Origin of the sequence: Achromobacter ruhlandii (genome assembly GCF_002082135.1) — a bacterium.
Taxonomy (GTDB): domain Bacteria; phylum Pseudomonadota; class Gammaproteobacteria; order Burkholderiales; family Burkholderiaceae_B; genus Achromobacter; species Achromobacter ruhlandii.
The window spans coordinates 4,048,570-4,163,912 of the sequence record NZ_CP017433.1 but is presented as its reverse complement, the minus strand read 5'-3'; the positions used below and the strand labels follow the sequence as shown (position 1 = coordinate 4,163,912).

Here is a 115,343-nt window from a genome sequence, read left to right as displayed (position 1 = left end):
GGGCCCCTCTGGGTGGATTCAATGCGGGCCGGCTCGAAACGCCGCCCCTGAAAGCATTTGGCGAGGACCGCCGTGGGGCAATCCTCGCCAAATCGATGCGTGCGCCCGGCGCGCCGGGCGGCGACGGCTTACTTCTTCTTCATCATGTCGAAGAATTCGGCGTTGGTCTTGGTGGCGCGCATCTTGTCCAGGATGAATTCCATGGACTGGACTTCGTCCATGTCGTGGATGAACTTGCGCAGCACCCAGACCTTCTGCAGCAGGTCCGGCGCGATCAGCAGTTCTTCGCGGCGGGTGCCCGACTTGTTCAGGTTGATGGACGGATAGACGCGCTTTTCCGCCAGGCGACGTTCCAGGTGCACTTCGGAGTTGCCGGTGCCCTTGAATTCTTCGTAGATGACTTCGTCCATGCGGCTGCCGGTCTCGATCAGCGCGGTGCCCAGGATGGTCAGCGAACCGCCTTCCTCGAGGTTGCGCGCGGCGCCGAAGAAGCGCTTGGGACGTTGCAGGGCGTTGGCGTCGACACCGCCGGTCAGCACCTTGCCGGAAGCCGGCACCACGGTGTTGTAGGCGCGCGCCAGACGGGTGATCGAGTCCAGCAGGATCACCACGTCCTTCTTCATTTCGACCAGTCGCTTGGCCTTTTCGATGACCATTTCGGCGACCTGCACGTGGCGGGTGGCGGGCTCATCGAAGGTCGAGGCGACCACTTCGCCGCGCACGGTGCGCTGCATTTCGGTCACTTCCTCGGGGCGCTCGTCCACCAGCAGGACGATCATGACCGCGTCGGGGTAGTTGGTGGTGATGGCGTGCGCGATGTGCTGCATCATCACCGTCTTGCCGGACTTGGGGCTGGCGACGATCAGGCCGCGCTGGCCCTTGCCGATGGGGGCGAAGACGTCGAGGATACGGCCGGTGAGGTTCTCCTCGCTCTTGATGTCGCGTTCCAGGCGCAGCGGCTGGTTCGGATGCAGCGGCGTCAGGTTCTCGAACATGATGCGATGCTTGATCGCCTCGGGCGCCACGCCGTTGACCTTGTCCACCTTGACCAGCGCGAAGTAGCGTTCGCCATCCTTGGGCGTGCGCACTTCGCCTTCGATCGAGTCGCCGGTGTGCAGGTTGAAGCGGCGGATCTGGGACGGCGAGATGTAGATGTCGTCCGTGCTGGCCAGATACGAGGTCTCGGGCGAGCGCAGGAAACCGAAGCCGTCGGGCAGGACTTCCAGCACGCCGTCGCCAAAGATCTGCTCGCCCTGCTTGGCGCGCCGCTTCATGATGGCGAACATCAGCTCCTGCTTGCGCAGGCGGTTGGCGTTCTCGATTTCCAGGCCAGCGGCCATTTCCAGCAGCTGCGAGACATGCAGCGCCTTCAGTTCGTTGAGGTGCATCGCGGTGAGTGTTGGGGGAAAAGTAAAGGAGGGTTCTGGCGGCGCGCCACGGACGGGCTCGCGCGGTATTGAATGCGCGCCGCCCCCAGGGCGGCGCCTTCGTTCACAGCACGCAGTTTACAACGCGCCGTCCAGGAATGCGGTGAGTTGCGACTTCGACAGCGCGCCAACCTTGGTGGCGGCAGCCTGGCCGTCTTTAAAGAGCATGAGGGTGGGGATGCCACGGATGCCGTACTTGGTGGCGGTGCCCTGGTTCTCGTCCACGTTGAGCTTGGCGATCGTCAGGCGACCGGCGTATTCGGTGGCGACTTCTTCCAGGATCGGGGCGATCATCTTGCAGGGGCCGCACCAGGCAGCCCAGTAGTCCACCAGCACCGGCTGGCCGGACTTCAACACATCGGCATCGAAGCTCGCGTCACTGACGTTCTTGATTTGGTCGCTCATGATGGTGATTCTCGGGTTCGGCAGCAAAAGGCGAAAAGAGGGACGCCTTGCCGTTGTTCTTGTTTGTGGAATGGATTAAAGCATACCACTGTCAAAAACAACAGGCATACCACTGTTTATAACAACAGTATTCGCCGCTTTTGTGTAGGATATCGCGGCGCAGTTATCGCGACCCGGGGCATTGAACCCGGATCCGCTGGCTGTGTCTCTATCGTCATCCTACCGAATTCGGAGCTGGTCAGGTCGTGCGCATCCCACCCGGAGCCGCGCAGAATCTGGGCTTATCCGTAAAATGTCGGTTTTTTTCCACAGATGTTGGGGATAACTTGGCCACTCCACGTTACAACGAGGCGTCCATCCGCGTCCTGAAAGGGCTGGAGCCCGTGCGGCAGCGCCCGGGCATGTACACCCGCACCGAAAACCCCCTGCACATCGTGCAGGAAGTCATCGACAACGCCGCGGACGAGGCCTTGGCCGGCCACGGCAAGCAGATCCTGGTCACGCTGCACATCGACGGCAGCGTCTCCGTCGAGGACGACGGCCGCGGCATTCCCGTCGGCCTGCACCCCGAGGAAAACGCCCCCGTGGTCGAGCTGGTCTTCACCCGGCTGCACGCGGGCGGCAAGTTCGACAAGGCCGGCGGCGGCGCCTACGCCTTTTCCGGCGGCCTGCACGGCGTCGGCGTGTCCGTCACCAACGCCCTGGCCACCCGCCTCGAAGTGGTGGTCTGGCGCGACGGCGCCGTCAACCGCCTGGTGTTCAAGGGTGGCGACGTCGCCGAACCGCTGGCGCCCTACGACCAAGGCGGCCGCAAGAAATCCGGCACCCGCGTGCGGGTCTGGCCGGACGCCAAATATTTCGACAGCCCCAATATCCCGCTGGGCGAACTGACCCACCTGCTGCGCAGCAAGGCCGTGCTGCTGCCGGGCGTGAAGGTCTCGCTGGTCAACGAAAAGACCGGCGACACCAAGACCTGGCAGTACCAGGACGGCCTGCGCGGCTACCTGTCCGAGGCGCTGGCGGGCGCCGAACTGATGGTGCCGTTCTTCGAAGGCCAGCAATATGCCGGCGCCGACCACGAAACCTTCGCCGAAGGCGAGGGCGCCCAATGGGTGGTGGCCTGGACCGAAGATGGCAACGCGGTGCGCGAGTCGTACGTCAACCTGATCCCGACGCCGGCCGGCGGCACCCACGAGTCGGGCCTGCGCGAAGGCCTGTTCGGCGCCGTCAAGGGCTTTGCCGAGCTGCACAGCCTGCTGCCCAAGGGCGTGAAGCTGCTGCCCGAGGACGTGTTCGCCCGCGCCAGTTTCGTGCTGTCCGCCAAGGTGCTGGACCCGCAATTCCAGGGCCAGATCAAGGAACGCCTGAACAGCCGCGACGCCGTGCGCCTGGTGGGCGGGTTCGCCAAGAGCGCGCTCGACCTGTGGCTGCACAGCAATGTCGAATACGGCAAGAAGCTGGCCGAACTGGCCATCCGCCAGGCGCAGGCGCGCCAGCGTTCGGCGCAGAAGGTCGAAAAGCGCAAGAGTTCCGGCGTGGCGGTGCTGCCCGGCAAGCTGACCGACTGCGAATCCAGCGACGCCACCCGCACCGAGGTCTTCCTGGTCGAGGGCGACTCGGCCGGCGGCTCGGCCAAGATGGGCCGCGACAAGGAATTCCAGGCCATCCTGCCGCTGCGCGGCAAGGTGCTCAATTCCTGGGAGGTCGACCGCGACCGCCTGTTCGCCAACAACGAGATCCACGACATCTCCGTCGCCATCGGCGTCGATCCGCACGGCCCGGGCGATTCGCCCGACCTGTCGGGATTGCGCTACGGCCGCATCTGCATCCTGTCGGACGCCGACGTCGACGGCTCGCACATCCAGGTGCTGCTGCTGACGCTGTTCTACAAGCACTTTCCCAAGCTGGTCGAGGCCGGCCACGTCTACGTCGCCAAGCCGCCGCTGTTCCGCCTGGACGTGCCGGCGCAGGGCAAGCGCCCGGCGCGCAAGATCTACTGCCTGGACGAAGGCGAGCTGGAAGCCGCGCAGGACAAGCTGCGCAAGGAAGGCTCGCGCGAAAGCAGCTGGTCGGTCAGCCGCTTCAAGGGCCTGGGCGAAATGAACCCCGAGCAGCTGTGGGAAACCACCATGAATCCGGACACGCGCCGGCTGCTGCCGGTGGGCTATGGCGACCAGACCCCTGAAGACACCACCCGCATGTTCGACATGCTGATGGGCAAGGGCGAGTCCTCGCAACGCCGCGCCTGGATCGAAGAAAAGGGCAACCTGGCGGAGCTGGATATCTGATGACGCCGTCCGCGTCCCCGCCGCCGTCCGCCGCCATGGCGGTCGACCTGACCGCCGACGACTACGCCGAATTCGCGGCTTACGTGTACAAGCGGCCGGAACTGCGCCGCCGCCGCTACCTGTCGCACCTGCGTTTCGCGGTGTTGATGGTGGTGGTCCTGCTGGGCTACCTGGTCTGGCAGACCTGGGACGGGCACGGCCCCAACTGGGGCGCGCTGTTGCCGGTGTACGTCGAGGGGCTGGCGGTGGGCCTGGGCATCCTGGCGCTGCTGGCGCTGGCCTACGAGTTCGTGCTGCCGGGACTGGTGCGCATGAACACGCGCCGCATGCTGGCCAAGCGGCCCGACGGCTTGTTCCTGGGGCGCCACCAGCTGGTGTTCGGCGCCGACGGCATCGAGGACAGCATTGCCGACGCCTCGGGGCGCATCGACTGGGGCGACGTGCGGCGGGTCGAGGAAACGCCGCAGCATCTGTATGTCATCCTGGGGACGCTGCAAGGCGTGATCATTCCCAAGCGCGGGCAGGACGCCGCCACCCTGGACGCGGTGCGCGCCCAGTTGCGCGAGCACGTGGCCGATGCCCAGCTGCTGGGCGCCGCGCGTCCCCAATGACGCCGTTTCAATGAATTTGTCTACCTGAAACCATCATGACCGACAGCAATCAACAAGGTTTGTTCGACGCCGCGCCCGACGAGGGCGGCGATGCCGCCATCACCCTGGCGCGCTACGCCGAACAGGCCTATCTGGACTACGCAGTGTCCGTGGTGCGGGGCCGCGCCCTGCCGGACGTGGGTGACGGGCAGAAGCCCGTGCAGCGCCGCATCCTGTTCGCGATGCAGGCCATGGGACTGGGCGCGGGCGCCAAGCCCGTCAAGTCGGCCCGCGTCGTCGGCGACGTGCTGGGCAAGTACCACCCGCACGGCGACCAGGCCGCCTATGACGCCATGGTGCGCATGGCGCAGGACTTCTCCCTGCGCTATCCGCTCATCGACGGCCAGGGCAACTTCGGTTCGCGCGACGGCGACAACGCCGCCGCCATGCGCTACACCGAAGCGCGCCTGACGCCGATCGCCAAGCTGCTGCTGGACGAACTGGACGAAGGCACGGTCGATTTCGTGCCCAACTACGACGGCAGCCAGCAGGAGCCGCAGATGCTGCCGGCGCGCCTGCCGGTGATGCTGCTGAACGGCGCCTCAGGCATTGCGGTCGGCATGGCCACCGAGATCCCGCCGCACAACCTGCGCGAAGTGGCGCAGGCCTGCGTGGCGCTGATCAAGCAGCCGCAACTGCCGGACGCCGAGCTGTTCGGCATGATCCCCGGCCCGGACTTCGCCGGCGGCGGCCAGATCATCACGCCGGCCGCCGACATCGCGCAGATCTACGCCGGCGGGCGCGGCTCGCTCAAGGTGCGGGCGCGCTGGCAGTTCGAGGAAATGGCGCGCGGCCAGTGGCAATTGGTGGTCACCGAGCTGCCGCCGGGCACCTCGTGCCAGAAGGTGCTCGAAGAGATCGAGGAAATCACCAACCCCAAGGTCAAGAGCGGCAAGAAGAGCCTGACGCCGGAGCAGACGCAGGCCAAGGCCGTCATGCTGAACCTGCTGGACGCAGTGCGCGACGAATCCGGCAAGGACGCCGCCGTGCGCCTCGTGTTTGAACCCAAGACCTCGCGCGTCGACCGCGACGAGTTCGTCAACACGCTGCTGGCGCAGACCAGCATGGAAAGCAGCGCCTCGGTCAACCTGGTCTGCATCGGCACCGACGGTCGCCCGCGCCAGAAGGGCCTGCGCGACATCCTCACCGAATGGCTGGCGTTCCGCACCAACACCGTGATGCGCCGCACCCGCTTCCGCCTGGACAAGGTCATCGACCGTATCCACGTGCTGGAAGGCCGCATGGTGGTCTACCTGAATGTGGACGAGGTGATCCAGACCATCCGCGAATCGGACGAGCCGCGCGCGGCGCTGATGGAGCGCTTCAAGCTGTCCGAGCGCCAGGCCGAGGACATCCTCGAAATGCGCCTGCGTCAGCTGGCGCGGCTTGAAGGCTTCAAGATCGAGCAGGAGCTCGCGGACAAGCGCAAGGAACAGGTTGCGTTGCAGGAACTGCTGGACAATCCCAACGCGCTCAAGCGCCTGCTGGTCAAGGAAATCGAGGCCGACGCCAAGCAGTATGGCGACGATCGCCGCACCCTGATCGAGACCGCCGAACGCGCCGTGCTCGAGACCAAGGTGCTGGACGAGCCGGTTACGGTGATCGTGTCGCAGAAGGGCTGGCTGCGCGCCCGCCTGGGCCACGGCCACGACGCCTCGCAATTCGCCTTCAAGCAGGGCGACGATCTCTACGGCGCCTTCGAATGCCGCACCACCGACACGCTGATCGCCATGGGCGACAACGGCCGCGTCTATTCGGTGCCGGTGTCCGGCCTGCCGTCGGCGCGCGGCGACGGCCAGCCGGTCACCACCATGATCGACCTGGAAAGCGGCACCCGCATCGTCCACACCATCGCGGCGGCGGCCGACAGCCGCTGGTTGCTGGCCACGCGCGGCGGCTACGGCTTTGCCGCCAGGCTGTCGGATATGACCAGCCGCCAGCGCGCCGGCAAGCAGTTCATCACGCTGGAGGCGGGCGACGAACTGTTGCGTCCGGTGCCGCTGTTCGAGGGCGCCACGCAACTGGCCCTGCTGTCGCAGAAGGGCAAGTTCCTGGTGTTCGGGCTGGACGAGGTCAAATCGTTGTCCGGCGGCGGACGCGGCACCATCCTGATGGGGCTGGACGGCGCCGACAAGCTGGATCAGACCGTGCCGATCGGCGCGCTCGGCCTGCGCGCGGCGGGCATCTACCGCAACAAGCACACCGAAGACATCCTGGCGGGCGCGGCGCTGGCGGTGTACGTCGGCAAGCGCGCGCGCAAAGGGCGGGCGCTGGACGTGCGGCCCAAGCAGCCGCTGCTGTCGCCGGTATTGGGCTGATCGCGGTCCGGTTGGCGATGTCTCTCAACGGCGGACCCCGCAGGGTCCGCCGTTTTGTTTCCGGAACCGCGACTTGACGTTGTCCGGGAGCCCGATATTTAATAGATAGATCAATCAGTCTATTAATTGATCTCTGACGCAGCATGCGCAAAATCGACCCCGCCCGGCAGCAGGAGCGGCGCCGCCAGATCCTGGCCGCCGCCGCCGAGTGTTTCGCCGAAAACGGCTTCCATGCCACCTCGACCGCGCAGATCTGCGCGCGCGCGGGGATGAGTCCCGGCAACCTGTTCCATTACTACGCCAGCAAGGCCGAGATCATCGAGGCGCTGATCGCGTCCGACACCGACGCGTTGCGCGCACGCCGCCTGGCCGGCGCCGTCGCGGGCGATGCGCGCGCCGCGTTGATCGGCTGGATCGACGAGAACCTCGCGCAGTACCGCGATCCGGGTTTCGCGCGGTTGGGTATGGAGATCCTGGCCGAGGCAGTGCGCAACCCCCGTGTGCACACGTTGGTCATGGCCAACGAAGACGAGCGCAAGGCATCGCTGGCGGCGCTGCTGGCGGCGGTATGGCAGGACGCGCCGCCGGACGCCATGCCGCGCCCCGTGTCCGAAATGACCGACCTGCTGTTGCTGCTGCTGGACGGCATCTACAGCCGGTCGGTGGTGGACCCGCGGTTCGACGCGGCGGCCGGCGGGCGGCTGCTCGAGGCGGCATTGCAGGGTTGCCTGCCGCCGACGCCCGACACGGCGGGCGGGCGGTCATGACCGTCCCCCTGAACGCTCCTGTCAGCGCTGTTGCGGGCGCCGCCACGGCGGCCCCGCCGCGCCTTGCCCACGTCGACGCGCTGCGCGGCTTCGCGCTGTTCGGCATCCTGGTCGTCAACATTGGCGTGTTCGCCTCGCCGTTCTATGCCAACGGCATTACCGACCCCGCCTTCTCGCGGCCGTGGGACCTAGCGATGCGATGGCTGGTGGCATGGTTGTTCGAGACCAAGTTCTACCTGCTGTTTTCGTTCCTGTTCGGCTATAGCTTCACCTTGCAGATGAGCGCGGCCGAGCGTGGCGGCGCCGCCTTCGGGCCGCGCTTCCTGCGGCGCCTGCTCGGTCTGGCGTTGCTGGGACTGGCGCACGCCGTGCTGTTCTACCAGGGCGATATCCTGCTGACCTACGCGGCGTTGGGCGTGGTGCTGATGGCGTGCCGCCGCATGGATCCGGGGCGCGCCTTGCGCCGCGCGCTGTGGCTGATCGGGTTGGTGTCGCTGGCCTGGACGCTGCTGGGCGCGTTGAGCCTGCTCGATCCCGCCGGCACCGTCGAATTGAGCCGCGCCGCCAATGGGGTTGCGGTGGCCGATTCGCAGGCCGCCATCGAGGCCTATCGCGGCACCATCGGCAGCACTGTGGCCCGCCATTGGCATGAGCTGACCACCAGCATCTGGGGCGTCATCCTGCTGGTGCAGGGGCCTTTTGTCTTCGCCATGTTCCTGGTCGGCTACGCGCTGGGCCGGCGCCAGGCGCTGGCCGATCCGTGGCGCCAGCCGCGCGCGTTGTGGCTGTTGTGCGCGCTGGGGGCGTTGCCCGGGTTGGCCGGGTCCGCCGCCTATGCGACCACCGCCTTGCCGTCGATGTCCCCGTTGTGGGAAACCCCGGGCCTGGCCATGGACCTGTTCACGGCGCCGCTGTTGAGCATGTCGTACGCCGCGGCGCTGCTGCTGGCGATGCGCACGCGGCCGGGCGCCGCGCTGGCGCGTACGCTGGCGCCGGCCGGCCGCATGGCGCTGAGCAACTACCTGATGCAATCGGTGGTGTGCGCGTTCCTCTTCACTGGCTGGGGCCTGCGCCTGACGGGCAGCGTGTCGCCGGGCGCGGGCCTGGCGATCGCCGTGGGGATCTTCCTGGCGCAGCTGCCGCTGTCGGCGTGGTGGCTGCGCCGCCACGCCTACGGCCCGGTCGAATGGCTGCTGCGCGCGCTGACCGTCGGCGCCTGGCCCGCGTGGCGCCGCCAGCCGACGCCGCCGGCCGGCTAGGCCGCCTGCGGTTCAGCGGCCGCTGTCGGCAATGGCGGCGTCGATAGCGCCGGCCAGGCGTTCGGTCAGTTGGTCCAGCTCGTCGTCCGTGATGATGAAGGGCGGGGCCAGCAGCACGTGGTCGCCCTGGCGGCCGTCGATGGTGCCGCCCATCGGATAGACCATCAGGCCGCGCGCCATGGCTTCGCGCTTGATGCGCGCATGCAGCGACAGGGCCGGGTCGAAGGTCGCTTTGCTGGTCCGGTCCCGCACCAGTTCCACGCCCATGAACAGCCCGCGGCCGCGGATATCGCCGACGTGCGGATGGTCGCCCAGCGCCTGCCGCAGGCGCTGGCGCAGTCCCTCGCCCTGGGCGCGCACGCGCGCCAGCAGGTTGTCGCGCTTGATCACCTGCTGCACCGCCAGCGAGGCCGCGCATGCGGTGGCGTGGCCCAGGTAGGTGTGGCCGTGCTGGAAGAAGCCGCTGCCCTGCTGCATCGCCTGCACGATGCGTTCCTGCGCCATGACCGCGCCGATCGGCTGGTAGCCGCCGCCCAGGCCTTTGGCGATGGTGATCAGGTCGGGCGTGATGCCTTCCTGCTCGACGGCGTACAAGGTGCCGGTGCGGCCCATGCCGCACATGACCTCGTCGGCGATCAGCAGCACGCCGTGGCGATCGCAGACCTCGCGCATGCGGCGGAAGTAGCCCGGCACGGCGGTCACCGCGCCCGAGGTCGCGCCCACCACCGGCTCGGCAACAAAGGCCATCACGCTGTCGGGGCCGAGGCGCTGAAAGGTCTGCTCCAGCTCCTGCGCCAGCCGTTCGGCGTATTGATCATCGGTTTCGCCAGCCGCCTGGTCGCGGTAGGCATAGCATGGCGACACGTGCGCCACGTCGATCAGCAGCGGCGCGAACTGCGCCCGGCGCCAGGCGTTGCCGCCCACCGCCAGCGCGCCCAGGGTGTTGCCGTGGTAGCTCTGGCGCCGCGCCACGATGTGGCGGCGCTGCGGCTGGCCGATCTCGACGTAGTATTGGCGCGCCATCTTCAACGCGGCCTCGATCGCCTCCGAGCCGCCCGAGACGAAGTACGCATGCGAGGTGCCGGCCGGCGCGTCGGCCACCAGGGTGGCGGCCAACTGCTCGGCGACCTCGGTGGTGAAGAAGCTGGTGTGGGCATAGGCCAGCGCATCGATCTGCGCGTGCATCGCGGCCTGCACGTCGGGGTGGTTGTGCCCCAGGCACGAGACCGCGGCGCCTCCCGAACCGTCCAGATAGGCGCGGCCCTCCTGGTCATAGAGCCAGGCGCCCTGGCCGCGGACCGCGACCGGGGGCGTGCTGCGCAGGGAACGATGAAGGACTCGGGTGTGGGTCATGATGAGAAACTCCGAAGCGGGAAGGGCGGGTGACGGATGGCGAAAAGGTGGGAAGCGGCGCGCGGCGGGGTCATTCCGGAGCCGGCGCCGCGCCGCGCCCGCGCGTCGGCTCGCGCCAATAGGCGCCGTCGGCTCGCAGCCGCGCCTCGATCTCGTCCAGGCGTTGCAGCACCGCTTCGCCGCCGCGGGCCGCGAGCCGCGCGATCAGGTGTTCGGCCAGGCCCAGCAGACCCGCGGTGCTGTGGAAGAAGGACGCGGGATCCCGCGCCTCGCCGTCATCCGGCCCGGTGTCGGCGGGACGGGTGAAGCGCAACACATGGCGGGCGGCCCGCGCCACCGGGCTGGTGTCGCTGTCGGTCAGCGCCAGCACGGCGACGCCGCGGGCGGCGATCTCGCGGGTCAGGCGCACCGTCGCGGTCGGATAAGGGGCCTGCGATATCACCACGAGGGCGTCGCCGGCCTGCAGGCTGTCGGCATCCTCGGCCGCCGCGCCGCCCAAACCATCGATCAGGATGCCGTTGCGGCGCAGCAGGTGGTAGGCATAGCGCATCTGGAAGGCGACGCCGAAGGCCGAGCGCGTCCCCAGGAAGCCGACCTGGCGCGCCCGCAGCAGGGTATCGACGGCGGCGTCGAACGCCATCGCGTCGTTGGCTTGCCAGACCGAGGCCAGGGCCGCCGTCTGCCATTGCGTCAGCGCATCCTGCCCCGTGCCGCCGGCCGGGTGGGCGTGCGCGGCCTGCAGACGCGCCGCGCGCTCGCGCAAGCCGTTGTCGGCGGCGCCGGCCAAAGCGCGTTGGAAGGGCGCGCGGAAGGCCTCGTAGCTGTCATGCCCGGCAGCGCGCGCCAGGCGCAGCATGGTGGCGGGGGAGACGCCCACTGCCTGCGCCTGCCGGCGCATCGACCACAGTCCCACTTCGGCAGGATTGGCCAGCACCCAATGCGCCGCGCGCTGTAATTCGGCGGGCAGGGTGGCGCTGAGGCGGCGCAGGCGGTCTTGCAGGGGCGCGATCATGGCGGAATAAGCGAAAGCAATAAAACAAATGCTACCGCTGTCTGGATAAAAATAAAACAGATGTTTTATTTGCGAAATGTAGAACGATTCCGGCAAATCGTAACGACCGCCGTTCCCGGGAACGCCCCCGGCGACTTGACGACGGAATGCGCGGAAATGATTACAAAATGAGGGTCGATCCGGTTTGACACAGGGATAGGTCACCCATATCATTCGTATAGAAATCAATTTAGCTGAACTAATTCAGTCATGAATAAACAGACCGTAACCGACCCCGCGCAGCAATATGACCTGCGCATCCTGCGGGCGCTGCGCCGGATCACACGATCCATCGCGTTGCATTCGCGCCAGCTGTCCGCGGTGAGCCATATCACCGCGCCGCAGCTGATGTGCCTGCGCACGGTCATTGCCAATGGGCCGATGACGGCCACGGCGATCAGCCGCGAGATCCACGTCAGCCCCAGCACGGTCGTCGGCATTCTCGACCGCCTGGAAGACAAGGGCCTGATCCGCCGCGAACGCGGCCGTGAAGACCGCCGCATTGTTTTCGTGACTGCCACCGACGCCGGCCGCGAGGTCGCGCAGCAGGCGCCGTCGCCGCTGCAAAAGCACCTGGCCGACGCGCTCAACGCGTTGCCGGAGCTGGAGCAGGCCACCATCACCCTGTCGCTCGAGCGCATCGTCGCGCTCATGGAAGAAGAGAGCGGGGTGGCGACGGAACCCCAGGGCGACGCGTCGTCGCCCATCCTCGAGGTGCCCACCGGTGGCGCGCCTCCCGAATCAGGATTGGTTGTATGAGAGCAAACGAACTGCACGACCCTACGAACTCAAGTGCCGTGGCGCCGGCGGCGGGCAGCAAAACGCATCTGTTGCGTGAGCCCCGCCGCAAGGACGGCGCCGCGATCCACCAGCTCATTTCCGAGTGCCCGCCACTCGACCTCAATTCCCTATACGCGTACCTGCTCCTGTGCGAGCACAACCGCGGCACCTGCGTCCTGGCCGAAAGCGCCGGAGGACGCATCGATGGATTTATCTCCGCTTACGTGCTTGCCGACCGGCCCGACGTGTTGTTCGTCTGGCAGGTCGCCGTGCACACCCGCGCACGCGGCCAACGGTTAGGCCGCGCCATGCTTCGGGCGCTCTTGCAACGCGAGGGGCTCGCGCATGTTCGTCATCTTGAAACCACGGTGGCGCCTGACAACCAGGCCTCGCGCCGCACCTTCGCCGGCCTGGCCGGCGAACTGGGCGCCCACGTCTCCGAGCAGCCGTTCTTCGACCGGCAACTGTTCGGCGGCGCGGACCATGACGACGAGATGTTGTTGAGGATAGGCCCGTTCACCTTGCCCGCTCCCTAGGCGGCAACGCGGACCTGTCGAAAACCGGGATGGCTTTGACGCATCCGGATGCGCCTGGCGCGCATGCGGACGGGATCTGGCCGTCTGTCAACTTATGAGATGAAAGGGAGGAATAATCACATGGACTTGAAAATCTTCGACCGGATGGAGTCGGAAGTACGGGGCTATATCCGGTCTTTTCCCGTGATCTTCAGCCAGGCCAGGGGATCGACGCTGGTGGATGAGGACGGTGGCGAGTACATCGACTTCTTCAGCGGCGCCGGCACGTTGAACTACGGCCACAACAATCCCATCTTCAAGGAAAAGCTGCTCGAGTACGTGCAGGCGGACGGCGTGGTGCATGGCCTGGACATGGCCACCAGCGCCAAGAAAAGCTTCCTCGAGGCGGTCGACCGCGTGCTGCTCAAGCCGCGCAACTGGCAATACACCCTGCAGTTCACCGGCCCCACCGGCACCAATGCGGTCGAGGCGGCGCTCAAGATCGCGCGCCAGGTGAAGGGGCGTCCCAATGTGATTTCCTTCACGCACGGCTTTCACGGCGTCAGCGGCGGCTCGCTGGCGGTGACCGCGAACATGAAGTTCCGCGATGCCTCCGGCTACCCGCTGGGCAACACCACGTTCATGCCCTATGACGGCTACTTCGGCCCGGACGTGGACACCATGGCCTACCTGGAGCGCATGCTGGAAGATCCCAGCAGCGGCATGGACAAGCCCGCCGCCGTCATCGTCGAGACGGTGCAGGGCGAGGGCGGCGTCAACGTCGCCACGCTGCGCTGGCTCAAGGAACTGGACAAGCTCTGCAAGCGCCACGACATGCTGCTGATCGTGGACGACATCCAGGTCGGCTGCGGCCGCACCGGCACCTTCTTCAGCTTCGAGGCCGCCGGCATCCGCCCCGACATCATCACGTTGTCCAAGTCGCTGTCGGGCTTTGGCCTGCCGATGTCGCTGGTGCTGATGAAGCCCGAGCTGGACGTCTGGAAGCCCGGCGCCCATAGCGGCACTTTCCGCGGCAACAACCTGGCCTTCGTCACCGCCACCCAGGCGCTGGAAACCTACTGGACCAACACCGCGTTCACCGCCGAGATCCAGCGCAAGGAGCGCCTGGTGCGCGACTGGCTGGAAAACCTGGTGCACAGCTATCCCAACGCCGGCCTGTCGGTGCGTGGCCGCGGCCTGATCCAGGGCCTGGTCAGCAATGCCACCCCGGCGCTGTCCAACCGCATCGCCGCCAACGCCTTCAAGCGCGGCGTGGTCATCGAGACCTCGGGCGCGCATGACGAAGTGCTCAAGCTGCTGCCGGCGCTGACCATCGAGGAAGACCTGCTGTCCAAGGGCCTGGAAGTGATCGAGGCCAGCGTGGCCGACGCGCTGGCCGAAGAGGGGCAGTCCGCCCGCATCCTGAAATTTGGAGGAAAACGTCAATGATCGTACGCAATGTCAAAGATGTGATCGGCACCGCCGACGAAGTCCGCACCGATACCTGGGTCAGCCGCCGCGTGCTGCTCAAGAAGGACGGCATGGGCTTCTCCTTCCACGAAACCACCATCTTCCCGGGCGGGCGCACCCACATTCACTACAAGAATCACCTGGAAGCGGTGTGGTGCATCGAGGGCGACGGCTCCATCGAGACGATTGCCGACGGCAAGAAGTATGAACTCGGCCCGGGCGTGGTCTACGCGCTGAACGAGCATGACGAGCACTGGCTGTGCGGCGGCAAGGAGCCGCTGCGCGTCATCTGCGTCTTCAACCCGCCGCTGACCGGCCAGGAAGTGCACGATAAAGAGGGCGTCTACGCCCTGCCTGAAGCCGAAGCCCAAGCGGCCTGATACAAGGAGGTTCGCATGATCTCACCTGCGCAGGATCCGTACGCCTCCCGTACGGATCGCAGTTCCGCCATCATTTCCCGCCAGGATCCGGTGGTCTATGGAGAAGGCAAGTACGCCAACGCCCTGAGCGGCGAGCAGATCGGCAGCTACGAGCGCGATGGCTTCCTGCTGTTGGAAGACCTGTTCTCCGAAGCCGAAGTGCGGGCGCTGTCGGCCGAGGTCGAGCGCATGACGCGCGACCCCTCGATCATCCGCCGCGAAGAGTCGATCACCGAGCCCGGCAGCAACGCCGTGCGCTCGATTTTCATGGTGCACGTGCTGAACCCCGTGCTGGCGCGCCTGGTGCGCGATCCGCGGCTGGTCAACGTGGCGCGCCAGATCCTGGGTTCCGAGGTCTACATCCACCAGTCCCGCGCCAACATGAAGCCCGGCTTCAAGGGCAAGGAGTTCTACTGGCACTCGGACTTCGAGACCTGGCACGTGGAAGACGGCATGCCGTCGATGCGCGCGCTCAGTTGCTCGGTGCTGCTGACCGAGAACAATGATTGCAACGGCCCGCTGATGCTGGTGCCGGGCTCGCATCGGCAGTTCATCTCGTGCGTCGGCGAAACCCCCAACGACCACTACAAGCAGTCGCTCAAGAAGCAGGAGTACGGCGTGCCGGATCCGGTCAGCCTGCAGTTGCTGGTCGAGCAGGGCGGCATCCGCACGATGACGGCCAAGGCCGGCTCGGTGGTGTTCTTCGACTGCAACACCATGCACGGCTCCAACAGCAACATCTCGCCGTGGCCGCGCGCCAACGTGTTCATGGTCTACAACAGCATGGAAAACACGCTGGAGCCGCCCAAGTACGGCCTGACCCCGCGTCCCGAGCACATCGCCACCCGCAAGGCGTTCAAGGCGGTCACGCCGCTCGATACCTTGAAGCTGGTCGGCAGCTAGCGCGGCATGTTGTCCGCGGCGGATGCTTGCCGGCGCTGGTCGGGGCGTGGCCTGGCCGGCCGCGCGTGGGGGCGACCCATGCCGTTCCCGCTGCGCGCTTTCCCGTGAGGGAAAGAACGCCCGCGCCGCTTGCATGCGCCGCAGCCCAGGCCGTTCGGCCTGGGCTTTTTTTCGTCGTTCCGCTATGCTCTGCCGTCTTTCCCTGCCGGAAGTCGCATCATGTCCGCCCGCATCCTCAGCCTGCATATCTACCCGGTCAAATCCTGTGCCGGTATCGACCTGTCCGAGTCGCCCGTGGACCGCGCCGGGTTGGCCCACGACCGTCGCTGGATGCTGGTCGGGGCGGACGGCCATTTCCTGACGCAGCGCCAGTGGGCGGCCATGGCCTTGATCCGCACGGCGCTCACGGCCGACACGCTGCGGCTTTCGGCGCCCGGCATGCCCGACCTGGACGTGCCGCTGGACGGCTCGGCGCTGCAGCCCGGGGTCGAAAGCGTGGGCGTCTGGAAGGACACGCTCGACGCGCGCCGCGAAAGCGAGGCCGCGGCGCAGTGGTGTTCGGATTTCCTCAAGACGCCTTGCCGCCTGTACAAGGTCGACAGCGGCGCGACGCGGCCCGCCAAACCGGAATGGGTGGATAAGTGGGCCGAAAGCCATCCAGACCTGGCGCAGACGTTCGGGGGGGATCACTTCTTCGGCTTCGCCGATGGCTTCCCGTTGCTGGTGGCGAACCAGGCGTCGCTCGATGACCTGAACGCACGCCTGCAGGCCAAGGGCGTGGCCCCGGTGCCGATGGATCGGTTCCGTCCCAATATCGTGGTGCAGGGCGAGTGGGAGGCCTTCGAGGAAGACCATACCGCCATGATCACCACGGGCGCGGTCAGCATGGCATTGGTCAAGCCGTGCACGCGCTGCTCGATTCCCGACATCGACCAGCGCACCGCCGTGCAGCACGACGAGCCGGGCCGCACACTGGCGGGTTATCGCAACCTGGAGATCGGGGTGGTGTTTGGCCAGAATGCGATTGTCGACGCCCCGGCAGGCGCGCGCCTGAAAGTGGGCGACGCGGTCGAGATCGAATTGGATTTCTAGCGCGTCGCGTCGCGTCCCGGCGCGAGGCCGGGTCTTGCGCGATCAGGCCGACGTCAGCTTCAGGCCGATCAGGCCCAGCACAATCAGCGCGACGCTGGCGATGCGCAACCAGCTGATGGATTCACCGAACAGGATGATGCCGGCCACGAAGGCGCCGATGGTGCCGATGCCGACCCACACCGCGTAGGCGGTGCCCAGCGGCAGCGTCTTCATCGCCACGGCCAGCAGCCAGAAACTGATGAGCATGCCGCCAACGGTGACGAGCGACGGCGTCAGGCGGGTGAAGCCATGGGTGTATTTGAGGCCGACGGCCCAGACGATTTCGAACAGGCCAGCGAGGATGAGGATGATCCAGGTCATGACGACTCCTACTTGAGAGGGGTCGTCCCCGGATTGATGCGTTGCCGGCAATGGCCAATGCCGTCGTTGCCGATGGCAAATGCCGCCATGTGCGGGCGGGCGCAGCAACGGGCCGTCCCGTCGCGGCAAAAATTATAGAATACCGGCTTCCGACGGCAAAACCGGGTGCCGTTCGGTGCATGCCCGCGGATTCGCAACCGTCGCGGGTGTTTTCGCATTCATCGCATCACTTCGCGTTCCGGCACGCGAAACCAGGATATTTCCATCATGCAACGCATCATGTTGCGGGCAAAGCTGCACCGCGTCAGGGTCACCGAAGCCGACCTTCACTATGAAGGCTCTTGCGGCATCGACGAAGACCTGCTGGACGCCGCCGGCATGCGCGAGTTCGAGCGCATCGAGCTCTACAACATCAACAATGGCGAGCGCTTTGACACCTACATCATCAAGGCGGCCCGCGGCAGCGGCATCATCTCGCTCAACGGCGCGGCCGCGCGTCGCGCCCAGGTCGGCGACCTGATGATCATCTGCACCTACGGGCCGATGTCCGAAGAAGAATCCGCCACCCACAAGCCGCAGGTCGTGCTGGTGGACGACGCCAACCGCGTCAAGGAAATCCGCAAGTTCCCGGCCTGAGGCCGGGCCGGGCGGCGCCGCGTGGGGTGTGTACCATGGGCGCCGTCAACCCTGATCCCCCCTGATACGTTTCATCATGAGCTTCCAGGTCATCATCCAACCCAGCAAGCATCAATTCCCGGTCGAGCCCGGCCAGACCGTGCTCGACGGCGCCCTGGCCGCGGGCATCGTGCTGCCCTACAGCTGCCGCAACGGCGCCTGCTCCACCTGCAAGGGCAAAGTGGTGTCCGGGGAATTCGACGCCGGCCAGTACCCCGCGCAGATCCTGTCGCCCGAGGAACTGGCCGATGGCTACACCCTGTTCTGTCAGGCCCGGCCCGCCTCCGACCTGGTGGTCGAGTCGACCGAAGTGCGCCTGGCCAGCGACATCCAGATCCGCAAGCTGCCTTCGCGCGTGCAGACCATGGAGCGCGCGGCGCCGGACGTGACCGTGCTCAAGCTGCAATTGCCGGCCTCGGAGCAGTTCCGTTACTACGCCGGCCAGTACATCGAGGTCATCCTCAAGGACGGCCGTCGCCGCAGCTATTCCATGGCCGGCGCGCCGCACACCGGCAGCCCGCTGGAACTGCACATCCGCCACCTGCCGGGCGGGGTCTTCACCGACCACGTGTTCGGCGCCGGCGACACGCAGATGAAAGAGCGCGAGATCCTGCGCCTGGAAGGCCCGTTCGGTTCGTTCTTCCTGCGCGAAGACAGCGACAAGCCGATCATCCTGCTGGCCAGCGGCACCGGTTTCGCGCCGGTCAAGGCCATCGTCGAACACATGATCCACAAGAACATCCGCCGTCCGGTGTCGCTGTACTGGGGCGGCCGCCGCCCGCGCGACCTCTACATGGACGAACTGGCGCAGTCGTGGGCCCGCGACCTGCCGGATTTCCGCTACGTGCCGGTGGTGTCCAATGCGCTCGAAGAAGACGGCTGGAGCGGCCGCGACGGCTTCGTGCACGAGGCCGTGCTGCAGGACATCCCCGACATGTCCGGTCACCAGGTCTACGCCTGCGGCGCGCCGCCGATGGTCGACGCCGCGCGGCGCGAATTCAGCGCCCAGTGCGGCCTGCCGCCCGAGGAGTTTTACGCGGACGCCTTTACTTCCGAGGCCGATCTGGCCAAAGCCGCGACCTGATTGAAATCCGCTCGCCGCCCATAGCGAAGGGGAGGGATCCGGCACGGGCGGGTTCCTCCCCTTTTTTTGATGAGGGCGGGCGTAGGCGAGGGCGGGGCGCCGGGGTAAACTGCGGTGTCATCTTGGCAGCGGCTTGCCGCGGGGGGCGGACATCGTGTCCGCGGGCCCGGCGGATACGCAGGGAGCAATGCGGGCATGAAAGTAGCGGTATTGGGTAGCGGCATCATCGGAATCTCCAGCGCCTGGTGGTTGAGCCAGGCCGGCCACGACGTCGTGGTCATCGACCGCTGCACCGGACCCGCCCAGGAGACCAGCCTCGCCAACGGCGCGCAGATTTCGGTTTCCTATGCGGAGCCCTGGGCCAATCCGCAGGCTCCCCTGAAGCTGCTCAAGTGGATGTTCCAGGACAACGCGCCGCTGCTGTTCCGTCCGCAGCTGGACTGGCGCCAGTGGATGTGGGGCCTGGCCTTCCTGCGTGAATGCCTGCCCGGCCGCCTGGCGCCGAACATCCGCGCCATGGTCCGCATGGCCGAATACAGCCGCGCCACGCTGCGCGGCATGCGCGCCGAACTCGGCATCGAGTACGATCACCTCGAGCGCGGCATCCTGAATTTCTACCGCGACCAGCACGAATTCGAGAACTCGCAGCGCGCCGCCGGCCTGATGCGCGATTTCGGCGTCGAGCGCCGCGTCGTCTCGACCGACGAGGTCATCGCCATCGAACCGGCCCTGGCGCCGCATCGCAACACCATCGTCGGGGGCGACTACACCCCCGAGGACGAAAGCGGCGACGTGCATCTGTTCACCGTCGCGCTGGCCGAGCGCTGCGCGCGCGCCGGGGTCGAATTCCGCTACAGTACCCGCGTCACCCGGCTCATCACCCAGGCCGGCGCCGTCAGCGGCGTCGAACTGATCGAGCCCGACGGCCGCTACGGCGCCCTGGCGGCCGACGCCTACGTGGTGGCCATGGGCAGCTTCAGCCCGTCGCTGCTGCGCCCGCTCGGCATCCCGTGCAATGTCTACCCGGCCAAGGGCTACTCGGCGACCTTCCCGGTCCTGAAACCCGACGGCGCGCCCACGGTCAGCCTGACCGACAGCAGCCACAAGGTGGTGTTCTCCCGCCTGGGCGACCGCCTGCGCATGGCCGGCACGGCCGAGCTGTCCGGCTATTCGCGCGGCCTGAACACCGGCCGCTGCGAAGCCATGACGCGGCTGGCCCGCGAACTCTTTCCCGACGCGCTCGATTTCGAGCGTGTCAGCTATTGGTCGGGCCTGCGCCCGTCCACTCCCTCGAACGTGCCCATCATCGGCCGCAGTCACATCCCGAATTTGTATATCAATACCGGACACGGTACTCTCGGCTGGACGATGGGCGTTGGCTCGGGCCGGGCACTGGCCGACCTGCTGAGCGGACGTCGTCCAGAACCGGAATTCCCTTTTCTTGGTCTATGAACCTATGAAGAAATTGCAATTGGCGGGCATTGCCCGCGCGATGTTCGCCAGCCGGCGCACATGGGTCTTTGGCGCCGCCATGGCGGTCGCGGGCGCGGTCCATGCCGCTCCCGTGGAAATCCAGGTCTGGCACACGCTGCCGGACGCCAACAAGGCTGAGTTCGAAAAGCTCGCCAAGCAGTACAACAAGGAGCAGGACCAGGTCAAAGTGACCCTGCGCGCCTTCCCGACGCAGGCGCAACTGCAACAGGAGGCCGCCGCCGCGGTCAAGGCCAAGAAGGCCCCCAACCTGGTGCAACTGAACGACAATCACTCGCCGGAAGTCGTGGCCGAACACAAGGCCATCCTGCCGATGTACGAATTGCTGGCCAAGTATCCGATCAAGGACCTGAACTGGTTCGTGCCGGCCACCAGCAGCTTCATCCGCGACGGCAAGGGCCGCCTGCTGGCCTTCCCGTGGATGGCCGAAGTGCCGGTGATGTTCTACAACACCGCCGCCTACAAGAAGGCCGGCCTCGACCCCAACAAGCCCGCCCGCACCTGGACCGACCTGCAGGCCGAGTTGCTGAAGCTGCGTGACGTGGCTGACCTCGACTGTCCCTACGCCTCCAGCGACCAGGTTTCGATTCACCTGGAAAACCTGGCGCCGGTGAACAACCAGCAATACACCAGCAACAACAACGGCCTGGATGCGGTCACCAAGAAGAGCGCGGCGCCGGCGATGCAGTTCGACACGCTCTACATGCGTCACATTTCGCTGATGGTCAGCTGGAAGCGTTCGCTGCTGTTCATGGCGCACACCGCCGACAACAGCGCCGACAAGCTGTTCGCCAAGGGCGAATGCGCGGTGCTGACCGGCAACTCGGGTTCGTTCGGCCAGTTCCTGAACACCAAGTCGCTGTCGTTCGGCGTGGCGCCGCTGCCTTACTACGACCAGGTCACCCAGAACGGCGGCCAGCCGTTCGTGAGCGGCTCGGCCCTGTGGGCGCTCGAAGGCCGTCCCAAGGATGAGGAAAAGGCCACGGCGCAGTTCCTGGCCTGGCTGTCCAAGCCCGTCATCGCGGCGGAATGGCACCAGCGCACTGGCTACCTGCCGCTGACCGAAGCCGCGTTCCGCGCCTCGGATGTGTCGTTCTACAAGAGCATCCCCGGCGCGCAAGCCGTGGTGGCCTCGATGAGCGCTCGCCCGGTCGCCAACAGCCGCGGTTTCCGCATGGCCAACTACGACCGCATCGAGCCGGTGTTCAACCAGCAGCTCAACGACGCGCTGGAAGGCAAGACGCCGCCGGTGTCGGCGCTGAACAACGCCGCCAACCAGGCGCGTTCCATCGCCACGCAGCGTTAAGACAGTCCGTCGGCGGCGCCCGCGCGCCGCCTGGCAGCCGTCCGCAAGCCCGGTTTCCGAACCGGGCTTTTTTTCGGGCCACGCCCATGCCATCGGACGGGATATATCGGTCCATGCGTACATGCCGGTCTGTCGTTGCCGCCGGCTTGGGCTCACCATGCCTGGCGTGATGCGATCCGCTCCCGGGTCGCCGTTTCAGGCAGGGTGGAGCATGTTCAGAATCCTTTTTTTCGCCGGCGCGCTGTCGAGCCTGGCCGCTTGCGCGTGGTCGCCCGCCGGGACTCCGATGGCGCGGCCGGGCTGGCGGGCATCGGCCATCGCCGCGCCCGGGTTCCACTTCGATTGGCTGCTGTCCGGCGATCCCGCCGTGGCGCCGATGCAGGTGTTCGACGACGGCCGCGAGACCTGGCTGCAGTTCGCGCCCGGCCAGGCGCTGCCCGCCATCCTGGGCGTGGCGGCCGACGGCGAGCGCGTCCTGCCCCTTGCGCACCGCGATCCGTACGTGGTGGTGGCGGGGCGCTGGCAGGCCTTGGTTTTCCGTGGCGGCAGGCTGGCGGCCCAGGCGCGCCGGGCCTCGCCAGGGGACGGTTCGGACGAGGCGGGACGCGCTGGGGTGGCCCCCAGGGTGCAAGCGGGCGACAACCCTCTATAATCAATGATTCGCCTAAATCCTGCTTCATCCACGATGAAATCCTCCGAGATTCGCCAGCAGTTCCTGCAATTCTTCAAGTCCAAGGGACACACCATCGTTCCTTCGTCGTCGCTCGTGCCGGGCAACGATCCGACCCTGCTTTTCACCAATTCGGGCATGGTCCAGTTCAAGGACGTTTTCACGGGCAAGGAATCGCGGTCGTACACGCGTGCCACGTCGTCGCAGCGCAGCGTGCGCGCCGGCGGCAAGCACAACGACCTGGAGAACGTGGGCTACACCGCCCGCCACCACACGTTCTTCGAAATGCTGGGCAATTTCAGCTTCGGCGACTACTTCAAGCGCGACGCCATCCAGTACGCCTGGGAACTGCTGACGCAGGTCTACAAGCTGCCGGCCGAGAAGCTCTGGGTCACCGTCTACCAGGAAGACGACGAGGCCTATGACATCTGGGCCAAGGAAGTCGGCGTGCCGGCCGAGCGCATCATCCGCATCGGCGACAACAAGGGCGCGCGCTACGCGTCGGACAACTTCTGGCAGATGGCCGACACCGGTCCCTGCGGCCCGTGCTCGGAAATCTTCTACGACCACGGCCCCGAGATCTGGGGCGGCCCCCCGGGATCGCCCGAGGAAGACGGCGACCGCTACATCGAGATCTGGAACCTGGTGTTCATGCAGTTCGAGCGCGACGCCGCCGGCAACATGCCGCGCCTGCCGCGTCCCTGTGTCGATACCGGCATGGGCCTGGAGCGCATCGCGGCCGTGCTGCAGCACGTCCACTCCAACTACGAGATCGACCTGTTCCAGAACCTGATCGCCGCCGCCGCGCGCGAAACCGGCGTCAAGGACCTTGCGAACAATTCGCTCAAGGTCATCGCCGACCACATCCGCGCCTGCTCGTTCCTGATCGTCGACGGCGTCATCCCTAGCAACGAAGGCCGTGGCTACGTGCTGCGCCGCATCGTCCGCCGCGCGCTGCGCCACGGCTACAAGCTGGGCCAGACCAAGCCGTTCTTCCACCGCCTGGTGCCCGACCTGGTCGCCGAGATGGGCGAAGCCTATCCCGAGCTGGCCGCCACCGCCGAGCGCGTGGCCCAGGTGCTCAAGCAGGAAGAAGAGCGCTTCGGCGAAACGCTGGAACACGGCATGCGCATCCTTGACGGCGCGCTGGCCAACGTGCCCAAGGGCGGCCAGCTGGATGGCACCACGCTGTTCACGCTGTACGACACCTACGGCTTCCCGGTAGACCTGACCGCCGACATCTGCCGCGAACGCGAAGTCGACGTCGACATGGCCGGCTTCGAGGTCGCCATGGAACGCCAGCGCGATCAGGCGCGCGCCGCCGGCAAGTTCAAGATGGCCGAAGGCCTGAGCTACGAAGGCGCGGAAACGCGTTTCGAAGGCTACGAAAAGCTCGAACTCGACAACGTCAAGGTCACGGCCCTGTACGTCGACGGCACCCAGGTGCAGCAGGTGCAGGCCGGCCAGAGCGCCGTGGTGGTGCTGGATGCCACCCCGTTCTACGCCGAGTCCGGCGGCCAGGTCGGTGACACCGGCCTGCTCGAAGCGGTCGGCGTGCGTTTCGCCGTGGGCGACACGCTCAAGATCCAGTCCGGCGTGTTCGGCCATCACGGTACGCTGGAAGAGGGCAAGCTGGCGGTGGGCGACACCGTGCTGGCGCGCGTGGACGCGGTGCGCCGCGCCCGCACCGTGCGCAACCACTCGGCCACCCATTTGATGCACAAGGCCCTGCGCCAGGTGCTGGGCGCGCATGTGCAGCAGCGCGGCTCGCTGGTCGACCCCGACAAGACCCGTTTCGACTTCGCGCAGGACGCGCCCCTGACGGCCGAGCAGATCGCCCGTGTCGAGGCCATCGTCAACGCCGAGATCCTCGCCAACCAGCCCACCGTTGCCCAGGTCATGGCCTACGACGACGCCGTCAAGGGCGGCGCCATGGCGCTGTTCGGCGAAAAATACGGCGACACCGTGCGCGTGCTCGACATCGGTTTCTCGCGCGAACTGTGCGGCGGCACCCACGTCAGCCGCACCGGCGACATCGGCCTGTTCAAGATCGTGTCCGAAGGCGGCGTGGCTGCCGGCGTGCGCCGTATCGAGGCCATCACGGGCGACAACGCCCTGGCCTGGGTGCAGAACCAGAGCGCCTTGCTGGCCCAGGTGGCCGGCATGCTGCGCAGCACGCCGGCCGACCTGCCGGCCCGCATCGCGCAGGTGCAGGACCAGGTCAAGCAGCTCGAGAAAGACCTGGAACAATCGCGCAGCAAGCTCGCCGCCAGCGCCGGCAATGACCTGGCCAGCTCCGCGGCCGTCGAGGTCAAGGGCATCAAGCTGCTGGCCGCCAGCATCGGCGACGTCGATCCCAAGGCCCTGCGCGGCATGGTCGACAACCTGAAGGACCGCCTCAAGCCCGCCGTGGTGCTGCTGGCCACCGGCTCGGCCGACGGCAAGATCAGCGTCGTCGGCGGCGTCACGGCCGACCTGACCAACCGCATCAAGGCCGGCGACCTGGTGGGCTTCGTCGCCAGCCAGGTGGGCGGCAAGGGCGGCGGCCGTCCGGACATGGCCATGGGTGGCGGCACCGATCTGGCGGCGCTGCCCGCCGCGATCGCCAGCGTGCAGAAGTGGGTCGATGAGCGCCTCTGACATGGACAACGCGTCCGGCGCGCCGGCGCCGTCGTTCGACCAGGAAGTGGATGCCAGCGGCCTGACCTGCCCCTTGCCCATCCTGCGCGCCAAGAAAGCCCTGGCGCAGATGGAAAGCGGGCAGGTGCTGCGCGTCGTCACCACCGACCGCAACGCCATTCGTGACTTCCAGGCCTTCTCGCGCCAGACCGGCAACGTGCTGGTCGCGCAACACGAGGCCGATGGCCGCGGCGTGCATTTCCTGCGTCGCCGCTGATCCGGCGTTCCATGACAAAGGCCAGCCTTTACGGGCTGGCCTTTTTGTTTGGCGTGCCGTGGCGCGCGTCTGCGCGTCGCGCCGTCTATTTATGGATGGCCGCCGCCACCGCCTGCGTGATGGTGAAGTCCACCAGGTCGCCTTCCTTCAGTTGCGCCAGGCGCGCCTGCATTGCCGGGTCCTGCACCTGGATCGTGCGCAGCGCGCCCTGCGGGCCCTTCAGAGTGACAAGATTGGCGCTCTTGTTGATGTGCCAGATCTCGGCGGTGATGGTGGTCTGCCGGCCGACCGCGCCGCCTGGCTTGGCTCCCTTGGCGCTGCGCGTGCCGGCGGTCTGGGTGACCACTTCGGGAGCGCCGGAGCCGGCCGGGCGCACGTCGACGGCCACCGACTCGTAATAGTCCAGCGTCAACGAATCGCCTGGTTTGATCTGGTTGAAATTGCGCACTTCCGGGCCCGCCTGGATATCCACCACATTGCCATTGGCGCCCTGCAGCGTGATGGTGCGGGTGGCGGGATCCACCGCCGTGACCTTGCCGGTGGCGGTGGTCAGTGCCGCGCCGACCACGCGGGCCTGGGCCACCATCGGCAACGCCAGCAAGCCCGCCAGCAAACCTGTTGCCGCCAGGCGCGCGACAGGGGTGAAGACAGTTTTACGGTTCTTCATGGTGCAGCACCCTCCGGTAGAGGAAGTTGTGGGAAAACGCTGGGGAGAAACAGGGCGCGATCAGCCCCTGCGAAAACGGGGACGTTCGCGCGGGCATGCGGTGCGTGAGAGCAGGGAAGGGCGACGCCGTTGCGGCGCGGCCGGGGGGAGCGGGCTTGAGGATGTGGCGTAGGGTGACATTCCGATCTCTCCAATCGGGGAAATGCTTCACACGCACTTGCCAAGGGCGCCGGTCCGGCGGCGCGTTCCGGATGGAAACGCCGCCAGGCGATCTTCCTGCGCCTCGGCGCGGCACAGGGGGCCGTGACGGGCTACACTCTGTCTGCGGCGGGCTCCGGCCCGGATTTTGTAGAATACCCGTACGCGGTGCATATGTGGTGTTTTCGCGTATAAATCGCGCCGCGACTTCCGATGTTCAGCACCTGCATTTGCCAGCTGGCTTGTTTAAGTGCTAGAATTTCCCGTTTTTCACAACTAATTCAAGGGATTACCTATGGTGGTGATTCGCCTGGCCCGCGGTGGGTCCAAGAAGCGTCCGTTCTACAACCTGGTGGCCACCGATTCGCGTAACCGTCGCGACGGCCGTTTCATCGAGCGCGTGGGTTTCTACAACCCCGTCGGCAACGAAGGCGCGGAAAACCTGCGCATCGCGCTGGATCGCGTGCAACACTGGACCAGCAACGGCGCCCAGCTGTCGCCGGCCGTCGAGCGTCTGGTCAAGGACTACTCGGCCAAGGTTTCCGCCGCGGCTTAATGCCCGCGTCGCACGCCTGAACCCTGCTAGTTTCTAGCTACGCTGTACGAAACCGATAGCCCGATACATGTCTGATGCCGCACATTCCAACGCGGCGCCTGCGGACTTGATCGAGTTGGGCCGCATCAGTGCGGCCTACGGTGTGAAAGGCTGGGTCAAGGTGCAGCCGCATTCGGCCAATGCCGAAGTGCTGCTCTCAGCTTCTCAATGGTGGTTGACTCGCCCTGTGCCTGAATTGGCGCGGGGCGCTGTCGCGTCTGCGCCTGTCGCATACAAGGTCGTGCAAGTCCGTTCGCAGGGCGCCACCGTGGTGGCCCAGCTGGCCGGCATCGCCGACCGTGACCAGGCCGAAGCGCTGCGCGGTTATTCCGTGCAGGCGCCGCGGGGTTCCTTCCCCGCGCCCGAAGAAGACGAATACTACTGGGTCGATCTCATTGGCTGTTCGCTGTATACCACGGCGGACGGCGATGCCGCGCTCATCGGCGTGGTGGACGAGGTCCTGGATAACGGCGCTCACGCCGTCTTGAAGGTCTTGCGCCAGAAGGTCGGAGCCGACGGCCCCGAAACCTTGCTGAACGCCAAGGGAAAGCCCGCCGAAATGCTCGTTCCGTTCGTGCGCGCGCACATCCAAGCCGTCGATCTGGCCGCGCGCCGCATCGACAGCGACTGGCCCGCGGATCTCTGATGCGCATCGATGTCGTGACACTCTTTCCCGAGATGTTCGGGGTGGTGCGCGACCTGGGCGTCACCGGCCGGGCCCATGCCCAGGGCCGGTGGGCCCTGCATGCCTGGAATCCGCGAGATTTCACCAGTGATCCCCACCGTACCGTGGACGACCGTCCCTATGGCGGCGGCCCCGGCATGGTGATGATGGCGGCGCCGCTGGAGGCCGCCGTCAATGCCGCCCAGGCGGCGCGCGCGGCCCAAGGCCTGGGGCCGGCCCCGGTGGCGCTGCTCGCGCCCGTGGGCAAGCGCTACGACCAGGCCGGCGCCGAGGCGCTGGCGGCCAGCGACGGCCTGATCCTCATCTGCGGTCGCTACGAAGGGGTCGACCAGCGCTTCATCGAGCGCTGCGTCACGCATGAAATCTCGCTGGGCGACTTCGTCTTGTCCGGCGGCGAGATCGCGGCGCTGGCCGTGATCGACGCCGCGGTGCGCCTGTTGCCGGGCGTGCTGAACGACGGCGACTCCGCGCTGCAGGACTCCTTCAATGACACGCTGTCCGGCCTGCTGGACAGCCCGCATTACACGCGCCCCGAAGTCTACGAGGGCGCGCCCGTGCCGGCGCCGCTGCTCAGCGGCCACCATGCCAACATCTCGCGCTGGCGCCGGGAACGTTCGCTGGCGCTGACCGTCGCGCGGCGCCCCGAGCTGATCGAATCGGCCCGCGCCCAGGGCTGGCTGTCGCTGGCCGACGAGCGCTTCCTGGCCGAGCTGGCCGGCGAGCCGTTGCCGCCGCTGCCCGCCAAGCGCCGCCGCGGATCCAAGTCCAAGGCTTCCTGAGTCGGCAGGCGCATTCCCAGACCTTGCGCCAGGACGCGCTCCTGTCGGTTTCGTGACGCGCGCATCCCTCCCGATTCTGGGTCGAGGCGCATCTTTCTGAGGCGCGCCAGGATGCGGGCATCCTGGTTTCATGCGGACGCTCCGGCCTTCATTCGTCCTCGTTCCTGCAGCCCGGCCGGCTGGCCGCCGTTCATCGCGCGGGATTCGTCCGCAAGCCTTTTCCCCTTTTCCAAGACCCGATCAGCCTAGGGATGCTCCTAGGTTGTAGTGACCCGGCTCGCTCCTTAGTATTGAAAATTACATAAAAATGAAATTTTCATATGAGCCGATCCTCTCCCGTGCCGCGTGATGCCGCCGCGCTGTCCAGGCCAGCGCTGGCGGCGGGTCGCCCTGAGTCCGCCGTCGACATGTGGCTGGGCCAGCAGTTGCGCCAATTGCGCAAGCAGCACGGCCGCTCGCTGGCGGACGTGGCGCAGGCCTGCGGCATGTCGCTGGGCCTGCTCAGCCAGATCGAGCGCGGCCTGAGCTCGGCATCGGTCAAGACGCTGCACCAGCTGGCGCGCGAGTTCGGCGTGTCGGTCAATGCCTTGCTGCGCAACGCCGAGCACACCGAAGGCGAGGACGGCGGCCGCGTCGCCCGCGCCGGCACGCACCGCTATATCGACCTGCGCGAGAAAGGCATCGTCAAGGAGATGTACACGCCGCCCGCGTGCCGCAGCATGGACCTGTGCCGCGCCACCATCGAGCCCGGCGGCTCGACCGGCAACGAACTGTTCGTGACCGGGCAGGGCGAGCAGATCGGCGTGGTGCTCAAGGGCACGCTCGAACTCTGGGTGGGTGACCGCGTCGTGCTGCTCAAGGAGGGCGACAGCTTCTGCTATGCCAGCAGCACGCCGCGGCGCTGGCGCAATCCCGGCTCGCAGGTGACCGAAGTCATCTGGGCCATCTCGAATATCAATCAAGCCGCGGGGGATGTGACGTAACCGCCGCCTTGAGCGCGCGGGCAGTGAATCGGCGCGATGACACTGGGGATCATCCGCCTCCGGGCACGCTCCGGAACGCTTTGCCTAGATGAGGAAATGTCATGAAATTCAAGACTCTGGTTGTCTCTGTATTCGCAGCATTGTCCACGGCCACGGCCGCGCAGGCCCAGACGGTGTTGAAGGTGGGGTCCACGCCCACCGGCAGTCCGTTCACTTTTCTTGACACCAAGACCAACTCCATCGAGGGGGTGATGGTCGATATTGTGAAAGCGGTCGGCAAGGAGGCTGGCTTCGAGGTGCAGATCGAGCCCATGGCGTTTTCGGCGCTGATCGGTTCGTTGACTTCCAAGCGTATCGACATCGTCTCGGCAGCCATGTTCATCACGCCGCAGCGCCAGCAGGTGGTGAGTTTCTCGGAGCCGGTCTATCGCTATGGCGAAGGCCTGATGGTGCTCAAGAGCGACAACAAGGAATACAAGTCCTTCGCCGACATGCAAGGCATGACGGTCGGCGTGCAGGTCGGCACCGCCTTCGTCGAGCCGATCCAGAAGAGCGGCGTGTTCAAGGAGGTGAAGCTCTACGACAACCCGCCGGACATGATGCGCGACGCCAACGCCGGCCGCATCCAGGGCGGGTTCATGGACTATCCCATAGCCGCCTACATCCTGACCCAGGGCAACTATCCCAACCTGAAGATGGCGCAGTCCTACCAGCCCACCGTCATGGGCAGCCTGGGCCTGGCCACGCGCAAGGACGACACCGCCTTGCTCGAACGCATCAACAAGGCGCTGGCCAAGCTCAAGGCCGATGGCGCCATCGACCAGATCCTGAAGAAGTGGGGGCTGGGCGGCTGACGCCCGTTTGATGGCGGGCGTGGCGCCACGGCAGGTGTCCGCCCGGACTGCGCGCCCTGGCGCGCGGACCGGCCGCGACCGGGCTTCCCGGATGCGGCCCAGTTGGGGTGAATCGAGTCATGACGGAATTCTTCAAAGACGCGGCGGAATATCTGCCGATCCTGTTGCAGGGCGCCAAGCTCACCATCCTGGTGACGCTCGGGTCGCTGGTCCTGTCCACGCTGCTGGGACTGGTGTGGGCGCTGATGCGGGTCTCCGGCAACAAGTACCTGTCCAAGTTCAGCGCGGGCGTGATCAACCTGCTGCGCGGCATCCCGATCATCGTGCTGCTGTTCTACATCTACTTCGTGATGCCGGACATGGGCATCGCGCTGACGGCGGTGCAGGCGGCCATCATCGGGCTGGGCATTGCCTACTCGGCCTACCAGGCCGAGAACTTCCGCGCGGGGATCGAAGCCATCGACCGCGGCCAGATCGAAGCGGCCATGGCGATGGGCATGAGCTGGAGCATGACCATGCGCCGCGTGGTGCTGCCGCAGGCCGTCAAGATCGTGCTGCCGCCCTACGGCAACATCATGATCATGATGCTCAAGGACTCGTCGCAGGCGTCCACCATCACGGTGGCCGAGCTCGCCCTGCAGGGCAAGCTGATCGCCGTGTCGACGTTCAAGAATGCCACCGTGTTCTCGCTGGTGGCGCTGATGTACCTGGTGATGTGCGTGCCGCTGATCCTGCTGGTGCGGCATCTGGAAAAGAGGAGTGCCGCCAAATGATCGAACTCAAGGGCGTGCGCAAGAGCTTTGGGTCGCTGGAAGTGCTCAAGGGCATCGATGCCGAGGTCAGCAAGGGGGAAGTCGTGTGCGTGATCGGGCCGTCCGGCTCGGGCAAGTCCACCATCCTGCGCTGCATCAACGGGCTGGAGCGCTACAACGCCGGCCGCATCACCGTGGATGGCGAGCTGGTGGACTGCGATGCGGCGTCCATTGTTTCCATCCGCACACAGGTGGCGATGGTGTTCCAGCGCTTCAACCTGTTTCCCCATCGCACCGCGCTGGAGAACGTGGTGGAAGGGCCGATCTACGTGAAGGGCGAGCCGCGCGCGCAGGCGCTGGAGCGCGGCCGCGAACTGCTCGCCAGCGTCGGCCTGGCCGACAAGGCCGACGCCCATCCACCGCAGCTGTCCGGCGGCCAGCAGCAGCGCGTGGCGATCGCGCGGGCCCTGGCCATGCAGCCCAAGGCGATCCTGTTCGACGAACCGACCTCGGCGCTCGATCCCGAACTGGTGGGCGACGTGCTGGGCGTGATGCGCAAGCTGGCCGAGGCCGGCATGACCATGGTCGTCGTGACGCACGAGATGAGCTTCGCGCGCGAGGTTGCCGACCGCGTCATGTTCTTTGACGGCGGCGTGATGGTGGAGCAGGGCGCCGCCCGTGAAGTGCTGAATCACCCGCGGCACCCGCGCACGCAGGATTTCCTGCGCCGCGTGCTGCATCCCATGTGAGGAACCATCATGTCGCAGACGCCGTTTCCGCTTTCCCCGTCGCTCTGGGCCGCCACCGCGGCGCCGCCGCCGGACACGCAGCCGCTGACGCAGTCCGCGCAGGCCGACGTGCTGGTAGTGGGCGGTGGCTATGCCGGCCTGAGCACCGCGCTGCACCTGGCCGAGCAGGGCGTGCGGGTGGTGGTGCTGGAGGCGCGCGAGATCGGTTTCGGCGGTTCAGGGCGCAACGGGGGGCAGGTCATTCCGGGCCTCAAGTACGATCCCGATGCGCTGGTCTCGATGTTCGGCGGCGAGCGCGGTGAACGCCTGGTGCGCTTCGCCGGCGCCACCGCCGATTCGGTGTTCAACCTGATCGAGCGGCACGCGATGGACGTGCCGCACGTGCGCAGCGGCTGGATCCAGGGCGCCCACACCCCCGCGGCGCTGGAACTGGCGCACGCCCGCGCCGCGCAATGGGCGCGCCACGGCGCCGACGCGCAGCCGCTGGACAAGGCGCAGGTGGCGCGCCTGATCGGCACCGATCGTTATCTGGGCGGCTGGATCGACCGGCGCGCGGGCGCGGTGCAGCCGCTGAGCTATGCGCGCGGCCTGGCGCGGGCCGCCCTGAATGCGGGGGCGGTGATTCATACCGACACGCCCGTCACCGGGCTCAAGCGCGACGGCGGCAAGTGGACCGCCACGACCGCCGGCGGCGCCGGCGTGACTGCCGACCGCGTGGTGATGTGCACCAACGCCTACGGCGCCGATCTGCTGCCGGGCCTGAAGACCTCGATCATCGACGCCAATACCTTCCAGGTCGCCACCGCGCCGCTGCCGGAGCGCCTGCGCGCAGGCATCTTTCCGGAAGGGCAGGTCACCTCCGATACCCGCAATTTGCTGCTCTATTTCCGGCTGGACCACCAGGGCCGCCTGCTGATGGGCGGGCGCGGGCCGTTCCGAGAGCCCAAGGGGCCGCAGGACTGGGCCCACCTGGAACGGGTGATGGTGAAGATGTTCCCGCAGGTGGCCGGCACGCCGTTCGAGTACCGCTGGTGCGGCCGCGTGGCCATCACCCGCGACTATCTGCCGCACCTGCACGAGCCGCAGCCCGGCCTGCTGGTGGATATCGGCTGCCAGGGGCGCGGCGTGGGCCTGCAGACCAGCATGGGTCGCGCCATGGCGCAGTACCTCGTCAGCGGCGACGCACAGGCGCTGCCGGTGCCGCTGTCGCCGGTGAAGTCGTTCCCGCTTTATGGGCTGCGGCGCCTGTACGTCAATGCGGTGGTCACGTGGTACCGCATGACGGACGGCGGCGTGTAGGCCGGCGCCCCATCCGCGGACGCGGCAGGCATCGGCAAGATACCCGCGAAAAAAAGCCCCGGGCGGGTCCGGGGCTTTGCGCGCGCGGCGGGTCAGGCGATCAGTTGCCCAGCTTGCCGCGCTGTTCGCGCACCGTCCGCAGCGTCTCGCCGAATTGCGCCACGCGGGCCCTTTCCTGCTCGACCACGGCGGCCGGAGCGCGTTCGACGAAACTGGCGTTGGACAGCTTGCCGTTGGCCTTGGCGATCTCGCCTTCCAGGCGGGCGATTTCCTTGTCCAGGCGCACGCGCTCGGCAGCCACGTCGATCTCGACGTGCAGCATCAGCCGGCTGGTGCCCACCACCTGCACCGGCGCGCCAGCGTCGGGCAGGGTGTCCAGCACATCGACCTGGCTGAGCTTGGCCAGCGCGGCCAGGTAGGGGGCGTTGCGCGTCAGCGTGGGCGCGTCGCCCTGGGCGCACAGCGGCACTTTCTGCGCCGGCGACAGATTCATCTCGCCGCGCAGGGCGCGCACGGCCTCGACCTGGGCCTTCAGTTCGGCCACGTCGGCTTCGGCGGCGGTGTCCACGGCGGCCGGGTTGGCCTGCGGGTAGGGCTGCACGCTGACGCTGTCGGCCACGCCTTGCTGGCGCTTGCCGGCGACCACCGAGACCTTCTGCCACAGTTCTTCCGTGATGAACGGAATGATCGGGTGGGCCAGGCGCAGCACGCCTTCGAGCACGCGGATCAGCGTGCGGCGCGTGCCCAGCTGCTGGGCCGGCGTGCCGGTCTGGATCTGCACCTTGGCCAGTTCCAGGTACCAGTCGCAGTATTCGTCCCAGACGTAGCGGTACAGCGCATTGGCGATGTTGTCGAAGCGGTAGTCGGCAAAGCCGCGCGCCACGTCGGCTTCCAGCGCCTGCAGCTGGCTGACGATCCAGCGGTCGACGAACGAGGTTTCGCCCGCGTCCGGACCGGTCAGGTCGTGGCCTTCGGTGTTCATCAGCACGAAACGGGTGGCGTTCCAGAGCTTGTTGCAGAAGTTGCGATAGCCCTCGCAGCGCTTCAGGTCGAAGTTGATGTTGCGGCCCAGGGTCGCGTAGGCGGCCATGGTGAAGCGCAGCGCGTCGGTGCCGAAGGCGGGGATGCCATCCGGGTACTGGCGGCGCGTGGCCTTCTCGATGGCGCCGGCCTGCTTGGGGTTCATCAGGCCGTAGGTGCGCTTGGTCACCAGGCCGTCCAGGTCGATACCGTCGATCAGGTCGACCGGGTCGAGCGTGTTGCCCTTGGACTTGCTCATCTTCTGGCCGTCGGCGTCGCGGATCAGGCCGTGCACGTAGACGTGCTTGAACGGGATCTGGCCGGTCAGGTGCGTGGTCAGCATGACCATGCGCGCGACCCAGAAGAAGATGATGTCGAAACCGGTGACCAGCACGCTGGACGGCAGGTAGCGCTCCAGGTCGGCCGTCTTGTCGGGCCAGCCGAGCGTGGTGAAGGGCACCAGGCCCGACGAGAACCACGTGTCGAGCACGTCCGGATCGCGCTTGAGTTCGCCGGTGACGCCGGCGGCGCGGGCCTGCTGGATGGCTTCGGCTTCGTCGTGCGCGACGAACACCTGGCCGTCATCCGAGTACCAGGCGGGAATCTGGTGGCCCCACCACAGCTGGCGCGAAATGCACCAGTCCTGGATGTTGTTGAGCCACTGGTTGTAGATGGTGGTCCAGTTGTCCGGGTAGAACTGGATGCGGCCGTCGGCCACGACTTCCAGCGCCACTTCGGTGATGCTCTTGCCCGGGTTGAGCGTGCCCTCGGGGGCCGGCTTGCTCATGGCGACGAACCACTGGTCGGTCAGCATGGGCTCGAGCACGACGCCGGTGCGGTCGCCCTTGGGCTGCATCATCTTGTGCGGCTCGACCTTGACCAGGTAGCCCTCGGCTTCCAGCTGGGCGACCACGGCCTTGCGGGCTTCGTAGCGCTCCATGCCCTGGAATTGCTTGGGGCCGTTCTCGTTGATGTGCGCGTCGAGCGTGAAGATCACGATCAGCGGCAGGTCGTGGCGCATCGCGCAGGCATAGTCGTTGAAGTCGTGCGCGCCGGTGATCTTGACGCAACCGGTGCCGAATTCGGGGTCGACGAAGTCATCCGCGATGATGGGGATGTTGCGGTCGCACAGCGGCAGTTCGACTTCCTTGCCGACCAGGTGCTTGTAGCGCGGGTCTTCAGGGTGCACGCACAGCGCGCCGTCGGCCAGCATGGTCTCGGGGCGGGTGGTGGCGATGGTCATGCCGCGCAGGGTGACCGTCTGGCCGTCCTTGTCGACGATGGTCTGCGGACCGTCGACGAAGGGGTAGAGGATGTGCCACATGTGGCCGTCGGTCTCTTCCGACTGGACTTCCAGGTCGGACACGGCCGTCAGCAGCTTGGGATCCCAGTTGACCAGGCGCTTGCCGCGGTAGATCAGGCCCTGTTTATGCAGGCGCACGAAGGTCTCCACCACGCCGCGCGACATGCGGTCGTCCATGGTGAAGTATTCGCGCGGCCAGTCGGCCGAGGCGCCCAGGCGGCGCACCTGGCCGGTGATGGCGTTGCCCGACTTTTCCTTCCATTCCCACACTTTCTCGACGAATTTCTCGCGGCCGAGGTCGTGGCGCGAAACCTTCTGCGCGTCGAGCTGTCTTTCAACCACGATCTGCGTGGCGATGCCGGCGTGGTCCGTCCCCGGAATGAAGACGGTGTCGTCGCCCAGCATGCGGTGGTAGCGGATCAGGCCATCCATGATGGTCTGGTTGAACGCATGGCCCATGTGCAGGGTGCCCGTCACGTTGGGCGGCGGGAACTGGATGACGTAAGGCTGGCCTTCGGTCCCCGTTTTTACGTGCGACCCCGCGGCGAAGTAGCCGCGCTTTTCCCACTCGGCGTACCAGCGGGATTCGAGTTCGGCGGGTTCGAAACTCTTGGAGAGTTCCGGGGAGTCGGTCGCGGCGGACGCGGCGTTCGGGGGAGCGGCTTGAGTCATTACAGGGTTCCGGCAGACAGGGCGCCCGGTCGATGGAAACGGGCAAGCAAACCGCTCATTTTAAGATGTAATGCGGTCGTATCGGCGTGTTAGAATACCGGGTTACTGTAAACCTTTTAGAAGTCCCTGAATTCATTGGGATTTCGCCAAAAGTTCATTGAAAAAACGCTGAGGATTTCAGCACAATGAACCGAGCGAACATTCAATGCGGGATCACTCCGAAGGGTTGTCAGTGTCGAATCCCCGCCTTGGCACAGGCGGCCGGGACGGCCCGGAACACGCTGTTGTGACGCAGCGGGTCCGAGTCGCTTGCGCGCCCATGGCGCGCTGCCGCTTGAAGGGTGACACCAACAAGCGCAGGCCACGCCAGGCAATCATAGAAACCAGTCAGTATCCGTTTTTGGAGTTCTCATGTCCGTCCAACGCACTCTCTCGATCATCAAGCCCGACGCCGTCGCCAAGAACGTCATCGGCCAGATCGTCGCCCGCTTCGAGCAAGCCGGCCTGAAGGTCATCGCCGCCCGCCTGGCCCAGCTGTCGCGCGCCGACGCCGAGCGTTTCTACGCCGTCCACAAAGAGCGCCCCTTCTTCAAGGACCTGGTTGACTTCATGGTCTCGGGCCCCGTGTTCGTGCAAGTGCTGGAAGGCGAAGATGCCATCCAGAAGAACCGCGACCTGATGGGCGCCACCGATCCCAAGAAGGCCGCCCCGGGCACCATCCGCGCCGACTTCGCCGACAGCATCGACGCCAACGCCGTGCACGGCTCGGACGCGCCGGAAACGGCCGCTGTCGAAGTGGCTTTCTTCTTCCCCGAAATCAACATCCACAGCCGTTGATTTCCCGGAAATTTCTTTAGCGTCATAGCAATACCCTGGTCATGGAATCCGTCGAACGAATCAACCTGTTGGGGCTGGATGGCTCCGCCCTGTCCGAACTTGTCGGGCAGTGGGGCGGCAAGCCGTTTCGCGCCCGCCAGTTGCAGCGCTGGATGCACCAGCGCGGCGCCGATTCGTTCGACGCCATGACCGACCTGGCTCGCGATTTCCGCGGCCAGCTGGCGTCCCGTTGCGTCATCGAGGCGCTGGCGGTCAACACCGAGCAGCGCTCGTCGGATGGCACCCGCAAGTGGCTGTTCGACGTGGGGCAGGGCAACGCCATCGAAACCGTCTTCATCCCCGAGGACGACCGCGGCACGCTGTGCATCTCCAGCCAGGCGGGCTGCGTGGTGAACTGCCGTTTCTGCTCGACCGGCCACCAGGGGTTCAACCGCAACCTCAAGACCAGCGAGATCATCGGCCAGCTGTGGTGGGCCAAGCGCGTGCTGGAAGCCGACGTCGGCACCGCGCGCCTGGAAGGCGCCCGCGCCACCGAAGACACCCGCGTCATCAGCAACGTGGTCATGATGGGCATGGGCGAGCCCCTGCTCAACTACGACCAGGTGCTGCCGGCCCTGCGCCTGATGCTCGACGACAACGCCTATGGCCTGTCGCGTCGCCGCGTCACCGTGTCCACGTCGGGCGTGGTGCCCATGATGGACCGCCTGTCTCAGGACTGTCCGGTGGCGCTGGCCGTGTCGCTGCATGCGCCCAACGATGCGCTGCGCGACGAGCTGGTGCCGCTGAACAAGAAATACCCGTTGAAGGAGTTGCTGGCCGCGTGCGAACGCTACCTGGCTTTCGCGCCGCGCGACTTCATCACGTTTGAATACTGCATGCTGGATGGCATCAACGATACCGACCAGCATGCCAAGGAATTGATACACATTGCACGCCAGATCCGCTGCAAGCTCAATCTGATCCCGTTCAATCCCTTCCCCGCGTCCGGCCTGAAGCGTTCGCCTTCGGCCCGCGTCAAGGTGTTCGCCCAGCGCCTGATGGACGCCGGCATCATCACGACGGTGCGCAAGACCCGGGGGGACGATATCGATGCCGCTTGTGGTCAACTGGCCGGAGAAGTGCGCGACCGTACCCGGATCACCGAACGGAACGCCGCGCAGCGCCAGACCATACCAATTAGACAGGTGCATGCATGACGCAGGATATCGCTTCTGCAGTTTCAGAGACGCCCGCGAGCGCGGGCGGTTCGGGCAATGTGGGCTCGGCGTTGCGCACGCTGCGCCAATCCAAGGGCTGGTCGCTCGACGAAGTGTCCAGCCGCATCAAGTTTTCGGCCAAGCAGATCGAGGCCCTCGAGAACGAACAGTGGGGCGATCTGCCCACCGGCGTCTCGCTGCGCGGCCTGATCCGCAACTACGCCCGCATGCTGGGCGCCGATTCGCAGGCGATCGTTGATTCGCTCGACCCCAAGGCCCGCGTCACCGGCCCGGTCAAGCTGAGTCCGGGAGCGCTGCATTCGGCCCATTCCATTCCCCAGTCCGGCGCCGACGATGATCGCGCGTCCTCGACCTCCTGGGGCTGGCTGATCGCCATCGTGCTGGTGCTTGCCGCCGGCGTCGCCTATGCCTTCTGGCAGGGCTGGCTGCCGCAGCAGTGGCTGGCGTTCGACTGGCTTCCCAAGCTGTCCAAGTAAATACCGGTTTCGCCGATGCAAGATTCCTCTCTGCCTTGCCAGGATGCGCCGCCGCCCGCCGTGGGCGCGGCTCCCCGCCGCGCCACGCGTTCGGTGGCGGTGAAGTGGGGCGACCGCACGGTCATGATCGGCGGCGACGCGCCGGTGGTGGTCCAGTCCATGACCAACACCGACACCGCCGATGCCATCGCCACGGCGATCCAGGTCAAGGAATTGGCGCTGGCCGGCTCCGAGATGGTGCGCATCACCGTCAACACGCCCGAAGCCGCCAAGGAAGTCATGGCGATCCGCGAGCAGCTCGACCGCATGGGCGTGGACGTGCCGCTGGTGGGCGACTTCCACTACAACGGCCACAAGCTGCTGACGCAATTCCCGGACTGCGCCCAGGCGCTGTCCAAGTACCGCATCAATCCCGGCAACATGGGCGGCGGCAAGCGCCGTGACGACAATTTCGCCCAGATGATCGAAGTGGCGTGCCGCTACGACAAGCCGGTGCGCATCGGCGTGAACTGGGGCAGCCTGGATCACGAGCTGATGGCGCGCAAGATGGACGAAAACAGCCGCCGCGCCCAGCCCTGGGAAGCGCAGGCGGTGATGCGCGACGCGCTGGTGGTGTCCGCCATCAGCAACGCCCAGCGCGCCGAGGAACTCGGCCTGCGCCGCGACGCCATCATCCTGTCGTGCAAGGTCAGCCACGTGCAGGACCTGATCGCGGTCTACCGCGACCTGTCGGCGCGTTGCGATTATCCACTGCACCTGGGCCTGACCGAAGCCGGCATGGGCAGCAAGGGCATCGTCGCCTCGACCGCCGCGCTGGCCGTGCTGCTGCAGCAGGGCATCGGCGACACCATCCGCATCTCGCTGACGCCGGAACCGGGCGGCGACCGCGGCCGCGAGGCCGTGGTGGCGCAGGAGATCCTGCAGACCATGGGCCTGCGCGCGTTCACGCCCATGGTGGTGGCCTGCCCCGGTTGCGGCCGCACCAGCAGCACGTTCTTCCAGGAACTGGCCGATAGCATCCAGTCCTACCTGCGCCGGCAGATGCCGGTGTGGCGCGCCCAGTACCCCGGCGTCGAAAGCATGAACGTCGCGGTCATGGGCTGTGTGGTCAACGGGCCTGGCGAAAGCCGCCACGCGGACATCGGCATCAGCCTGCCGGGCACCGGCGAGGTGCCGGCCGCGCCGGTGTTCGTCGACGGCGAGCGCACGGTCACCCTGAAGGGCGACCATATCGCCGAAGAATTCCAGGCCATCGTTGAAGACTACGTTGCGCGTCGCTACGGCGCGCTCGCCTCTCATTAAAAGAAAGGGTGTGGCCGCGAGGCGCGCTTGCCGGCGCGCGGGGCGGCATGATCAAGATGACTCAAGCTTTCCAGAAAGTCGCCGCCATCCGCGGCATGAATGACCTGTTGCCAGGGGCCAGCGCCCGCTGGGAGCAATTCGAGGAAATCGTGCGCGGCTGGCTGCGCGGCTACGGCTATCGCAACGTGCGTACGCCCGTGCTTGAGCATACGCGCCTGTTCACGCGCGGCATCGGCGAAGTGACCGACATCGTCGAAAAAGAGATGTACACGTTCACCGACGCGCTCAATGGCGAATCGCTGACCATGCGGCCCGAGATGACCGCCGGCATTGTGCGCGCCTCGATCGAGCACAACCTGCTGTACGACCGCCCGCAGCGCGTCTACTCGATCGGCCCGGTGTTCCGCCACGAGCGCCCGCAGCGCGGCCGCTACCGCCAGTTCCACCAGATCGACGTCGAGGCGCTGGGTTTCGCCGGTCCCGACGTGGACGCCGAACTGATCGTCATGCTGGCCCGCCTGTGGAAGCTGCTGGGCCTGACCGACGTGCGCCTCGAACTGAATTCGCTGGGCCAGCCGGCCGAGCGCGCCGCGCACCGCGCCGCCCTGATCGCGCACCTGGAAAAGCACGTCGACATCCTCGACGAGGATGGCAAGCGCCGCCTGTATACCAATCCGCTGCGCGTGCTGGACACCAAGAACCCCGCCATGCAGGAAATGGCCGACAGCGCCCCGCGCCTGTTCGACTTCCTGGGCGAGGAATCGCGCGCGCACTTCGAGGGCGTGTGCCAGCGCCTGACCGACGCCGGCATCGAATACCGCCTCAACCCGCGCCTGGTGCGCGGGCTGGACTACTACAACCTGACCGTCTTCGAATGGGTGACCGACCGCCTCGGCTCCCAGGGCACGGTGTGCGGCGGTGGCCGCTACGACGGCCTGATCGAACTGCTGGGCGGCAAGCCCGCGCCGGCCGTCGGTTTCGCTATCGGCATGGAACGCCTGCTGGACCTGTGGGAGCAGAGCGTGCAGGTCGAGGCGCCGGCCGAATGCGAGGTCTATGTCGTGCACCAGGGCGAAGCGGCGCAGCGCCTGGCCGCCCGGGTCGGCGAAGACCTGCGCGACGCCGGCCTGGCGGTGGTGGTGCATGCCGGCGCCGCCAGCTTCAAGTCCCAATTCAAGCGCGCGGACGCCAGCGGCGCCCGGGTTGCGGTTATCCTTGGCGCCGATGAAGTGGCTTCGCAGACCGCCAGCATCAAATTCCTGCGCGCCGACGCCCAAGGCGACGCCGCGCAGCAGCAAGTCCCGTTGGCGGGCTTGGCCGACGTATTGAATCTCAAGGGTTAGCATGGCATACGATCTGGAAGAACAGGAAAAACTCGACGCGATCAAGGCGTGGTGGGCCCGCTACGGCACTCTGGTGGCGGCGCTGGTGGCGGCCGTGGCGCTGGCCTGGGGCGGCTGGTGGGGCGCCAAGGCCTACCAATCGCACAAGGCGAACCAGGCCATGGGTTATTTCGAAGCGCTCGAAGACGCGGCCCGCCTGGGCGGCGCCGATTCCTCCGTGCGCATCAAGGCCGCGGCGGCGACGCTGCGCGACCAGTACGGTTCGACCGGCTACGCCGCCCGTGGCGCGCTGGTGGCGGCCCAGGCGCTGCAGGCCCAGAATGATGTCGATGGCGCCCGCCAGCAGCTCGAATGGCTGGCCGGCCAGTCCAAGAATCCCTCGATGCAGGCCGTGGCCCGGCTGCGCCTGGCGGGCCTGCTGCTCGACCAGAAGCAGTACGACGCCGCCCTGGGGCAGCTGAACAATGCGCCGGCCGCCTTCGCCGCCTTGTTCGCCGACCGCCGTGGCGATATCCTCGCGGCGCAAGGCAAGCGCGATGAGGCGCGTGCCGCATGGCAAAGCGCCATCGATGGTCTGGGCACGGCGAATCCGCTGACCCAGGTCGTGCAACTGAAACTGGATGCCCTGAGCGGAGCGTGACTGGAATGCGTAAATTTGCCTTTGGCCGTACGTGGCGTGGCGCGGTTTGCCTGACGGGCCTGCTGGCCCTGGGGGGCTGCGGCCTGTTTTCCCATGACGATGGCCGTTACGACCCCGCTCCCCTGACCGAATACAAGGCCGGCATGTCGGTGCGCCAGGTCTGGTCGACGTCGATCGGCAGCGGTTCCGGCCTGGGCTTCGCGCCCACCGTGCTGAACAACGCGGTCTACGCCGCCACGCCCGACGGTTCGGTCGGCAAGTTCGACCTGCAAAGCGGCCGTCCCATCTGGAAGTCGCAGGCGGGCGTGAAGCTGACGGCGGGCGCCGGCAGCGATGGCACCACCACCGCGGTGGCCTCGCCCGACGGCGACGTGGTCGCGTTTGACGATAGCGGCAAGGTCAAGTGGAAAGTGCGCGCCACCAGCGACGTCAATATCCCGCCGGTGGTGGGCTACGGCATCGTCGTGGTCCGCAGCGGCGACTACCGCATCCAGGCCTTCGACGCCAACAACGGCGAGCGCCTCTGGAGCGTGCAGCGTCCCGGCCCGGCGCTGGCCCTGCGCAGCGCCGCTCAAATGGTGCTGGCCGAAGGCCTTGTCATCACCGGCCTGCCGGGCGGCAAGCTGATGGCCATCGCCTCCGACAGCGGCAACGTGCAATGGGAAGGCACTGTCGCCACCCCGCGCGGCGCCAGCGACCTGGAGCGCCTGACCGACGTGGTCGGCGCCCCGCAGATCGCGGGCAACCTGCTTTGCGCGGTGGCCTACCAAGGGCGTATCGTATGCTTTGACGTCACGGCCGGCGGCCGTCCGATCTGGGCCAAGGACTTCTCCAGCGTCAGCGGCATGACCCTGGACCAGCGCTTCGCCTACTCGGCCGACCAGAACAGCGTGGTCAACGCCTTCGCGCTGGACAACGGCGGCAACGTCTGGAAGCAGGCCGCGCTGAAGAACCGCCAGCTGACCTCGCCGGCCCTGCTGGGCGGCGCGCTCGCCGTCGGCGACCTGGACGGTTACGTGCATTTCCTGTCGCGCAGCGATGGCAGCCTGATGGCGCGCCTGTCCGTGGGGGGTGGCGCTGTCGTGTCGCCGCCGCAGACGACTTCCCAAGGTGTGCTGGTCCAGACGGGCAATGGCAATCTCGTCCTGATCGGCACCAACTAAACCCTCAAGAACAAAGCCTTACACCGTGTCTTTCAAGCCTGTCGTTGCCCTGGTCGGCCGCCCCAATGTGGGGAAATCGACCCTTTTCAATCGCCTGACGCGATCGCGCGCCGCGCTGGTGGCCGATTTTTCCGGCCTGACCCGCGATCGCCACTACGGCGAGGGCAGGGTGGGCGATATCCCCTTCATCGTCATCGACACGGGCGGTTTCGAGCCGGTCGCCAAGGATGGCATCCTGCTGGAAATGGCCCGCCAGACCCGGCAGGCCATCGCCGAGGCGGACGTGGTGGTGTTCCTGGTGGACGCCCGCGCCGGCCTGAACGCGCATGACCACGAGATCGCCACGCTGCTGCGCAAGTCGGGACAGCAGCGCGTGCTGCTCGCGGTGAACAAGGCCGAAGGCATGGGGGCGGGCGCCGCCATCGCCGAATTCCACGAGCTGGGTCTGGGGCAACCCTATCCCATCTCGGCGGCGCACGGCGACGGCATCGTCGACCTGATCGAACTCGCGCTGCAGGACCTGGCCGGGCCGCCCGCCGAGGAAGAGGAACCGGCCGAAGAGGGCGAGCACGACCACCGCATCAAGCTGGCCATCGTCGGCCGCCCCAACGTCGGCAAGTCGACGCTGATCAACACGCTGATGGGCGAAGAGCGCGTGATCGCGTTCGACATGCCCGGCACCACCCGCGACGCCATCGAGATCGACTTCGAACGCGATGGCCGCCGCTACACGCTGATCGACACCGCCGGCCTGCGCAAGCGCGGCAAGGTGTTCGAGGCGGTGGAAAAGTTCTCCGTCATCAAGACGCTGCAGGCCATCGAGGCCAGCAACGTCGTGCTGCTGATGCTGGACGCGCAGACCGAAATCTCCGAACAGGACGCCCACATCGCCGGCTTCGTGCTGGAAACCGGCCGCGCCGTGGTCGTGGCCGTCAACAAGTGGGATGGCCTGGACGGCGAGGAAAAGGAACGCATCGAACGCGAATTCATGCGCAAGCTGCGCTTCCTGTCGTTCGCCCGCGTGCACACCATTTCGGCCCTGCGCGGCCAGGGCATCAAGCCGCTGCTCAAGTCGGTCAATGCCGCCCACGCCGCCGCCTTCGCCAAGCTGTCCACGCCCAAGCTGACGCGCGAGTTGCAGGCCGCCGTCGAGCAGCAGCCGCCGCCCCGCAAGGGCATCTTCCGTCCCAAGATGCGCTATGCGCACCAGGGCGGGCAGAATCCCCCCTTGGTGGTGATCCACGGCAACGCGCTGGACGCGGTGCCCGATTCGTACCGCCGCTACCTGGAAACCCGTTTCCGCAACGCTTTCGATCTGGCCGGCACGCCGCTGCGGATCGAATTCAAGTCTTCGCACAACCCCTACGCGCAGGAAAGCTGATCCATGAGCCGTTTCTGGAGTCCCGTGGTCGGGACGCTCAGTCCGTATGTGCCGGGCGAGCAGCCCAAGCTTCAGAACCTGGTCAAGCTGAACACCAACGAGCACCCCTACGGGCCGTCGCCCAAGGTGCTCGAGGCGATCCGCGCGGCGTGCGACGACACGCTCAAGCTCTATCCCGATCCGTCGTCCGACAGGCTGCGCCAGGCGGTGGCGACGGCCGTCGGCGTGGCGCCGGCCCGCGTGTTCGTGGGCAATGGCTCGGACGAAGTGCTGGCGCATGCCTTCCTGGCCCTGCTCAAGCATGAGCGTCCGCTGCGCTTTCCGGACATCACCTACAGCTTCTATCCGGTCTATTGCGGCCTGTACGGTATCGATTACGAGACCCTGCCGCTGACGGAAGATTTCCGCATCGACGTCGAAGACTACCTGCCGGGCCGTCATGGCCAGGCGGGCGCCATCATCTTCCCCAATCCGAACGCACCCACGGGCCGCGCCTTGAGCGTGGCCGAAATCGAGCGCATCGTGGCCGGCAATCCGGACACCGTGGTAGTGGTTGACGAGGCCTATGTCGACTTCGGCGCCGAATCCGTGATTGCGCTGACCGAGCGCCACGACAACCTGCTGGTCATCCAGACGCTGTCCAAGTCGCGTTCCCTGGCAGGCCTGCGGGTCGGTTTCGCGGTTGGCAGTCCGGAACTGATCGATGGCCTGGAGCGCGTCAAGAACAGCTTCAATTCCTACCCCGTGGATCGCCTGGCCTCGGCCGGCGCGGTCGCCGCGCTCGAGGACGTCGAGTATTTCGAACAGACCCGCCAGGCAGTGATCCAGACTCGCGGTCGGATGGCCGCCGGCCTGCAGGCCCTGGGCTTCGAGGTGCTGCCGTCCAGCGCCAACTTCGTGTTCGCCCGGCATCCGTCGCGCGATGCCGGCGAACTGGCGGCCGGCCTGCGCGAACGCAGCATCATCGTGCGCCATTTCCGCCTGCCGCGCATCGACCAGTTTCTGCGTATTACAGTGGGCACGGACGCGCAGTGCGACCTGCTTCTGAAAGCGCTTGGCGAGGTCGTCTGAACCCCAGCTGAAGGGCCTTTCCGGCGGAAAACTCTGGTGTCATCTTTTGCATCCGACACAAGTAGCACGGGCCGGGAAAACCCTGTAGAGTACATGTTTCGGCGTGCCCCACCTGTAAAAAGCGCGTCACCACTCAATAACAAACAAATGGAGCCTGGCCAATGAGCAATAAAGGGCAAACTCTGCAAGATCCGTTCCTGAACACGCTGCGCAAGGATCATGTGCCGGTGTCGATCTACCTGGTGAACGGTATCAAGCTTCAAGGGCAAATCGAATCTTTCGACCAATACGTGGTGCTGCTGCGTAACACGGTCACGCAAATGGTCTACAAGCACGCCATTTCCACCGTCGTTCCCGCGCGCGCCGTGAATTTCCAGGTGGAAGTCCCTGCTGAGTAATCTCGCTCCCGCAGTACCTTTTATTGCCCGCCGAACGGTCTACGTCGGCGGGCATTTTCGCTTTGGCTCCAAAATGGTGCATGTATGCGCGCACTGATCATCAGCGTGGATCTGGGTGATCCCGACTTCGCCGCCCACGCGGAGGAATTCGCCATGCTGGCCAAGGGCGCCGGCGCGGAAATCGTCGGCACGCTCACGGCCCGCCGCGACCGGCCCGACGCCAAGTTCTTCATCGGTTCCGGCAAGGCCGACGAAGGCGTGGGCATGGCGCAGGCGCTGCTGGCCGACATCGTGCTGTTCGACCAGCCGCTGTCGCCGGCCCAGCAGCGCAACCTGGAACGGGTCTTCAACCTGCGCGTGGTGGATCGCGTGGCGTTGATCCTGGACATCTTCGCGCTGCGCGCCAAGAGCCATGAAGGCAAGCTGCAAGTCGAACTGGCCCAGTTGCAGCACCTGGCCACGCGCCTGACCCGCATGTGGAGCCACCTGGAGCGTCAGCGCGGCGGCATCGGCATGCGCGGCCCCGGCGAATCGCAGCTCGAAATGGACCGCCGCATGATCGGCGCCAAGGTCAAGACGCTGCGCGAGCGGCTGGACCGGGTCGAGCGCCAGCGCGTCACGCAGCGGCGCGCGCGCGCTCGCGGCGGCGCCTTGTCGGTGTCGCTGGTGGGGTATACCAACGCCGGCAAGTCGACGCTGTTCAACGCCTTGACCCGCGCCGACACCTACGCGGCGGACCAGTTGTTCGCCACGCTTGACACCACCACCCGCCGTATCTGGATCGAAGGCGCGGGCAATGTCGTGGTGTCGGATACCGTTGGCTTCATCCGCGACCTGCCTCACGACCTGATCGCGGCGTTCCGCGCCACGCTCGAAGAGACCGTGCATGCCGACCTGCTGCTGCATGTGGTCGACGCCGCCAGTCCGCAGCGCGACGAGCAGATCTTCGAGGTCAACAAGGTGTTGGCGGAAATCGGGGCCGCCGCGATTCCCACCATTCTGGTATACAACAAGATCGACCGCGCTGGCCTGGAACCCCGGGCGGAGCGCGACGCCCATGGTACGATTGCGCGAGTATTTGTAAGCGCCACCGAGCGCGCCGGTTTGGACGCGTTGCGCGGGGCAATTGCGGAGACCGGACAGATTGTGGGAAACAATGCCGCGAATTATCAAACTCTTCAATCTGAATGACCCCGGCTGGGGTCGTGGAAACAATAATGGCTCCGAGCCGCCGCCCAAGCGGCCCCAAGGCAACGGAGACGGTCCGCCCGACCTCGACGAGGTCTGGCGCGATTTCAATAATCGCATCGGATCGTTGTTCGGCCGCAAGGGCGGGGGGGGCAACAACCGCCCCGGTGGCAATCGCGGCGGCATGACGCCGCCGTCGCCACGCGGCGCCCGCATCGGACTGGGAGTGATCGCCCTGGTCGCGGTCGGCATCTGGGCGGCCAGCGGCTTCTACATCGTCCAGGAAGGCCAGGTCGCGGTTGTCACGCAGTTCGGCAAATACAAAAGCACATCGCAAGCCGGCTTCCAGTGGCGCCTGCCGTACCCCATCCAGAGCCATGAAATGGTCAACGTGTCGCAACTGCGCACGTTCGAAGTCGGTTTCCGTGGCGGCGCCCGCAACAAGGTGCTGCCCGAGGCGCTGATGCTCACGACGGACGAGAACATCGTCGACATGCAGTTCGTCGTGCAGTACCGCCTGCGTGCCGATGGCGCGCCGGACTACCTCTTCATGACCCGCGACCCTGACGATTCCGTGCGCCAGGCATCCGAAACCGCCATGCGGGAAGTGGTGGGCAAGCAGTCCATGGACTTCGTGCTGTACGAGGGCCGTACCGCCGTCGCCAGCCAGGTCCAGACGCTGATGCAGCAGATCCTCGACCGCTACCAGACCGGTGTGCAGGTCAGTACCGTCGCCATCCAGAACGTGCAGCCGCCCGAGCAGGTGCAGGCCGCGTTCGACGATGCCGTCAAGGCGGGCCAGGATCGCGAACGCCAGATCAACGAGGGCCAGGCCTATGCCAACCAGGTCGTGCCGCTCGCCAGCGGTCAGGCCTCGCGCATGACCGAGCAGGCCGAAGGGTACCGCGCCAAGGTGGTGGGCGACGCGCAGGGTAATACGGCGCGCTTCACCAGCATCCTGGGCGAATACGAGAAGTCCCCGCAGGTGATGCGCCAGCGCATGTATCTCGAAAGCATGCAGGAGATCTTCACCCGTGCCAGCAAGGTCATGGTCGACACCAAGAGCAACAACAACATGTTGTACCTGCCCTTGGACAAGATCATGCATCTGGCCGCGCAAGACGCCAGCAAGTCCACGGCCGGCAGCGCCGGTTCGTCGACCCTGATCAATCCGCCCGCCCAGACGCCGCTCCGCGGCAACGTGGCGCCGGCCCCGCAACCCTCCGGCAGCAGCAATAGCAACGCGCTGCCCCGCGACCGCCAGTCGCGCTAACCCGGAGGATTCTTGATCATGCAACGTCTTATGCCCATCCTGGTCGGCCTGCTCATCGTGCTGGCCGCCCTTTCTTCCTGCGTGTTCGTGGTGCGCGAGCGCGACTACGCCCTGGTGTTCTCACTGGGTGAAGTGCGCAAGGTCATCAACGAGCCCGGCCTGTACTTCAAGGCGCCGCCGCCGTTCCAGAACGTGGTGACGCTGGACAAGCGCATCCTGACCATCGAAACCAACGAAGCCGAGCGCATCCAGACTTCCGAAAAGAAGAACCTGCTGATCGATTCGTACGTCAAGTGGCGCATTGCCGATCCGCGCCAGTACTACGTGTCGACCGGCGGCAATGAGCGCGTGGCGCAGGAGCGCCTGCAGGCCTTGATCCGCGATGCGCTCAACGCCTCGGTCAACGTGCGCACGGTTCGCGACGTGGTCTCGACCGAACGCGACAAGATCATGGCCGAAATCCTGACCAACGTCGCCAAGCGCGCCGAGCCGTTGGGCGTGCAGATCGTCGACGTGCGTCTGCGCCGCATCGAGTTCGCGCCCGAGATCTCGGAGTCGGTGTATCGCCGCATGGAAGCCGAACGTACCCGCGTCGCCAACGAGCTGCGCTCGATCGGTGCCGCCGAGGGCGAGAAGATCCGCGCCGAAGCCGACCGCCAACGTGAAGTGATCGTGGCCCAGGCCTATGCCAAGGCCCAGACGATCATGGGCGAGGGCGATGCCGCGGCCGCCGCGATCTATTCGCAGGCCTACGGCAAGAACCCGCAGTTCTACACGTACTACAAGAGCCTGGAGGCCTACCGCGCTTCGTTCTCGAAGCCGGGCGACGTGCTGGTGGTGGACCCCAGTTCCAGCTTCTTCCAGTTCATGAAGGACCCTACCGGTCAGGCCCTGGCCCCGGTGACCGTGCCCGCCAAATAAGGCGGCGCCGCAGGCGGTATCCCAAGCCCCTTGGCCTGCGCCAAGGGGCTTTTTCCTGGCGGCCAGGCCGGGTCGCCCGCGGTGGTTCGGCAATCGGGGACGGTGTTGCGCCGCTGGCTTTCCCGGCTGGCGCTGTCGGCTGAACCATGTACAATACCCCGTAAGCTAGAAAACATTCCGCAGCGGCTGAGCGGGCTTACGCCCCCTCAGCCGCTTTTTCGTTTGGGCGACGCCCACGCATCTCTAGGCGTTATTCAGGTAAACATTCATGGGTAACTGGTTGCTGCCCGAGAGCCTTGCCGACGTACTCCCGGCAGAGGCCCGGCGCATCGAGGAAGTGCGCCGCGAACTTCTCGATCTGTACCGCACTTACGGTTTCGAGCTGGTCGCGCCGCCGTTGGTCGAATACATCGATTCATTGCTGTCCGGCACCGGCAGCGATCTGGATCTGCGTACCTGCAAGCTGGTGGATCAATTGTCGGGCCGCACGCTGGGCGTGCGTGCCGACATGACGCCCCAGGTCACGCGCATCGACGCGCACTTGTTGAACCGCGCTGGCGTAACCCGCCTGTGTTACTGCGGCAACGTGCTGCATGCGCGCCCGGCGGACCTGCTGTCCAGCCGCGAGCTGCTGCAGATCGGCGCCGAAATCTACGGTCATGCCGGTTTCGAGGCCGACCTCGAGATCATCCAGCTGGTGCTGGAAACCGTGGCCATTGCCGGCGTGCGCAATCCGCGCCTGGTGTTGTGCCATCCGGGCGTGCTGCGCGGCATCGTCGAAGCCGATCCGGCCGCTGCCGCGGTCTCGCAGGATGTCATCCGCCTGATGCGCGAGAAAGACGTGCCTGGCCTGACCGAACTGGCCGCGCGCACCCCCGGCATGCGCGCTGAAACGCTCAAGGCGTTGCAGCTGCTGCCCAAGCTTTACGGCGGTCCCGAGGTGCTGAAGCGGGCCCGCCACGATCTGCCGCTGCTGCCTGGCGTCGTCGCCGCGCTGGATGCGCTGCAGGTGCTGGTGGACGGCCAGCCGAACGTTGACTTCGGTGTCGACCTGGCGGATGTGGACGGCTACGGCTACCACTCCGGCATCAAGTTCGCGCTGTACGCCGAAGGCTGGCGTGACGCGTTGGTGCGCGGCGGCCGCTATGACGACGTCAGCCTGGCGTTCGGGCGCGCCCGTCCGGCCACCGGCTTCAGTCTGGATTTACGCAAGCTGGCGGCGGGTTTGCCGCCGGCGGAACGGGCGCGTGCGGTTCGCGCGCCCTGGGGGCAAGCCCCCGCCCTGGTCGAGGCGGTCCGCCGCCTGCGCCGGTCAGGGGAAATCGTCGTTCAGGTATTGCCCGGTCACGAGCAGGATCAGGACGAATTCGTTTGCGATCGCGAGCTGGCGCTGCAGGATGGCGCCTGGACGGTCAGAACGCTGTGACTAACTCCCTCTCGGCAACGAGAGGGCCGCGGGGAGATTTCCGGATTTCCCGAGAAACTCGATATTGATTCGTAACATGAGCAAGAACGTAGTCGTAATCGGCACCCAGTGGGGTGACGAGGGCAAGGGTAAGATCGTCGATTGGCTGGCGGAATCCGTCCAGGGCGTGGTCCGCTTCCAGGGCGGCCACAACGCCGGCCACACGCTGTGGATCAATGGCAAGAAGACCATTCTTCGCCTGATCCCGTCGGGCATCATGCATCCCGGCGTCACCTGCTTCATCGGCAACGGCGTGGTGCTGTCGCCGGAGGCCCTGCTCAAGGAAATCGAAGAGCTCGAGGCCGCCGGCCTGGACGTGCGCTCGCGTCTGCGCATTTCCGAGATCTGCCCGCTGATCCTGCCGTACCACGTGGCCGTCGACAAGGCCCGCGAAGCGCGCAAGGGCGATGGCAAGATCGGCACGACCGGCCGCGGCATCGGCCCGGCCTACGAAGACAAGGTCGCCCGCCGCGCGCTGCGTGTGCAGGATCTGTTCAACCCCGCGTTGTTCGACGAAAAGCTCGCCGAAGTGCTGGACTACCACAACTTCGTGCTGACCCAGTACCTGGGCGCCGAAGCCGTTTCGGCCAACGAAGTGCGTGATCAGGCCATGGCGCTGGCGCCGGCGATCGCCCCGATGGTCGCGGACGTCTCCAGCACGCTGTTCACCATGCAGCAGGAAGGCAAGCGCCTGCTGTTCGAAGGCGCGCAGGGCGCGTTGCTGGACGTCGATCACGGCACCTATCCGTTCGTCACCAGCAGCAACTGCGTCGCCGGCGCCGCTTCGGCGGGCGCGGGCGTCGGTCCGCAGTCGCTGGACTACGTTCTGGGCATCACCAAGGCCTACACCACGCGCGTCGGCTCGGGCCCGTTCCCCACGGAGCTGGTCGACGAGATCGGCACCCGCCTGGCCACCATCGGCAAGGAATTCGGCTCGGTCACCGGCCGTCCGCGCCGCTGCGGCTGGTTCGACGGCGCCGCGCTCAAGCGCTCGGTCCGCCTGAACGGCATCACCGGCCTGTGCATCACCAAGCTGGACGTGCTCGACGGCCTGGAAACCATCCAGTTGGGCGTCGGCTACCGCGTCAACGGTGAATTCCGCGACGTGCTGCCCTACGGCGCCCATGCCGTGGCGCAAGCCCAGCCGGTGCTGGAAGAGCTGCCGGGCTGGAGCGAATCCACCGTCGGCATCACCGAGTACGACAAGCTGCCCGAGGCCGCCCGTCGCTACCTGGAGCGCGTGGCCGAAGTCTGCGGCGTGCCGATCGACCTGGTGTCCACCGGTCCCGACCGCAACGAAACCATTGTGCTGCGTCATCCCCTGAAGGGCTGACATCGGGTTATCATTCGCAAGGCCGCCGCCGGCTCATACCGGCGGCGGCCTTTTCGTATTTTCACGCAGGAGATCCTTGCCTATGAGCGCGCCAACCAGTGACGATAGCCATCTGTGGGTGACGTGGGACGACTACAACCGCTTGATCGAGCGCCTGGCCTTGCAGGTGCATCAGTCCGGTTGGGAGTTCGACAAGATTTTGTGCCTGGCGCGTGGCGGCATGCGCGTTGGCGACGTTATGTCCCGTATTTTTGATGTGCCGTTGGGCATTCTGGCGACCAGCAGCTACCGCGAAGCCGCGGGCACCAAGCAGGGCGATATGGATATCGCGCAGTTCATCACCATCACGCGCGGCACGCTGTCCGGGCGGGTGTTGCTGGTGGACGACATGGTGGATACCGGCAAGACGTTCATGAAGGTGTACGACCACCTCAAGAGCCAGTTCGCCGACATCACCGAATTGCGCAGCGCCGTGCTTTGGTGGAAGGGGCATTCTCAGGCGCAGCCCGATTATTACGTCGACAAGCTGCCGACCAACCCCTGGATCCATCAGCCGTTCGAGGATTACGACAGCCTGCGTCCGCACCAGCTGGAAGCCTGGATCCGCAAGGGTTCGAAGGGCTGAAATCATAGGGGGACGGATGGTCTGGCGATCCCCGCCGCCCATGCGCGGCGCGATCGTGCGAGGGCAGGGTGCCAGACTGTTCCCCCGGTAGTCAAAATAGCCATGACCATGCTAGAATCGCTGGTTATCGCTAAACCGAACTTGGCTTGTTACTCTTTAGGTAGTCTTTGGGTAACGCAACCGGCCCTGGAGACTTTTGCCAGTCAGCAGCCAGCCGGCCCTAGAGCCAGCCGATTTTAGGACTTTAGCGCTGCAAGGCTCTTGGCGCTGGCGCCTGGAAGCGAAGGGGTCGGCGGGCAGGGAATCCTGTGCGCGGGGCTCTTGAACTCTTGGTCCGGACAGCATGCGCGATTACTATTGTTGCGTGCGTAGTCTGCGGCCTGAGCTTACAGGCGGTTCGCCGTCCGGAACCACGTGGCATTGCTGGTAAGCAAGCCAGGTTTGTCATCAACTTTTGTTACCCTACAAGCAGGCCAATCACTTTATGCCTATCGTTCGACTGAAGGAAAACGAACCGTTTGAAGCCGCTCTGCGTCGCTTCAAGCGCACCATCGAAAAGACCGGTTTGCTCACCGAACTGCGCTCGCGCGAGTTCTATGAGAAGCCCACGGCCGAGCGCAAGCGCAAGCACGCCGCCGCTGTGAAGCGCCACTACAAGCGCATCCGTAGCCAGCAACTGCCCCCGCGCCTGTATTGATTTCTGATTCCCGAATCTATTGATTCCAGAATCATTCATCCAGGAACTACTCGCCCGGGTCGACGTTGTCGATGTTGTCGGGCGATACGTGCAGTTGCGAAAGGGTGGGGCCAACTTGCTTGGCCTGTGCCCCTTTCATAACGAAAAAAGTCCGTCGTTCACTGTCAGCCCCACCAAGCAGTTCTATCACTGCTTCGGTTGCGGCGCCCACGGCAGTGCCATCACCTTCCTGATGGAACATACGGGCGCCAGTTTCCCCGAGGCCGTGCGCACGCTCGCGGCTTCGGCGGGAATGACGGTCCCCGAAGAAAATCGCAGTCCCCGCCAGCAACAGGAAACCGCGCGCCGCAAGGCCGAGGAGTCCCGCCATACGCAGGTGCTGGACGCCGCTCAAGCCCATTACCTGAAGCAGTTGCGCGCATCGCCCGCCGCGATCCGCTATCTGAAGCAACGTGGCCTGACCGGCGAGATCGCGGCGCATTTCGGCCTGGGCTGGTCCGGCACGGACCGGCATGGGCTGTCGCAGGTTTTTCCGAATTACGAAGATCCGACCCTGGTGGAGTCGGGCCTGGTCATCGAGTCCGAGGACGGCCGGCGCTACGACCGCTTCCGCGAACGGATCATGTTCCCGATCCGCAATGCGCGCGGCAGCCTGATCGGCTTTGGCGGCCGCATCATCGGCAAGGGCGAGCCCAAGTACCTGAATTCGCCGGAAACCCCGCTGTTTTCCAAGGGTCAGGAGCTGTACGGGCTGTGGGAAGCGCGTCAGGCGATCCGCCAGGAAGGTCAGGTCATCGTGGTCGAAGGCTACATGGATGTGGTCGGCCTGGCGCAGCAGGGTATCGCCAATGCCGTTGCCACGCTAGGCACCGCAACCACCCCGGATCACGTCAAGAAGCTGCTGCGCACCAGCGACAAGGTGATCTTCAGCTTCGACGGTGATGGCGCCGGCCGCCGGGCCGCGTGGCGCGCGCTGCAGGCGTGCCTGCCGGTGCTGCGCGACGACATCGCCATCCGCTTCCTGTTCCTGCCAACCGAGCATGACCCGGATTCGTATGTGCGCGAACTGGGCGCCGAAGCGTTCCGTGCTTGCCTGGGCGAGGCGGTGGCGTTGTCGCGCTTCCTGCTGGACGAGCTGGCATCGCGCCATAACATGGACGAAGCCGAAGGGCGCGCCAGCTGCCTGCATGAGGCCAAGCCCCTGCTGGCGTCGATTCCGGAATGCGCGCTGCGCGTGCAGATCGAACGCGAGATGGCCAAGCTGGTGCAGCTGACGCCGGAGGAAATGGCGCAGGTGCTGGCGCAGCAACCCGCCAAGCCGTTCGGCCCGCCGGTCAGGCCGGCCGCGGGCGAGGCGGGCAACGCCGGCGCACCGGCGCCGCAGGAGGGTAGCGTGCCGCACGAAGGCGGCTACGACTTCGCTGGCCACGATTTTCACGACATTCCCGCCGACGATGGCGAGTACGTGGATTATGGCCAATTCTCGTCGCCAGGCGGCGAATCGGGCGGCGGCTGGAGTGGCGGCGGTGGCAAGCAGGACTGGAAAGGCAAGGGCGATTGGAAGGGCAAGAGCGACTGGAAGGGCAAAAGCGACTGGAAAGGCGGCAAAGGCAACTGGAAGGGCAGGCGCGATGACGTCGGCGGCTTCGAAGGGCGCCGCACCATGCCTTCGCTGGCCAAGCGCCTGTTGAGTCTGTTGCTGGCCCACCCGGAACTGGTCGACTCGATGGGCGACCAGCAGCTTGAAGTCATCGACCACGGCCCCCATCTAGGACTGGTAAGGGATCTGATCATGCTGGCCCAATCCAGCGGTGCGCGCCATGTGGGCGCCCTGCTGGAAGCGGCCGAGCCGGACTCGGATCTTGCGACAGTGCTCAAGGGGCTGCGGGTCGACATTTTGTCCCAGGAAGATCTGCCGGATCCGCAAACCGAATGGGACGATGCGCTGCGGCGCATCGAATTCGATTCGGCGAAGGCGGAAATGGCCAAGCTGGCCGCGGCCGGCTTGGCAACCGAGGAGGCGCGCAAGCGCTACCTGGAGCTGTCGAGCCGGATGCTGGTGCTCAAAGGTGCCGGCATACGCTAAATGCGGTAAAATCAAAGGTTTTCCCGCCGCGGCATTGCCGCAAACCGTTGTGTGGCGGTAGTTGTTGGCTGTATGGCGATGACCTGGCGGCGCCAGGATCCCGCGATGTTGAATGCAGACTGAAAGCCGGTTGAATGAATCGGCCTTGAATCTGTGCCGGCGGGATGCAGGGCGCGTAGGCGCGGTATTTGCAGGCGCGCAGGCGCGGTGTTGCGTGAAGGCGCGCAGGCGCGGTGTTGCGATGAATCCTTCGTTATCGCGCCAGTGTTGGGGCACGGTTGCGCGAAAACGCAAGCGGCAGGAAAAAGAACGGCGGACGGAATCTATTTCCGCTGCTGGAATCTAATAGTTTTAGGGTTTGATGGGCAGGTCGGCTGAAGCGATGCCGGGCTGGCGGGCAAGGCGGATACCGGTTGAACGGGTCGGTCTGGGGTGGATAAGCCCCAAGCGCCAGCGCGAAAAAAAGCGGACGTGCGCATCAAATTTGTTACATAGTTAATTACTATAGCTGAGTGGTGAATCACGCAGTTCGGCGGCGGTTATCTTCGCGTCGCGTCTGAGGTTTGGGTGCTGTGTCTATTTAGCTGCCAAGGGCAAGGCCCGACAGGCAAGCAACGCCTATTTATAGGCAGACAGCCCCCCTCGATGCCGGGAGTCCGCGGCTGGATGAAACCATGCACGCCAGGCGTTCAGCCGGTCACGGACCGCAATGACGCCAGGCGGGCTCGCAAGAGCTTGTGCCGCGAACAACGCAGCCGCAGGGCTTCCGCCGATTCACCAGTTTTACCCGCATGGATGCCGCGATGGGCCTTTGCCCGGCAGCGGTTTCATGCGGTGCACATGCCCGAACGGGTTGCGACGACCACGGAAGCGACTATGACCAAATCCACCGGCAAATCCTCCTCTGCAATTGATGCGACCGACACCCAGGCCACCAAGGCCAAGCGTGTCGTCAGCATGGCGGCGGAAAAAGCGCCCGCCAAGACGGCGGTGAAGGTCGCCAAGCCTGCCGCTAAGACGGCCGCCAAGAAGGCGGCTGCCAAGACGGCGGCGGCAGACAAGCCCGAGAAGGTGACCAAGGCGCGTGCCAAGAAGGCCGAGGACAAGCTGGCCGATCTGGTCGGCAGCGCGCGTCCGGCCCCCAGCGGCCGCCGCCCGGGTCGCCCGGCCAAGAACGCCAACAACGATTCCGACGGTTTCGACGACACCATGGACGGCGAAGGCGAAGTCCTGCCGGACCTGAAGCCGCCCAAGCGCGGTGGCAAGCGCGGCAAGGCGGATCCCAAGGATCTGATCGCCCGCGGCCCCGTCTCGGCCGAAGAATACGAAGCCCGCCGCAACCGCCTCAAGCAGCTGATCAAGCTGGGCAAGGATCGCGGCTACCTGACCTACGGCGAAATCAACGACCATCTGCCTGATGACCTGGTCGACGCCGAAGCCATCGACGGCATCATCAGCACGTTCAGCGACATGGGCATCGCGGTCTATGACCAGGCGCCCGATGCCGAAACGCTGCTGATGAGCGAAAACGCGCCGGTTGCCTCCAACGACGATGACGTCGAAGACGAAGCCGAAGCCGCGCTGACCACCGTGGACTCCGACTTCGGCCGCACCACCGACCCCGTGCGTATGTACATGCGCGAAATGGGCTCGGTGGAACTGCTGACGCGCGAGGGCGAAATCGAGATCGCCAAGCGCATCGAAGACGGCCTGAAGCACATGGTCATGGCCATCTCGGCCTGCCCGACCACCATTAACGAAATCCTCGCTCACGTCATGCGCGTGCGTGAAGGCCAGGCGCAGATCGACGAAGTGGTCGACGGCCTGGTCGATCCGGAAGACGGCGAAGAGTATGCCGGCGCCGGCGTCACCGCCGATGAAGACGAGAGCGATGACGGCCCCGCTGGCGGCATGTCCAGCAAGCAGCTGGAAGACCTGCGCGTGAAGGCATTGGCCAAATTCGACGAGGTCGGCAAGCAGTTCGACAAGATGCGCCTGTCGTACGAAAAGGACGGCTACAAGTCGGACGTCTACGTGCGCGCGCAGGAGTCGATCCAGAACGAACTGATGGGCATCCGCTTCACCGCCAAGATGGTCGAGAAGCTGGCCGACACGCTGCGCAACCAGGTGGAAGAAGTGCGCCAGCTCGAGCGCGCCGTCCTGCACACGTGTGTGGACCGTGCCGGCATGCCGCGCACGCATTTCATCAAGGTATTCCCGGGCAACGAAACCAATCTGCAGTGGGTCGTCGATGAAGTGGCCGCCGGCCATCCGTACGCCGAAACGCTGGAGCGCCAGATCCCCGCCGTGCAGGAACTGCAGCAGAAGCTGATCGACCTGCAGACCCGCGTGGTGCTGCCGCTCAAGGACCTCAAGGACGTCAACAAGCGCATGGCCACTGGCGAAGCCAAGGCCCGCAAGGCCAAGCGCGAAATGACCGAGGCCAACCTGCGCCTGGTGATCTCGATCGCCAAGAAGTACACGAACCGTGGCCTGCAGTTCCTGGACCTGATCCAGGAAGGCAACATCGGCCTGATGAAGGCGGTGGACAAGTTCGAGTACCGTCGCGGCTACAAGTTCTCGACCTACGCGACGTGGTGGATCCGTCAGGCCATCACCCGCTCCATCGCCGACCAGGCGCGCACCATCCGTATTCCGGTCCACATGATCGAAACGATCAACAAGATGAACCGGATCAGCCGCCAGATCCTGCAGGAAACCGGCGCCGAGCCGGATCCCGCGACCCTGGCGCAGAAGATGGACATGCCCGAGGACAAGATCCGCAAGATCCTGAAGATCGCCAAGGAGCCGATCTCCATGGAAACGCCGATCGGCGACGACGACGACTCGCACCTGGGCGATTTCATCGAAGACACCTCGACCCTGGCGCCTTCGGACGCCGCGCTGCATGGTTCCATGCGCGACGTGGTCAAGGAAGTGCTAGACTCCCTGACCCCGCGGGAAGCCAAGGTGCTGCGCATGCGTTTCGGTATCGAAATGAGCACCGACCAGACCCTGGAAGAAGTGGGCAAGCAGTTCGACGTCACGCGTGAGCGCATCCGCCAAATAGAGGCTAAAGCGCTGCGCAAGCTGCGTCACCCGAGCCGGGCCGACAAGCTGAAGAGCTTCCTGGAAGGGCAATAAGTTTCCTGGGCCTCTAGCTCATGCCTGGTTAGAGCAGCGGACTCATAATCCGTTGGTGCCGAGTTCGACTCTCGGGGGGCCTACCAAAGAAACATGCGGGTCTTGGAGCAATCCAAGACCCGTTTTCTTTTCCGCAATCCTGGGCCTTTTCCGCAAATCGGGGTAGCGAGGCGCGTCGTTTGAGACTAAAACGACGCGCCTCGCTACACGCGCGCGCACCAAGCTGTCAACGCCGGTTGAAAATTGACCCACTTTCGTCGGAATCGTCGGAGTAAAACTGACCCACCCCGGCGTTCAAAAACCTAGTTCCTGATCTTGATGTTTCCTGCTTTGCGCTTGTCCTTGAGCCGGTAGCTTTCCCCGGCAATCTGCACGATATGGGCGTGGTGCAGCAGGCGGTCGAGCAAGGCGGCGGTCAGCGTCTGATCCTCAGAGAAGCACGAGGCCCACTGGCTGAAGGGCAGATTGCTGGTGACGATGATGCTGGTACGCTCGTAGCGCTGGGCCACCACGTTGAAGAACAGGTTTGCTTCCTCGCGCCCGAAGGGCAGATAGCCAATCTCATCGATCACCAGCAGGCGCGGCCCGATGATGGCGCGGTTGAAGTACTGCTGCAGCCGGTCCTGTTTATGGGCAGTGGCCAACTGCATCATCAGGTCGGCGGCAGTCAGAAACCGGGTCTTGATGCCCGCCATGACGGCACGGTACGCCAATGCCTGCGCCAGGTGGCTCTTGCCCACGCCGCTGGGTCCCAGGAATACCACGTTCTCAGCCCGTTCGATAAAGCTCAGGGCCGCCAGTTCCTGGATCTGGGCACGCGGCGCACCACTGGCAAAGGCGAAGTCATAGTCTTCGATGGTCTTGACCGAGGGCAGCGTGGCGATCTTCATCAGGGCGGCGCGCTGGCGTTCGATCCGGGCGTCGTTCTCAATACCCAGAAGGCGCTCCAGGAAGTCGCCATGGCTGGCGTCTTCGCGGGCGCACTGCTGGGCCATGGCGGGCCACTCGCTGCCGATACGCTCCAGCTTCAGGACATCGCAGATCTGTTCGATGCGGTTGTGTTGAAGGTTCATGCTCGCACCTCCAGCAACTCGTTATAGACCGACAGCGGGTGCTGGAAGCTCTCTCGCGGCACAGGCCGGTGAGACGTGGCTGGCACCAACATGCCGTGTTGCGCAGGCAACTGCAGTAGCGCCAGGCGCTCTTCCTGCAACCGCTTAGCGGGTCTCTCCCGAGTGGTGCCATGCAGCCGCTGATCGGCCACCTCCGTGAGCCAGCGACCGACGTGCGCGTTGGCTGCCGTCACATCGAAGCGCAGGCCAGCCTGCTTGAGGGTCGCGGCCAACGGGACACAGAAACTGCCCTTCAGGTATCCGTTGAAGCGTTCGACCTTGCCCTTGGTCTTGGCGCGATAAGGCTGGCACACACGCGGGGTGAAGCCGAACTCCTGGGCGACGGCCAACAGCCCGTTGTGCCAGCGATGCTGGCCGGGGCCGTAGGCATCGCGCTCGGTGATGATGGCGCCCGCGTTGTCGAACAACACGTGCTGGGGTACGCCGCCGAAGTAGATGAAGGCCTGACGCAGACATCCGAACCAAGTGTCGGCGCGCTCATCGGTGGTGAACCGCACCCAGCTCGAACGGCTGTATCCCAGCGTGGCGACAAAGGCCATCAAGGGATCACGGCCGCGCCGGATGTGGGTGAAGTCGGCCTGCATCTGCTTGCCAGGCGGCGTCTCAAAACGAACGACCGGTTCAGGCTCCTGGTGCTTGTAGCCGCCAAGAAACTCCTTGAGCTGCGTTACACCACCGGGGTAGTCCAGCTCTTGAATCTCCCGCAGCAGCACGGCTGCTGGAATCCAGTGCGGCCGGGCCGCCTCGATGCGCCCGTGCAGATAGTCCTTGTACGGATCCAGCTTGGTGGTCCGTGCCTCGCGGGGCTTGTACTGCTGGGCATCAGCCTCACGCAGATACCGCCTGATCGTGTTGCGTGAGCAGCCCAGCTGCTTGGCCATCTCCCGAATGCTGACGCCGCGACGCGCCATTACCTTGATCTCCACTGCTTGCTCCTGAGTCAACATTGTCGGCGGCCAAAAGGCCGCCATCATTGCCCAGGTGGGTCAGATTTACTCCGACGCGGTGGGTCAGTATTACATCGGCGCTGACACCAAGCCGCGATCAGGGCAGGGCGGAATGGCGGTTGTCGTCATTCTGGTGAATTCGCGCTTGTGTTCCTACCCGTGGGTAGAATGGTCCGCGGCAGGAGATTGACCGCCTCTGCGCGGTCATCGCCTGCGGTGATGCGACTTCTTATCCCTCACGGATTCTCTTTCCATCCATGCCCTCCGCCGTACCCGCGCGCGCCGACAACCGATCGACCCTGCTCATCCTCGGGATTCTGCTTGCCGTGGCGTTGCTGTTGCTGTGGAACGACTGGTTGACGGTGGGCTGGGGCCGGTTTTTCCTGCTTATTGGGCCTTGGTGCTGGTGTGGTTCGTCAGCGTCGTGCTTGCCGTTCGCCGCCACCGGCGCTGGTGGGTGTTGCTGACGGCGGCGGTCGTGTTGTATCCGGCTGCCAGGGTGGCGCTTTTCCTGATCGAGTGTTCGCAGAAGGCCTGTCTGTTCTGAGCTGGGGCTCTTCCTGATTGCGGCGGATCGCCTGTTTGGCCGCGGGTCCTGATGTTCGACCACAGGTTCTGATATGAAGTGCCTGTCGATCCGACCAACCCTGCAGTCCGCGCCTTAGCCCTTTCCCCTTTTTTGCCATTTTGGGCCGCGTGGCCGCGCTCTGAACGCCCGCGCGCGGCGTCCGGCCGTCGTTCATCTTCATCGTTTAAGGCGCCTGTTCGGGCACATACAGATGTCGGTTGTTATGGAAATATTTTGATACAAAAATAGCAAAGAAATTAACAATGATTAAAAACTTTCCCCTAATTCAGTTATGCCGCGAGCCTATATTTCTGACTCGTAGCTAAATCTCACAAAAATGGCGTTTCAGTCGATTTCGACAATGCAACAGCCTGGCCCGGCAAGCAATTAGAACCCATCTTACCCAGCTCGCCGACCGATGTTTCCGCGTTTACGTCCATTGTCCTCGCGCCACGGCCTTCGCCTTGGTGAAGCGCTCGCCAGCAGCGCGCCGCTTGCCCGCAACCTTCTCCTTGGTAGTGCCCCCTCTGGCGCTCCTTGTAGCGAGCCTCATGCGCACGGTTCGCGCTTCCCGTACTTCTAGATTCTCATGCAAATCTTGCACACCCTCTCCGGCCCGAACCTGGGTGGACTGGAATTTCGTGTCCTGGATCAGGCGCGCTGGCTTCGCGAGCAAGGCCATGCCGTGGCGATTGCCGCCCCGCCTCAGAGCGAAACCCTGAAACTGGCGCGCAGCTGGGGCCTGGCGGCCATCGGCATGGATTTCAACTCGCCATATTCCTGGTCGGGCATGCTGAGGCTGCGGCAGATCGTGAGGGATCTGCGTATCCAGGTTATCGATGCGCATGGTACTCCCGATGCGAAGGCCAGCGCGCTGTGCCGCGATCTGTGTTCGCTGGTGCGGACCTGGCATTTTTCGCGGCCGCTGCGCACGTCATGGCGACGCCGGCTGGAATGGCGCCTGGGTTGCCATCGCGTCATCACGACAAGCGAGGGCGGGGCGCGCGACATCGTCGCGGCGGGCTTTGCCCAACGTGATCGCATCAGTGTCGTTGGCGAGTGGGCCGATCATGGCTTTTTCGTGGCGGCAGACAAACTGGCGTTGCGCCATGCCGCGCGCCAGGAGCTGGCTATCGATCCCGCCGCGTTCGTGGTGGCGACCATCGGCATGCTGCGGCCAGACAAGCGTCAGGAAGACTTGCTGCGGGTGGTGCATCTGCTGCGCCAGCGCGGCCTGCCCGCGCGCGCGTTGGTGGTGGGCGCGCCGACCCGTGCCACGGCGGCGTATTGCCAGCAACTGCACGATCTGGCCGCGGAACTGGGTATCGGCGATCACGTGACGTTCGCAGGGCATCGGGAGGATATTCGCAGCGTTATCCATGCTGCCGATGCGGTGTTGGTGCCGTCGATCAACGAGGCCTGGTCGCGCGTGGTGCCGGAAGCTTATGCTTCCCGCTGCCCCGTGGTGGCCAGCGCGGTCGGCGGGTTGCCCGAGATCGTGCATCCCGGCAGCACCGGCTGGCTGGCGCCCGCGGCAGACGTGGCGGGTTTCGCGGATCACCTGGCGTGGATCTGGTCACATCCCGGCGAAGCGGCGCGGATCGCCGAACAGGCGCGGACGTTTGCCGACCGCCACCTGATGCTGTCGCAGAAAATGGCGGAGACCCTGAGCGCCTACGAAGCCGCGATGACGCACGCGGGAGCGGTCAGGAACGTGGAGGCGACCGCCTGAGCGCGATGTTGCGACCATGGCATCGCGCCATCGCGTCCTGGTTCGGGGTTGTCGCCGCCTCACAAGAGACAAGGCTGGTTTCCGATGGCGTCGGCAACCGGCCTTGTGTTTTTGCAATCATTGCGCGCGCCGGCGCACCATGCGGCCGAAGCAGCGCATGACCGCGGCCACCGTGGTGGCTTCACGCCAGTATTTGCGGCGCAGGGAACGTAGCGGCAGCCACCACGGCCGGACAATGATGTTGTCTGCCCAGGCCGGGCGCCAGCGCGGCATGTTGCGGGGGCGGTCGACGATGGTCACGGTCGACAGCCCACAGCATGAGGCCAGGTGGCCGATGCCGGAATCGGTGCCAATGAACCAGCCGGACTCGTAGACCTCGGCGGCGACGCCCTCGATGGAGGGCGCTTCGACCAGCCCAGCGTGGGCCTGTTCCAGCAGCGGCTTCCAGAAGGCGCGTTCGGACGGCGCTAGCACGAAGGTCGGTTCGTAGCCCATGGCGCGCAGGCGCCGGGCGACGACGACATATTTGCCCGGTGTCCAGCAACGCTCGGCTTCGCTCGAGGTCGGGTGCAGGATGACGCGTTTGTCGTGGCGGCGCGCCGTCAGCCCTGCGGGTGCCCGCAAGCCATTGTCGGCGCTCCATTCTGTCAGGCCGAAGGCATCGGCCGAGAAGCGGCGGAATTCGTCCAGGATGCCGTTGGGAGAATCGTGCCGGCGCGGGGCGGCGCGGATCTTGCCCCATTCCTTGGTGCTCAGAAAGCGCTTGCAGACGCGGGTAAGCCCGTCGAATGGGCTGTCCGGATCCATTTGCACGATGGTGTCGTAGCCGGCCAGGCTGGCGCTATCCGCTGGCAGCGGCCGGATGTCGAAATCGGGAAACCATTCGCGCAGCGCATAGCCATGCACGCCATAGACGGTGATGTCGCGGCCGGCCTTGCGCAGATTATTGGCCAGGGTCATCTGGTATAGCGAGTCGCCAAGCCGATTGGAGAGGACCAGCGCCACATTGCCGGTCTGGAGGGGATGAGCGGTGCTCACGTTCGATTCATCCTCGTTGCTTTTGCTGCGGAGAATAACCTATTGTTTCTCCTGTTTTCGCCAGCCGGGTTTCCGCGGGCTTGTCAGCGGCGCGTGGGCTGGCGGGGAGTACGCTTTCCCCATGCCTACGCCATCCTCTCAGCGAGCCCTGCTCTGGGTTGTCGCCGCCTGTTTTTTTATGCAGACGCTGGACACCACCATCGTCAACACCGCCTTGCCCGCCATGGCGCGCAGCCTGGGCGAAGACGTGTTGGCGCTCAAGCCGGTGGTGGTGGCCTATACGCTGACGATGGCCATGTTGACGCCGGCATCCGGTTGGCTCGCGGACCGCTACGGCACGCGTCGGGTCTATCTGGCCGCGATCCTGGTATTCGCGTTGGGATCGATCTTCTGCGGGTTGGCGCAGAGTCTGACGCAGTTGACGATTGCACGCGTGGTGCAGGGCGTGGGGGGCTCGATGCTGCTGCCGATCGGACGCCTCGCGGTGCTGCGGCGGGTGCCGGGCGACCAGTACATTTCCGCGCTGGCGTTTGTCTCCATCGCGGGCCAGGTCGGGCCGATCTTCGGGCCGACGCTGGGCGGCCTGCTGGTACAGGCGGCCAGTTGGCATTGGATCTTCATGATCAACGTGCCGATCGGCCTGGCGGGCCTGTTTGCCGTGCGTTGCTATCTGCCCGAGGATGCGCTGGCCGATGTCGCGCCGTTCGATGTGCTCGGCTGCGGGCTGCTGTCGCTGTGCATGGTGGCGTTCTCGCTGGCGCTGGATCTGCCCGCTGGCGAGGGGCGCATGGCCTGGTCGGCCGCCTTGTTCGCGCTGAGCGGGTTGACGGTGCTGCTGTATGTTGTGCATGCGCGGCGGCGCGAGAACCCCTTGTTCCAGCTGCGGTTGTTCCGTGAACCGAATTTCAGCGTTGGCCTGGTCGGGAACCTGGTGTGCCGCGTCGGCAGCAGCGCGGTGCCGTTCCTGCTGCCGCTGTTGCTGCAACTGCAGCTGGGCTACACGCCGCTGCAATCGGGGCTGATGATGCTCCCCGCCGCGATCGCGGGCACGATCTCCAAGCCCTGGATCGCGCCGCTGGTGCGGCGGTTTGGCTACGACACGTTCCTGTTGGCCAATACGGTTCTGGTGGGTGCCGCCATCATGTCGTTCGCGGTGATCGGGCACGGTTGGCCGCTGTCTTGGCAGATCGCGCAATTGGCGGTGTTCGGCGCGGCCAACTCGATGCAGTTCGCGGCCATGAACAGCGTCACCCTCAAAGGCTTGAGCACGCGCGACGCCGGCAGCGGCAACAGCCTGTTCTCCATGGTGCAGATGCTGGCCATTGGCCTGGGCGTGACCATCGGCGGCGGGCTGGTCGGCGTGTTCGGGGGGGCCGACAACGCGCTGCCGGGCCGCGCTTTCACGCTGACCTTCCTGTGCGTCGGCGCCATTACCTTGCTGTCGGCGCTGGTGTTCCGGCGCCTGGATGCCGATCGCCTCAATGGCGCGAGCGGGCGCGCGGCGGCTGGCTGACCCGATCACCGGCGGGCTCGGCCCGGCCCCGCCAGCCAGCGCCGCATGGGCGTTGAATAATAGCGGGCCACCAGTCCGCCCAGCATGACGGACAGCAGGATCGTCAACACGCTGGCGGCGGTCAATGCCCCCGCGCGCCACCAGGTCGATATCGCGCCGCCGGAATTGCGGCAGGAGGCCGTGGCCAACAGCAGCACCGGGAACATGTGCGTCAGGTAGATTTCGTAGCTGTTGCGCCCGGCCCATCGCAATGCGGCCAGGAGCGGGGTCTGGCGTAGAGGACGCGAGCGCCGGGTCCAGCCGATCAGCAGGCAGGCCACGCCGATCTCCAGCAGCGTGACGTTCAGGCCCAATGTCGTCAGCCCCAGCATGGCAGTGGCCTTGCGCAGGAAGAACACCAGCACGAAGAGCAGTGTTCCCGCCAGCAGCAGTGGACGGCTCGGGGAGCGCGAGGGCGCGGAGCGAGCGGCATACAGCGCCGCCAGGCAGCCGATGGCGATGCCGTCCATGCCGGACAGGTAGGCGTGGTCGGCCCAGATTTCGTTGTCGCTGAAGGCGACGCGTGCGAACGGTCCGAGCACCACGAACAGCAACAAGGCCAGGACCAGGACGCGTCGGCCCGCCATCAAGGACAGCAGACAGAGCAGCGGGAACGCCAGGTAGAACGCTTCTTCGATGGACAGGGACCACAGTACGTTCCATGCCGCTGGCAGGTAGCCGACCTGCGCCTCCAGCCAGTTCAGGTGCAGCGCCAGTGCGCCGGCCACGGCGCGCCCGAGGCTGGCGTTGTCGATGACGAAGCCGGGCACCCCGGCCCAATGTAGGCAGGCCAGCAGAGACACCACTAGCAACAGGCTGGGATAGATGCGGGCGAAGCGGCGGCGCAGGAAGGCGCGCCAGGGCACGGCCTCGAGAGTGCCCCAACGCACGATGGACGCGCGCGTGACCAGAAACCCGGAAATCACGAAGAAGATGATGACGCCGTAGTAGCCGCTGCGAAACACGATATTGAAGAGGGCGGCGGGCAGCACCTTGCCCAGCAGGCTCTGTTCCTGGGGAATGTGGATCTGCACATGCAGCAGCACGACGCACACGATTGCCAGTCCTCGCAGGGCGTCGATGGCAGGGGTATGGGCAGGGCCCTGCTCGGGGCGGGCGGCCCACGGCGGTTGGGCATGGACAAGCATCGGTCGGTCAGTCCTGGCACGGAAAGACGCAATACTAGCCAGCGTGCTGTGAGGGGATTGGGCGACTCTGTATGGATTTTGTAATGCCGCCCCAGCGCCACGCCGCTGCCTGGCGGGTCGCAAAATGGAAGAGCGCCCCAGCTCTAGATGAGTCTGAGGCGCTCCTGCCCGGCTTCGCACGCGATGGGTGTCAGACAGCCCGGCAACTCCAATCTACTGCCGGTCCAGAGGGCGGGCAATAGGGAAAACCCGATAGATATTAGGGGGTTACAACATTTTTCCGTGCCGCGGGCCGGGCTTGCGGATCGTGTCGAGCCCATGCCGGGAGGCCGCCGCCAAGGTGATGTGACGCATTTATCCAGCTCGGTATCCGCGAATTGGCGCGCGGTGTGGGAGCGCGGACACTGGATCCTCGTTTCATCGTGTGGGGAGAGCGGCAGTGTCGGGATATCTGAGGCGTCAGGCCGGACAGGGCATGACGGAATATGTTGTGATCGTGGCCCTGGTGGCGGTGGCGGCGATCGCCGTTTACCAATACCTTGGCCAGGTCGTGCGTTCGCAGACCGCCGCCATGGCTCGGGAATTGGCGGGCGAAGACGGCAGCGCGCAATCGCGTGCCGCCCAAGCGGCGGTGCGCAAAGCCGCGGGACAGACGGGCGCGCGTTCGCTCAAGTCCTTCACTGGCAACGCGGTGGTCGAGCCATGACGCGGCACGTCCCCGGTCCCACGTGGCAAGCCGGACAGCACGGGCAGGTGTTGGTGCCGGGTCTGCTGTTGCTGGGCGTGCTTGCGGCCGTGCTGGCCATGCTGCATGGCCTGGGGCGGATGGTCGAGGCGCGGGCGCGACTGACCCACGCGGCGGATGCGGCGGCCTACAGCGGCGCGCTGGAACAGGCGCGCCGGCTCAATTTCCTGGCCTATGCCAATCGCGCGCAGGTCGCCCACCAGATCGCGATGGCACACCTGGTGACGCTGGGCGCGTCGATGGCCTTCACGGACACGCTCGCCGGCCAGCGGCGGCGCAACAATCCTCCTGGGAACCTGCTCGCCACCCTGTTCGGCCGTGACGTGGGGCAGGCCTATCGCGCGGCGCGTGCCGATCCCCAGGCGCAAGTTGGCTTGGCACAGGCGTATGCCGAACACGACCGGGTGGTGCACGAAGTGCTCGCGGCGGCGTCTGCCGCCGCCGTGGCCGGGCTGCCGGCCGCGCGCGAGTGGCTGATGCGGGCGGTGCTGCAAGACAACTATGGGGATGGCACGTCGGCCGCGCAACCGGTGCCGCGGGTGCTGCGCGACGCGTGGCCGGGCTACGTGCGGCGGCGCGCCGCGACACCCGGCATCGGCCTTTGGTCGGCGGTCGAACAGGCGGTGGACCGCTACGGCTTTCTTGGCCGGCGCGACGGGACGCGGCGCAATGCGCTGCCGGCCAACGCGCGGTGCCCGAAATCGCCGCATGTCTTGCGGCGCCGGGGCTCGACCTGGCTGGGCACGGACGGACGTTGGGGGGCGCTGGACACGCAGTCGTTCCATTCCTCGCGCTGGAATCGCTGGGCGGGTTGCTACTACCGCGAATACAGCATGGGCTGGGGCGCCGTGCTCGGACCCGATGGCAAGCCACCGGCCGAGGTGGAATATGCGGTGGGTCCGCCTGTCGATTTCACCGCGCTGGATTTCTGGCGTTGGGTGAAGGAGTCGACCACGTGGGACCTGGGTACCGGCATACAGACGCCACTAGCCAATTCCTACGCCCTGGCACACGCGCGGCGTTCGCCCGGAAGGGGAGTGCCAGACGATTACGAGGTGACGAACGGTGCCGTGCCGCTGCGCTTTACGCTGGCCGTGAGCCTGCAATCGCGCGCGGCGCCGCTTGCACGACGCCGCAATGTAGGGATGGCGCCTGGCGCCAGCGCCGCCGAGGGCACGGAGATCACCGTCACCAGTGCCGCCGAGACCTATTTCGCAAGACCGCTGCCGCGGCCCGATGGCCAAGACGAATTGGCCACGCTGTTTCGTCCTTACTGGCAGGCGCGGTTGTCGGCGCGGACGCAGGCATCCGCGCCGTCGGGTGGGGAAGCACCATGAGGCGTCGCATCCTTGGACAGCGCGGGCAGGCCATGGTCGAGGCGCTGCTCCTGCTGCCGATCCTGATCCTGATGCTCCTGGCGATCGCCTGGGTGGGCAAGACGCAGTACACCGCGCTGACACTGCTCCAAGACAGCCGCGCAGCTGCGATGTTGACCGCCATGGGCGCGGGCGCGGAAACGTATGACGTCCCGCGCGGGGTGCGTCTCCAGCTCGTGGCCGGTGCCGGCGATGACGAAGGGCAAGGCGAATGGTCGGCCGCGGATGCGCGCCGGGTGTCGGCCATGTCCTCCGCGGACGTATCCGGCGGGGCGGGCTGGGGCGATGTGCGCCTGGTGCGTCGCATTGCTGTCGCGGCGGGCGCGGGCAATGCGCGGGACGACGACGAGGTACAGCGGCGTATAGGCGCCGCCATGACGATGTGGAATCGGGTAGCCGCCAACTCGGTATCCCTGGCGCGTGTTGTCGCGCCGGTGATCGAGGCGGTGGACGCACCATGGCACCGGTCTTCGATGTCCCTCGATTGGCTGTCGTCCTGGGCGGACGTGGTGCCTGCCGACAAGCGCATGAACGACGACAAGCGGGGACATCCATGAACGCACGGTCGACGATGAGATGGCGCCGTCATCATCGTGCCAGGTACGGCTGGGGCCGTGCCCTGGCCGGGAGGCTGGCCGTTTGCGGATTGGCGATGACAGCCGTCGTGCGGCCGGATCCGGCGAGCGCGACCGCGCCAGCCACTTCCCAGCCGACGGCGATGACGCCGGCGGCAATGCGTTTCCCGGCTGGGTCGCGGGTTGAGCCCTTGGCGGATCGATTGTGGCTGTATGGCTTGCCGCTGCAGGCGGTGGTGTTCGATGCGCCCGTCGACGTCCCGGAATTGATCCGCACCCTGTCGCGCCAGCAACCCGCATTGCGCGATCTCATGGTGCTGCCCGGCGTGGCGATCCTGTCCGGGCGCCTGGGCGATGCCCTCTGGATGGCCGTGTTGGCAAGTCCCGTGGCGGGGCGCAGCGTGGGCAGCGTGTCATGTTTGCTGATGTCGACGACGCGCCAGGATGCGCCACTGCCGGCCTGGTTGCCGCCCGCGGCGCGCTTGAGGCTGGATGTCGTCGTGGCAGACGGCGAGGGGCGCATGTCTGAGCGCATCTGGCAACATCCACTCCCCCCGGCGCGCCTGGCGTCGGTCATACGCCAGGGATTGCGGCGCCACGGTTGGGAGGACGATGGCAAGCGTGCCGATGCCGGCGACTGGCAGTCGTGGCGCCGCCGCGGTGAGCGGTTGGACTGGCTGCTGTTGCCGTTGGATGCTGGCAGCGGTTTGTGGATCCGGCGGAGGGTCCCATGACGCGCGTCGTTTTCCCGGGCCTGCGCAAGCTGGCGGTCCCATTGTTGGCGCTGGCAGCCGGGCTGGTGTCGGCCTGGGCCGTCCGAGAGCACGTGCGGCAGCGGATAGCGCGCCTGGAGGCCGCGGCCAGCACGCCGCTGGTCAGCCGTCTGGTGGCGGCGCGCGACTTGCCGGCGGGCACCGTGCTGGAGGCGTCGCAGTTGGCGGTACGCGAAGTTCCGGCGATATGGGCGCCCGCGGCCAGCATCGATCCGCAGGCGGTTGACGGCGTACTGGGCACCCGGCTGGCGGCCGACCTGGCGGGCGGCGAACTGTTGCTCAGTGCGTGCCTGGGTGCGGCCGATCCCGCGTCATCACGTTCGCTGGCCGCGCGGATCGCGCCAGGACAGCGTGCGTTCGTGGTGGCGGCTGCCGATCTGGGGGGCCTGGCGGGCATGTTGAAGGCGGGCGATGCCATTGATATCTACGTCTCCCGGACAATCCGGGGACGAGAGGCGACCGTGCCGGTGTTGCAAGGCATGCGGGTACTGACCGCTACCGATATCGGCGACGGCGGTGGCCACGGCCAGATCACGCTGGCGGCTCGTCCCGACGAGGCCATGCGGTACCTCTCGGCCAGGCAGGCGGGAACGCTGACGGCGGTGCTGCGCAACCGGGACGACCCGGGGGACATCGACGCCGGCCCCGCGCACGATCCGCTGCCTCCGGTTGGCCCGGCGCTGACACCGCAGCGCTCTTCGGAGGTGGTCATCCTGTACGGCGACCGGCCGGACGAACGCGCCCCAACCCTTGCGCCGACCTCGGCGCTGGCGGATTTCGAATCGGAGCACCCATGAGGATCGGACGGATTGAGTCTATCGAGGTCCTGGCCGCGCTGTGCCTGGCACTGGCGTGCCCGCCGGCGTGGTCGGCGGTCGAGACGCTCGAGATGCAGGTCGGCGAGAGCCGCGTACTGGCGCAGCCCGGCGTCACACGCGTGGCCATCGGCAACAGCCAGGTGCTGAGCGCGGTGGCAACCGACGATCGCGAGGTCGTGGTGTCGGCGCGCGCCGAAGGCGTGTCCTCGATGCATGTGTGGGCGGATGCGGGCCTTGCGAGCTATGACGTGCGCGTGTTGGCGGCCGGCACGCCGCGTCTGCTGGCCGAAGTCGACTCCCTGTTGGCGCGTATTCCCGGCACGCGCAGCACCCTGGTGGGTAGCCAGGTCGTCATAGAGGGGGAGGGTCTGTCCGACGATGACCGCGCTCGGGTGGCGGCGCTGGCACAGCGGTATCCCGAGGTCGTGGACTTCACCGGACAGGTGGGCTGGGACAGCATGGTGTTGCTGGACGTGCAGGTGGTTGAAATCCCCAGTTCGCGATTGCGCGAGTTCGGCGTCCGTTGGGATGGCGTGACGCAAGGGGGGCTGAACGCGGCGCTGGCCTGGGACGCCGGCTCGCGGGGCAGGATGAGCCGGCCCGGCGAGCAACCAGTAGACACCCCCTTGCCGGTCTCGTCCGCGGCAGGCTATTTCGGCGTCAATGCGCTGCTGTCGGCCCGCATCGCGGCGCTGGCCCAGCGTGGCGAAGCCGTGATGCTGGCCCAGCCGCAATTGCTGGCGCGCAGCGGCGCCAGCGCGACCTTTCTTGCGGGCGGCGAAGTGCCTTACGTCTCGACCGATTCGCGTGGCAATCCCACGACGTTGTTCAAGCCCTATGGGGTGTCGTTGCGGATCACGCCGCGTATCGATCGCAACGGCGTCATCCGTTCGCTGATCGAGGTCGAGGCCAGCTCCGTCGACATGGCCTTGACCGCGGCTGGCGGGCCGGCGCTGCGTACCCGTCGGGCGTCGACGGAATTCAACGTGCGGTCCGGTGACACGCTGGTGATCGGCGGCTTCCTGTCGCGAGAGCGTTCCGACGAGGTCACCGGCCTGCCCGGGCTGAAGGACATCCCGATCCTCGGCGCGCTGTTTTCGTCACATCGCTACCAGTTGCGCGAGACCGAATTGGCGATCTTCGTGACGCCAAGGATCGTGTCGCGCAATGAGCCGGCCATGGCCGACCAGCTGCGGCGCGGGCGTGAGCTGGTCGATGCGGCTTTTCCGCAGGCGCCGCGGTTGGGCGGGGCCGTGCCTGCGTCGGGTTGGAGCGTCTACGCGGGAGCGGGATCGCAATGGCTCCGCGATACCGGGGCCCCCATTTCTGCTGACAAGGAGTAGTGCCATGCTTGATATCGAGATGACTTTTGAAGATGCCGTCACGCGCAGGGTCAGGGCAACCGCGCCGACGCTGATCGGTCGGGGCGTCCATTGCGACCTGCGTATCGCCAATTGGCGGGTGGGGCGCCAGCATGCGCGGCTGCGGCGCGAGGCCTCGGGAATCGTGCTCGAGGATCTTGGCGCCTTGGGCGGGACGTTCGTCAATGGCTTGCGCGTCACACGTCATGCACCCGTGCGGCCCGATGACGAGATTCTCATCGGACCTTGCCGCCTGCGGGTCGCGCCGGCGCGTCCGGAGGGGCACATCGGCATAGTGGCTCGGCTGTCGATGCCCGCGTCCGCCGACCGGCGCACGGATTCCGCGGCGGACGCACCGGTGTCGTCGTTGGCCAACCTGGACCTGCGCCGCCGCCTGCATACCGCATTGTTGGCCGCGCTGGACCTGCGCCGACGCGATGTGGCCGGAATGAGTGATGCCGTGCTGCGCGCCGAGGCGGCCCGGTTGCTGACACGCATCCTGGCCGACGACGAGGCGCTGCCGTCAGGGGCGGATCGAGCGTCGCTGTGTCGCGAGGTGCTGGATGAGGCGGTGGGGCTGGGACCGCTGGAACCGCTGCTGGCGGCGCCCGATATCACCGAGATCATGGTCAACCGGCACGACGAGATCTATGTCGAGCGCGACGGCCGGCTCTGGCGCCACGCCGCCGCGTTCACCGGCGAGCAGTCCGTGCGCCGGGTCATCGAGCGCATCGTGATGCCGTTGGGACGCCGCATCGACGAAAGTTCGCCAATGGTCGACGCGCGGTTGCCGGATGGCTCGCGGGTACATGCCGTCATCCCGCCGGTCGCGCTCAAGGGGGCCAGCCTGACGATCCGCAAGTTTCCCGCGCATCGGCCGGCCATGTCCGACCTGCTGGCGGCGGGTTCGCTCAGCGCCGCCATGGCGCAATTCCTTGCCCATTGCGTGCAGCTGCGCAAGAACCTGGTGGTTTCGGGAGGGACCGGAGCGGGCAAGACCACGTTGCTGAATGTCCTCTCCAACGAAATCCCGGAGGGGGAACGCGTCGTCACGGTCGAGGATGCGGCGGAATTGCGACTCAACCATGCGCACTTGGTGGCGCTGGAAGCGCGGCCGGCCAACCAGGAAGGACGCGGACGCATCGACATTCGCGAATTGGTGCGCAATGCGCTGCGCATGCGACCGGATCGGATCGTGGTGGGCGAGTGCCGCGGGGCGGAGGCCTTCGACATGCTGACCGCGATGAATACCGGGCACGAGGGTTCCCTGACCACGCTGCACGCCAATTCCGCGCGGGATGCCCTGTCGCGGTTGGAGTCGATGGTGCTGATGGCGGGGCTGGACTTGCCACTGGCCGCGATCCGCGAGCATATCGCGGCCAGCGTAGACATCATCGTGCAGCAAGCCCGGCTGTCCGACGGGCGGCGCGTTGTCGTGTCCATCGTGGAAGTCACCGGCATGGAAAGCGGTCGGATCCAGTTGCAGGAGTTGTTCCGGCATGAGCGCTCGGGAGGTTTCGTCGGCTGCGGCATCGTGCCTGGCTTCGCGCAGGAATGGCTGGAGGCTGGAGCGGACCTGGACATGGCGTGGTTTGGCATCGATGGGGCGACTGCCGGGGCCGGTGGCGAGGCGACGCTGCCATGACCTGGCTGGCCATGCTGGCGGCGCTGGCCTGCGCCACGCTCCTGGCTTGGCAGGCGCAGCGCTGGCTGGCGCCGATGTTGCGGCGTCATCGCGAACGCTATACGCGGGAGGCAGGCAGCCGGCTCGACGCGTTGTTCGTGTTCATCGAGCCAGCCCGGCTGTGGGTGGGCACCGTGGCGCTGGCGGGATTGGCGGCGGCGCTGGTTTTCGCGGCGACTGCCAGTGGCATTGGCGCCGCGTTGGCCAGCGCGGCGGCGTGGCGCCTGCCGCGATTCCTGGTCCACGCCATGCATCGCCGACGCGTGCGGCGCTTCGAGCAACAGTTGCCGTTGGCTTTGCTGATGCTGGCGTCGGCGCTGCGCGCGGGGGTTTCCCTGATGCCCGCCTTGAGCCAGGTCGCGGCCCTGGGCGGCGGGCCCGTGGCCCAGGAATTCGGCCTGATGCTGCGCGAGCAACGCCTGGGCGTGCCCTGGGACGAGGCGCTGGAGCGCCTGAATGTCCGGATGGCGGGCGAGTCGACGACCCTGATGGTGGTGGCAATGCGGATATCGGCGCGGACGGGGGGTAATCTGGCCGAGGCGCTCGACAGCATTGCGCAGACCTTGCGCGCGAGGCTGCAGTTGCAGGACCGGGTCCGGGCATTGACGGCGCAGGGACGCTTGCAGGCCTGGATCGTGGGGGCGTTGCCATTGCTGTTGCTGGTCGTGCTGGACTGGCTCGAGCCCGACAGCATGGCGCCGCTCTGGCATACGCCACGGGGGTGGCTGGTGCTGGCGTTGGTGGCGACGCTGGAAACCCTGGGCATCCTGTTGATCCGGCGCATCGTCCGGATCGACGCCTGAGCAGGAGGTCGGCATGTGGCTTGTGCTGGCGATGGTGGGCGCGGGGTCGGGGGTGGGATGGCTGGCGTGGCGGCTGTTGCGGCACGCATCGCGGGAGGCTCCGGGCATGGACGTCCTGCCGTGGTGGTGGCGCGTGGGGGCGCCGTGGGCGGAGCGGATCGCACCGCGCCTGGTGCCGCTTTGCCCTCGTCACGGATATGCATGGCTGTGTGGGATGGCCGCGCGCGCAGGCTTGCCCGCGGCGGTTCGCGCCGAGCACCTCGTGGCCGCGAGCCTGCTGGCGGCGATTGGCGGCGCGGCGGTGGCGGGCGCGGGGCTGTGGGTAGTACCAGGTGTCGGCCCGAATGGAGACCTTGCTGGCCTGGCGCGCACAAGTGGCTGGTCGGACGCGCTGTCGTGGTCGCTGGCCGGTGCCGGCTTGGCCGGCCCGTTGCCGGCGTTGTGGCTGCGGGCGCGGGTGGTCGAACGGCGCCGGCGTATCGAGCGGGAACTGCCGTTCGTGCTCGACATGATGATCCTGTGCGTCGAGGCCGGCCTGAGCGTGCAGGCGGCGTTGCAGCAGGCGACATCGAGCGTGCCGGGCGGGCCGCTGCGGGAGGGCGTCGCGGGCGCGCTGGCGCAGATGCGGGCGGGCGTGACCCGGTCCACGGCATTGCGCGCGATGGCGGATCATTGCGGCAGTCCGCTGGTGCACGATTGGATTGCCGCCCTGATCCAGGCGGACGCCCTGGGCATCGGCCTGGCGCCCGTGTTGCGGGCGCAGGTCGCCCAGTGTCGTCATGCCCGCCAGCAGCGGGCCGAGCAATTGGCGCTGCAGGCGCCGGTCAGGATGCTGCTGCCCCTGGTCGGCTGCATCTTTCCCTGCACGTTCATCGTGCTGGCGTTCCCCATCGCCGTCCAGCTGCTGCGGGGGGGAGGGTGAGCGCCCGCCCAGCCCTGCCGCGCGGGCGGCTCAGGCTGTTGCGGGTCAAGGGCTGGATGGGGCGGCTGCGGGGGTTGCTGGGCCGGCCGCCGCCAGGGCCACGATCGGGGATCTTGCTGGCGCCATGCCGGGCGGTGCATACCTTCGGCATGCGATACGCCATCGACGTGGCGTTCGTGTCGCGAGATGGCTGCGTGCTGAAGGTGTGCAGGGCGTTGCCGCCCCGCCGGATCGCGTCATGCCTCGGCGCTGTGGCCGTTGTCGAAGTTCGGGCTGGCGCTGTTGATGCCGAACACGGAGGTGTACGACGGATAGAAGCTGCAATAGAACACGCCCGCCGCCGCGATCGTGAACGGGATCTGCAACGTGCTGGCCAATTGCGGCGACAGCCCCAGCGCGACCAGCAACCCCGAGCACAGGTCCAGGAACAGCGCGATCAGGACCCAGGTGGCGGCGTACACCAGGAAGGCCCACTTGTTGCGCCAGCAGGCGATGCCAGAGAAGAACAGGGCCTGGGTCAGGCGCAGTCCATGCCAGGCCACCAGCACCGGCGCATACCAGAACAGGGCTGCGATCACGATGTAGATGATCGTGAAGATGATGAGCGGCGCGCGTAGCGCCATCAGGATGGGCTCCATGCTGTTCTCGATGGATGCGATGCGCATGCCTTCGGAGAACGCGGCCGAGAAGGGCAGGAACGTCGCCAGGCCGGCCGCCAGGCTGACCGCCGCGTACAGCAGGCCCATCAGGAACAGCTTGCGGAATACGCCGGGCTGCTTCAGGGGCTTGGCCCACATCGAGGGCAGCATCACGCGATCCGCTTCGACGTGTTTGCAGGCGGCCAGGCTCATCAAGGTGACCGACGGCATCAGCGCGATGAACAGGATCGGACCCACGATCTGCGCGGCGAAGGCGAAAATGACCAGAAGGCTGTTGATCAGCGCCCAGGTGTACATGGCCAGGGGTTGCTTGCGGAACAGACGGAAGCCGTCTCGGACCCATTGCCAGCCGGAAGACGCGGGGAGGAATGCTGCTTGCATGGCTCTCTTGGGGGTGATCTCTCAAAAAGGGACGTGCTACCCCCAATTATGGGGGGCGTAACGATTACGGCAATACCGGCAGGCCCGGGCGGTGGCGTGCCTGCAACACTCTCTCGAAATGTCGGGGATCGTGCGGCTTGAGCGTCTGGGCCGGACGCGGCAGGAAAAAGTCGTACAGGCGCGACAGCCAGAAGCGCAGGGCGGCGGCGCGCAGCATCAACGGCCAGGCCTGGCGTTCAGCGTCGGTGAATGGCCGCACCTTGGCGTAAGCGGCCAGCCAGGACTCGACCAGTTCGGGGATGAATTCGCCGGTATCGCGCTCGATGCACCAGTCATTGACGCTGACGGCCACGTCGAACAGCCAGGTATCGCAGCCGGCGAAATAGAAGTCGATGATGCCGCCCATGAGCGGATCCTCGAAGGTGCCGGCAAACAGCACGTTGTCGCGGAACAGGTCGCAATGGGCCGGGCCAGCGGGCAGCGCCTGCCAGGCCGGGCTGGCGGCCGCTGCCTGCTGGGCGGCCAGCTCCGATTGCAGCAACTGCGCCTGGCCCGGTTCCAGGAAGGGCAGGACCTTGGGCGCGGTTTCGACCCACCAGGACAGGCCGCGCAGGTTGGGCTGCTGGATCGGAAAGTCCCGCGCCGCCATGTGGGCGCGGGCCAGCGTGGCGCCGGCCAGGGCGCAATGGGCGGCTCCCGGTGCCGGTTCGTAGCCGCCGGGCAGGCGCGAGACGATGGCGCAAGGCTTGCCGTGCAGGGTGGTCAGGCGGGTGCCGTCGCGCAGCGTCTGCGGTTGCGGCACGGGGATGCCGCGGCTGGCCAGGTGGTACATCAGCTCGATGTAGAACGGCAGCTGGGCATGCGTGAGCACCTCGAACAGCGTCAGCACGTACTCGCCGCGGCTGGTGTAGAGGAAATAGTTGGTGTTTTCGATGCCCGCCGTGATCCCCCGCAGCGAGACGAACTCGCCCAGGTCGAAATGCGCCAGCAGGGCGCGCGCGTCGTCGTCGGATACGGGGGTGAAAACGGCCATTGATGTCAGGGAAATAGGGGTTAACGGACGCGGGGTGAGGCACGCCTGGATAGGCGTGCGCGCGGCGGCGGCGCAATTTTAGACCACATGGCCGGCAGGGTCAGGACGATTACCAGCCGGACCCGCCGGGCAGAATCCCGCCAAGCACCGTAAAATACCGCATCCCCTTGTTTTGCTGAGTGATTCTTGGACTCCCCCGACTGGCGGCTGTGTGTCGCCCCGATGATCGACGTGACCGACCGGCATTGCCGCTATTTCCACCGGCTGCTGGCGCCGCGCGCGCGTCTTTACACCGAAATGATCACCACCGGCGCGCTGCTGTATGGCAACGTGGCGCGCCATCTCGACTTCGACGAAGCCGAGCATCCGGTTGCGCTGCAACTGGGCGGCAGCGAGCCGGACGCGCTGGCGCAGTCGGCCAGGCTGGGGCGGCAGTGGGGCTATGACGAAATCAACCTGAACTGCGGTTGCCCGTCGGAACGGGTGCAGAAGGGCGCGTTCGGCGCCTGCCTGATGGCCGAGCCCGACCTGGTTGCCGATTGCATCAAGGCGATGCAGGACGCGGTCGATATCCCCGTGACGGTCAAGCATCGCCTGGGGCTGGACTATGACGAGTCCTACGCCTTCGTGCGCGATTTCGTCGGCAAGATCCACGACACCGGCTGCCGGGTGTTCATCGCCCATGCGCGCAACGCGGTGCTCAAGGGCCTGTCGCCCAAGGACAATCGCGAGATTCCGCCGCTGCGCTACGACGTGGTGAGCCAGCTCAAGCGGGATTTCCCCGACTGCGTGTTCGTGCTGAACGGCGGGCTGGCCGATGCGGCGCAGTCGGTGCGCGCGGCTGCCGACTTCGACGGCGTCATGCTGGGCCGCGCGGCCTGGCACACGCCGCGAGTGCTGTCGGAGGTGTCACTGCAATTGTGGCCTTCGGTGCGCTTGCCCAGCGATGCCCAGGTGGTCGACGCGATGATGGAATACGCCGCGCGCCAGGTGGCGCAGGGCGTGCCGCTACGAGTGATGACGCGGCCGATGCTGGGCCTGGTGAACGGCCAGTCGGGCGCGCGGCGCTGGCGCCGCATGTTGTCGGATCCGGCGCTGCTGGCCGCGAACGATCCCGCCCTGATCTACGATGCCTGGCGCAGCCAGCGCCATGCGCCGCCGGAACGCGATGCCGCGTTGACGGCCACGCCGGCGAGCGCCTGAACGCGCAGGCGCAACGGCAACGCCTGAATGCAACAACGCCCGGGTGGCCGCAAGGCCACCCGGGCGTTTTCGATGCATGACCGTTGCCGGCCGGCGGACCGCGCCGCCGCCGAGCAATCGCCCAAGGCTCAGGACTGGGGCGACTCCGCGCTTTCCGCGGGCCAGTCGCGGATGTAGGCCTTGAGCATGTTGTTTTCGAATTGCTGGGCCGCCACGATGGCCTGGGCCATGTCGTAGAACGAAATCACGCCCATCAGCGTGGGGCCATCCATGACGGGGATGTAACGGGCGTGCTTTTCGAGCATCAGGCGCTGCACTTCGTCGGCGCTGGTGTTGGGCGATACGCTGACCGGCGCGTCGTCCATGATGGAACGGATGGTGGTTTCGCCCGCGCCGCCATGCGCGTGCATGTGGCGGATGATCTCGCGGAACGTCAGCATGCCGACCAGCGTGCCGAATTCCATGATGACGAGCGAGCCGATATCCTGCTCGCTCATGGTTTGCACGGCCTGGGACACGGGCATGTCCGGCGATGCCGTGTAAAGCGTGTCTCCCTTGACGCGCAGAATCTCGCTGACCTTCAACATCGGTTTCTCCTGGGCGGTGGCGCCCTGATTGCTATTTCTTGCTCGCTTCCAGTTGCAGGACCGGGGCGACGCCATTTCCAGTATTTTGCGCTTCTCCGCAGAGTTCTTCCAGCACCGGCGCGTTTTCCTGGGAAATCACGGCCCCGGCAACCCGCAGGATTTCGCTGTCTTTGCGTACCCGCGGTTGGGTGCGGTCCAGCAGGAAGCGGTCCACCAGGGGCGCCAACGAGGTTTCGCGGGCGTCGCAGGTCAGGACCCACAAGTCGTCGGGCGTACGGGTCACCAGATTCATGTCGCAGAGGGTTTCCAGGACATCGTTCAGTTCATCCTGGTGCAATTTCAGCTTCGAGGCGAGCCGATTGGCCGGCAGGCCCGGCGGCATGCGGGACTGAGCCCGCCGCAGCGCGCGCAGCACGTCCAGCGCGTCGACGAAGGGGGCGCCGGCGTAGCGATTGAACTCCCAGCGTCCCAGGCGGATCAGCGGGGCGCTGGCGGCCAGGGTGGCGCCCAGCAGGACCGCCAGCCAGGACAGGTAGATCCACAAGAGAAAGATCGGCAGCGTGGCGAACGCGCCGTAGATGACCGTATAGGTGGGGAACCGCGTCAGGTAATAGGCGAAGGCCGACTTCATGACTTCCAGCGCGATCGCCGTGACGCAACCGCCAATGAGGGCATCGCGCCACAGCACCTGGCGGTTCGGGACCACCACGAACAGGGCGGCGAAGCCCAGGGCCGTCAGCACCAGCGGAATGAACGAGATGGCCATGCTGACGATTTCCGGCACGTCGCGCACCAGTCCCAGCGATTCGCGCGCCACGAACGAGGTGGCCCAGAGGCTGGCGCCGGCCACCACCGGGCCCAGGGTGATGACGGCCCAGTAGACCAGCGCCCGCTGCGGCAGCGGGCGCTGCCGGGTGACATGCCAGATGTCGTTGAAAGCCGTGTCGATCGTCATGATCAGGAGCAGCGAGGTCACCAGCAGGAACGCGCCGCCAATCGCGGTCAGGCGCGAGGCCTGGCGGGCGAACTGGTTCAGGTATTCCATGATGTTGTCCGAGACGGACGGCGGCATCAGGCTGTTGGCGAGGAAGTCCTCGAGCGCTACCCGGAATTCCTGGAACACCGGAAAGGCCGTGAACAGCGACAGCACCACGGCCAGCATCGGCACGATCGCCAGCACCGTGGTGAAGGTGAGGCTGGAGGCGACCTGCAGCAGCTTTTCCTCGTCGGCGCGCTGCGCGGTGAAGACAAAGGCACGCCCGACCCGCGCCGCCCACGATGCGCGCGGGGGCGGGGGCTCGGGGGCCGCCGGCGAGGCGGCGGCAGGCTCGGCGGGGCGGTTCATCAGGCGATAATAGCAGCATGAACCCTGAACTCAACCCCCGCTTGCGCCTGGCGGCCTCGGTGTCGCTGTTCGCCCTGATCGTGCTGTGCGTCACTTGGGAAACCGTGGTGGCGCCGCTGCGTCCGGGCGGTTCCTGGATGCTGCTCAAGGCCTTGCCGCTGGTGCTGCCGCTGCGCGGCATTGTGCGCGGCAACCTCTATACGTATCAGTGGGCATCGATGCTGTCGCTGCTCTACCTGATGGAGGGCGTGGTGCGGGCCATGTCGGATCCGGCGCCGCTGTCGGTGCTGATGGCGTGGGGCGAGATCCTGCTGTCGACGCTGTTCTTCGTCAGCGCCATTTTCTACGTCCGGCCGGCCAAGCGGGCCGCCAGGAGCCAACGCGCATGAGCGCCCATTCCCTGTCCGAACTGCATGCCGTCAACTCGTTCGCGGCGCTGCCGGCCGCGTTCCATACGCGGCTCGCGCCGCAACCGCTGAACAACCCGCGGCTGCTGCATGCCAATGCCGAGGCGGCCGCGCTGATCGGGTTGGATCCGGCCGTGCTGCGGACGCCGGAATTCCTGCGGGTGTTTTCCGGGGCGGAGCCGCTGCCGGGCGGCGACAGCCTGGCTGCCGTGTATAGCGGCCACCAGTTCGGAGTCTGGGCAGGACAGTTGGGTGACGGCCGTGCCCATCTGCTGGGCGAGGTCGAGGGGCCGTCCGGCGCCTGGGAGCTGCAGCTCAAGGGCTCCGGCCTGACGCCGTATTCGCGCATGGGCGATGGCCGCGCGGTGCTGCGCTCGTCAGTGCGCGAATACCTGGCCAGCGAGGCCATGCACGGCCTGGGCATCCCCACCACGCGCGCCCTGGCGCTGGTGGCGTCGGACGATCCGGTGTGGCGCGAAACCGTGGAAACCGCCGCCATCGTGACCCGCATGTCGCCCAGTTTCGTGCGCTTCGGGTCCTTCGAGCATTGGTCCTCGCGCCGCCAGCCGGACCTGCTCAAGACGCTGGCCGACTATGTCATCGACCGCTCCTACCCCGAATGCCGGGCCGCGCCCGCCGGCGAGGCGCACAGCGACACCGCGCCCTACGTGCGCCTGCTGCGCGAGGTCACCCGGCGCACCGCCTTGCTGATGGCGGACTGGCAGGCGGTGGGCTTCTGCCACGGCGTCATGAACACGGACAACATGTCCATCCTCGGCCTGACCCTGGACTACGGCCCCTATGGCTTCATGGACGGTTTCCGGCTCGGCCATGTCTGCAACCATTCTGATTCCGAAGGCCGCTATTCCTGGAATCGCCAGCCGTCGGTGGCGCTATGGAATCTGTACCGGCTGGGGGGCAGCCTGCACACCCTGGTCCAGGACGTGGATGCCTTGCGCGCGGTGCTCGATGAGTTCGAAGGCGTCTTCACCCGCGCCTTCCATGACCGCATGGGGGCCAAGCTGGGCCTGGCCGCATGGCGGCCGGCGGACGAGCCGCTACTGGACGATCTGCTCAAGCTGATGGATGCCAATCAGGCGGATTTCACCCTGACCTGGCGGCGGCTGGCGGACGCGGCGCTGGGCCGGCGCGCGCCGTTCCAGGACCTGTTCATCGATCGCGGCGCCGCTTCGGACTGGCTCGACCGTCTGCTGGCGCGCCAGGCCGAGGACGGGCGCCCGGCGACCGAGGTGGCCACGTCCATGAACCGCGTCAACCCCCTATATGTATTGCGCAACCACTTGGCCGAAGAGGCGATCCGTGCCGCCAAGGCCGGCGACGCCAGCGAAATCGACACCTTGATGATGTTGTTGCGCGATCCCTTCACGGCGCGAGACGGCTACGAAAAGTATGCCGGCCTGCCGCCGGACTGGGCCAACGGCATCGAAGTCAGTTGTTCGTCTTGATGTTCGTTTTGCGCGTTTTTGGCGACAAAACGGCATTTTGAGCGGGGAAGGCAAGGAAAATTGGCGCAATGAGACGAAAAATCGCGGTTTTTTTCTCTGCAATCATTCGTTTCCATTGTAAAAGTCGTAAGATTGTCGCCTGCGGGACACTCAGGTGGCATGCCTGTCACTGGGGCATTTGTCGACAATTTTCAATATAAAAGCACTCTGAATATGCCTGGCGCAGATGGTTTGCTGTGTATCGGCCTGCTTGAGGATGACGCGGACTTCCGGGAGGAGTTGGCGTTGGGCCTGGGCGGGTACGGTTTCCGTGTGGCGTTCGCCTGTGACAATGCCGCGGCGTTCTACCGCCGCTTGCAGGAACAACCTTGCGATATCGTCATTCTCGATGCCCATCTTCCGGGGGAAGACGGTTTTTCGGTGGCGACGCGCCTGCGCGCGCTCAGTCCGGTCGGCATTGTCATGCTGACCGGGCGCAGCGCGCTCGAAGACCGGGTGCGCGGCCTGGAAGGCGGCGCCGATGTCTACATGACCAAGCCGGTCGACCTGCTTGAACTCAGTTCGGTGATCCGCAGCCTGGCGCGGCGCATGCGCCTGGCCAAGTCGCCGCGACCGGCCGACGCCGAGACGCGCGCGGCCGCCGACACGTCGTGGTCGCTGCAGGATGGTGGCTGGATCCTGGTGGCCCCCGATGGCGCCTCGCTGCACCTGAGCGCCCAGGAACGCACGTTCCTGGTGGCCCTGATGGACGCGGCCGGTTCCGCGGTCAGCCGCCAGGCGCTGGCCGAGCTGTTCCTGCCCGACAGCCCGGGCGGTTTCGAGTTGCGCCGCATCGACGTGCTGGTCAGCCGCCTGCGCGCCAAGGCGCAGAGCGCGGGCCTGAAACTGCCCGTGCTGTCCGTGCGCGGCCAGGGCTACGTGTTCGCCGCCTGATCCTTCGCCGCCTGAGCGGGCGTATCCGGCTCGGTGGGCCGGGCGGGCAGGGTGATGACGAAGCGCGTGCCCACGCCCACTTCGCTCTGCATCGTGAGCGAGCCGCCCTGGCTCTGGCAGATGCGGCGGGCCAGGTACAGCCCGATTCCCATGCCTTGCGTTTCGCGGTGCGCCGCGCGCCGGAAGCGCGGTTCGAAGATGCGGGCCTGCTCTTCCGGGCCGATGCCCGGGCCACGATCCGTGACCGCCACCCACGCCATCGGCGCGCCGTTTGCTTCGGCGTGGCCGGTCTCGATGCGGATCGGTTCGCTGGCCGGTGAATACTTGACCGCGTTGTGGATCAGGTTGCGCACCACCACACCCGTGAGCGCGCGGTCGCAATAGACCGGCAGCGAGCCGCTGCCCGCCTGCAGCCGCAGCGCGTGGGCGGTGTCGGGCTGCATGGCGGCGACGGCGTCGCGGGCCAGCTCGGTCATGTCGGTCAGTTCGGCCCGCGGTGTCCAGGCTTGCTCGCCCAGTCGGTCCTGGTTCAGCAGTTGTTCCATCAGTTCGGTCATCCGGCTGACCGAACGGTGAATGCGCGCCAGGCGGCTGTCCACGGTTTCGCCGCTGCCCGACAAAATCATGTCGAGCGACTGGGCCGCCGCGCTGATCGTGGCCAGCGGCGCGCGCAGTTCGTGCGAGATCAGGGCATTCATCTGGCGCTGGGTATCGAGGGCGCCAGCCATTTCGACCAGTCGCAATTCCCCTTCGACCCATTGCTCGGCATCGTTGGCATTCCGCTGCGTGGCTGCCTGCCGCGAGCGTGGTTCCAACCCGGCCAGCAGGAGAGCGGCCAGTACCAGCAGCAGCCGCGCCAGCGGCGCCGCCAGCGCGCCATCGCCCGGCGCGGACCAGGCGTCATGGCCCAGGATCCAGACCGATGCCAGGTGCGCCGCGCCCAGGGCCAAGGCGGCGGCTCGGCGCGGCATGGGGCGGGCGGCGGCGGCCAGGAACCATACCGCCAGTACCGCGCTGGCGGCGGCGCCGGCGCCGGCGACCAGCGTGGGCATCAGTCGGCCGCTGGCGTCGTAGACGAAGATCAGCGCCAGCGCCGCCAGGCCGGTCAGCGCGATGCCGGCCCAGCGACACGCCATCGCCAGGCGCGCGGCGGCCGGGCGGCCGGCGATCAGGGGAATGGACAGGGCCAGCAGGGCGGCGTAGGAGCCGGCCTGCAACGCGCCGGCGGGAAACAGCGCGGGCTGGGCGCGCAGCACGCCCTCCACCAGGACGAAGGCCAGGCCGGCGCCGTAGATCGGCGCGCGGGTATAGAGCCAGCTGATCGCGCAGGCTACCGCGCAAGCCAGGGCGGTGCCGGCGGCCAGGCCGATCTGCAGATCGGGGAGGTGAAGAAGCAATCCTTCCGTCAACGAGAAATCCACTGTTGGTCAGGCGCAAGGTCGTGTGCGCGGGCGAAGTTTACGCCAGCGCCGCGAAGCGCGTGGACGCCGATTTTTTCCAGGATGGAACGCGCGGCATCGTCGGGCACGTCTTCGGCGTACACCGCCATGCCGAGCGAAGCGGCGGTGGCCACGACGGTCGCGGCCAGGTGCTGGCTGCCAGGGCTGTGCGCGATGCCGGTGATGAAGCTGCCGCACAGTTTCACGTATGACAGGGGGTAGGCGTGCAGGTGTTCCATCGCGCCGAACTGTTGCGACAGGCGCGACAGGCCGACGCGGCCGCCGGCGGCGGTGACGGTCTGGCACAACTGGTCCATGTCGGCGCCGTGTTCCATCAGGGCGGCCGCGTCCACCTCGATGATCAGGCGGCTGGCCAGGGCCGGCCGATCGGCCAGCATGCGTTCCAGCCGCGACAGGAAAGCGCCCTGGGCCAGCGAGGCTTGCGAGATATGGACCGTCAGCGCGTCGGGGTGGGTGTACAGCCAGTCCAGCCCGAGGCGGACCGCCTGGATGTCGCATTCGGCCGAGAGCCCCAGGCGCACCGCCGGCGGCATGAAGATGGCGGCCGGCACGGGATCGGCGCCGCTGGTGTCGTGCAGGGTCAGGCTGGCTTCGTAGTGCAGCAGGGCACCCGCGACATCGGCCAAGGGTTGGGTCGAGAGCGAGAACCGGTGCTGCTCCAGCGCGGTGGCCAGGGCATCGTGCCAGCTGTATTCACCGATGCGGGTGCTGTCGGCCGCCTGGCTGGCCGGCGCGATCTGGTCGTCGTCGGCGCTTTCCGCGCACATCAGGGCGTGGTCCAGCCGCGCCAGTGTGTCGCTCATGTTGTCGCCCGGCGTGAACGCGGTCATCGCCAGCGCCCAGCGGCACCAGCCCTGCTTGTCCATCGGCACCCGCAAGGAGCGCAGTTCGCGTCGCACGCGTTCGGCCAGCATGCCGGCCTGGGGGGCCGAGGTGCGCGGCATCAGCAGTGCGAAGTCCGAGCCGCCGATGCGCGCCAGCGTCATGTGCGGGTCGCCGCTACCGTCGACCAGCTTGCGCAGGCGGTCGGACGATGAGCGCAGCCACTGGTCGGTAAAGGCGCGCGACAGGTGGCGGTTGATCTGGGCCAGGTCGCGCTGGCGGAACATCAGGAGATGGCCGCCGGCCTCGGACTCCTGGCTGGCCAGCGCCTGGCGGAAGTGGTCGATGAAGAACTTGCGGTTCGGCAGGCGGGTGACGGCGTCGCGCTGGATCTCGCTTTGCAGCGATTCGATGCGGGCGTTCTGCTCCTGCACGGTCGCGGCGACCTGGCGCTGGGCGTCGACCAAGGCCTGGTCCACGCCCGCCAGTTCACAGGCGCGGCCGGAGGCGCCCGCGGCGCCCGGCGCCAGCGCGCGTACCCGTTCGCAGATATCCCGGGAGGCCCGCGTTTCGATCCAGCGCAACAGATTGGTGGCGAACAAGAGCCAGAAAACACCGGCGGCCAGCGTCAGGCCGATGACCCGGACCCCGCCTTGCCAGAGCGTCTCGCGCGCCAGCCGGGCATCGGCCTGGACCGTGACGGTACCCAGGCGCCGGCCATCCGGGCCGACATACGGCCGGGTCGCCGCGGGCGCTTCGAGCGCCAGCCAGGCGGGGCGCCAGTCGCGCGCGGCCTCGGTTTGTCCGACAGCCGGATCGCGGCGCTCGATTTGTGTGTCCCCGTTTTCTCCGGCAATGCGCACCAGGGTGTACATGCCGGCGCCGAACAGGTCATCGGCCAGCTTGCGCGGGTCGCGCGCGCCGTCGGGGTTGTGCGACAAGGCCCAGGCCAGCGCGCTGGCGCCGGCCTGACCCTGCTGGGCCAGTTGCGAATTCAGATAGCGGTGGGCGGCCAGCATCCCCAGGGCCTGCGCGCCGAGCAGGATGAAGGCAATCAGGAGAGCGGTACAGAGGATCAGCCGGCGTAGTGTGAACATGGGTCAGGGATTCCCTTCGTGGCCCGTATTGTTGCCGGTGCCGCGCCAGGCCGGCATGCCAGTGAAAGGGGGAACATCAGGCAGCGCAAGTGCCCGTAAGCGAAAAAGGCTGGATAAGAAACGTGACACACGTTACTAATACCTCAGTGTCGTCGCCTGCGCTGTAATTCGGCATGTCACAGAACATACAGAATATTACGAAATGACCTGCGATATCAGACAACCTGTGCAATTATTTCGATCGTGATAATTGCCCGGATGATAACTATTGAGACAGGCCGTATTAATTTTCCGGTTCAGGCTGTCGTAGTAAGAACACGGCATGGCGCAAAGGACCGGCCAGCGACTGCTATCCAAGGACCGTCATGACCCCTCGCGAGCAACCAGATCAGGGCAGGAATCGAAGGAAAGGGAGCGCGTTGCTCCTGAAGTGTGGCGTTTTTTTGCGAAAATAATGCATAATTTAAAAAATGTTACAGCCCTTGGGTTTCTTTCCGGACCGCAACGCCAAGGGTTTCTAGATAGGGGGCTCCGTGCGTGAGAGTTACCTGCTCGCACTGTGCCTGACGCTCGCGGGCGCACTTGCAGCGATATGTTTGTTTTTCGTCCGCCGGGAACGCGTGCTGCGCGGCCGGCTGACGCGTGACGAATTGACCGGCGTCCTGAGCCAGCGGGAGCTGCAGCGTCGCGCCCGCGCATGGTTGAACCAGGCCGAACGGCAGTCGGGCCGGGGGGTGTTCGGACCCCGCGGACCGGCCCCGGAAGACCGGGAATCCCTCGGCATCGCGCGCACTCGCCCTGGCACCCGCGGCATCGGCGCGTTCTTCCTGGTCAGTTTCGACCAGTACGCCGAGATCAGCGCGATGCTGCGCGCCGGCGAGGACCAGACCCTGCTGGTGATGGTGGCCGACCGGCTCAGCCTCGTGACCCGTGCGCTGGGCGGCATGGTGGCCCGCACCGGCACCGATGCCTTCACCGTATGCATTCCCGACGTGGACGAGCAGGGCGCCGCGCAGGTGTCCGCCAAGCTGCTTGAAGACTTGTCCGTGCCCTATGAACTGGGTGGCCGACCCCTGATCGCGGTGTTTCGCGTGGGGGCGGCGTTGTATCCAGACCACGGTCGCAGCGTGGAAGAACTGCAGCGCTGCGTGCAGGTCGCCATGGTGCCCCTCAAGGAGCGCGGCGGACCGGGCTGGAACATGTTCGATTTCCGCATGCTGGCGCGCCAGCGCGACCAGCAGGGGTTGGAAAACGACCTGCGGCTGGCGCTGACCACCGCGTCGATGGACCAGTTCGAGCTGTACTACCAGCCGGTGTGCGACAGCGGCACCGGTGTGGTGCAGGGCTGCGAGGCCCTGCTGCGCTGGCACCACCCCGAACTGGGCAGTGTGTCTCCGGCCGTGACCATCGAGCTGGCCGAGCGCAGCGGCCTGATCGTGCCGCTGGGCGCCTGGATCCTGGAGCGCGCCTGCTCGCAGGCCGCGCTGTGGCCGCCAGCCTGGCGCGTGCACGTGAACCTGTCGGTCAAGCAGATGAACGAGGACGGCCTGGTGCAGCTGGTTTCCGACGTGCTGGCCACGACCAAGCTGGCGCCGCGCAAGCTGGTGCTGGAGATCACCGAGTCGCTTTTCATCCTGCACTACGAGCGCCACGTGAAGATCCTGAACACGCTGCGGGCCAAGGGCATCGGCGTGGCGCTGGATGACTTCGGTTGCGGCTACTCCAGCCTGAACCACCTGCGGCACCTGCCCATCGATTGGGTCAAGATCGACCGCAGCTTCATTTCCGCGCTTGAATCCGACGCCGGCAGCCGCGAGGTGGTGTCGGCGCTTTTCGGACTGTGTCAGGCGATGCACCTGCCGGTGGTGGCCGAGGGCGTCGAAACCGAAGGTCAACGCGAGATCCTCAAGTCGCTGGGCTGCCGCGTGATGCAGGGCTTCCTGCTGGGACGCCCGGCGCCGGCCGCGGAAATTCAGGCTTTGGCGTCGGCGGTGTCATAATCTGGGTTGCTTGCAAACCCACTGTTGACTTCCTATGCCCGGCAATACCCTCGGTACTCTGTTCACCGTCACGAATTTTGGCGAATCCCACGGGCCGGCCATCGGTTGCGTCATCGATGGCTGCCCGCCGGGCATGCCCCTGGAAGCGGCCGACATCCAGCGCGAACTGGACCGCCGCCGCCCTGGCACGTCGCGCCACGTCACCCAGCGCCAGGAAGCGGACCAGGTCGAAATCCTGTCCGGCGTCTACGAGGGCCTGACCACGGGTACGCCCATCGGCCTGCTGATCCGCAACACCGATGCGCGCAGCAAGGACTACTCCAACATCACCGACACCTTCCGGCCGGGCCATGCCGACTACGCCTACTGGCGCAAGTTCGGCCTGCGCGATCCGCGCGGCGGCGGCCGTTCGTCGGCGCGCCTGACGGCGCCCACGGTAGCCGCCGGCGCCGTGGCCAAGAAGTGGCTGGCCGAGCAGTACGGCGTGAAGGTGCGCGGCTACATGAGCCAGCTGGGCCCCATCGCGATTCCGTTCGTGTCGTGGGATGAAGTGCCGAACAATCCGTTCTACGCGCCCAACGCCGAGGTCGTGCCTGAACTGGAAGCCTATATGGACCAGCTGCGGCGCGATGGTGATTCGGTCGGCGCGCGCATCGAGGTGGTGGCCGAGAACCTGCCGGCCGGGTGGGGCGAGCCTATTTATGATCGCCTGGATGCCGACATCGCCCACGTGATGATGGGCCTGAACGCGGTCAAGGGCGTCTCGATCGGCGCCGGCTTCGATTGCATCGCGCAGCGCGGCTCCGAGCATGGCGACGAGATCACGCCCGATGGCTTCCTGACCAACCACGCCGGCGGCGTGCTGGGCGGCATTTCGACCGGCCAGCCGGTCACGGTTTCGTTGGCCATCAAGCCCACCTCCAGCATCCGGGTCGAGCGCCGCTCGGTCAACCGCGCCAACGAACCCGTCATGGTGCAGACGCTGGGCCGTCACGATCCCTGTGTCGGCATCCGCGCCACGCCCATCGCCGAGGCCATGCTGGCCCTGGTGCTGATCGACCACGCGCTGCGCCATCGCGGCCAGTGCGGCGAGCCGGGCTGAGGCCGGATTCCATCGTTCCTGACCGTTGTAGGAGGCTGGCATGAGCCTGAACCGTTATCCGTTGCGCCGCATGGCGGCCGCGCTGTCCCTGGTGGCCCTGGCGGGGTGCACCGGGATGAACACCACCCAGTCCGGCGCCATCGGCGTCAATCGCACCCAGTACATGTCCAGCATGGTGCCGTCGCAGGCCCTGGAGCAGGAGGCGAACCAGCAATACGCCGATATCATCAAGCAGGCGCAGGCCAAGAACCTGCTGGATCGCGACGCGCAGCAGGTGGCGCGGGTGCGCGCCATTTCGCAGCGCCTGATCACGCAGACCGGCGTGTTCCGCCCCGACGCGTCCGCGTGGAAGTGGGAAGTCCACGTGCTGACCAGCGACGAGGTCAACGCCTGGTGCATGCCGGGGGGCAAGATCGCCGTCTATACCGGCCTGATCAACAAGATCAAGCCCACTGACGACGAGCTGGCGGCGGTGCTGGGCCATGAGATCTCCCATGCCTTGCGCGAACATGCGCGCGAGCGCGTGTCGCAACAGATGGCCACCAACCTCGGCTTGCAGGTGTTGTCCATCGCCACGGGGTCGAGCGCCGCGTCGGACCTGGGCGGCAAGCTCAGCGACGTGATGTTCACGCTGCCCAACAGCCGCACGCATGAAACCGAAGCCGACCGCATGGGCGTCGAACTGGCCGCGCGCGCGGGTTTCGATCCGCGCGCCGCGGTCACGCTATGGCAGAAGATGGGCGCCGCCGACAATGGCAGCGCCCCGCCCGAGATCCTGTCGACCCATCCGTCGGCGGCCTCGCGCATCGCCGACCTGCAGGGCGCGGCCCAGCAGGTGCTGCCGCTGTACCAGCAATCCAAGGCCGGCGCGGCGCGCTAGCGCGCCGCCAGGCGGGGGCGGGCGCAACGCCAGGCCCGCCGGCGCCCTTCAGGCGCGGGATCCCCCGCGGCGGGACTGCCGCAAGCCCCTCCTGCCGATTTGAAGACTGCCGGCCTCAGGCCGGCAGTTTCACGCCCGGGCCGCGCATCACGCTGATGCCCAGGTCGGCCAGGATGCGGCGCGTTTCGCTGTCCGGCACGTCTTCCGCGTAGACCGCGATATCGAGCTTGCGCGCGGTTTCCAGCACAGATGCGGTCAATTGCTGGCTGCCGGGGCTTTGCGACATGCCGCCGATGAAGCCGCCGCCCAGTTTCACGTAGGACAGCGGCAGCGTGTGCAGTTGCGCCACCGCGCCGAACTGCTGCGCCAGGCGGCGCACGCCGATATGGGCGCCGAATTCCGACGCCACCCGGGCCAGCGTGGCGATCTGCTCGTGACACTCGACCAGCCCGTGGGCATCGATTTCCAGGAACAGGCGCCGCGCCAGCGCCTTGCGTTCGGTCAGCAGCAGCGCCAGCTGCCGGAAATACTTCTGGCCGCGCAGCGAGGGCAGGGCGACGCGCAGGGTCAGCTCGCCGTCGTGGGCGGCCAGCCAGTCCAACCCCAGGCTCACGGCCTGCAGGTCGCAGTCGGCCACCAGGTCGAGCCGCACCGCGGGCGGAATGAACAGAGTGGCGGGAATCGGCGCCTGGTCGGCGGCGGTGCGCAGCATCAGCATCGCCTCGGTACGGATGGGAGCGCCGGCGGCGTCGCGCAGCGGCTCGGTGGCCAGCTCGAAGCGGTGGTCTTCCAGCGCCGACAGGATCGCGTCCTTCCAGGCGCGCTCGCCGGATTCGGAGGGCGATTGCGCGTCGGCGGCGCCCGCGATCACGACCTGGTCGTTGCCGGCGCTCTCGGCCCGCATCAGGCCGAAGTCCAGTCGTGACAGCACGGGGCCGGCCTGGTTGCCGCGGCTATAGTCTGCCATGGCCTGGGCCCAGCGGCACAGGTGGCCCTCGCCGACCGGAATGCGCGAGGCGTGCAGGTCGGCGCGCAGTTGTTCGGCAATCATCATCGCCTGCGGCGCCGCGCAGCCCGGCAGCAGCAGGGCGAAGTCGGAACCGTTCAGGCGCGCCAGCAGCGGATCGGCCACGTGCAGCGACTTGAGCGAGGCCTGGATGCGTTCGCAGGCGGCGCGCAGCCACTGGTCGATGAACTCGCGCGGCATGTGGCGGTTCAGGTCGGCCAGATCGCGCTGGCGGAACACCAGCACATGGCCGCCGTCCGTGCCGGCGCGGCCCGGTGCGTGACCGGCGGCCGGGCCGGTTTCGAGCGCGCGGCGGAATTCGTTCACGAAGTACTTGCGGTTGGGCAGGCGGGTGACCGGGTCCTGGTTCAGCTCCAGCTCCAGGGATTCGATCTTGGCGTTCTGTTCCTCGGCGCTGGCGTAGACGCGTTCGCGGGTCTGGTTGAGCGCCTGCACCACGTCGGACAGTTCCGGCACGCGCGCTTCCATCTGCCGCGGCGGCGTGTCCTGGCCGATGCTGCGGACGTGGTCGCTGACCTCGCGCAGCAGCCGGTTCTTGATCCAGCCGACCAGCGCGAAGGCGAACAGCGCCCAGATCAGGCCCGCGCCCAGCACCAGCGCGATCATGCGCAGGCTGCTGCGCCACAGGGCTTCCCAGGCGTAGGCGTCGTTGGCCACCAGCGTCACCTCGCCGATCTGGCGCCAGCCGTCGCTGACGGCGTGCGAGGCCGAGCGCGCGTCCAGCGGCGCCAGGGCGCGGAACCAGGCGGGCACCGAGGCGGCGGTGGCGGTCGATTGGCGTTCGATCAGCACCTTGCCTTCCGGATCGGCCAGGCGCACCAGCGAGAAGTGGCCGCCGTCGTACAGCGCCGACACCAGCAGTTCCTGCACCACCGGGTCGTTGTTGGCCGGCTGCGACAACGACAGCGCCAGCGACACGGCGGCGTCGGTGGCCTGCACCTGCAATTGGCCCGACAGGTATTCGCGGGCGGCGTTGACGCTGAGCGCCAGGGTGCCCAGCAGGATGACGCCGATCGCGAGAGTGACGCTGAGCAGGAGCTGTCGAAGTATGGACATAGTCTTGTGGTTCCGGACGTCAGGGGCGTATGCCTTCCCGTTCCATGCGTTGGAGTAGATCGCGCCAGCGGCTGAGGCGGTCAACCGGTGCGGCGGGTTTGCCGTCGACGTAGACGCCGTCGGCATTGAAGCTGAAGACCGGCGTCAGGTCGCGCCGTTGCGACGCCGGCAGGATGGTCGAGACCAGGCTGTCCAGCACCAGCGGTACTGCATTGGGTGTTTCGTAGTAGCCCAGCACCATGTGGGCGATCTGGCTGCTGCTGGCCGGGCCGCCCACCCGCGCGCGGACATAGATGAAGCGCAGCTTGCTGGCCGGCACGCCCATCGACAGCAGGGTGAAATACTTGCCGATGACGTAGTCTTCGCAATCGCCCGCGCCCTTGCCCAGCGATTCGAGCGGGGTGGCCCAGTAGTCGTCCTTGCCCCAGATCGTGATGTCGTCGCCCGACAGCAGCGCGCGGTTCCAGAAATCGTTCGCCACCACCAGCCGGTCCTTTTCCAGCGCGGGGGGCGTGGCGCGCAGCAATTGCAGCCAATTCGACACCGCCTTGGCGCCCTTGGCGCCATAGCGGCTGGCCGACAGGCTTTGCAACTTGTCGGCGTTGACCTCCAGGGCGGAACTGCCGCCCCAGCCGCAAGCCAGGCAGAGCAAAACCAGTCGGCACAGATTCAGCGTGGCGCGGAAACGGCGGGTTGATCGCATGAAACGGATTTTCACATTTTTCCGGTCGATCCAGTCGTCATCCGGAAAAAATCCCGCGCACGCCGTCCGCGTGCCGCGCTGGTCCTGCCTTGTTCGACCGGACAAGGCCGTTGCGCGGCCCTGTCCGGGGGACTGCTTAGCCGTGGTCGACGTTCAGTTTGCCCTTCTGCAACAGGTCATTGATGATGGCCTGGTTGTTCAGCTGGCCGCCCTGAGTCAGGTCGACGTTCTCCAGCACGATCTTCTGATCCGCGCCCTGGGCGCCGAGCTTGCCCTGGGTGTTGACGTCGATGACCGTGTTGTTGCCTTCCTTGTGGAAGTTCAGGTACTGGGTCAGCGTGCCGTCCTTCTCGCCAACCAGCAGGTCCTTCAGGTCCAGGATGTCGCCGCCATCGGCCGGCTTGTCCAGCGAGAAGTCCTTGATCGTGTCGACAGCCGGCTTGGCGGTGGTGCCCTGGTCGCCCAGTTCCCATTTGAAGGTATCGCTGCCGGCGCCGCCGATCAGCGTGTCGTCGCCCTTGCCGCCGATCAGCAGGTCGTTGCCGTTGCCGCCTTCCAGCACGTCGTTGCCCGACCCCCCGTGCAGTACGTCATTGCCGTCGCCGCCGTACAGCTTGTCGTCGCCGGCGCCACCGTAAATGATGTCGTTGCCATCATCGCCATACAGGGTGTCGTTGCCGCCCTGGCCGTAGATGATGTCGTCACCGGTGCCGCCGTGGATCGTGTCATCGCCGCCGCGCGGGTCGTCGGCGAGGTTGAAGTCGGCGTGGTGGTCCTTGATGTACTGGTACAGGTCGCCGCTGGTCGGCGCGTGTCCGTCGCGCATTTCCAGGAACACCTGCAGCGCCTTCAGGCCCGAACCCTGCACCAGATCGGCGGGGCGGCCGCCCACCGAGGCCCAGTTCAGCACGTTGCCATCGGTGTTGAGCGTGTCGCCGAAGATGATGTCATTACCGGCACCACCGTTGATGATGTCGTTGCCGACCGCAGCCGGATCGGTGCTGGACGAGCCGCCCTGCAGCGCGGCGGCCAGGTCCTTGGCGGTGTTGACGATCTGCGGCTGGCCGACAGCGCCGGTGATGTTGGTGCCCTCGATCTTGACCGTACCGGTGCCAGTCGTGCTCGAGTTGTCGAAGAACTTCAGGTAGTTCTCATTGACACCCGTGCCGATGCCGATGGCGTGTACCGTGCTCTTGCCGCTCAGGTCCTTGAACTTGTCGACGGCGTCCTTCATGTCGTAGTAGTTGGTGGTGCTGCCAGCCCCCCAGCCACCGTTGCTGCCACGGTTGCTGAAGGTGGGATCGCCGTCCGTCAGGAAGTACGTAACGTTTTCGAAAGTCTGCCCGTTGGACGACGTGGGCTGCTTGTTGAACCACTTGAGCGCTTCGTCGAAGGCGCCTTCATAGTTGGTGCCACCGTTGGCGCTGAGCTTCTCAATGGCCTTGATCAGGTCGTTGACGTTGCTCGCGTTCAGGCCGTTGATCGTGTACTTGGTGCTGGCCGTCGATTCGAAGCCGATCAGCGCCACGTTGACGATGCCGTCATGGCCCTTGAGGGTGTTCGCCAGGTTCTTGAGCGCGTCGATGGTCAGCTGCATGCGGCTCAGGCCCTTCGTGCCCGAGGGGTCCGACATGCTGCCTGACGTGTCGACCACGATCGCGATGTTGTAGTTCTTGCCCGGCTCGACCGTGGTGACCGTGCCACCCTTGTCGCCAAGAATGACGTCGTCGCCGCTGCCGCCGTTGATGGGCGGCTTGGTGCCCGTGCCGCTGCCGTCGTTGTCGCCCGAGATGAAGTTGTTGGTCTTGATGGCGAAGTTGTAGTCGCCCGAGGTGTCCTTGCCACCGTTGGCGGTGCCGCCGTTGTCACGCACCTGGAAGCCAAACGAGGTGTCCTGGCCGGCCGCCGACGGCGTGTAGACCAGCTTGCCCGCGGCGATGTCCGCGGCCGAGACCACGGTGTTGATCGAGACCGCCTGGCCATTCAGCGTCAACGTGCCGTCGGTCGGCAGGCGCGTGATGATGACGCTGTCGAGCTGGTTGCCTTCGGCGCCGTCATTGAAGTTGAACTCGGCGGCGGTGAAGGTGTGGTTGCCGCCCGCGTCCACGGTGGTGGCGTTGTCGGCGGCCACCGGCGCGTCGTTGGTGCCGATCACGTCGACCGTGATCACTTGCTTGGCGGAGCCGTCGGCCGAGACGACCTCGAAGCTCTCTTTCAGCACGGCGCCGGCGGGCAGGTCCTGGACGGCCTTCAGGCTGTTGTTCAGCGTGTAAGTCCAGTTGCCGTTGGCGTCGATCGAGAACGTGCCGTACTTGCCCGCCACGTTGGCCTGGGCGACCAGCGTGCTCTGGCCGGCGTCGGCATCCGAGACCGTCAGCTTGCCGGAGGTCACCAGCGTCTTGTCCTCGATCACGGCGCCGGTGGACTGGCCGGTGATCTTGGCGATGTCATTGGTGCCGGTGACGGTGACCGTGATTTCCTTGAACGCGGTGCCGCCATGGCCGTCATCCACCGTGACCTTGATGGTGTCGGTAACGGTTTCGCCTTCCTTCAGCGCCTGCACCTTGGTGCTGGCGTTGTCCAGCGTGTAGGTCCACTTGCCGTTCTGATCGACGGTGAAAGTGCCGTACTGGCCCTTGCCCTCGTTGCTGACGGACCAGGTGTGGGTGTCGTTGGTGTCGACGTCGGTCTTGGTCAACTGGCCGGTCGTGACCAGCGTACCGTCTTCCTTGACCGCGCCAGTGGCCGTGCCGCCGATGGTCGGGGCGTCGTTGGTGCCGGTGATGTCGATGGTGATGACCTGGGTGGCCTTGCCGCCGTTGCCGTCGTCCACCGTTACCGTGATGGAGTCGGTGGCCTTCTGGCCTTCGGCCAGGGCCTGGACCTTGGCGCTGTTGTTGTCCAGCACGTAGGTCCACTTGCCGCTCTGGTCGAGCGTGAAGGTGCCGTACTGGCCCTTGCCGTCATTATTCAGCGACCAGGTGTGCTTGTCGTTGACGTCGACGTCGGCCTTGGCCAGCTGGCCCGTCACCGTCTGGGTGCCGTCTTCCTTGACGGCGCCGGTGGCCACGCCGCTGATGGTCGGGGCGTCGTTGGTGCCGTTGATGGTGATGGTGACCTTGCCGGTGGTGCCGTCGGCGGTGGTGACGGTGAAGGTCTCGGTCAGGTGCTCCTTGGCGCCCAGCTGCTGGACGGCCTTGGCGTCGTTGTCGAGCTTGAAGGTCCAGTTGCCGTTGGCATCGATCGAGAACGTGCCGTACTTGCCGGCGAAGTCGGTCTGCGGCTGGAAGGTGGCCTGGCCGGCGTCCTTGTCGGTGACATCGAGCTTGCCGTTGGCCGTGTAGACCTTGTCTTCCTGGACCGTGCCGGCGTCATCGCCCGGCTTGCTGGGGGTGATGACGGCGGCATCGTTGGTGCCGGTGATGTCGACGGTGATGGTCTTGGTCGCGGTTCCGCCGTTGCCGTCGTCGACGGTTACGGTGATGGTGTCGGTGACCTTCTGGCCTTCGGCCAGGGCCTGGACCTTGGCGCTGTCGTTGTCCAGCGTGTAGGTCCACTTGCCAGTGGCGTCGATGGTGAACGAGCCGTATTGGCCCTTGCCATCGTTGTTCAGCGACCAGGTGTGCTTGTCGTTGACGTCGACGTCGTGCTGGGTCAGTTGGCCGGAGACTTCCTTGGCGCCGTCTTCCTCGACGTTGCCGGCGGTCGCGCCGGTGATGGTCGGCGCGTCGTTGGTGCCGTTGATGGTGATCACGACCTGCCCGGTGGTGCCGTCGGCGGTGGTGACGGTGAAGGTCTCGGTCAGGCTTTCCTTGGCGCCCAGCTGCTGGACGGCCTTGGCGTCGTTGTCGAGCTTGAAGGTCCAGTTGCCGTTGGCATCGATCGAGAACGTGCCGTACTTGCCGGCGGCGTCGGTCTGCGGCGTGAACTTGGCTTCGCCGGCATCCTTGTCGGCGACATCGAGCTTGCCGTTGGCCGTGTAGACCTTGTCTTCCTGGACCGTGCCGGCATCGTCGCCCGGTTTGCTCGGGGTGATGACGGCGGCGTCGTTGGTGCCGGTGATGGTGACCGTGATGGTCTTGGTGGCGGTTCCGCCGTGGCCGTCGTCAACCGTGACGGTGATGGTGTCGGTGACCTTTTCGCCGTCCTTCAGGGCCTGGACCTTGTCGCTGCTGTTGTCCAGCTCGAACTTCCAGTTGCCGCTCTGGTCGACGGTGAAGGTGCCGTACTGGCCCTTGCCGTCGTTGCTGACGGTCCAGGTGTGCTTGTCGCTGGCGTCGACGTCGCTGACGTCGAGCTTGCCGGTGGCGGTGGTGGCGCCATCCTCGGTCACCGCGCCATCGGTCTTGCCGCTGAGCTTCGGATCGTCGTTGGTGCCGTCGATGGTGACGGTGATGGTGCTGGAGGTGCCGTCGGCGGTGGTGACGGTGAAGGTCTCGACCAGCTTCTCGCCCACGGCCAGGGCCTGGACCTTGGGATCGTTGTTGTCGAGCTCGTACTTCCAGTTGCCGTTGGCGTCGATGGAGAACTTGCCGTGCTCGCCCTTGGCGTCGGTCTGCGGGTTGAAGGTGGCTTCGCCCGCGTCCTTGTCGGTCACGTCCAGCTTGCCGCCGGTGGTCAGGTTGCCGTCTTCCTCGACGGTGCCGGCGTCGTCGCCCGGCTTGCTCGGGGTGATGACGGCGGCGTCGTTGGTGCCGGTGATGGTGACCGTGATGGTCTTGGTCGCGGTGCCGCCGTGGCCGTCGTCGACGGTCACGGTGATGGTGTCGGTGACCTTCTCGCCGTCCTTCAGGGCCTGGACCTTGTCGCTGCTGTTGTCCAGCTCGAACTTCCAGTTGCCGCTCTGGTCGACGGTGAAGGTGCCGTACTGGCCCTTGCCGTCGTTGCTGACGGTCCAGGTGTGCTTGTCGCTGGCGTCGACGTCGGTCACGTCGAGCTTGCCGGTGGCGGTGGTGGCGCCATCCTCGGTCACCGCGCCATCGGTCTTGCCGCTGAGCTTCGGATCGTCGTTGGTGCCGTCGATGGTGACGGTGATGGTGCTGGAGGTGCCGTCGGCGGTGGTGACGGTGAAGGTCTCGACCAGCTTCTCGCCCACGGCCAGGGCCTGGACCTTGGGATCGTTGTTGTCGAGCTCGTACTTCCAGTTGCCGTTGGCGTCGATGGAGAACTTGCCGTGCTCGCCCTTGGCGTCGGTCTGCGGGTTGAAGGTGGCTTCGCCCGCGTCCTTGTCGGTCACGTCCAGCTTGCCGCCGGTGGTCAGGTTGCCGTCTTCCTCGACGGTGCCGGCGTCGTCGCCCGGCTTGCTCGGGGTGATGACGGCGGCGTCGTTGGTGCCGGTGATGGTGACCGTGATGGTCTTGGTCGCGGTGCCGCCGTGGCCGTCGTCGACGGTCACGGTGATGGTGTCGGTGACCTTCTCGCCGTCCTTCAGGGCCTGGACCTTGTCGCTGCTGTTGTCCAGCTCGAACTTCCAGTTGCCGCTCTGGTCGACGGTGAAGGTGCCGTACTGGCCCTTGCCGTCGTTGCTGACGGTCCAGGTGTGCTTGTCGCTGGCGTCGACGTCGGTCACGTCGAGCTTGCCGGTGGCGGTGGTGGCGCCATCCTCGGTCACCGCGCCATCGGTCTTGCCGCTGAGCTTCGGATCGTCGTTGGTGCCGTCGATGGTGACGGTGATGGTGCTGGAGGTGCCGTCGGCGGTGGTGACGGTGAAGGTCTCGACCAGCTTCTCGCCCACGGCCAGGGCCTGGACCTTGGGATCGTTGTTGTCGAGCTCGTACTTCCAGTTGCCGTTGGCGTCGATGGAGAACTTGCCGTGCTCGCCCTTGGCGTCGGTCTGCGGGTTGAAGGTGGCTTCGCCCGCGTCCTTGTCGGTCACGTCCAGCTTGCCGCCGGTGGTCAGGTTGCCGTCTTCCTCGACGGTGCCGGCGTCGTCGCCCGGCTTGCTCGGGGTGATGACGGCGGCGTCGTTGGTGCCGGTGATGGTGACCGTGATGGTCTTGGTCGCGGTGCCGCCGTGGCCGTCGTCGACGGTCACGGTGATGGTGTCGGTGACCTTCTCGCCGTCCTTCAGGGCCTGGACCTTGTCGCTGCTGTTGTCCAGCTCGAACTTCCAGTTGCCGCTCTGGTCGACGGTGAAGGTGCCGTACTGGCCCTTGCCGTCGTTGCTGACGGTCCAGGTGTGCTTGTCGCTGGCGTCGACGTCGGTCACGTCGAGCTTGCCGGTGGCGGTGGTGGCGCCATCCTCGGTCACCGCGCCATCGGTCTTGCCGCTGAGCTTCGGATCGTCGTTGGTGCCGTCGATGGTGACGGTGATGGTGCTGGAGGTGCCGTCGGCGGTGGTGACGGTGAAGGTCTCGACCAGCTTCTCGCCCACGGCCAGGGCCTGGACCTTGGGATCGTTGTTGTCGAGCTCGTACTTCCAGTTGCCGTTGGCGTCGATGGAGAACTTGCCGTGCTCGCCCTTGGCGTCGGTCTGCGGGTTGAAGGTGGCTTCGCCCGCGTCCTTGTCGGTCACGTCCAGCTTGCCGCCGGTGGTCAGGTTGCCGTCTTCCTCGACGGTGCCGGCGTCGTCGCCCGGCTTGCTCGGGGTGATGACGGCGGCGTCGTTGGTGCCGGTGATGGTGACCGTGATGGTCTTGGTCGCGGTGCCGCCGTGGCCGTCGTCGACGGTCACGGTGATGGTGTCGGTGACCTTCTCGCCGTCCTTCAGGGCCTGGACCTTGTCGCTGCTGTTGTCCAGCTCGAACTTCCAGTTGCCGCTCTGGTCGACGGTGAAGGTGCCGTACTGGCCCTTGCCGTCGTTGCTGACGGTCCAGGTGTGCTTGTCGCTGGCGTCGACGTCGGTCACGTCGAGCTTGCCGGTGGCGGTGGTGGCGCCATCCTCGGTCACCGCGCCATCGGTCTTGCCGCTGAGCTTCGGATCGTCGTTGGTGCCGTCGATGGTGACGGTGATGGTGCTGGAGGTGCCGTCGGCGGTGGTGACGGTGAAGGTCTCGACCAGCTTCTCGCCCACGGCCAGGGCCTGGACCTTGGGATCGTTGTTGTCGAGCTCGTACTTCCAGTTGCCGTTGGCGTCGATGGAGAACTTGCCGTGCTCGCCCTTGGCGTCGGTCTGCGGGTTGAAGTTGGCCTCGCCCGCGTCCTTGTCGGTCACATCCAGCTTGCCGCCGGTGGTCAGGTTGCCGTCTTCCTCGACCGTGCCGGCGTCGTCGCCCGGCTTGCTCGGGGTGATGACGGCGGCATCGTTGGTGCCGGTGATGGTGACCGTGATGGTTTCGGTGGCGGTGCCGCCGTGGCCGTCGTCAACCGTGACGGTGATGGTGTCGGTGACCGTCTCGCCGTCCTTGAGGGCCTGGACCTTGTCGCTGCCATTGTCCAGCGTGTAGGTCCACTTGCCGGTGCCATCCACCGTGAACGAGCCGTACTGGCCCTTGCCGCCGTCGTTGACGGTCCAGGTGTGCGTGTCGTTGGTGTCGACGTCGTGCTGGGTCAACTGGCCGGACACGGTGTCGCTGGTGTCGTCCTCGCGGATTTCGCCGATGGTGGTGCCGCTGATGGTCGGGGCGTCGTTGGTGCCGGTGACGGTGACCGTGATGACCTGGGTGGCCTTGCCGCCGTGGCCGTCGTCGACGGTAACCGTGATGGTATCGGTCACCTGCTGGCCTTCGGCCAGGGCCTGCACCTTGTCGCTGCCGTTGTCCAGCACGTAGGTCCACTTGCCGTTCTGGTCGACCGTGAGGGTGCCGTACTGACCCTTGCCGCCGTCGTTGGCGGACCAGGTGTGCGTGTCGCTGGTGTCGACGTCGGCCTTGGTCAGTTGGCCCGTCACTTCCTGCGTGCCGTCTTCCTTGACGGCGCCGGCGGCTTCGCCGCTGATGGTCGGGGCGTCGTTGGTGCCGTTGATGGTGATGGTGACCGTGCCAGTGGTGCCATCGGCGGTGGTGACGGTGAAGGTCTCGGTCAGCTTCTCGCCCACGGCCAGCGACTGTACGCGCGCGTCGGTCTGGTTCAGGTTGTAGACCCAGTTGCCGTTGGCGTCGATCGAGAAGGTGCCGTACACGCCCGGGCGGTCGGCCACGGCCACGAAGAAGGATTGACCGTCGTCGGCGTCGACCACGTTGAGCTTGCCGTTGGCGGTGGATTTCTCGTCCTCGACCACGGTGCCGGCATCGTCGCCCGGCTGGGCGGCGGTGATCTGGGCCGGGTCATTGACGCCGACCACGGTCACTTCCACGGTGGCGGTGGAGGTGGCGCCGCTCGGGTCGGTGACGACGTAGGTGATCGTGGTGGTAGCCGTCTGGCCTTCGGGCAGATGCTGGAAGCTGTTGCCGGGAACGAAGGTGTAGCTGCCGTCCGGCAGCACGGTGAAGGTGCCGCCGTTGGAACCGGTGACGCTGACGCCGCCCGGGCTCATCGGGCGGCCGCTGATCGAGACCAGGGTCAGCGGATCGCCGTCGGGATCGCTGTCGTTGACCAGCAGGTTGCCGCGCACGACGCTTTTTTCGTCGGTGCGGGCGGTGTCATTGACGGCCAGGGGCGCGTTATTGTTGTCGCCCGCGGCGCCACCGTCGCCGCCCGCGCCGCTGGAAGCGCGGTCGATCGTGTCGGCGCCCCGGCCCGGGTTGGGATAGGCCAGGTCCAGCGGGCTGGTGGTTTCCAGGATGCGGGCCAGGCGCACGAAGCTGCCGCCGCCGTCGTCACCGCCGCCGCCCGTCAGCGTCGCGGCGGTCGGATCCAGCACTTCGAACGGATCCTGGCCGGCCTGCAGGGCCGCCAGCAGGCGGTCGGAATCGGTGCCCTTGGGCGGCGCCACCGCGGCTTCGGTCGGATCGGCCAGCGGGCCGGCCATGTCGCCGGTGACGGCCACCTCGCGGCCTTCGCCGATCACGATCGGCATGCCATTCTCCACCTGCAGCGCCACGCTGGCGCCCGAGGCCGTGACGACGTCGCTGCCGGCGGGCACGTTGCTGCCCTGATGCAGTTCGGTCAGCGAGCCATCGCTGTTGCGTATCCAGGCGCGACCGGTGATTTCAGTGACGACGGCGGGGGAGGAGTTGGCCATGTTGGTTCCGTTTCAGGGAGTTATCCAAGATGGCCAGATACTAGAGGGAGCCGCGGCGCGGCGGTATTGTCCTCAAGGACAGGTTCAGGAAAGGATTTTGCCGCGGGCGTCGGCCGGCGCCGAAATGCCGTGCACCCGCAGCGCCAGCTGCAGCCGGTCGGTCACTTCGAGTTTGTCGAAGACGGCTGACAGATGCGCCTTGACGGTGCGCTCGGTGATGCCGAGCGCGTCGGCGATCTGGGCATTGGATTGGCCGCTGGCGGCATAGCGCGCCACGGTGATCTCGCGTTCGGTCAGCAGGCCGTTGTCCCAGGAGCGGGAATCCTGGGCCCGCTCCGTCACCAGCCGGAGCAGGCGCGTGACCAGCGAGCGCCCCATCCAGATGCCGCCGGAGGCTACCACTTCCAGGGCCTGCGCCAGGGCGGTGGCCGGGGCGTAACTGTGGCAATAACCCAACGCACCGGCGCCCAGGGCCTGAGTGCCTTGTTCGTCGTTGGGGCTGGGGCTGGCCACCACCACCTGCAGTCCGGAGAACTGGGCATGCCAGGCGGGATCCTGCCAGGACGGCAGGCGCGGCAGGTCGGTATCCAGCACCGCCAGGGCGCGGCCCTGCTCACGCCAGCGCTGCAGGTCGGCCAGACCGCGCCCGCGGGCGGCGAGCCAGCGCGCCGGATCCAGCGCGCGCCAGTGCTGCCACAACAGGTCGTCGTGCGTAATCAACAGGACGGGAACGGATTTCATAACGCCTTCTCGCTCTCCTCTAACGCTCGGTAAAGGCGTTGGCCTTCGCGCGCAGCACCGGCTTGAGCAGGTACTGCAACACGGTGCGCTTGCCGGTCAGGATGTGGACTTCGGCCACCATCCCGGGAATGATGGGCAGGTTCTTGTCGCCCACCGTGCTGCGGTCCGTGCGGACCCGCACCACGTAATAGGAATTGCCTTTCTCGTCGGTCACCGTGTCGGCGCCGATCTGTTCGACCTTGCCTTCCAGCCCGCCGTAGATGGCGAAGTCGTAGGCGGTGAACTTGACCTCGGCCTTCTGGTCGGCGTGCAGGAAACCGATGTCGCGCGGCAGGATGCGCACTTCCAGCAGCAGGGTGTCGTCCTTGGGCACGATCTCGATGATGTCCTTGCCCGGCTGCACCACGCCGCCCACGGTATTGTTGAACAGCGTCTTGACCGTGCCGCGCACCGGGGCGCGCACTTCCGCCAGCTTGACCCGGTCGGCCAGGGCCAGCTTGCCCTCGCGCAGCGTGGCCAGCTTGGTGTTGGTTTCGGACAGTTCGTTGCGGGCCTGGTTGCGGATGTTCAGCTCGGATTCCTCGAGCTTGCTCTGGGCTTCCTTGATAGATGCCTGGATCCGGTCGATCTGGGCCTCGGCGCCTTTCTGTTCGCCGCAGTAGCGGGCCACGTCGCGCTGCAGGCGCAACAGGTCCACCTCGGACACCGCGCCGCTCTTGAGCAGCGGCCGGGTCACCTGCAGTTCGCGCGAGGTCAGGCCGCAGCTGGCCGAGGCCTGGTCGCGCTTGGCGATGGTCTCGCGCAGTTCTTCCTGGCGTTGCTTGAGCTGTTCGCGGGCGACGTTGACGGTGGCGTTCAGTTCCGTGGTGCGCGCCTGCCAGGCGTTGCGTTCCATCTCGACCAATCCCGGCGCCTGGGTCAGCACTTCCTCGGGCGCCACGAACGGTTCGCCGGTGGCCAGCGCCTTCAGGCGCGCGGACTTGGCCAGCAGCGACAGGTATTCGGCATTGTTTTCGCCCAGCGACGAGGCGAAGCGGGTGGAATCGATCTTCAGCAGGACCTGGCCGGCCTCGACCTCCTGGCCGGGCTTGACCAGGATTTCCTCGACGATGCCGCCATCCAGGCTCTGGATGATCTGCACCTGGCGCGACGGCACGACCTTGCCCTCGCCGCGCACGACTTCGTCGATATAGCCGAAGGCGGCCCACAGCAGCAGCAGGAAGACGGCCAGCAGGCTGGTCCACAGCAGCACGCGGGCGCCGCGCGCCTGCGACTCGTGGATCACCCATTCGGCGTTGCCGACATAGTCGGTGCGCGCCTGCGGCTTGCCTTTTTCGGCGCCGTCGAGCAGGCGGTCGAAGAAGTGGACGAAGATGCCGCGCACCCGCAGCCACAGACGGGTGAGCAGGCCGGGCCGCGATACGGCGGATTTCTGGATGGCGGTGGTATTGTCCATGCGGCTCTCAGCTTCCGCGTCCGACGCGCCCCTGGCGCAGGGCTTCGACGACCTGTTCCTTGGGGCCATCGGCCACGATATGGCCGTTATCGATGACGATCAGGCGGTCGACCAGTTCCAGCAGGGCGGTGCGGTGCGTCACCAGCAGGATGGTCTTGTTGGCGCTGGCTTCGCCCAGGCGGCGGCGCAGCTGGGCCTCGCTCTGGTGATCCATGTTGCTGCTGGGCTCGTCCAGCAGCAGGATGGGCGGATCGTTGATCAGCGCGCGCGCCACGGCCACCGACTGGCGCTGGCCGCCCGACAGCGACTCGCCGCGCTCGCCGATGAGCATGTCGAAGCCGTTCGGGTGCAGATTGGCGAACTCGGTCACGCCGGCCATGTTGGCGGCCGCCAGGATGCTGGCGTCGTCGGCGTAGGGCGCGCCCATGGCCAGGTTATGTTTGAGGCTGCCGTAGAACAGCAGCGGATCCTGCGGCACGTGGCCGATTGCGCGGCGCACGTCGGCCGGGTCGATCTGGCGCACGTCCACGCCATCCAGCAGCACCGCGCCCTCGGTCGGCTGGAACAGCGCCAGGGCCAGCTTTTCCAGCGTGGTCTTGCCCGAGCCGATGCGGCCGATGATGCCGACCTTTTCGCCCGGCTTGAGCTTGAAGGACACCTTTTTGAGCACCGGCTGGGTGCTGCCCGGGTAAGTGAAGCTGACGTCGCGGAATTCCAGGCCGCCATGGAACACCGGGCGGTGCAGGAACTCGGCCTCGGCCGGGCGCTCGATCGGCAGCTTCATGTAGTTGTCGATCGAACCCAGCGAGGTGCGGGCGTTCTGGTATTGCATCAGCAGGCCGGCCACCTGGCCCAGCGGCGCCAGGCAGCGGCCGGCGATCATCGAGGCGGCGATGATGCCGCCCATCGACAGGGCCGAGTCCTGCGCCAGGTACACGCCGATGATCACCACCGAGATCGACACCAGCTGCTGCACCGCCTGCACGAAGCCGACGGTGGACGACGAGATCAGCTTGAGCTTGCCGCCGGTCTGCGCGATGAACTCGGTGGAACGCTCCCAGTTGCGCTGGATCGCGCCCTGGGCGTTGAGGGTCTTGACCGCTTCCAGCCCGGTCAGGGCCTCGACCAGGGTGGCATTGCGCTGCGACGAAGCCTGGAACGACGCCATCGTCAGCGCTTCCATGCGCGCCTGCGCGGCCAGCGACACCACCAGGATCAGCACGATCGCGACCACCGGGGGCAGCACCATCCAGGGCGAGATCCAGGCCAGCGCGGCCAGGAACAGCAGAATGAAGGGCAAGTCCACCAGGGTGGTGATGGTGGCCGAGGCGATGAAGTCGCGGATCGATTCGAACGAGCGCAGGTTGGCGGCGAACGAGCCGACCGACACCGGACGGCCCTACATCCGCAGGTCCAGCACCCGCTCCATGATCTGCGCGGACAGCCGCACGTCGACGCGCTTGCTGGCGCTGTCGACCACGTGCGAGCGCGCCGTGCTCAGGATCATGTTGAAGATCACCACCAGAGTGATGCCCAGCGCCAGCACCCAGAGCGTCTCGACGGCGTTGTTGGGCACCACGCGGTCGTACACGTTCATGGTGAACAACGGCATCGCCATGGCGAAGATGTTGATCAGCAGGGCGGCGATGAGGGCATCGCGGTACAGGCGCCGGTTTTCCATGATGGCGGCCCAGAACCAGTGGCGCTCGCGCACCTTGGCCACTTCCGGGGCGCGCGCGTCGAAGCGGAACTGTGGCCGCACGAAACAGACCAGGCCGGTGTATTGCGCGTCCAGTTCGGCCGCGCTCATCTCGACCGCGCTGCCGCCCAGCTCGGGATGGCTGATCACGTACTTGTCGCCATCCTTCCTGAGCAACAGGCAGGCCCGCTCGCCATTGAGCAGCAGGATCGCCGGCAACAGGTCGGACGGCAGTCCGTCCAGCGGGCGCTTGACCACCCGCGCCGACAGCTGCGCGCGCGCCGCCGCCCGGGGCAGCAGCGCTGGCGTCAGCCGGTGCGCTTCCAGCGGCAGGCCGGCCGACAGCGCCTGGGCGGTCGCCGTCACGCCATGCAATCGGGTGATCTCGACCAGGCAGTCCAGCAACGGGTCATCGTGCGCGGCGCGCGCGTCGGCGCGCCATTCCCGCGCGGGCGCGTCAGATAACTTGTCCATCATCGTCATCCAGCAGGTCCAGATGCTCCGAGAGTCGCGCGCGCTGTTGCTTGCGCTGGGTGAGTTTTTGCTGGGCCTGTATCGGCAGGTCCGTCATGCGCAAGGTGCCATTGGCGATCAAGGCGTCGATCAAGTCTTCCAACACGCGGACGAAGTCCGCATCCAACCGTGAAAAGTCGTTGTCCTCAGTAGCCATATGGCCTCCTTGCGCGCGCCTCGTCAGGGACGGGCCTGGGCGGCGGGCGCGTTCAGCGGCACCAGCGTGGGCGGCAGGGTGCCTTCGTTGTATTGCACACGCACTGGCGTCAGCCGGGCCGAGTCGGGCACCGTGGAATTGCACAGGCGGATGACGTCGTCGGACACCACCAGCTTGCCGTTTTCCTCGGGCATCTCGTTGCGCGCGGGCTGCAGCGTCAGCGCCGGCAGCAGCTTATGCGAAAGCGCCAGCCAGCGATACTGCGCCAACCTCAGGTCATAGACGGCGTTGGTCAGGGCGCGGCGCGATTCGAACAGCTCGTTCTCGGTGTTGAGCAGGTCGAGCAGGGTGCGCTGGCCGATCTGGAACTGCTGGCGGTAGGCGTCGCGCACCTTGGCCGTGGCCATTTCGTGGTCGCGCAGGAAGGGCAGCTTTTCCTGCAGGCTGGTGATGTTGTTCCAGGCCACGGCCAGATCCTGCTGCACATTGCGGCAGGTGTAGTCGCGCACGTCGCGCGCGGCATACGACTGGGCCGCCGTCTGGCGCACCCGCGCCGAATCGGCGCCGCCGCGGTACAGGTTGTAGTTCATGACCACCTGGACGCTGGAGCTGCGGATGTTGCGGTTTTCAGGCGTGGGGTCGTTCTGGTCGCGGCCGGTGGCGGCGACGAACTCGAACTTGGGTGAAAACGCGCCCTTGGACGAGGCCACGCCCGCTTCCGCCGCCTGCAGGGCCGCCTGCTTGGACAGGAAGCTGGGATTGCGGCGCAGCGACTCGTTGAAGTTGCCGGGCTTGGTCGGCAACTTGTCGGAGATGTCCGGCACCGGCTGCATCGACTCGGGCGGCAGGGCGCCAGTGACGCGCTGGAAGCGCTGCTGCACGTCCAGCAGGTTGGTGGTTTCGGTCATCAGGTTGGTTTGCGCCAGCGCCAGGCGGCCGCCGGCCTGTTCCAGGTCGACGCGCCGGCCGACCCCGGATTCCGTGCGCTGGCCGATCTGTTTGAGGGTTTCCTCGTGCAGGGAGTAATTCTGGCGGGCCAGCAGTTCCATGTCGCGATAGCGCTGCAGGTCGATGTAGGCCTGCACGGCGGCCAGGGCGGTGCTGTCGCTGGTGGCCAGCACGTCATAGAAGCGCGCCAGCTTGTCGAACCCGGCCTGCTTGACGTCGTTGCTGGTGCGGAAACCGTCGAAAATCAGCTGGCGCAGCTCGAAGTTGTAGCCCGGACGGTTCCAGCTCTGCGAGCCGACGCCGGGCACGTTGTTGCGGTATTCGCGTCCGGCGTAGCCCAGCGCATTGACCTGCGGGAAGAAGGCGCCGCGGGCCACGGCCTGGCCTTCCAGCGAAGCCTGGAAGTCGTGGTACTTGGCCTGGATCTCGGGATTGCTGAGCAGGGTCTGCTCGACAATCTGGTTCAGGGTGGTCGCGCCAGGGGCGGGCGGCGGCGCATCGGTCGCGGCCGGCTGCGCATACAAGACAGGAACGAATGCCAACGCCAGGGCGGAAACCGTGGTCTTGAGCAGGAACGAAGACATAGGGATTATTCGCGAGTCAAGTGTGGGATTAGTGCCGGCATATTGTGTGCAAATGTCAGACTTGGCGAGTCAAGGTTTGTTAAGACTTGACAGAATTTGCCGGCCCGTCGGGATTTATTTCGCAAAAATCGATGAGAAATCATGCGATTTACGCGGAATTCAATATGGACGGATTAATCAAAAACCATTAATACGTTTTATGTCGTATTGTTGCGGTTTCTGCTTTGCCACATTGAAAAGTGATTATATCCGGTTGCGTCTTTTGTATCTAAATAGTTTTTTCGACCGTTGCTTTTTGATTATCTGGATATTGACCCCGCAACGATCATTCTCGGCGTGACCGGCGACCTGGATAAGTCTCACCATGGTAGTGTTGGTACTAGTATATTTGGTGTGGTTGTACTAGGTTCAGAGGCTGGGCATAATGCCCTCCATGCCGCAGCGGCCGGCGTGGGAAGCAACAGCACATCCCGCGCGAGGCACCAGCCGGATTGTCTATTTGCAGAGCGCATCCATGGCCCAAACCCTTTACGACAAACTCTGGGACGCCCATATCGTCCACCAGGAATCAGACGGCACCTGTCTGCTCTATATCGACCGCCACCTGCTGCACGAAGTGACCAGCCCGCAGGCGTTCGAGGGCCTGGCCATGGCCGGGCGCAAGCCGTGGCGCAACGGCGCCAACCTGGCGGTGGCCGACCACAACGTGCCCACGATGAACCGCGCCCAGGGCATCGACGATCCGATCTCGCGCCTGCAGGTCGACACGCTCGACGCCAACTGCGACAAGTACGGCATCACCGAATTCCGCATGAACGACCTGCGCCAGGGCATCGTCCACGTCATCGGGCCGGAGCAGGGCGCCACCCTGCCGGGCATGACCGTGGTCTGTGGCGATTCGCACACCAGCACGCACGGCGCGCTGGGCGCGCTGGCGTTCGGCATCGGCACCTCGGAAGTCGAACATGTGCTGGCCACGCAGACGCTGCTCATGAAGAAAGCCAAGAGCATGCTGATCAAGGTCGAAGGCGAACTGCCGTTCGGCTGTACGGCCAAGGACGTCGTCCTGCACATCATCGGCATCATCGGCACCGCCGGCGGCACCGGCCACGCCATCGAGTTCGCCGGCAGCACCATCCGCGCGCTGTCGGTGGAAGGCCGCATGACGGTCTGCAACATGGCCATCGAAGCCGGCGCCCGCTCCGGCATGGTCGCCGTCGACGACAAGACCATCGAATACTTCCGCGGCCGTCCGTTCGCGCCGTCCGGCGTGCTGTGGGATCACGCCGTGGCCTACTGGCGCACGCTGCACACCGACGCAGGCGCCAAGTTCGACACCGTGGTCGAAGTCAATGCCCGCGACATCAAGCCGCAGGTCACCTGGGGCACCTCGCCCGAAATGGTGCTGCCGGTCGACTCGCGCGTGCCGGACCCCGACCGCGAAAAAGACGACGTGCGCCGCAGCGGCATGGAACGCGCGCTGGAATACATGGGCCTCAAGCCCAACACGCCGTTGACCGACATCCGCGTGGACCGCGTCTTCATCGGCTCCTGCACCAACTCGCGCATCGAGGACCTGCGCGCCGCCGCCGTCGTGGCGCGCGGCAAGCGCGTCGCATCCAACGTGCGCCAGGCCATGGTGGTGCCGGGTTCCGGGCTGGTCAAGCAGCAGGCCGAGCGCGAAGGCCTGGACAAGATCTTCATCGAGGCGGGCTTCGAATGGCGCGAGCCGGGCTGCTCGATGTGCCTGGCCATGAATGCCGACCGGCTCGAGCCGGGCGAGCGCTGCGCCTCGACCTCGAACCGCAACTTCGAAGGCCGCCAGGGCCAGGGTGGCCGCACCCACCTGGTCAGCCCGGCGATGGCCGCCGCCGCCGCCGTGGCCGGTCATTTCGTCGACGTCCGCACGTTCCGTTAAGCGCCCACCGAGTACCGACATCATGCAAGCATTCACCACTCACGAAGGCCTGGTGGCTCCGCTCGACCGCGAAAACGTCGACACGGACCTCATCATTCCCAAGCAGTTCCTCAAGTCCATCAAGCGCACCGGCTTCGGCCCCAATCTGTTCGACGAACTGCGCTACCTGGATCACGGCGAGCCGGGCATGGACAACAGCAAGCGTCCGCTCAACCCCGATTTCGTGCTGAACCAGCAGCGTTACCAGGGCGCCTCGGTGCTGCTGGCGCGCAAGAACTTCGGCTGCGGTTCGAGCCGCGAGCACGCGCCCTGGGCGCTGACGCAGTTCGGCTTTCGCGCCATCATCGCGCCGTCGTACGCCGACATCTTCTTCAACAACAGCTTCAAGAATGGTCTGCTGCCGATCGTGCTGTCCGAGCTCGAAGTGGCGCGCCTGTTCGACGAAGTGAAGGCCTTCCCGGGCTACAAGCTCAACATCGACCTGGATCGCCAGGTGGTGGTGGCCGGCGATGGCCGTGCCATGAAGTTCGACATCGAGCCGTTCCGCAAGTACTGCCTGCTGAACGGTTTTGACGACATCGGCCTGACCCTGCGCCATTCGGACAAGATCCGCGCCTTCGAAGCCGAGCGCCTGGCCCGCCATCCCTGGCTGGAAAGCCGTCCGATCGCCTGACCCGACTCATCCCATCGACCACAGGACCGTTTTTTCCATGACTCATAACATCGCAGTCTTGCCGGGTGACGGCATCGGCCCCGAAATCATCGAACAGGCCGTGCGCGTCCTGAAGGCGCTGGACGTGCCATTCGACATCAAGCAGGCGGCCGTTGGCGGCGCCGCGTTCGACGAGTTCGAGCATCCGCTGCCGCCGGCCACGCTGAAGCTGGCCAAGGAATCGCACGCCGTGCTGTTCGGCGCCGTCGGCGACTGGAAGTACGACAGCCTGCCGCGCGAATTCCGCCCCGAGCAGGCCATCCTGGGCCTGCGCAAGGCGCTCGGCCTGTTCGCCAACCTGCGTCCCGCCATCCTCTATCCCGAGCTGGCCAGCGCCTCGTCGCTCAAGCCCGAGATCGTGTCCGGCCTGGACATCCTGATCATCCGCGAACTGACCGGCGACATCTATTTCGGCACGCCGCGCGGCGTGCGCTCGTCGCCGGACGGCGCCTTCAGCGGCGAACGCGAGGGCTACGACACGATGCGCTACGCTGAATCGGAAGTGCGCCGCATCGCCCGCATCGGCTTCGAATCCGCCAGGAAGCGCAACAAGAAGCTGTGCAGCGTCGACAAGGCCAACGTGCTCGAGACCTCGCAGTTCTGGCGCGACATCGTCATCGAAGTGGCGCGCGAGTATCCGGACGTCGAGCTGTCGCACATGTACGTCGACAACGCCGCCATGCAGCTGGTGCGCAACCCGCGCCAGTTCGACGTGATCGTCACCGGCAACCTGTTCGGCGACATCCTGTCGGACGAGGCCGCCATGCTGACCGGCTCCATCGGCATGCTGCCGTCGGCTTCGCTGAACGCCGGCGGCCAGGGCCTGTACGAGCCCAGCCACGGTTCGGCGCCCGACATTGCCGGCCAGGGCATCGCCAATCCGCTGGCGACCATCCTGTCGGCCGCGATGCTGCTGCGCTACTCGCTGAACCTGGCGCCCCAGGCCGACCGCATCGAAGCCGCCGTGCGCCGCGTGCTGGCCGATGGCCTGCGCACCGCCGACATCTTCGAACCCGGCACCACCAAGGTCAGCACCTCGGGCATGGGCGACGCCGTCCTCAAAGCCCTGGCCTGATGCCTGCAAGGGACGCGCCCTTGCGGCGCGGTCCCGAGTCCTGGGGCCGCCCGCGGGGCGGCCCTTTTTCATGCCGATGTTGCCGCAGCGCCGCGAAAGCGGGGTGGCTTTGATTGCGGCCCCGTTTTTTCAAGCTGCCTCGCAACATCCCTGCGTGCATTCTGATAAATTGTTGGGTTCTGCACGTTTTTTCACCACACCTTGTCCCCACCTTTAAAGAGCGATTGAAATGAATCAAGCAGTAGGCCTTGTCGGCTGGCGCGGTATGGTCGGCTCGGTGCTCATGCAACGCATGCGCGACGAGAACGACTTCGCACTGATCGAACCGGTGTTTTTCTCCACCAGCAACGCTGGCGGCGCCGCCCCCACTTGGGCGACTGGCGCGGGCCCGCTGCAAGACGCCTACAACATTGACGCTCTGAAAAAACTGCCGATCATCGTGACGGCGCAAGGCGGCGACTACACCTCCGAGGTCTACCCGAAGCTGCGCGGCGCGGGCTGGAACGGCATCTGGATCGACGCCGCCAGCACGCTGCGCATGGCCGATGACGCCATCATCGTGCTGGACCCGGTCAACCGTCCCGTGATCGACGCGGCGCTCAAGCGCGGCGTGCGCAACTTCATCGGCGGCAATTGCACGGTCAGCTGCATGTTGATGGGCCTGGCCGGCCTGTTCAACAACGACCTGGTCGAGTGGATGACCACCATGACCTACCAGGCCGCATCCGGCGGCGGCGCGCAGCACATGCGCGAGCTGCTGACCCAGTTCGGCGAGCTGAACCACGCCGTCAAGCCGCTGCTGGACGATCCCGCCTCGGCCATCCTGGAAATCGACCGCGGCATCCTGGCCAAGCAGAAGGACGCGGCGCTGCCCCACGAGCACTTCGGCGTGCCGCTGGGCGGCAGCCTGATCCCCTGGATCGACAAGGACCTGGGCAACGGCATGTCCAAGGAAGAGTGGAAGGGCGAGGTCGAGACCAACAAGATCCTCGGCCGTGGCGCCGCCTTCGGCACCGCCGCCACCCCGATCGACGGCCTGTGCGTGCGCATCGGCGCGATGCGCTGCCACAGCCAGGCGCTGACCATCAAGCTCAAGCGCGACCTGCCGCTGGACGAGATCGAAGCGCTGATCGCGCAGGGCACGCAATGGGCCAAGGTGATCCCCAACACCAAGGAAGAGACCATCCGTGAACTGACCCCGGTCGCGGTCACGGGCACGCTGGACATTCCGGTGGGCCGCCTGCGCAAGATGTCGATGGGTCCGCAATACCTCAGCGCCTTCACCGTCGGTGACCAACTGCTGTGGGGCGCGGCCGAACCGCTGCGCCGCATGCTGCGCATCGCGCTGGCCGAAGCCTGAGGCCCGGCGGGCGGCGCAGGCCGCGCGCTCGCGACAAGGTCGTAACCGCAAAGGCACCTTCGGGTGCCTTTGTCATTTGCGCGGGGCGCCGTGGTCATCGGACATGGCTGGCAATGTGCCCGCCAGCCAACGCCGATGCGCCTTTCAGGTTTGTGAAACGCGCTCGATCCATTACACTTTTCGGGTCAATTGAGGCTTGTTCTCACGCGATCCCCACGAACAGCCCCCGCCCGATCATTCGACCGACAAGAACGGAATTCCAGCTTATGACCCAGCGTTCGCGCCAAGTGAAGCATGCCCGCCGTTTGAAGGCCCTCCAGTGGGCGATCGCGCTGGCGCTAGGCGCGAGCGCTTGCAGCCCGGCCTTGGCGATGCGGGTTGGGCATTCGCGGGTGGTGTCGGCGCCGGGCGCGCCCTTGCAGGCGCTGGTCGGCCTGCAGGAATTGACGCCCGACGAAGTGTCCTCGCTGCGGGTGTCCGTGGCGGACGAGGCGGCGTGGCAGCGCGCGGGCCTGAAACCGCCCGCGCCGCTGGCCAGCCTGGTGGTGCGGGTCGAAGACGGCATGGACCCGACCCGCAAGAACCTGCGGGTGCGGTCGACCCAGGCGCCGGCCGGCGGCGCGGTCGATCTGCTGCTGGATATCAGTTCCAGTTCCGGCCAGCGACAGGTCCAGGTCAGCATCCTGGTGCCGCTGCGCGGCGCTGGCGCCGATGTCACGCCGGCTGCCGTGGGCGCCCCGGGCCGGGCCGGCGGCACGTCCGGCTCGGTCAACGTCAAGTCGGGCGATACGCTGTTCGCCATCGCCCAGCGTAATGCCGTGCCCAACGCCTCGGTCTACCAGATGCTGGTGGCGCTGTGGCGCGCCAATCCCGACGCCTTCATCCAGAACAACATGAACCTGGTGCGGGCGGGGCAGAAGCTGGCGATCCCCGACGCGGCCACGGTGCGCGCGGTCGATCCGGCCGAGGCGCGCCGCATTTTCAATGAACACGCCGAGGCATTCGCCCGTTACCGCGCCCGCCTGGGCGCGGCGACCGGCGCCAATCCCGCGGTGGTCAAGGGCCAGGACGCGGCCTCGGGCACGGTGGCGCGGCCTGGCGACACCGGCGCGGCCACGGCCTCGCAGCCGCAGGATCGCGTGCGCCTGTCATCCGGACAGGCGCAGGGCGGCGCCGCGGCACAGGCCGAGGCCCAGGCCGATCAGCGCGTCTCCAATGAACGCGCCATGGCCGACGTGCAGGGACGTGTCAACCAGTTGGAAAGCAATGTCAATGAATTGAACAAGGCCGTGGCCGAGCAAGGTGCGGGTGCGGGCGCTGGCACGCCGGGCGTCGCAGGTGCCGCTGGCGCCGCGGGCGCATCGGGAGCCGCTGGCGCGACGGGGGCTTCGGGGGCAACCGGCTCGACGGGCGCAACGGGCGCCGCAGGCGCGGCCGGCTCCTCGGGCGCCGCAGGCCGCACGGGCGCTGCGGGTGTCGCGGGTACTG

The 115,343-nt window shown here is 66.4% G+C and carries 93 protein-coding genes, 1 tRNA gene and 2 pseudogenes; 71 read left to right on the top strand and 25 right to left on the bottom strand.

Features of this window, described 5'->3' with window-relative positions:
• Nucleotides 1–128: 128 nt before the first annotated feature.
• The gene (gene rho / locus AruCF_RS18745; protein WP_006387816.1) at nt 129–1,388 is read right to left on the bottom strand and encodes a transcription termination factor Rho; all 1,260 of its coding nucleotides are present in this window, start codon (nt 1,386–1,388) and stop codon (nt 129–131) included.
• Between the two features lie 117 nt (nt 1,389–1,505).
• On the bottom strand, nt 1,506–1,832 hold the full coding sequence (trxA, locus tag AruCF_RS18740) for a thioredoxin TrxA (RefSeq protein ID WP_006218534.1): 327 nt from the start codon (nt 1,830–1,832) through the stop codon (nt 1,506–1,508).
• A gap of 326 nt (nt 1,833–2,158) precedes the next feature.
• Here trxA and parE point away from each other — a divergent pair, with 326 nt between their 5' ends.
• The 5 genes from parE to AruCF_RS18715 all read left to right on the top strand — a co-directional run bounded on the left by parE (nt 2,159) and on the right by AruCF_RS18715 (nt 9,114).
• Nucleotides 2,159–4,120 (top strand): DNA topoisomerase IV subunit B, encoded by a 1,962-nt coding sequence (parE, locus tag AruCF_RS18735; RefSeq protein WP_049075245.1) that lies wholly within the window; start codon nt 2,159–2,161, stop codon nt 4,118–4,120.
• A complete protein-coding gene (locus AruCF_RS18730) occupies nt 4,120–4,731 on the top strand; it encodes a YcxB family protein (protein ID WP_049075241.1) in 612 nt (203 codons plus the stop codon). Before parE ends, AruCF_RS18730 begins: the two co-directional genes overlap by 1 nt.
• Before the next feature lie 35 nt (nt 4,732–4,766).
• On the top strand, nt 4,767–7,088 hold the full coding sequence (parC, locus tag AruCF_RS18725) for a DNA topoisomerase IV subunit A (RefSeq protein WP_049075238.1): 2,322 nt from the start codon (nt 4,767–4,769) through the stop codon (nt 7,086–7,088).
• A 143-nt stretch (nt 7,089–7,231) separates the two neighbouring features.
• A complete protein-coding gene (locus AruCF_RS18720; protein ID WP_049075236.1) occupies nt 7,232–7,855 on the top strand; it encodes a TetR/AcrR family transcriptional regulator in 624 nt (207 codons plus the stop codon).
• Nucleotides 7,852–9,114 (top strand): DUF418 domain-containing protein, encoded by a 1,263-nt coding sequence (locus AruCF_RS18715; RefSeq protein ID WP_049077985.1) that lies wholly within the window; start codon nt 7,852–7,854, stop codon nt 9,112–9,114. The genes AruCF_RS18720 and AruCF_RS18715 overlap by 4 nt, the downstream gene beginning before the upstream one ends.
• Nucleotides 9,115–9,126: 12 nt before the next feature.
• Here AruCF_RS18715 and AruCF_RS18710 read toward each other — a convergent pair whose 3' ends face one another.
• Nucleotides 9,127–10,467 carry an aspartate aminotransferase family protein gene (locus AruCF_RS18710; RefSeq protein ID WP_049075234.1) on the bottom strand — a complete coding sequence of 447 codons (1,341 nt, stop codon included), beginning with the start codon at nt 10,465–10,467 and terminating at the stop codon, nt 9,127–9,129.
• Nucleotides 10,468–10,537: 70 nt separating this feature from the next.
• A complete protein-coding gene (locus AruCF_RS18705; protein ID WP_049075232.1) occupies nt 10,538–11,479 on the bottom strand; it encodes a MurR/RpiR family transcriptional regulator in 942 nt (313 codons plus the stop codon).
• Nucleotides 11,480–11,728: 249 nt separating this feature from the next.
• Here AruCF_RS18705 and AruCF_RS18700 point away from each other — a divergent pair, with 249 nt between their 5' ends.
• From AruCF_RS18700 to AruCF_RS18675, 6 genes are all read left to right on the top strand, one after another.
• Nucleotides 11,729–12,277, top strand: coding sequence for a MarR family winged helix-turn-helix transcriptional regulator (locus tag AruCF_RS18700; RefSeq protein WP_049075229.1), 549 nt, complete (start codon nt 11,729–11,731; stop codon nt 12,275–12,277).
• Nucleotides 12,274–12,834 carry a diaminobutyrate acetyltransferase gene (gene ectA, locus AruCF_RS18695; protein ID WP_049075228.1) on the top strand — a complete coding sequence of 187 codons (561 nt, stop codon included), beginning with the start codon at nt 12,274–12,276 and terminating at the stop codon, nt 12,832–12,834. The genes AruCF_RS18700 and ectA overlap by 4 nt, the downstream gene beginning before the upstream one ends.
• Nucleotides 12,835–12,954: 120 nt before the next feature.
• Nucleotides 12,955–14,262, top strand: coding sequence for a diaminobutyrate--2-oxoglutarate transaminase (ectB, locus tag AruCF_RS18690; protein WP_049075226.1), 1,308 nt, complete (start codon nt 12,955–12,957; stop codon nt 14,260–14,262).
• Nucleotides 14,259–14,663: an ectoine synthase gene (locus AruCF_RS18685; RefSeq protein WP_006387829.1), complete on the top strand. Its 405-nt coding sequence runs from the start codon at nt 14,259–14,261 to the stop codon at nt 14,661–14,663. The genes ectB and AruCF_RS18685 overlap by 4 nt, the downstream gene beginning before the upstream one ends.
• A gap of 15 nt (nt 14,664–14,678) precedes the next feature.
• The gene (gene thpD, locus AruCF_RS18680) at nt 14,679–15,605 is read left to right on the top strand and encodes an ectoine hydroxylase (protein WP_049075221.1); all 927 of its coding nucleotides are present in this window, start codon (nt 14,679–14,681) and stop codon (nt 15,603–15,605) included.
• Nucleotides 15,606–15,824: 219 nt separating this feature from the next.
• The gene (locus AruCF_RS18675) at nt 15,825–16,697 is read left to right on the top strand and encodes an MOSC domain-containing protein (RefSeq protein WP_049075219.1); all 873 of its coding nucleotides are present in this window, start codon (nt 15,825–15,827) and stop codon (nt 16,695–16,697) included.
• A 42-nt stretch (nt 16,698–16,739) separates the two neighbouring features.
• Here AruCF_RS18675 and sugE read toward each other — a convergent pair whose 3' ends face one another.
• Nucleotides 16,740–17,057, bottom strand: coding sequence for a quaternary ammonium compound efflux SMR transporter SugE (gene sugE, locus AruCF_RS18670; protein WP_049075218.1), 318 nt, complete (start codon nt 17,055–17,057; stop codon nt 16,740–16,742).
• Between the two features lie 267 nt (nt 17,058–17,324).
• Here sugE and panD point away from each other — a divergent pair, with 267 nt between their 5' ends.
• From panD to AruCF_RS18635, 7 genes are all read left to right on the top strand, one after another.
• Nucleotides 17,325–17,693 carry an aspartate 1-decarboxylase gene (gene panD, locus AruCF_RS18665; RefSeq protein WP_049075216.1) on the top strand — a complete coding sequence of 123 codons (369 nt, stop codon included), beginning with the start codon at nt 17,325–17,327 and terminating at the stop codon, nt 17,691–17,693.
• A 76-nt stretch (nt 17,694–17,769) separates the two neighbouring features.
• Nucleotides 17,770–18,816: a CDP-6-deoxy-delta-3,4-glucoseen reductase gene (locus AruCF_RS18660; RefSeq protein ID WP_049075214.1), complete on the top strand. Its 1,047-nt coding sequence runs from the start codon at nt 17,770–17,772 to the stop codon at nt 18,814–18,816.
• 195 nt (nt 18,817–19,011) lie between these two features.
• The gene (locus tag AruCF_RS18655) at nt 19,012–20,268 is read left to right on the top strand and encodes a D-amino acid dehydrogenase (RefSeq protein ID WP_049075213.1); all 1,257 of its coding nucleotides are present in this window, start codon (nt 19,012–19,014) and stop codon (nt 20,266–20,268) included.
• A 4-nt stretch (nt 20,269–20,272) separates the two neighbouring features.
• Entirely contained in the window at nt 20,273–21,613 is a 1,341-nt protein-coding gene (locus AruCF_RS18650) for an extracellular solute-binding protein (RefSeq protein WP_049075212.1), read from the top strand.
• Nucleotides 21,614–21,824: 211 nt separating this feature from the next.
• Entirely contained in the window at nt 21,825–22,265 is a 441-nt protein-coding gene (locus AruCF_RS18645) for a TrbG/VirB9 family P-type conjugative transfer protein (protein ID WP_049075210.1), read from the top strand.
• Between the two features lie 33 nt (nt 22,266–22,298).
• A complete protein-coding gene (gene alaS, locus AruCF_RS18640; protein ID WP_049075208.1) occupies nt 22,299–24,923 on the top strand; it encodes an alanine--tRNA ligase in 2,625 nt (874 codons plus the stop codon).
• Nucleotides 24,910–25,179 carry a sulfurtransferase TusA family protein gene (locus AruCF_RS18635; protein WP_026383462.1) on the top strand — a complete coding sequence of 90 codons (270 nt, stop codon included), beginning with the start codon at nt 24,910–24,912 and terminating at the stop codon, nt 25,177–25,179. The genes alaS and AruCF_RS18635 overlap by 14 nt, the downstream gene beginning before the upstream one ends.
• Before the next feature lie 85 nt (nt 25,180–25,264).
• Here the strand turns inward: AruCF_RS18635 and AruCF_RS18630 are convergent, their stop codons facing one another.
• Complete coding sequence (locus AruCF_RS18630) at nt 25,265–25,846, bottom strand: hypothetical protein (protein WP_049075206.1); 582 nt, start codon at nt 25,844–25,846, stop codon at nt 25,265–25,267.
• Between the two features lie 493 nt (nt 25,847–26,339).
• On the opposite strand from AruCF_RS18630, the gene rpsP reads away from it, so the two are divergent.
• From rpsP to AruCF_RS18590, 8 genes are all read left to right on the top strand, one after another.
• On the top strand, nt 26,340–26,600 hold the full coding sequence (rpsP, locus tag AruCF_RS18625; protein ID WP_006387841.1) for a 30S ribosomal protein S16: 261 nt from the start codon (nt 26,340–26,342) through the stop codon (nt 26,598–26,600).
• 67 nt (nt 26,601–26,667) lie between these two features.
• Nucleotides 26,668–27,285 carry a ribosome maturation factor RimM gene (rimM, locus tag AruCF_RS18620; RefSeq protein ID WP_049075203.1) on the top strand — a complete coding sequence of 206 codons (618 nt, stop codon included), beginning with the start codon at nt 26,668–26,670 and terminating at the stop codon, nt 27,283–27,285.
• Nucleotides 27,285–28,103, top strand: coding sequence for a tRNA (guanosine(37)-N1)-methyltransferase TrmD (gene trmD, locus AruCF_RS18615; protein ID WP_049075202.1), 819 nt, complete (start codon nt 27,285–27,287; stop codon nt 28,101–28,103). Before rimM ends, trmD begins: the two co-directional genes overlap by 1 nt.
• Before the next feature lie 320 nt (nt 28,104–28,423).
• Entirely contained in the window at nt 28,424–29,086 is a 663-nt protein-coding gene (locus AruCF_RS18610) for a helix-turn-helix domain-containing protein (protein WP_049075201.1), read from the top strand.
• A gap of 101 nt (nt 29,087–29,187) precedes the next feature.
• Nucleotides 29,188–29,940 (top strand): ABC transporter substrate-binding protein, encoded by a 753-nt coding sequence (locus AruCF_RS18605; RefSeq protein WP_049075200.1) that lies wholly within the window; start codon nt 29,188–29,190, stop codon nt 29,938–29,940.
• A 119-nt stretch (nt 29,941–30,059) separates the two neighbouring features.
• Entirely contained in the window at nt 30,060–30,713 is a 654-nt protein-coding gene (locus AruCF_RS18600; RefSeq protein ID WP_006393967.1) for an amino acid ABC transporter permease, read from the top strand.
• Nucleotides 30,710–31,441 carry an amino acid ABC transporter ATP-binding protein gene (locus AruCF_RS18595; RefSeq protein ID WP_049075199.1) on the top strand — a complete coding sequence of 244 codons (732 nt, stop codon included), beginning with the start codon at nt 30,710–30,712 and terminating at the stop codon, nt 31,439–31,441. Before AruCF_RS18600 ends, AruCF_RS18595 begins: the two co-directional genes overlap by 4 nt.
• A gap of 9 nt (nt 31,442–31,450) precedes the next feature.
• Nucleotides 31,451–32,740: an NAD(P)/FAD-dependent oxidoreductase gene (locus AruCF_RS18590; RefSeq protein WP_049075195.1), complete on the top strand. Its 1,290-nt coding sequence runs from the start codon at nt 31,451–31,453 to the stop codon at nt 32,738–32,740.
• Between the two features lie 100 nt (nt 32,741–32,840).
• Here AruCF_RS18590 and AruCF_RS18585 read toward each other — a convergent pair whose 3' ends face one another.
• Nucleotides 32,841–35,735 (bottom strand): valine--tRNA ligase, encoded by a 2,895-nt coding sequence (locus AruCF_RS18585; RefSeq protein ID WP_049075194.1) that lies wholly within the window; start codon nt 35,733–35,735, stop codon nt 32,841–32,843.
• 411 nt (nt 35,736–36,146) lie between these two features.
• Here AruCF_RS18585 and ndk point away from each other — a divergent pair, with 411 nt between their 5' ends.
• The 20 genes from ndk (at nt 36,147) to AruCF_RS18485 (ending at nt 58,381) form a co-directional block, all read left to right on the top strand.
• On the top strand, nt 36,147–36,572 hold the full coding sequence (gene ndk, locus AruCF_RS18580; RefSeq protein WP_006387851.1) for a nucleoside-diphosphate kinase: 426 nt from the start codon (nt 36,147–36,149) through the stop codon (nt 36,570–36,572).
• Between the two features lie 41 nt (nt 36,573–36,613).
• Nucleotides 36,614–37,768 (top strand): dual-specificity RNA methyltransferase RlmN, encoded by a 1,155-nt coding sequence (gene rlmN, locus AruCF_RS18575; RefSeq protein ID WP_049075192.1) that lies wholly within the window; start codon nt 36,614–36,616, stop codon nt 37,766–37,768.
• A complete protein-coding gene (locus AruCF_RS18570; RefSeq protein ID WP_024068348.1) occupies nt 37,765–38,265 on the top strand; it encodes a helix-turn-helix domain-containing protein in 501 nt (166 codons plus the stop codon). The genes rlmN and AruCF_RS18570 overlap by 4 nt, the downstream gene beginning before the upstream one ends.
• 15 nt (nt 38,266–38,280) lie before the next feature.
• Nucleotides 38,281–39,567: a flavodoxin-dependent (E)-4-hydroxy-3-methylbut-2-enyl-diphosphate synthase gene (ispG, locus tag AruCF_RS18565; RefSeq protein WP_049075188.1), complete on the top strand. Its 1,287-nt coding sequence runs from the start codon at nt 38,281–38,283 to the stop codon at nt 39,565–39,567.
• 56 nt (nt 39,568–39,623) lie between these two features.
• Nucleotides 39,624–40,910, top strand: a complete 1,287-nt coding sequence (hisS, locus tag AruCF_RS18560; protein WP_100508805.1) for a histidine--tRNA ligase — start codon at nt 39,624–39,626, stop codon at nt 40,908–40,910.
• Between the two features lies 1 nt (nt 40,911).
• Nucleotides 40,912–41,550 (top strand): YfgM family protein, encoded by a 639-nt coding sequence (locus AruCF_RS18555; RefSeq protein WP_049075186.1) that lies wholly within the window; start codon nt 40,912–40,914, stop codon nt 41,548–41,550.
• A gap of 5 nt (nt 41,551–41,555) precedes the next feature.
• Nucleotides 41,556–42,713: an outer membrane protein assembly factor BamB gene (gene bamB / locus AruCF_RS18550; protein ID WP_049075185.1), complete on the top strand. Its 1,158-nt coding sequence runs from the start codon at nt 41,556–41,558 to the stop codon at nt 42,711–42,713.
• Between the two features lie 25 nt (nt 42,714–42,738).
• Nucleotides 42,739–44,094: a ribosome biogenesis GTPase Der gene (gene der / locus AruCF_RS18545; protein WP_049075183.1), complete on the top strand. Its 1,356-nt coding sequence runs from the start codon at nt 42,739–42,741 to the stop codon at nt 44,092–44,094.
• Nucleotides 44,095–44,097: 3 nt separating this feature from the next.
• Entirely contained in the window at nt 44,098–45,165 is a 1,068-nt protein-coding gene (hisC, locus tag AruCF_RS18540) for a histidinol-phosphate transaminase (protein WP_049075182.1), read from the top strand.
• Nucleotides 45,166–45,326: 161 nt separating this feature from the next.
• Nucleotides 45,327–45,563, top strand: coding sequence for an RNA chaperone Hfq (hfq, locus tag AruCF_RS18535; RefSeq protein WP_006218585.1), 237 nt, complete (start codon nt 45,327–45,329; stop codon nt 45,561–45,563).
• Between the two features lie 84 nt (nt 45,564–45,647).
• Nucleotides 45,648–46,754 carry a GTPase HflX gene (hflX, locus tag AruCF_RS18530; protein ID WP_049075180.1) on the top strand — a complete coding sequence of 369 codons (1,107 nt, stop codon included), beginning with the start codon at nt 45,648–45,650 and terminating at the stop codon, nt 46,752–46,754.
• Nucleotides 46,720–48,024, top strand: coding sequence for an FtsH protease activity modulator HflK (gene hflK, locus AruCF_RS18525; RefSeq protein ID WP_049075178.1), 1,305 nt, complete (start codon nt 46,720–46,722; stop codon nt 48,022–48,024). The genes hflX and hflK overlap by 35 nt, the downstream gene beginning before the upstream one ends.
• A gap of 18 nt (nt 48,025–48,042) precedes the next feature.
• Nucleotides 48,043–48,945 carry a protease modulator HflC gene (gene hflC, locus AruCF_RS18520; protein ID WP_049075172.1) on the top strand — a complete coding sequence of 301 codons (903 nt, stop codon included), beginning with the start codon at nt 48,043–48,045 and terminating at the stop codon, nt 48,943–48,945.
• Between the two features lie 268 nt (nt 48,946–49,213).
• Nucleotides 49,214–50,371, top strand: coding sequence for an ATP phosphoribosyltransferase regulatory subunit (locus tag AruCF_RS18515; RefSeq protein ID WP_049075169.1), 1,158 nt, complete (start codon nt 49,214–49,216; stop codon nt 50,369–50,371).
• A 76-nt stretch (nt 50,372–50,447) separates the two neighbouring features.
• The gene (locus AruCF_RS18510; protein WP_049075168.1) at nt 50,448–51,743 is read left to right on the top strand and encodes an adenylosuccinate synthase; all 1,296 of its coding nucleotides are present in this window, start codon (nt 50,448–50,450) and stop codon (nt 51,741–51,743) included.
• An 82-nt stretch (nt 51,744–51,825) separates the two neighbouring features.
• The gene (locus tag AruCF_RS18505) at nt 51,826–52,368 is read left to right on the top strand and encodes a phosphoribosyltransferase (RefSeq protein WP_006387865.1); all 543 of its coding nucleotides are present in this window, start codon (nt 51,826–51,828) and stop codon (nt 52,366–52,368) included.
• A 484-nt stretch (nt 52,369–52,852) separates the two neighbouring features.
• Complete coding sequence (gene rpsU / locus AruCF_RS18500; protein ID WP_006218592.1) at nt 52,853–53,065, top strand: 30S ribosomal protein S21; 213 nt, start codon at nt 52,853–52,855, stop codon at nt 53,063–53,065.
• A 19-nt stretch (nt 53,066–53,084) separates the two neighbouring features.
• Nucleotides 53,085–55,151 (top strand): DNA primase, encoded by a 2,067-nt coding sequence (dnaG, locus tag AruCF_RS18495; protein WP_049075165.1) that lies wholly within the window; start codon nt 53,085–53,087, stop codon nt 55,149–55,151.
• Nucleotides 55,152–56,027: 876 nt separating this feature from the next.
• Nucleotides 56,028–58,295: an RNA polymerase sigma factor RpoD gene (gene rpoD, locus AruCF_RS18490; RefSeq protein ID WP_049075163.1), complete on the top strand. Its 2,268-nt coding sequence runs from the start codon at nt 56,028–56,030 to the stop codon at nt 58,293–58,295.
• A 7-nt stretch (nt 58,296–58,302) separates the two neighbouring features.
• Nucleotides 58,303–58,381: transfer RNA gene (locus tag AruCF_RS18485), tRNA-Ile, on the top strand.
• 216 nt (nt 58,382–58,597) lie between these two features.
• Here AruCF_RS18485 and istB read toward each other — a convergent pair.
• Nucleotides 58,598–59,368 (bottom strand): IS21-like element helper ATPase IstB, encoded by a 771-nt coding sequence (gene istB / locus AruCF_RS18480; RefSeq protein ID WP_005013542.1) that lies wholly within the window; start codon nt 59,366–59,368, stop codon nt 58,598–58,600.
• A complete protein-coding gene (istA, locus tag AruCF_RS18475; protein WP_049077984.1) occupies nt 59,365–60,375 on the bottom strand; it encodes an IS21 family transposase in 1,011 nt (336 codons plus the stop codon). Before istA ends, istB begins: the two co-directional genes overlap by 4 nt.
• Before the next feature lie 343 nt (nt 60,376–60,718).
• Between istA and AruCF_RS29260 the strand changes: the two genes are divergently transcribed.
• Entirely contained in the window at nt 60,719–60,922 is a 204-nt protein-coding gene (locus tag AruCF_RS29260; protein WP_144419156.1) for a hypothetical protein, read from the top strand.
• A 610-nt stretch (nt 60,923–61,532) separates the two neighbouring features.
• Nucleotides 61,533–62,675, top strand: coding sequence for a glycosyltransferase family 4 protein (locus AruCF_RS18470; protein WP_049075161.1), 1,143 nt, complete (start codon nt 61,533–61,535; stop codon nt 62,673–62,675).
• 117 nt (nt 62,676–62,792) lie between these two features.
• Here the strand turns inward: AruCF_RS18470 and AruCF_RS18465 are convergent, their stop codons facing one another.
• Entirely contained in the window at nt 62,793–63,713 is a 921-nt protein-coding gene (locus AruCF_RS18465; RefSeq protein WP_049075159.1) for a glycosyltransferase family 9 protein, read from the bottom strand.
• Between the two features lie 121 nt (nt 63,714–63,834).
• On the opposite strand from AruCF_RS18465, the gene mdtD reads away from it, so the two are divergent.
• Complete coding sequence (gene mdtD / locus AruCF_RS18460) at nt 63,835–65,226, top strand: multidrug transporter subunit MdtD (RefSeq protein ID WP_049075158.1); 1,392 nt, start codon at nt 63,835–63,837, stop codon at nt 65,224–65,226.
• Between the two features lie 5 nt (nt 65,227–65,231).
• Here mdtD and AruCF_RS18455 read toward each other — a convergent pair whose 3' ends face one another.
• Nucleotides 65,232–66,413: an acyltransferase family protein gene (locus AruCF_RS18455; RefSeq protein ID WP_049075157.1), complete on the bottom strand. Its 1,182-nt coding sequence runs from the start codon at nt 66,411–66,413 to the stop codon at nt 65,232–65,234.
• Nucleotides 66,414–66,888: 475 nt separating this feature from the next.
• On the opposite strand from AruCF_RS18455, the gene AruCF_RS18450 reads away from it, so the two are divergent.
• The 10 genes and pseudogenes from AruCF_RS18450 to AruCF_RS29975 form a co-directional block, all read left to right on the top strand.
• Nucleotides 66,889–67,119, top strand: coding sequence for a hypothetical protein (locus tag AruCF_RS18450; RefSeq protein WP_080977462.1), 231 nt, complete (start codon nt 66,889–66,891; stop codon nt 67,117–67,119).
• Nucleotides 67,116–68,495 carry a pilus assembly protein TadG-related protein gene (locus AruCF_RS18445; RefSeq protein WP_049075150.1) on the top strand — a complete coding sequence of 460 codons (1,380 nt, stop codon included), beginning with the start codon at nt 67,116–67,118 and terminating at the stop codon, nt 68,493–68,495. The genes AruCF_RS18450 and AruCF_RS18445 overlap by 4 nt, the downstream gene beginning before the upstream one ends.
• Nucleotides 68,492–69,091 carry a TadE/TadG family type IV pilus assembly protein gene (locus tag AruCF_RS18440; protein WP_049075149.1) on the top strand — a complete coding sequence of 200 codons (600 nt, stop codon included), beginning with the start codon at nt 68,492–68,494 and terminating at the stop codon, nt 69,089–69,091. The genes AruCF_RS18445 and AruCF_RS18440 overlap by 4 nt, the downstream gene beginning before the upstream one ends.
• A 95-nt stretch (nt 69,092–69,186) precedes the next feature.
• On the top strand, nt 69,187–69,843 hold the full coding sequence (locus tag AruCF_RS18435; RefSeq protein ID WP_235432682.1) for a hypothetical protein: 657 nt from the start codon (nt 69,187–69,189) through the stop codon (nt 69,841–69,843).
• Complete coding sequence (gene cpaB, locus AruCF_RS18430; protein ID WP_049075147.1) at nt 69,840–70,679, top strand: Flp pilus assembly protein CpaB; 840 nt, start codon at nt 69,840–69,842, stop codon at nt 70,677–70,679. The genes AruCF_RS18435 and cpaB overlap by 4 nt, the downstream gene beginning before the upstream one ends.
• A complete protein-coding gene (locus AruCF_RS18425; protein ID WP_049075146.1) occupies nt 70,676–72,043 on the top strand; it encodes a type II and III secretion system protein family protein in 1,368 nt (455 codons plus the stop codon). The genes cpaB and AruCF_RS18425 overlap by 4 nt, the downstream gene beginning before the upstream one ends.
• A gap of 4 nt (nt 72,044–72,047) precedes the next feature.
• Nucleotides 72,048–73,706 (top strand): TadA family conjugal transfer-associated ATPase, encoded by a 1,659-nt coding sequence (locus AruCF_RS18420; RefSeq protein ID WP_049075145.1) that lies wholly within the window; start codon nt 72,048–72,050, stop codon nt 73,704–73,706.
• On the top strand, nt 73,703–74,548 hold the full coding sequence (locus AruCF_RS18415; RefSeq protein ID WP_049075144.1) for a type II secretion system F family protein: 846 nt from the start codon (nt 73,703–73,705) through the stop codon (nt 74,546–74,548). Before AruCF_RS18420 ends, AruCF_RS18415 begins: the two co-directional genes overlap by 4 nt.
• A gap of 13 nt (nt 74,549–74,561) precedes the next feature.
• The gene (locus tag AruCF_RS18410) at nt 74,562–75,470 is read left to right on the top strand and encodes a type II secretion system F family protein (protein WP_049075143.1); all 909 of its coding nucleotides are present in this window, start codon (nt 74,562–74,564) and stop codon (nt 75,468–75,470) included.
• Between the two features lie 56 nt (nt 75,471–75,526).
• A pseudogene (locus tag AruCF_RS29975) lies at nt 75,527–75,700 on the top strand (DUF192 domain-containing protein); the annotation flags it as partial.
• Nucleotides 75,701–75,706: 6 nt separating this feature from the next.
• Here the strand turns inward: AruCF_RS29975 and AruCF_RS29970 are convergent.
• On the bottom strand, nt 75,707–76,510 hold the full coding sequence (locus AruCF_RS29970; RefSeq protein WP_049075141.1) for a BPSS1780 family membrane protein: 804 nt from the start codon (nt 76,508–76,510) through the stop codon (nt 75,707–75,709).
• A gap of 64 nt (nt 76,511–76,574) precedes the next feature.
• Complete coding sequence (locus tag AruCF_RS18400) at nt 76,575–77,543, bottom strand: homoserine kinase (protein ID WP_049075139.1); 969 nt, start codon at nt 77,541–77,543, stop codon at nt 76,575–76,577.
• A 222-nt stretch (nt 77,544–77,765) separates the two neighbouring features.
• On the opposite strand from AruCF_RS18400, the gene dusA reads away from it, so the two are divergent.
• Entirely contained in the window at nt 77,766–78,746 is a 981-nt protein-coding gene (dusA, locus tag AruCF_RS18395) for a tRNA dihydrouridine(20/20a) synthase DusA (protein ID WP_049075136.1), read from the top strand.
• Between the two features lie 128 nt (nt 78,747–78,874).
• On the opposite strand, the gene AruCF_RS18390 is transcribed toward dusA, so the two are convergent.
• Together AruCF_RS18390 and AruCF_RS18385 are read right to left on the bottom strand one after the other, a co-directional pair.
• Nucleotides 78,875–79,333 (bottom strand): CBS domain-containing protein, encoded by a 459-nt coding sequence (locus tag AruCF_RS18390; RefSeq protein WP_049075134.1) that lies wholly within the window; start codon nt 79,331–79,333, stop codon nt 78,875–78,877.
• 31 nt (nt 79,334–79,364) lie between these two features.
• Nucleotides 79,365–80,678 (bottom strand): YihY family inner membrane protein, encoded by a 1,314-nt coding sequence (locus tag AruCF_RS18385; protein ID WP_049075132.1) that lies wholly within the window; start codon nt 80,676–80,678, stop codon nt 79,365–79,367.
• A gap of 17 nt (nt 80,679–80,695) precedes the next feature.
• Here AruCF_RS18385 and AruCF_RS18380 point away from each other — a divergent pair, with 17 nt between their 5' ends.
• The 3 genes from AruCF_RS18380 (at nt 80,696) to AruCF_RS18370 (ending at nt 83,484) form a co-directional block, all read left to right on the top strand.
• The gene (locus tag AruCF_RS18380) at nt 80,696–81,067 is read left to right on the top strand and encodes a DUF2069 domain-containing protein (protein WP_049075127.1); all 372 of its coding nucleotides are present in this window, start codon (nt 80,696–80,698) and stop codon (nt 81,065–81,067) included.
• Entirely contained in the window at nt 81,064–82,551 is a 1,488-nt protein-coding gene (locus AruCF_RS18375) for a protein adenylyltransferase SelO (RefSeq protein ID WP_049075125.1), read from the top strand. Before AruCF_RS18380 ends, AruCF_RS18375 begins: the two co-directional genes overlap by 4 nt.
• Nucleotides 82,552–82,764: 213 nt before the next feature.
• The gene (locus AruCF_RS18370) at nt 82,765–83,484 is read left to right on the top strand and encodes a response regulator transcription factor (protein WP_049075123.1); all 720 of its coding nucleotides are present in this window, start codon (nt 82,765–82,767) and stop codon (nt 83,482–83,484) included.
• On the opposite strand, the gene AruCF_RS18365 is transcribed toward AruCF_RS18370, so the two are convergent.
• A complete protein-coding gene (locus AruCF_RS18365; protein WP_235432680.1) occupies nt 83,466–84,881 on the bottom strand; it encodes a sensor histidine kinase in 1,416 nt (471 codons plus the stop codon). The two genes, AruCF_RS18370 and AruCF_RS18365, sit on opposite strands and share 19 nt — an antisense overlap.
• Before the next feature lie 8 nt (nt 84,882–84,889).
• Nucleotides 84,890–86,863, bottom strand: coding sequence for a bifunctional diguanylate cyclase/phosphodiesterase (locus tag AruCF_RS18360; protein ID WP_049075119.1), 1,974 nt, complete (start codon nt 86,861–86,863; stop codon nt 84,890–84,892).
• A 590-nt stretch (nt 86,864–87,453) separates the two neighbouring features.
• Here AruCF_RS18360 and AruCF_RS18355 point away from each other — a divergent pair.
• Genes AruCF_RS18355 through AruCF_RS18345 form a run of 3 tightly spaced genes read left to right on the top strand, consistent with a single transcriptional unit; the run spans nt 87,454 to nt 90,845 of the window.
• Complete coding sequence (locus AruCF_RS18355) at nt 87,454–88,863, top strand: putative bifunctional diguanylate cyclase/phosphodiesterase (protein WP_372364134.1); 1,410 nt, start codon at nt 87,454–87,456, stop codon at nt 88,861–88,863.
• Between the two features lie 34 nt (nt 88,864–88,897).
• Nucleotides 88,898–89,965: a chorismate synthase gene (gene aroC / locus AruCF_RS18350; protein ID WP_049075116.1), complete on the top strand. Its 1,068-nt coding sequence runs from the start codon at nt 88,898–88,900 to the stop codon at nt 89,963–89,965.
• A gap of 40 nt (nt 89,966–90,005) precedes the next feature.
• Nucleotides 90,006–90,845 carry a M48 family metallopeptidase gene (locus AruCF_RS18345; RefSeq protein WP_049075113.1) on the top strand — a complete coding sequence of 280 codons (840 nt, stop codon included), beginning with the start codon at nt 90,006–90,008 and terminating at the stop codon, nt 90,843–90,845.
• Nucleotides 90,846–90,960: 115 nt separating this feature from the next.
• Here the strand turns inward: AruCF_RS18345 and AruCF_RS18340 are convergent, their stop codons facing one another.
• The 8 genes and pseudogenes from AruCF_RS18340 to AruCF_RS18275 form a co-directional block, all read right to left on the bottom strand.
• Nucleotides 90,961–92,928, bottom strand: coding sequence for a bifunctional diguanylate cyclase/phosphodiesterase (locus AruCF_RS18340; protein ID WP_049075109.1), 1,968 nt, complete (start codon nt 92,926–92,928; stop codon nt 90,961–90,963).
• Between the two features lie 19 nt (nt 92,929–92,947).
• Nucleotides 92,948–93,631: a transglutaminase-like cysteine peptidase gene (locus AruCF_RS18335; RefSeq protein WP_100503775.1), complete on the bottom strand. Its 684-nt coding sequence runs from the start codon at nt 93,629–93,631 to the stop codon at nt 92,948–92,950.
• Nucleotides 93,632–93,767: 136 nt separating this feature from the next.
• Nucleotides 93,768–102,692 (bottom strand): retention module-containing protein, encoded by an 8,925-nt coding sequence (locus AruCF_RS29640; RefSeq protein ID WP_174655160.1) that lies wholly within the window; start codon nt 102,690–102,692, stop codon nt 93,768–93,770.
• A gap of 84 nt (nt 102,693–102,776) precedes the next feature.
• Nucleotides 102,777–103,433 carry a response regulator transcription factor gene (locus tag AruCF_RS18295; RefSeq protein ID WP_049075102.1) on the bottom strand — a complete coding sequence of 219 codons (657 nt, stop codon included), beginning with the start codon at nt 103,431–103,433 and terminating at the stop codon, nt 102,777–102,779.
• A gap of 19 nt (nt 103,434–103,452) precedes the next feature.
• Entirely contained in the window at nt 103,453–104,889 is a 1,437-nt protein-coding gene (locus tag AruCF_RS18290; RefSeq protein ID WP_049075100.1) for an HlyD family type I secretion periplasmic adaptor subunit, read from the bottom strand.
• 7 nt (nt 104,890–104,896) lie between these two features.
• A pseudogene (locus AruCF_RS18285) lies at nt 104,897–107,062 on the bottom strand (type I secretion system permease/ATPase).
• Nucleotides 107,046–107,258, bottom strand: a complete 213-nt coding sequence (locus tag AruCF_RS18280; protein ID WP_006387947.1) for a hypothetical protein — start codon at nt 107,256–107,258, stop codon at nt 107,046–107,048. Before AruCF_RS18280 ends, AruCF_RS18285 begins: the two are co-directional and overlap by 17 nt.
• A 23-nt stretch (nt 107,259–107,281) precedes the next feature.
• Nucleotides 107,282–108,790, bottom strand: a complete 1,509-nt coding sequence (locus AruCF_RS18275; protein WP_049075096.1) for a TolC family outer membrane protein — start codon at nt 108,788–108,790, stop codon at nt 107,282–107,284.
• 514 nt (nt 108,791–109,304) lie between these two features.
• Here AruCF_RS18275 and leuC point away from each other — a divergent pair.
• The 5 genes from leuC to AruCF_RS18250 all read left to right on the top strand — a co-directional run.
• A complete protein-coding gene (leuC, locus tag AruCF_RS18270) occupies nt 109,305–110,708 on the top strand; it encodes a 3-isopropylmalate dehydratase large subunit (protein ID WP_049075094.1) in 1,404 nt (467 codons plus the stop codon).
• Nucleotides 110,709–110,730: 22 nt separating this feature from the next.
• Nucleotides 110,731–111,381 carry a 3-isopropylmalate dehydratase small subunit gene (gene leuD, locus AruCF_RS18265; protein ID WP_049075093.1) on the top strand — a complete coding sequence of 217 codons (651 nt, stop codon included), beginning with the start codon at nt 110,731–110,733 and terminating at the stop codon, nt 111,379–111,381.
• 37 nt (nt 111,382–111,418) lie between these two features.
• Nucleotides 111,419–112,495, top strand: a complete 1,077-nt coding sequence (gene leuB / locus AruCF_RS18260; protein ID WP_049075092.1) for a 3-isopropylmalate dehydrogenase — start codon at nt 111,419–111,421, stop codon at nt 112,493–112,495.
• Between the two features lie 229 nt (nt 112,496–112,724).
• Nucleotides 112,725–113,855: an aspartate-semialdehyde dehydrogenase gene (gene asd / locus AruCF_RS18255; protein ID WP_049075090.1), complete on the top strand. Its 1,131-nt coding sequence runs from the start codon at nt 112,725–112,727 to the stop codon at nt 113,853–113,855.
• A 266-nt stretch (nt 113,856–114,121) separates the two neighbouring features.
• On the top strand, nt 114,122–115,343 hold a 1,222-nt coding region (locus tag AruCF_RS18250; RefSeq protein WP_083036823.1), incomplete at its 3' end, for a type IV pilus assembly protein FimV.

What these genes read in the sequence shown, in the direction of transcription:
- AruCF_RS18440 (WP_049075149.1), top strand. Translation starts at nt 68,492, where the DNA reads ATGAGGCGTCGCATCCTTGGACAGCGCGGGCAGGCCATGGTCGAGGCG.
- AruCF_RS18685 (WP_006387829.1), top strand. Translation starts at nt 14,259, where the DNA reads ATGATCGTACGCAATGTCAAAGATGTGATCGGCACCGCCGACGAAGTC.
- cpaB (WP_049075147.1), top strand. Translation starts at nt 69,840, where the DNA reads ATGACGCGCGTCGTTTTCCCGGGCCTGCGCAAGCTGGCGGTCCCATTG.
- AruCF_RS18660 (WP_049075214.1), top strand. Translation starts at nt 17,770, where the DNA reads ATGAGCTTCCAGGTCATCATCCAACCCAGCAAGCATCAATTCCCGGTC.
- AruCF_RS18375 (WP_049075125.1), top strand. Translation starts at nt 81,064, where the DNA reads ATGAGCGCCCATTCCCTGTCCGAACTGCATGCCGTCAACTCGTTCGCG.
- AruCF_RS29970 (WP_049075141.1), bottom strand. Translation starts at nt 76,510, where the DNA reads ATGCAAGCAGCATTCCTCCCCGCGTCTTCCGGCTGGCAATGGGTCCGA.
- aroC (WP_049075116.1), top strand. Translation starts at nt 88,898, where the DNA reads ATGCCCGGCAATACCCTCGGTACTCTGTTCACCGTCACGAATTTTGGC.
- AruCF_RS18450 (WP_080977462.1), top strand. Translation starts at nt 66,889, where the DNA reads ATGACGGAATATGTTGTGATCGTGGCCCTGGTGGCGGTGGCGGCGATC.
- rimM (WP_049075203.1), top strand. Translation starts at nt 26,668, where the DNA reads ATGTCTGATGCCGCACATTCCAACGCGGCGCCTGCGGACTTGATCGAG.
- panD (WP_049075216.1), top strand. Translation starts at nt 17,325, where the DNA reads ATGCAACGCATCATGTTGCGGGCAAAGCTGCACCGCGTCAGGGTCACC.
- AruCF_RS18445 (WP_049075150.1), top strand. Translation starts at nt 67,116, where the DNA reads ATGACGCGGCACGTCCCCGGTCCCACGTGGCAAGCCGGACAGCACGGG.
- ectA (WP_049075228.1), top strand. Translation starts at nt 12,274, where the DNA reads ATGAGAGCAAACGAACTGCACGACCCTACGAACTCAAGTGCCGTGGCG.
- AruCF_RS18605 (WP_049075200.1), top strand. Translation starts at nt 29,188, where the DNA reads ATGAAATTCAAGACTCTGGTTGTCTCTGTATTCGCAGCATTGTCCACG.
- AruCF_RS18420 (WP_049075145.1), top strand. Translation starts at nt 72,048, where the DNA reads ATGCTTGATATCGAGATGACTTTTGAAGATGCCGTCACGCGCAGGGTC.
- AruCF_RS18385 (WP_049075132.1), bottom strand. Translation starts at nt 80,678, where the DNA reads ATGAACCGCCCCGCCGAGCCTGCCGCCGCCTCGCCGGCGGCCCCCGAG.
- AruCF_RS18275 (WP_049075096.1), bottom strand. Translation starts at nt 108,790, where the DNA reads ATGTCTTCGTTCCTGCTCAAGACCACGGTTTCCGCCCTGGCGTTGGCA.
- hisC (WP_049075182.1), top strand. Translation starts at nt 44,098, where the DNA reads ATGAGCCGTTTCTGGAGTCCCGTGGTCGGGACGCTCAGTCCGTATGTG.
- AruCF_RS18600 (WP_006393967.1), top strand. Translation starts at nt 30,060, where the DNA reads ATGACGGAATTCTTCAAAGACGCGGCGGAATATCTGCCGATCCTGTTG.
- ndk (WP_006387851.1), top strand. Translation starts at nt 36,147, where the DNA reads ATGTCCGTCCAACGCACTCTCTCGATCATCAAGCCCGACGCCGTCGCC.
- hisS (WP_100508805.1), top strand. Translation starts at nt 39,624, where the DNA reads ATGACTCAAGCTTTCCAGAAAGTCGCCGCCATCCGCGGCATGAATGAC.
- ectB (WP_049075226.1), top strand. Translation starts at nt 12,955, where the DNA reads ATGGACTTGAAAATCTTCGACCGGATGGAGTCGGAAGTACGGGGCTAT.
- AruCF_RS18555 (WP_049075186.1), top strand. Translation starts at nt 40,912, where the DNA reads ATGGCATACGATCTGGAAGAACAGGAAAAACTCGACGCGATCAAGGCG.
- trxA (WP_006218534.1), bottom strand. Translation starts at nt 1,832, where the DNA reads ATGAGCGACCAAATCAAGAACGTCAGTGACGCGAGCTTCGATGCCGAT.
- AruCF_RS18610 (WP_049075201.1), top strand. Translation starts at nt 28,424, where the DNA reads ATGAGCCGATCCTCTCCCGTGCCGCGTGATGCCGCCGCGCTGTCCAGG.
- istB (WP_005013542.1), bottom strand. Translation starts at nt 59,368, where the DNA reads ATGAACCTTCAACACAACCGCATCGAACAGATCTGCGATGTCCTGAAG.
- asd (WP_049075090.1), top strand. Translation starts at nt 112,725, where the DNA reads ATGAATCAAGCAGTAGGCCTTGTCGGCTGGCGCGGTATGGTCGGCTCG.
- AruCF_RS18505 (WP_006387865.1), top strand. Translation starts at nt 51,826, where the DNA reads ATGAGCGCGCCAACCAGTGACGATAGCCATCTGTGGGTGACGTGGGAC.
- AruCF_RS18700 (WP_049075229.1), top strand. Translation starts at nt 11,729, where the DNA reads ATGAATAAACAGACCGTAACCGACCCCGCGCAGCAATATGACCTGCGC.
- AruCF_RS18715 (WP_049077985.1), top strand. Translation starts at nt 7,852, where the DNA reads ATGACCGTCCCCCTGAACGCTCCTGTCAGCGCTGTTGCGGGCGCCGCC.
- AruCF_RS18630 (WP_049075206.1), bottom strand. Translation starts at nt 25,846, where the DNA reads ATGAAGAACCGTAAAACTGTCTTCACCCCTGTCGCGCGCCTGGCGGCA.
- alaS (WP_049075208.1), top strand. Translation starts at nt 22,299, where the DNA reads ATGAAATCCTCCGAGATTCGCCAGCAGTTCCTGCAATTCTTCAAGTCC.
- AruCF_RS18360 (WP_049075119.1), bottom strand. Translation starts at nt 86,863, where the DNA reads ATGTTCACACTACGCCGGCTGATCCTCTGTACCGCTCTCCTGATTGCC.
- AruCF_RS18720 (WP_049075236.1), top strand. Translation starts at nt 7,232, where the DNA reads ATGCGCAAAATCGACCCCGCCCGGCAGCAGGAGCGGCGCCGCCAGATC.
- AruCF_RS18585 (WP_049075194.1), bottom strand. Translation starts at nt 35,735, where the DNA reads ATGACTCAAGCCGCTCCCCCGAACGCCGCGTCCGCCGCGACCGACTCC.
- AruCF_RS18290 (WP_049075100.1), bottom strand. Translation starts at nt 104,889, where the DNA reads ATGGACAATACCACCGCCATCCAGAAATCCGCCGTATCGCGGCCCGGC.
- leuB (WP_049075092.1), top strand. Translation starts at nt 111,419, where the DNA reads ATGACTCATAACATCGCAGTCTTGCCGGGTGACGGCATCGGCCCCGAA.
- AruCF_RS18595 (WP_049075199.1), top strand. Translation starts at nt 30,710, where the DNA reads ATGATCGAACTCAAGGGCGTGCGCAAGAGCTTTGGGTCGCTGGAAGTG.
- mdtD (WP_049075158.1), top strand. Translation starts at nt 63,835, where the DNA reads ATGCCTACGCCATCCTCTCAGCGAGCCCTGCTCTGGGTTGTCGCCGCC.
- AruCF_RS18400 (WP_049075139.1), bottom strand. Translation starts at nt 77,543, where the DNA reads ATGGCCGTTTTCACCCCCGTATCCGACGACGACGCGCGCGCCCTGCTG.
- sugE (WP_049075218.1), bottom strand. Translation starts at nt 17,057, where the DNA reads ATGACCTGGATCATCCTCATCCTCGCTGGCCTGTTCGAAATCGTCTGG.
- AruCF_RS18705 (WP_049075232.1), bottom strand. Translation starts at nt 11,479, where the DNA reads ATGATCGCGCCCCTGCAAGACCGCCTGCGCCGCCTCAGCGCCACCCTG.
- AruCF_RS18710 (WP_049075234.1), bottom strand. Translation starts at nt 10,467, where the DNA reads ATGACCCACACCCGAGTCCTTCATCGTTCCCTGCGCAGCACGCCCCCG.
- AruCF_RS18510 (WP_049075168.1), top strand. Translation starts at nt 50,448, where the DNA reads ATGAGCAAGAACGTAGTCGTAATCGGCACCCAGTGGGGTGACGAGGGC.
- AruCF_RS18380 (WP_049075127.1), top strand. Translation starts at nt 80,696, where the DNA reads ATGAACCCTGAACTCAACCCCCGCTTGCGCCTGGCGGCCTCGGTGTCG.
- leuC (WP_049075094.1), top strand. Translation starts at nt 109,305, where the DNA reads ATGGCCCAAACCCTTTACGACAAACTCTGGGACGCCCATATCGTCCAC.
- rpsU (WP_006218592.1), top strand. Translation starts at nt 52,853, where the DNA reads ATGCCTATCGTTCGACTGAAGGAAAACGAACCGTTTGAAGCCGCTCTG.
- AruCF_RS29640 (WP_174655160.1), bottom strand. Translation starts at nt 102,692, where the DNA reads ATGGCCAACTCCTCCCCCGCCGTCGTCACTGAAATCACCGGTCGCGCC.
- leuD (WP_049075093.1), top strand. Translation starts at nt 110,731, where the DNA reads ATGCAAGCATTCACCACTCACGAAGGCCTGGTGGCTCCGCTCGACCGC.
- AruCF_RS18435 (WP_235432682.1), top strand. Translation starts at nt 69,187, where the DNA reads ATGACAGCCGTCGTGCGGCCGGATCCGGCGAGCGCGACCGCGCCAGCC.
- AruCF_RS18295 (WP_049075102.1), bottom strand. Translation starts at nt 103,433, where the DNA reads ATGAAATCCGTTCCCGTCCTGTTGATTACGCACGACGACCTGTTGTGG.
- AruCF_RS18410 (WP_049075143.1), top strand. Translation starts at nt 74,562, where the DNA reads ATGTGGCTTGTGCTGGCGATGGTGGGCGCGGGGTCGGGGGTGGGATGG.
- AruCF_RS18675 (WP_049075219.1), top strand. Translation starts at nt 15,825, where the DNA reads ATGTCCGCCCGCATCCTCAGCCTGCATATCTACCCGGTCAAATCCTGT.
- AruCF_RS18370 (WP_049075123.1), top strand. Translation starts at nt 82,765, where the DNA reads ATGCCTGGCGCAGATGGTTTGCTGTGTATCGGCCTGCTTGAGGATGAC.
- hfq (WP_006218585.1), top strand. Translation starts at nt 45,327, where the DNA reads ATGAGCAATAAAGGGCAAACTCTGCAAGATCCGTTCCTGAACACGCTG.
- AruCF_RS18340 (WP_049075109.1), bottom strand. Translation starts at nt 92,928, where the DNA reads ATGTCCATACTTCGACAGCTCCTGCTCAGCGTCACTCTCGCGATCGGC.
- hflK (WP_049075178.1), top strand. Translation starts at nt 46,720, where the DNA reads ATGCCGCGAATTATCAAACTCTTCAATCTGAATGACCCCGGCTGGGGT.
- rpoD (WP_049075163.1), top strand. Translation starts at nt 56,028, where the DNA reads ATGACCAAATCCACCGGCAAATCCTCCTCTGCAATTGATGCGACCGAC.
- AruCF_RS18655 (WP_049075213.1), top strand. Translation starts at nt 19,012, where the DNA reads ATGAAAGTAGCGGTATTGGGTAGCGGCATCATCGGAATCTCCAGCGCC.
- AruCF_RS18635 (WP_026383462.1), top strand. Translation starts at nt 24,910, where the DNA reads ATGAGCGCCTCTGACATGGACAACGCGTCCGGCGCGCCGGCGCCGTCG.
- AruCF_RS18515 (WP_049075169.1), top strand. Translation starts at nt 49,214, where the DNA reads ATGGGTAACTGGTTGCTGCCCGAGAGCCTTGCCGACGTACTCCCGGCA.
- ispG (WP_049075188.1), top strand. Translation starts at nt 38,281, where the DNA reads ATGCAAGATTCCTCTCTGCCTTGCCAGGATGCGCCGCCGCCCGCCGTG.
- AruCF_RS18650 (WP_049075212.1), top strand. Translation starts at nt 20,273, where the DNA reads ATGAAGAAATTGCAATTGGCGGGCATTGCCCGCGCGATGTTCGCCAGC.
- AruCF_RS18280 (WP_006387947.1), bottom strand. Translation starts at nt 107,258, where the DNA reads ATGGCTACTGAGGACAACGACTTTTCACGGTTGGATGCGGACTTCGTC.
- trmD (WP_049075202.1), top strand. Translation starts at nt 27,285, where the DNA reads ATGCGCATCGATGTCGTGACACTCTTTCCCGAGATGTTCGGGGTGGTG.
- rpsP (WP_006387841.1), top strand. Translation starts at nt 26,340, where the DNA reads ATGGTGGTGATTCGCCTGGCCCGCGGTGGGTCCAAGAAGCGTCCGTTC.
- hflX (WP_049075180.1), top strand. Translation starts at nt 45,648, where the DNA reads ATGCGCGCACTGATCATCAGCGTGGATCTGGGTGATCCCGACTTCGCC.
- thpD (WP_049075221.1), top strand. Translation starts at nt 14,679, where the DNA reads ATGATCTCACCTGCGCAGGATCCGTACGCCTCCCGTACGGATCGCAGT.
- istA (WP_049077984.1), bottom strand. Translation starts at nt 60,375, where the DNA reads ATGTTGACTCAGGAGCAAGCAGTGGAGATCAAGGTAATGGCGCGTCGC.
- AruCF_RS18455 (WP_049075157.1), bottom strand. Translation starts at nt 66,413, where the DNA reads ATGCTTGTCCATGCCCAACCGCCGTGGGCCGCCCGCCCCGAGCAGGGC.
- AruCF_RS18345 (WP_049075113.1), top strand. Translation starts at nt 90,006, where the DNA reads ATGAGCCTGAACCGTTATCCGTTGCGCCGCATGGCGGCCGCGCTGTCC.
- rlmN (WP_049075192.1), top strand. Translation starts at nt 36,614, where the DNA reads ATGGAATCCGTCGAACGAATCAACCTGTTGGGGCTGGATGGCTCCGCC.
- AruCF_RS18645 (WP_049075210.1), top strand. Translation starts at nt 21,825, where the DNA reads ATGTTCAGAATCCTTTTTTTCGCCGGCGCGCTGTCGAGCCTGGCCGCT.
- AruCF_RS18335 (WP_100503775.1), bottom strand. Translation starts at nt 93,631, where the DNA reads ATGCGATCAACCCGCCGTTTCCGCGCCACGCTGAATCTGTGCCGACTG.
- AruCF_RS18590 (WP_049075195.1), top strand. Translation starts at nt 31,451, where the DNA reads ATGTCGCAGACGCCGTTTCCGCTTTCCCCGTCGCTCTGGGCCGCCACC.
- AruCF_RS18390 (WP_049075134.1), bottom strand. Translation starts at nt 79,333, where the DNA reads ATGTTGAAGGTCAGCGAGATTCTGCGCGTCAAGGGAGACACGCTTTAC.
- bamB (WP_049075185.1), top strand. Translation starts at nt 41,556, where the DNA reads ATGCGTAAATTTGCCTTTGGCCGTACGTGGCGTGGCGCGGTTTGCCTG.
- dusA (WP_049075136.1), top strand. Translation starts at nt 77,766, where the DNA reads ATGATCGACGTGACCGACCGGCATTGCCGCTATTTCCACCGGCTGCTG.
- AruCF_RS18415 (WP_049075144.1), top strand. Translation starts at nt 73,703, where the DNA reads ATGACCTGGCTGGCCATGCTGGCGGCGCTGGCCTGCGCCACGCTCCTG.
- AruCF_RS18570 (WP_024068348.1), top strand. Translation starts at nt 37,765, where the DNA reads ATGACGCAGGATATCGCTTCTGCAGTTTCAGAGACGCCCGCGAGCGCG.
- parC (WP_049075238.1), top strand. Translation starts at nt 4,767, where the DNA reads ATGACCGACAGCAATCAACAAGGTTTGTTCGACGCCGCGCCCGACGAG.
- rho (WP_006387816.1), bottom strand. Translation starts at nt 1,388, where the DNA reads ATGCACCTCAACGAACTGAAGGCGCTGCATGTCTCGCAGCTGCTGGAA.
- AruCF_RS18730 (WP_049075241.1), top strand. Translation starts at nt 4,120, where the DNA reads ATGACGCCGTCCGCGTCCCCGCCGCCGTCCGCCGCCATGGCGGTCGAC.
- AruCF_RS18470 (WP_049075161.1), top strand. Translation starts at nt 61,533, where the DNA reads ATGCAAATCTTGCACACCCTCTCCGGCCCGAACCTGGGTGGACTGGAA.
- AruCF_RS18425 (WP_049075146.1), top strand. Translation starts at nt 70,676, where the DNA reads ATGAGGATCGGACGGATTGAGTCTATCGAGGTCCTGGCCGCGCTGTGC.
- hflC (WP_049075172.1), top strand. Translation starts at nt 48,043, where the DNA reads ATGCAACGTCTTATGCCCATCCTGGTCGGCCTGCTCATCGTGCTGGCC.